This is a genomic window from Luteimonas changyuni, assembly GCF_039548395.1.
Classification (GTDB): Bacteria; Pseudomonadota; Gammaproteobacteria; order Xanthomonadales; family Xanthomonadaceae; genus Luteimonas.
Window position 1 is genome coordinate 167,312 of record NZ_JBCLUZ010000001.1, and the last position, 98,786, is coordinate 266,097.

81 protein-coding genes and 1 pseudogene (1 of these 82 cut by a window edge) are annotated in these 98,786 nt (G+C 70.8%); 44 read left to right on the forward strand and 38 right to left on the reverse strand.

Going from position 1 to position 98,786, the window contains the following annotated elements; genetic code table 11:
* A protein-coding gene (locus tag WCD84_RS00790) for a DUF3106 domain-containing protein (RefSeq protein WP_343280092.1) crosses the window boundary here: on the reverse strand, positions 1-227 show its 5' end (the start). 1,267 nt of this gene lie to the left of the window's left edge; 227 of the gene's 1,494 nt are visible here — the first part of the coding sequence; the start codon lies at positions 225-227; its stop codon lies off the left edge, out of view.
* Between the two features lie 439 nt (positions 228-666).
* Between WCD84_RS00790 and WCD84_RS00795 the strand changes: the two genes are divergently transcribed.
* On the forward strand, positions 667-2,889 hold the full coding sequence (locus tag WCD84_RS00795; RefSeq protein WP_343280093.1) for a primosomal protein N': 2,223 nt from the start codon (positions 667-669) through the stop codon (positions 2,887-2,889).
* Positions 2,890-3,238: 349 nt separating this feature from the next.
* On the opposite strand, the gene WCD84_RS00800 is transcribed toward WCD84_RS00795, so the two are convergent.
* Positions 3,239-4,141 carry an NYN domain-containing protein gene (locus tag WCD84_RS00800; protein ID WP_343280094.1) on the reverse strand — a complete coding sequence of 301 codons (903 nt, stop codon included), beginning with the start codon at positions 4,139-4,141 and terminating at the stop codon, positions 3,239-3,241.
* Between the two features lie 167 nt (positions 4,142-4,308).
* On the opposite strand from WCD84_RS00800, the gene zupT reads away from it, so the two are divergent.
* A complete protein-coding gene (gene zupT / locus WCD84_RS00805; protein WP_343280095.1) occupies positions 4,309-5,118 on the forward strand; it encodes a zinc transporter ZupT in 810 nt (269 codons plus the stop codon).
* A 93-nt stretch (positions 5,119-5,211) separates the two neighbouring features.
* On the opposite strand, the gene rpoH is transcribed toward zupT, so the two are convergent.
* The 7 genes from rpoH to rhlB all read right to left on the reverse strand — a co-directional run bounded on the left by rpoH (position 5,212) and on the right by rhlB (position 12,128).
* Positions 5,212-6,090: an RNA polymerase sigma factor RpoH gene (gene rpoH, locus WCD84_RS00810; protein ID WP_343255569.1), complete on the reverse strand. Its 879-nt coding sequence runs from the start codon at positions 6,088-6,090 to the stop codon at positions 5,212-5,214.
* Positions 6,091-6,337: 247 nt separating this feature from the next.
* Complete coding sequence (locus WCD84_RS00815) at positions 6,338-7,018, reverse strand: hypothetical protein (protein ID WP_343255568.1); 681 nt, start codon at positions 7,016-7,018, stop codon at positions 6,338-6,340.
* Positions 7,018-7,731, reverse strand: a complete 714-nt coding sequence (gene ung, locus WCD84_RS00820; protein ID WP_343280096.1) for a uracil-DNA glycosylase — start codon at positions 7,729-7,731, stop codon at positions 7,018-7,020. Before ung ends, WCD84_RS00815 begins: the two co-directional genes overlap by 1 nt.
* Positions 7,728-8,525, reverse strand: a complete 798-nt coding sequence (locus WCD84_RS00825) for a response regulator (RefSeq protein ID WP_449280037.1) — start codon at positions 8,523-8,525, stop codon at positions 7,728-7,730. The genes ung and WCD84_RS00825 overlap by 4 nt, the downstream gene beginning before the upstream one ends.
* A gap of 50 nt (positions 8,526-8,575) precedes the next feature.
* Entirely contained in the window at positions 8,576-9,523 is a 948-nt protein-coding gene (gene ftsX / locus WCD84_RS00830) for a permease-like cell division protein FtsX (RefSeq protein WP_343280097.1), read from the reverse strand.
* On the reverse strand, positions 9,516-10,208 hold the full coding sequence (locus tag WCD84_RS00835) for a cell division ATP-binding protein FtsE (protein ID WP_343255564.1): 693 nt from the start codon (positions 10,206-10,208) through the stop codon (positions 9,516-9,518). Before WCD84_RS00835 ends, ftsX begins: the two co-directional genes overlap by 8 nt.
* A gap of 90 nt (positions 10,209-10,298) precedes the next feature.
* The gene (gene rhlB, locus WCD84_RS00840; RefSeq protein ID WP_343255563.1) at positions 10,299-12,128 is read right to left on the reverse strand and encodes an ATP-dependent RNA helicase RhlB; all 1,830 of its coding nucleotides are present in this window, start codon (positions 12,126-12,128) and stop codon (positions 10,299-10,301) included.
* Between the two features lie 218 nt (positions 12,129-12,346).
* Between rhlB and trxA the strand changes: the two genes are divergently transcribed.
* From trxA to WCD84_RS00860, 4 genes are all read left to right on the forward strand, one after another.
* Complete coding sequence (gene trxA / locus WCD84_RS00845; RefSeq protein WP_343280098.1) at positions 12,347-12,673, forward strand: thioredoxin; 327 nt, start codon at positions 12,347-12,349, stop codon at positions 12,671-12,673.
* A gap of 317 nt (positions 12,674-12,990) precedes the next feature.
* The gene (rho, locus tag WCD84_RS00850) at positions 12,991-14,874 is read left to right on the forward strand and encodes a transcription termination factor Rho (RefSeq protein ID WP_343280099.1); all 1,884 of its coding nucleotides are present in this window, start codon (positions 12,991-12,993) and stop codon (positions 14,872-14,874) included.
* A gap of 213 nt (positions 14,875-15,087) precedes the next feature.
* Positions 15,088-17,127, forward strand: a complete 2,040-nt coding sequence (locus WCD84_RS00855; RefSeq protein WP_343280100.1) for a choice-of-anchor V domain-containing protein — start codon at positions 15,088-15,090, stop codon at positions 17,125-17,127.
* Between the two features lie 55 nt (positions 17,128-17,182).
* The gene (locus tag WCD84_RS00860) at positions 17,183-18,040 is read left to right on the forward strand and encodes an energy transducer TonB (RefSeq protein WP_343280101.1); all 858 of its coding nucleotides are present in this window, start codon (positions 17,183-17,185) and stop codon (positions 18,038-18,040) included.
* Positions 18,041-18,049: 9 nt separating this feature from the next.
* On the opposite strand, the gene WCD84_RS00865 is transcribed toward WCD84_RS00860, so the two are convergent.
* From WCD84_RS00865 to WCD84_RS00880, 4 genes are all read right to left on the reverse strand, one after another.
* On the reverse strand, positions 18,050-21,319 hold the full coding sequence (locus WCD84_RS00865; protein ID WP_343280102.1) for an ankyrin repeat domain-containing protein: 3,270 nt from the start codon (positions 21,317-21,319) through the stop codon (positions 18,050-18,052).
* Positions 21,312-21,584, reverse strand: coding sequence for a YcgL domain-containing protein (locus tag WCD84_RS00870; protein WP_343255557.1), 273 nt, complete (start codon positions 21,582-21,584; stop codon positions 21,312-21,314). Before WCD84_RS00870 ends, WCD84_RS00865 begins: the two co-directional genes overlap by 8 nt.
* Positions 21,585-21,681: 97 nt before the next feature.
* Positions 21,682-22,695 carry a cytochrome d ubiquinol oxidase subunit II gene (gene cydB / locus WCD84_RS00875; protein WP_343280103.1) on the reverse strand — a complete coding sequence of 338 codons (1,014 nt, stop codon included), beginning with the start codon at positions 22,693-22,695 and terminating at the stop codon, positions 21,682-21,684.
* Positions 22,695-24,104 (reverse strand): cytochrome ubiquinol oxidase subunit I, encoded by a 1,410-nt coding sequence (locus WCD84_RS00880; protein WP_343280104.1) that lies wholly within the window; start codon positions 24,102-24,104, stop codon positions 22,695-22,697. The genes cydB and WCD84_RS00880 overlap by 1 nt, the downstream gene beginning before the upstream one ends.
* 914 nt (positions 24,105-25,018) lie before the next feature.
* On the opposite strand from WCD84_RS00880, the gene WCD84_RS00885 reads away from it, so the two are divergent.
* Together WCD84_RS00885 and hemF are read left to right on the forward strand one after the other, a co-directional pair.
* Positions 25,019-27,412 carry a S9 family peptidase gene (locus WCD84_RS00885; RefSeq protein WP_343280105.1) on the forward strand — a complete coding sequence of 798 codons (2,394 nt, stop codon included), beginning with the start codon at positions 25,019-25,021 and terminating at the stop codon, positions 27,410-27,412.
* Between the two features lie 148 nt (positions 27,413-27,560).
* On the forward strand, positions 27,561-28,499 hold the full coding sequence (hemF, locus tag WCD84_RS00890) for an oxygen-dependent coproporphyrinogen oxidase (protein WP_343280106.1): 939 nt from the start codon (positions 27,561-27,563) through the stop codon (positions 28,497-28,499).
* 30 nt (positions 28,500-28,529) lie between these two features.
* Here hemF and WCD84_RS00895 read toward each other — a convergent pair whose 3' ends face one another.
* The 4 genes from WCD84_RS00895 to polA form a co-directional block, all read right to left on the reverse strand.
* Positions 28,530-29,012, reverse strand: a complete 483-nt coding sequence (locus WCD84_RS00895) for a DUF421 domain-containing protein (RefSeq protein ID WP_343256208.1) — start codon at positions 29,010-29,012, stop codon at positions 28,530-28,532.
* A 111-nt stretch (positions 29,013-29,123) separates the two neighbouring features.
* Complete coding sequence (locus tag WCD84_RS00900) at positions 29,124-30,068, reverse strand: cation diffusion facilitator family transporter (protein ID WP_343280107.1); 945 nt, start codon at positions 30,066-30,068, stop codon at positions 29,124-29,126.
* Between the two features lie 63 nt (positions 30,069-30,131).
* The gene (glk, locus tag WCD84_RS00905; protein ID WP_343280108.1) at positions 30,132-31,133 is read right to left on the reverse strand and encodes a glucokinase; all 1,002 of its coding nucleotides are present in this window, start codon (positions 31,131-31,133) and stop codon (positions 30,132-30,134) included.
* A gap of 368 nt (positions 31,134-31,501) precedes the next feature.
* Entirely contained in the window at positions 31,502-34,267 is a 2,766-nt protein-coding gene (gene polA, locus WCD84_RS00910; RefSeq protein ID WP_343280109.1) for a DNA polymerase I, read from the reverse strand.
* A gap of 77 nt (positions 34,268-34,344) precedes the next feature.
* On the opposite strand from polA, the gene WCD84_RS00915 reads away from it, so the two are divergent.
* From WCD84_RS00915 to WCD84_RS00925, 3 genes are all read left to right on the forward strand, one after another.
* The gene (locus WCD84_RS00915; RefSeq protein ID WP_343255504.1) at positions 34,345-34,644 is read left to right on the forward strand and encodes a DUF2782 domain-containing protein; all 300 of its coding nucleotides are present in this window, start codon (positions 34,345-34,347) and stop codon (positions 34,642-34,644) included.
* Positions 34,635-35,345 carry a DUF502 domain-containing protein gene (locus tag WCD84_RS00920; RefSeq protein ID WP_343280110.1) on the forward strand — a complete coding sequence of 237 codons (711 nt, stop codon included), beginning with the start codon at positions 34,635-34,637 and terminating at the stop codon, positions 35,343-35,345. The genes WCD84_RS00915 and WCD84_RS00920 overlap by 10 nt, the downstream gene beginning before the upstream one ends.
* A 149-nt stretch (positions 35,346-35,494) precedes the next feature.
* Positions 35,495-35,740 carry a hypothetical protein gene (locus WCD84_RS00925; RefSeq protein WP_343278820.1) on the forward strand — a complete coding sequence of 82 codons (246 nt, stop codon included), beginning with the start codon at positions 35,495-35,497 and terminating at the stop codon, positions 35,738-35,740.
* 26 nt (positions 35,741-35,766) lie between these two features.
* On the opposite strand, the gene uvrD is transcribed toward WCD84_RS00925, so the two are convergent.
* Positions 35,767-37,947, reverse strand: a complete 2,181-nt coding sequence (gene uvrD / locus WCD84_RS00930) for a DNA helicase II (protein WP_343280111.1) — start codon at positions 37,945-37,947, stop codon at positions 35,767-35,769.
* A gap of 39 nt (positions 37,948-37,986) precedes the next feature.
* Positions 37,987-40,647 carry a bifunctional diguanylate cyclase/phosphodiesterase gene (locus WCD84_RS00935; RefSeq protein WP_343280112.1) on the reverse strand — a complete coding sequence of 887 codons (2,661 nt, stop codon included), beginning with the start codon at positions 40,645-40,647 and terminating at the stop codon, positions 37,987-37,989.
* 173 nt (positions 40,648-40,820) lie between these two features.
* On the opposite strand from WCD84_RS00935, the gene WCD84_RS00940 reads away from it, so the two are divergent.
* The 7 genes from WCD84_RS00940 to WCD84_RS00970 all read left to right on the forward strand — a co-directional run bounded on the left by WCD84_RS00940 (position 40,821) and on the right by WCD84_RS00970 (position 49,710).
* Complete coding sequence (locus WCD84_RS00940) at positions 40,821-41,522, forward strand: glutathione S-transferase N-terminal domain-containing protein (RefSeq protein WP_343278817.1); 702 nt, start codon at positions 40,821-40,823, stop codon at positions 41,520-41,522.
* A 54-nt stretch (positions 41,523-41,576) separates the two neighbouring features.
* A complete protein-coding gene (locus WCD84_RS00945; protein ID WP_343280113.1) occupies positions 41,577-43,832 on the forward strand; it encodes a S9 family peptidase in 2,256 nt (751 codons plus the stop codon).
* Between the two features lie 101 nt (positions 43,833-43,933).
* Entirely contained in the window at positions 43,934-45,130 is a 1,197-nt protein-coding gene (locus WCD84_RS00950) for a beta-ketoacyl-[acyl-carrier-protein] synthase family protein (protein ID WP_343280114.1), read from the forward strand.
* A complete protein-coding gene (locus tag WCD84_RS00955) occupies positions 45,127-45,936 on the forward strand; it encodes a beta-ketoacyl synthase chain length factor (RefSeq protein WP_343280115.1) in 810 nt (269 codons plus the stop codon). The genes WCD84_RS00950 and WCD84_RS00955 overlap by 4 nt, the downstream gene beginning before the upstream one ends.
* Positions 45,929-46,768: a glycosyltransferase family 2 protein gene (locus tag WCD84_RS00960; RefSeq protein WP_343280116.1), complete on the forward strand. Its 840-nt coding sequence runs from the start codon at positions 45,929-45,931 to the stop codon at positions 46,766-46,768. The genes WCD84_RS00955 and WCD84_RS00960 overlap by 8 nt, the downstream gene beginning before the upstream one ends.
* Complete coding sequence (locus tag WCD84_RS00965) at positions 46,768-48,387, forward strand: NAD(P)/FAD-dependent oxidoreductase (RefSeq protein WP_343280117.1); 1,620 nt, start codon at positions 46,768-46,770, stop codon at positions 48,385-48,387. The genes WCD84_RS00960 and WCD84_RS00965 overlap by 1 nt, the downstream gene beginning before the upstream one ends.
* A gap of 18 nt (positions 48,388-48,405) precedes the next feature.
* Positions 48,406-49,710 carry a cation:proton antiporter gene (locus tag WCD84_RS00970; protein WP_343255514.1) on the forward strand — a complete coding sequence of 435 codons (1,305 nt, stop codon included), beginning with the start codon at positions 48,406-48,408 and terminating at the stop codon, positions 49,708-49,710.
* Between the two features lie 9 nt (positions 49,711-49,719).
* Here WCD84_RS00970 and WCD84_RS00975 read toward each other — a convergent pair whose 3' ends face one another.
* From WCD84_RS00975 to WCD84_RS01020, 10 genes and pseudogenes are all read right to left on the reverse strand, one after another.
* Positions 49,720-50,205 (reverse strand): hypothetical protein, encoded by a 486-nt coding sequence (locus tag WCD84_RS00975; protein ID WP_343255515.1) that lies wholly within the window; start codon positions 50,203-50,205, stop codon positions 49,720-49,722.
* 88 nt (positions 50,206-50,293) lie between these two features.
* The gene (fabG, locus tag WCD84_RS00980) at positions 50,294-51,121 is read right to left on the reverse strand and encodes a 3-oxoacyl-ACP reductase FabG (protein ID WP_343280118.1); all 828 of its coding nucleotides are present in this window, start codon (positions 51,119-51,121) and stop codon (positions 50,294-50,296) included.
* 7 nt (positions 51,122-51,128) lie between these two features.
* The gene (locus tag WCD84_RS00985) at positions 51,129-51,575 is read right to left on the reverse strand and encodes a phosphotransferase (protein ID WP_343280119.1); all 447 of its coding nucleotides are present in this window, start codon (positions 51,573-51,575) and stop codon (positions 51,129-51,131) included.
* A complete protein-coding gene (locus WCD84_RS00990) occupies positions 51,572-53,938 on the reverse strand; it encodes an MMPL family transporter (protein WP_343280120.1) in 2,367 nt (788 codons plus the stop codon). Before WCD84_RS00990 ends, WCD84_RS00985 begins: the two co-directional genes overlap by 4 nt.
* Positions 53,939-53,981: 43 nt before the next feature.
* A complete protein-coding gene (locus WCD84_RS00995) occupies positions 53,982-54,680 on the reverse strand; it encodes a LolA-related protein (protein WP_449280034.1) in 699 nt (232 codons plus the stop codon).
* 49 nt (positions 54,681-54,729) lie between these two features.
* Positions 54,730-55,614 (reverse strand): annotated as a pseudogene (locus WCD84_RS01000) (LpxL/LpxP family acyltransferase); the annotation flags it as partial.
* A complete protein-coding gene (locus WCD84_RS01005) occupies positions 55,611-55,889 on the reverse strand; it encodes a hypothetical protein (RefSeq protein WP_343278807.1) in 279 nt (92 codons plus the stop codon). The gene WCD84_RS01005 and the pseudogene WCD84_RS01000, both read right to left, overlap by 4 nt.
* Positions 55,890-55,906: 17 nt before the next feature.
* Positions 55,907-56,683, reverse strand: a complete 777-nt coding sequence (locus WCD84_RS01010) for a lysophospholipid acyltransferase family protein (protein WP_343280122.1) — start codon at positions 56,681-56,683, stop codon at positions 55,907-55,909.
* Between the two features lie 38 nt (positions 56,684-56,721).
* Positions 56,722-57,405 carry a ketosynthase gene (locus WCD84_RS01015; protein WP_343255522.1) on the reverse strand — a complete coding sequence of 228 codons (684 nt, stop codon included), beginning with the start codon at positions 57,403-57,405 and terminating at the stop codon, positions 56,722-56,724.
* A gap of 25 nt (positions 57,406-57,430) precedes the next feature.
* Positions 57,431-57,697, reverse strand: a complete 267-nt coding sequence (locus WCD84_RS01020; protein WP_343255523.1) for a phosphopantetheine-binding protein — start codon at positions 57,695-57,697, stop codon at positions 57,431-57,433.
* Between the two features lie 137 nt (positions 57,698-57,834).
* Between WCD84_RS01020 and WCD84_RS01025 the strand changes: the two genes are divergently transcribed.
* From WCD84_RS01025 to aroE, 5 genes are all read left to right on the forward strand, one after another.
* Positions 57,835-58,818, forward strand: a complete 984-nt coding sequence (locus WCD84_RS01025; RefSeq protein ID WP_343280123.1) for a chorismate transformation enzyme, FkbO/Hyg5 family — start codon at positions 57,835-57,837, stop codon at positions 58,816-58,818.
* A gap of 194 nt (positions 58,819-59,012) precedes the next feature.
* Positions 59,013-59,447 carry a post-PEP-CTERM-1 domain-containing protein gene (locus tag WCD84_RS01030; protein WP_343255525.1) on the forward strand — a complete coding sequence of 145 codons (435 nt, stop codon included), beginning with the start codon at positions 59,013-59,015 and terminating at the stop codon, positions 59,445-59,447.
* Positions 59,440-61,044 (forward strand): PA domain-containing protein, encoded by a 1,605-nt coding sequence (locus tag WCD84_RS01035; RefSeq protein ID WP_343280124.1) that lies wholly within the window; start codon positions 59,440-59,442, stop codon positions 61,042-61,044. The genes WCD84_RS01030 and WCD84_RS01035 overlap by 8 nt, the downstream gene beginning before the upstream one ends.
* 147 nt (positions 61,045-61,191) lie before the next feature.
* Positions 61,192-62,181 carry a porphobilinogen synthase gene (gene hemB, locus WCD84_RS01040; RefSeq protein ID WP_343255527.1) on the forward strand — a complete coding sequence of 330 codons (990 nt, stop codon included), beginning with the start codon at positions 61,192-61,194 and terminating at the stop codon, positions 62,179-62,181.
* A gap of 230 nt (positions 62,182-62,411) precedes the next feature.
* Positions 62,412-63,251 (forward strand): shikimate dehydrogenase, encoded by an 840-nt coding sequence (gene aroE / locus WCD84_RS01045; protein WP_343255528.1) that lies wholly within the window; start codon positions 62,412-62,414, stop codon positions 63,249-63,251.
* Between the two features lie 258 nt (positions 63,252-63,509).
* Here the strand turns inward: aroE and WCD84_RS01050 are convergent, their stop codons facing one another.
* Entirely contained in the window at positions 63,510-64,055 is a 546-nt protein-coding gene (locus WCD84_RS01050) for a gamma carbonic anhydrase family protein (RefSeq protein ID WP_343280125.1), read from the reverse strand.
* A gap of 84 nt (positions 64,056-64,139) precedes the next feature.
* Here WCD84_RS01050 and xth point away from each other — a divergent pair, with 84 nt between their 5' ends.
* Complete coding sequence (gene xth, locus WCD84_RS01055) at positions 64,140-64,919, forward strand: exodeoxyribonuclease III (RefSeq protein ID WP_343280126.1); 780 nt, start codon at positions 64,140-64,142, stop codon at positions 64,917-64,919.
* Positions 64,920-65,084: 165 nt separating this feature from the next.
* On the opposite strand, the gene WCD84_RS01060 is transcribed toward xth, so the two are convergent.
* A complete protein-coding gene (locus tag WCD84_RS01060; protein WP_343278796.1) occupies positions 65,085-65,342 on the reverse strand; it encodes a GlsB/YeaQ/YmgE family stress response membrane protein in 258 nt (85 codons plus the stop codon).
* Between the two features lie 88 nt (positions 65,343-65,430).
* Entirely contained in the window at positions 65,431-66,810 is a 1,380-nt protein-coding gene (locus tag WCD84_RS01065; protein WP_343280127.1) for an AMP-binding protein, read from the reverse strand.
* Positions 66,811-66,925: 115 nt separating this feature from the next.
* Here WCD84_RS01065 and WCD84_RS01070 point away from each other — a divergent pair, with 115 nt between their 5' ends.
* The 7 genes from WCD84_RS01070 (at position 66,926) to WCD84_RS01100 (ending at position 74,356) form a co-directional block, all read left to right on the forward strand.
* Entirely contained in the window at positions 66,926-67,519 is a 594-nt protein-coding gene (locus WCD84_RS01070; protein WP_343280128.1) for a 4'-phosphopantetheinyl transferase family protein, read from the forward strand.
* A gap of 25 nt (positions 67,520-67,544) precedes the next feature.
* Complete coding sequence (gene rsmG, locus WCD84_RS01075; RefSeq protein ID WP_343280129.1) at positions 67,545-68,186, forward strand: 16S rRNA (guanine(527)-N(7))-methyltransferase RsmG; 642 nt, start codon at positions 67,545-67,547, stop codon at positions 68,184-68,186.
* A 67-nt stretch (positions 68,187-68,253) separates the two neighbouring features.
* Entirely contained in the window at positions 68,254-69,042 is a 789-nt protein-coding gene (locus WCD84_RS01080; RefSeq protein WP_343280130.1) for a ParA family protein, read from the forward strand.
* Complete coding sequence (locus WCD84_RS01085; protein ID WP_343255536.1) at positions 69,039-69,971, forward strand: ParB/RepB/Spo0J family partition protein; 933 nt, start codon at positions 69,039-69,041, stop codon at positions 69,969-69,971. The genes WCD84_RS01080 and WCD84_RS01085 overlap by 4 nt, the downstream gene beginning before the upstream one ends.
* A 226-nt stretch (positions 69,972-70,197) precedes the next feature.
* Complete coding sequence (gene rpmB, locus WCD84_RS01090; protein ID WP_343255537.1) at positions 70,198-70,434, forward strand: 50S ribosomal protein L28; 237 nt, start codon at positions 70,198-70,200, stop codon at positions 70,432-70,434.
* A 10-nt stretch (positions 70,435-70,444) separates the two neighbouring features.
* The gene (gene rpmG, locus WCD84_RS01095; RefSeq protein ID WP_199362505.1) at positions 70,445-70,609 is read left to right on the forward strand and encodes a 50S ribosomal protein L33; all 165 of its coding nucleotides are present in this window, start codon (positions 70,445-70,447) and stop codon (positions 70,607-70,609) included.
* Between the two features lie 288 nt (positions 70,610-70,897).
* Entirely contained in the window at positions 70,898-74,356 is a 3,459-nt protein-coding gene (locus WCD84_RS01100; protein ID WP_343280131.1) for a PAS domain-containing hybrid sensor histidine kinase/response regulator, read from the forward strand.
* Between the two features lie 122 nt (positions 74,357-74,478).
* Here the strand turns inward: WCD84_RS01100 and WCD84_RS01105 are convergent, their stop codons facing one another.
* Both WCD84_RS01105 and acs read right to left on the reverse strand, forming a co-directional pair.
* Entirely contained in the window at positions 74,479-75,147 is a 669-nt protein-coding gene (locus WCD84_RS01105; RefSeq protein WP_343280132.1) for a response regulator transcription factor, read from the reverse strand.
* Positions 75,148-75,154: 7 nt separating this feature from the next.
* Positions 75,155-77,101, reverse strand: a complete 1,947-nt coding sequence (acs, locus tag WCD84_RS01110; protein WP_343280133.1) for an acetate--CoA ligase — start codon at positions 77,099-77,101, stop codon at positions 75,155-75,157.
* 111 nt (positions 77,102-77,212) lie between these two features.
* Here acs and WCD84_RS01115 point away from each other — a divergent pair, with 111 nt between their 5' ends.
* From WCD84_RS01115 to WCD84_RS01140, 6 genes are all read left to right on the forward strand, one after another.
* Positions 77,213-79,030, forward strand: coding sequence for a DUF294 nucleotidyltransferase-like domain-containing protein (locus tag WCD84_RS01115; protein ID WP_343280134.1), 1,818 nt, complete (start codon positions 77,213-77,215; stop codon positions 79,028-79,030).
* Position 79,031: 1 nt separating this feature from the next.
* A complete protein-coding gene (locus WCD84_RS01120; RefSeq protein WP_343280135.1) occupies positions 79,032-79,661 on the forward strand; it encodes a 3'-5' exonuclease in 630 nt (209 codons plus the stop codon).
* 114 nt (positions 79,662-79,775) lie between these two features.
* Positions 79,776-81,146 carry a DcaP family trimeric outer membrane transporter gene (locus tag WCD84_RS01125; RefSeq protein WP_343280136.1) on the forward strand — a complete coding sequence of 457 codons (1,371 nt, stop codon included), beginning with the start codon at positions 79,776-79,778 and terminating at the stop codon, positions 81,144-81,146.
* A 29-nt stretch (positions 81,147-81,175) separates the two neighbouring features.
* On the forward strand, positions 81,176-81,433 hold the full coding sequence (locus WCD84_RS01130) for a DUF4212 domain-containing protein (protein ID WP_132985879.1): 258 nt from the start codon (positions 81,176-81,178) through the stop codon (positions 81,431-81,433).
* A gap of 10 nt (positions 81,434-81,443) precedes the next feature.
* A complete protein-coding gene (locus tag WCD84_RS01135; protein WP_343280137.1) occupies positions 81,444-83,219 on the forward strand; it encodes a sodium:solute symporter family protein in 1,776 nt (591 codons plus the stop codon).
* A gap of 137 nt (positions 83,220-83,356) precedes the next feature.
* A complete protein-coding gene (locus tag WCD84_RS01140; RefSeq protein ID WP_343255545.1) occupies positions 83,357-83,875 on the forward strand; it encodes a hypothetical protein in 519 nt (172 codons plus the stop codon).
* A gap of 21 nt (positions 83,876-83,896) precedes the next feature.
* Here WCD84_RS01140 and WCD84_RS01145 read toward each other — a convergent pair whose 3' ends face one another.
* The 3 genes from WCD84_RS01145 to WCD84_RS01155 form a co-directional block, all read right to left on the reverse strand.
* Positions 83,897-85,153 carry a putative Na+/H+ antiporter gene (locus WCD84_RS01145; protein WP_343255546.1) on the reverse strand — a complete coding sequence of 419 codons (1,257 nt, stop codon included), beginning with the start codon at positions 85,151-85,153 and terminating at the stop codon, positions 83,897-83,899.
* A gap of 75 nt (positions 85,154-85,228) precedes the next feature.
* On the reverse strand, positions 85,229-85,528 hold the full coding sequence (locus WCD84_RS01150; RefSeq protein WP_343279170.1) for a hypothetical protein: 300 nt from the start codon (positions 85,526-85,528) through the stop codon (positions 85,229-85,231).
* Between the two features lie 116 nt (positions 85,529-85,644).
* The gene (locus WCD84_RS01155; protein ID WP_343255547.1) at positions 85,645-86,853 is read right to left on the reverse strand and encodes a DesA family fatty acid desaturase; all 1,209 of its coding nucleotides are present in this window, start codon (positions 86,851-86,853) and stop codon (positions 85,645-85,647) included.
* A gap of 153 nt (positions 86,854-87,006) precedes the next feature.
* Between WCD84_RS01155 and mutM the strand changes: the two genes are divergently transcribed.
* The 3 genes from mutM to WCD84_RS01170 are packed head-to-tail and all read left to right on the forward strand — an operon-like array spanning position 87,007 to position 91,298.
* Complete coding sequence (mutM, locus tag WCD84_RS01160) at positions 87,007-87,831, forward strand: bifunctional DNA-formamidopyrimidine glycosylase/DNA-(apurinic or apyrimidinic site) lyase (RefSeq protein WP_343280138.1); 825 nt, start codon at positions 87,007-87,009, stop codon at positions 87,829-87,831.
* A gap of 37 nt (positions 87,832-87,868) precedes the next feature.
* Complete coding sequence (locus WCD84_RS01165; RefSeq protein ID WP_343255549.1) at positions 87,869-88,432, forward strand: ECF-type sigma factor; 564 nt, start codon at positions 87,869-87,871, stop codon at positions 88,430-88,432.
* 28 nt (positions 88,433-88,460) lie between these two features.
* Positions 88,461-91,298 (forward strand): serine/threonine-protein kinase, encoded by a 2,838-nt coding sequence (locus tag WCD84_RS01170; protein ID WP_343280139.1) that lies wholly within the window; start codon positions 88,461-88,463, stop codon positions 91,296-91,298.
* A gap of 1 nt (position 91,299) precedes the next feature.
* Here the strand turns inward: WCD84_RS01170 and WCD84_RS01175 are convergent, their stop codons facing one another.
* Positions 91,300-91,923, reverse strand: coding sequence for a thymidine kinase (locus WCD84_RS01175; protein WP_343255551.1), 624 nt, complete (start codon positions 91,921-91,923; stop codon positions 91,300-91,302).
* 109 nt (positions 91,924-92,032) lie between these two features.
* Here WCD84_RS01175 and WCD84_RS01180 point away from each other — a divergent pair, with 109 nt between their 5' ends.
* The 4 genes from WCD84_RS01180 (at position 92,033) to WCD84_RS01195 (ending at position 98,257) form a co-directional block, all read left to right on the forward strand.
* Positions 92,033-94,012, forward strand: a complete 1,980-nt coding sequence (locus WCD84_RS01180) for a UvrD-helicase domain-containing protein (RefSeq protein ID WP_343280140.1) — start codon at positions 92,033-92,035, stop codon at positions 94,010-94,012.
* Positions 94,013-94,837: 825 nt separating this feature from the next.
* Positions 94,838-95,782 carry a 5'-nucleotidase, lipoprotein e(P4) family gene (locus tag WCD84_RS01185; RefSeq protein ID WP_343280141.1) on the forward strand — a complete coding sequence of 315 codons (945 nt, stop codon included), beginning with the start codon at positions 94,838-94,840 and terminating at the stop codon, positions 95,780-95,782.
* Positions 95,783-96,055: 273 nt separating this feature from the next.
* Positions 96,056-97,549, forward strand: a complete 1,494-nt coding sequence (locus WCD84_RS01190; RefSeq protein ID WP_343280142.1) for a hypothetical protein — start codon at positions 96,056-96,058, stop codon at positions 97,547-97,549.
* Positions 97,550-97,609: 60 nt separating this feature from the next.
* Positions 97,610-98,257, forward strand: coding sequence for a hypothetical protein (locus tag WCD84_RS01195; protein ID WP_343256217.1), 648 nt, complete (start codon positions 97,610-97,612; stop codon positions 98,255-98,257).
* The last annotated feature ends 529 nt before the right edge of the window (positions 98,258-98,786 follow it).

Below are 98,786 nucleotides of genomic sequence, written 5' to 3' on the forward strand. Positions count from 1 at the left end.
GCCAGCAGCAGCGACCAGAAGCGGCGCGGCCATTCCCCGAACGGCGTCCGCCCGGCCTCGCGCGCGAACCGCTCCAGCGCCCAGGCCAACGCGTCGTCACCGGCCGCGCGGGAACCCGCAAGCAGCCATGCGAACGCATGGCCGCGGCGTTCGACGCCGCGCAGGAACGCGCGCAGCGCAGTGGGTGCGGCGAGGTCGGCGGGGTCGGGCGGGCGTGGTGGGGTCATGGGGTCGGGCGCGTGGAGGGCGCCATCATAGCGGTGGCGGCGGCCGTGGCCGGCCCTTGACGGGGCGCACAGTTTGCGCTTCACCGCGGGCACCCGCCTGTTTCCGGCTGCCGAAGGTTGTTCACAGCGGTCACGCAAATGTCATGACGGAACCTTCACGGCAACGTGGAGCATTGCGACAGTCATGTTTCACGGCCAAGTGACTGTATCCATTCGCTTTTCAGGCAATGGTGCTTTTTTAGCCAACGCTGCCTGAACGCTGTTCCCACGCGGTTTGGGGGTCCCGGCGCATGGACCATGCACAGACTTATCCACAGCTTGTGTGGATAAACAAAATTCCTTTGAGGTTCCGTGACTTGCAGCCTAATCGTAGTTTGCAAGGCAACATTGGCTCGCAACCGGCATGGGTGCCGCGGGGACGACTCGCTAGACTGCGGCGATGCCCGCCAACGTCCTGCGCGTCGCCCTGCCGCTGCCGATGCCGCGGCTGTTCGACTACCTCGCTCCCGGTGCCACGAACGCCTCCCCGGACGATGTCGGCAGGCGCGTTCGCGTCCCCTTCGGCCCGCGCGAACTGGTGGGCGTGGTGGCTGCCGCCGGCCCGGCCGCAGCGAACGCGCCGGCGCTGCGGGAGGCACTGGCCTGGCTCGATCCCGACCCGCTGTTCCATGGCGAGCTGCTGGCCACGGGCCAATGGCTGGCCCGCTACCTGCACGCGCCCCTGGGCGAAGTCCTGGCCACCGCACTGCCGGCGGCGCTGCGCCGTGGAGGCCCGCTGCCCGACACCGTCGTCTGGGGCCGGGCGCTGACGGCGGCCGGCGCCATGGCGATCGAAGACCTGAAGCGCGGTGCGCGCCCGCGGCGCCTGGCCGAAGCGCTGCGCGACGGCGTGGTCGCCGAAGACCTGCTGGATGACGCCATCGAAGGCTGGCGCACGGCGGCGCGCAGCCTGGAGGCCCGCGGGCTGCTTGAGCGGGTGGCCATCACCGGGCCGGCGGCACCGGCCACGGGCGGACCCGCGCACGCGCCCAACGCGGAGCAGGCCGCGGCCCTGGAGTCGCTGCGCGACGTCCAGGGGTTCGCATCGGTGCTGCTCGAGGGCGTGACCGGCAGCGGCAAGACCGAGGTCTACCTGCAGGCCATCGCCGAGCGCTGCCTGGCCCATGGCCGGCAGGCGCTGGTGCTGGTGCCGGAGATCGGCCTGACGCCGCAGATGCTGGCGCGCTTCCGGGCGCGCCTGGGGGTGCCGGTGCATGCCTTGCATTCGGGACTTTCCGACGGCGAACGCGCGCACGCCTGGGCGGCCGCATGGCGCGGCGAGGCGCAGGTGATCGTGGGCACGCGCTCGGCCGTGTTCGCACCGCTGCCCAAGGCCGGGCTGATCGTGGTCGACGAAGAGCACGACGGCAGCTACAAGCAGCAGGACGGCATCCGCTACCACGCCCGCGACGTGGCCCTGGTGCGCGGCAAGGCGCTGGACATCCCGGTGTTGCTGGGCAGCGCGACGCCGTCGCTTGAAACCCTGCACAACGCGCGCGCCGGCCGCCATGCCCACCTGCAGCTGCGCCAGCGCGCAGGCGAAGCCAGGCCGCCGCGCGTACGCGTGCACGACGTGCGCAAGCGGCCGCTGCACGCCGGGCTATCGGACGAACTCCTGGCCGCGACCCGCCGCGCCCTCGACGCCGGGGGACAGGTGCTGGTGTTCAAGAACCGCCGCGGCTACGCGCCGGTGCTGCTCTGCCACGACTGCGGCTGGAGCGCGGCATGTTCGCGCTGCAGCACGCCCGAGCGCGCGATCCCGATGACCGTGCACGCTGGCGGCCGCCGGCTGCAGTGCCACCACTGCGGTTCACGGCGGTCGGTGCCGATGGCCTGCCCCGACTGCGCGGGCTTGGCGCTGCAGCCGCAGGGCGTGGGCACCGAACGCATCGAAGAACTGCTGGCCGCGCGCTTCGGCGACGTTCCCGTGCTGCGCATCGACAGCGCCAGCACCCGCCGCCGCGACGGCCTGGCGCGCGAACTGGCGAAGCTCGAGGACGGTCCCGGGATCCTGGTCGGCACGCAGATGCTGGCCAAGGGCCACGACCTGCCGAAGCTGGTGCTGGTGTGCGTGGTCGGCATCGACGAGGGCCTGTTCTCGGCCGACTTCCGCGCCAGCGAGAAGCTGGCCCAGCTGCTGATTCAGGTGTCGGGCCGCGCCGGCCGCGCCGAGCGCCCGGGCGAGGTGCTGCTGCAGACCCACCATCCCGAGCATCCGCTGCTGGAGGTGCTGGTCAACGGCGGCTACCGCGCATTCGCCGACGCCGAACTTGCGCAGCGCGCCGCCGCCGGCTTCCCGCCGTTCGCGCACATGGCGCTGCTGCGCGCCGAAGCCCAGCAGGCGGGCCTGCCGGACGCGTTCCTGCAGGCGGCGGCTGAAGCCTTCCAGCAGGCGCGCAATGCGCTGCCGCCTGCGCAGGCGCGAACGCTGCAGGTCATCGGCCCGATCCCGGCGCCGATGCCGCGCCGCGCAGGCATGCACCGCGCCCAGCTGCTGCTGTCATCGCCCGGGCGGCCGGCGCTGCACGCGCTGCTCGATGCCGTGGTCGCGAGCCTGCACGCGCTGCCGGAAGCACGCCGCGTCCGCTGGTCGCTCGACGTGGACCCCACCGACCTGTATTGAAGCGCGACCTCTTCCCCGTTGGATCCGCTGTTGTGGGGAAGAGGCTGCTCTATGGGCAGCTCTTCTGCAGGTGTGGAGCAGCTCTTCTGTGGGAGCCGCTATAGCGGCGATAGCTCCAACATCCTGCGGAATCGCTATCGCGGCTATAGCCGCTCCTACAAAACCAGTTGCAGCAGCAGCCATAACCGCGAAGCCCTTGCAGCAGCAGCTATAACCGCGAGGCCCTTGTGGGAGCAGCTATAGCTGCGATGGCCCGGTGTCCTGTGGGAGCCGCTATAGCGGCGATGGTCCGGTGTCCCGTGGACGGCGATCGCGGCTATAGCCGCTCCCACGAAGGCGATCTGGCAGGTCAGGGTTTTGGTGGGGTCTTGGCGGGCCTGGGGGCTTTGGCCGCGGGGGCTTTGGCCGCGCCGGGGGCCTTGGCCGCAGGGGCTTTGGCCGCGCCGGGGGCCTTGGCCGCAGGGGCCTTGGCCGCGCCGGTGGTTTTCGCCGCCCTGGGTGCGGAGGCCGCGCTGGTCGCTGCCTGTTTGCGCCCGCGCGCGCTGCGGCCGCGCACTTCGATCACCTGCCCCTGGCGGCGCACTTCGAACAGGCCGATCGCCTCGATCAGGTCGCTGAGCTTGCGGTAGCCATGGTTGCGCGAGTCGAACGAGCCCTGGTTGCCGATGTGGCTGCCGACCGCGCCCAGCTTCGACCAGCCATCTTCGCCCTGGGTCGCATCGACCGCGCCGCGCAGCAGGCGCACCAGGTCGGCATCGTGCTGCAGCTGCGCCGGCGAAGGCGCGGGCCGGGCATCGCCGTTGTCTTCGTCGGGCTCGCCCAGCTTCTCCAGGTACAGGAAGGTCGAACACGCCCGCACGAACGGCTCCGGCGTCTTCTCCTGGCCGAAGCCGTACACCGCCACGCCGTCGTTGCGCAGTCGCATCACCAGCGGGGTGAAGTCGGCGTCGGACGAGACGATCGCGAAGCCGTCGAGGTTGCCCGCGTACAGCAGGTCCATGGCGTCGATCACCATCGCCATGTCCGAGGCGTTCTTGCCGGTGGTGTAGGCGAACTGCTGGATCGGGCGGATGGCCCAGGTATGCAGGCACTTTTCCCAGCCCACCAGGTGCTGGCTCTTCCAGTTGCCATAGGCGCGGCGCACGTTGGCCACGCCGTGGCGCGCGATCTCGGCGAGGATCACTTCGATCTTCGACGCCGGCGCGTTGTCGGCGTCTATCAGCAGCGCGATGCGCTTTTCACGGTCGGACATGCGGGAGGATCCTCGACGGGCGCCGGAGTGGCGCGATGCGCGCACAATAGCAACCGGCGCACCGCCCTTCCCGCATGCGCAGGCCCTGGGCTACCTTGGGACGCCCACCACTCCACCGCCGGCCGCTGGCCCGTCGCTGCCATCGCCCCAGGCAGGAGCCTCCACGCATGATCGAAGTCGCCACCGCCAACCTGCTCGTCGCGCTGGCGGTGACCACCGCGGCGGGCCTCGCCACCGGCGTCGGTGGCCTGCTGGTCTTCGCGCAGGCACGGCCCAATGCGCGACTGCTCGCCTTTGGCCTGGCTTTCGCCGGCGGCGCGATGGTCTACGTGTCGCTGTCGGAGATCCTCAACAAGTCCATCGACTCCTTCAGCCAGGGCTATGGCGAGCGCCTCGGCTTCAGTTTCGGCACGATGACCTTCCTCGCCGGCGTCGGCCTGATCATGCTGGTCGACCGCCTGGTGCCGAACCCGCACGAGCGGCTCGAGGCCGACGACCCCTTCTTCCGCGAGCACAACGCCGCCTACATCAAGCGCGTCGGCCTGCTGACCGCGCTGGCGATCACCGTGCACAACTTCCCGGAAGGCCTGGCCACCTTTTTCGCCACGCTGGAAAACCCCGGCGTGGGCATGCCGCTGGCCTTCGCCATCGCCATCCACAACGTGCCCGAAGGCATCGCCATCGCGGTGCCGGTGTACTTCGCCACCAACAGCAAGGGCTATGCCTTCGGCGCCTGCCTGCTCTCGGGCCTGGCCGAGCCGCTGGGCGCGATCATCGGCTATGCGCTGCTGCGGCCCTGGCTGTCGGACGCGGTGTTCGGCAGCGTGTTCGGGATCATCGCCGGGGTGATGGTGTTCCTGGCGCTGGACGAGCTGTTGCCGGCGGCCAAGCGCTACGCCAAGGGCCACGAGACCGTGTACGGGCTGGTGAGCGGCATGGCCGTGCTGGCGATCAGCCTGGTGCTGTTCAAATGGTGAGCGACGTCCCGCACCAGGGTCGCAGCGGATAAGCGCGGCGGAACGAAAAAGCCCGGCCTGGGCCGGGCTTTCCAGGGGCGATCCGCGCCGCGATCAGGCCGCGAACAGCGCCTTCATCTTCTTCAGCGCGTTGGCCTCGACCTGGCGGATGCGCTCGGCGGAGACGCCGTACTCGTCGGCCAGCTCCTGCAGGGTGACCTTGTTGTCGGCGTCCAGCCAGCGGCGCTTGACGATGTCGCGCGAGCGCTCGTCCAGCCGCGACATGCCCTCGCGCAGCAGTTCGAGCTGGCTGGACTGGCTGTCTTCGCGCTCATAGGCCTGCGAAGGATCCTCGTCGCGCGACATCAGGTAGGCGGCCGGCGCCGGCGGCGCACGCTCGTCGTCCTCGTCGGCGGACATGTCGAAGCCGATGTCGCGCCCGGACAGGCGCGACTCCATCTCCAGCACCTCGCGCTCGGAGACGTTGAGGTCCTTGGCCACCGCGCTGACCTCGGCGGCGTTGAGCCAGCCCAGGCGCTTCTTGCTGCGGCGCAGGTTGAAGAACAGCTTGCGCTGCGCCTTGGTGGTGGCGACCTTGACGATGCGCCAGTTCTTGATGATGTACTCGTGCATCTCGGCGCGGATCCAGTGCACCGCGAACGAGACCAGGCGCACGCCGACATCCGGGTCGAAGCGCTTCACCGCCTTCATCAGGCCGATGTTGCCCTCCTGGATCAGGTCGCCCAGCGGAAGGCCGTAGCCGTTGTAGCCGCGGGCCACGTGGACCACGAAGCGCAGGTGCGACATCACCAGGTCACGGGCGGCACCGAGGTCTTCCTCATCGTGGAAGCGACGGGCAAGCGCCTGTTCGTCTTCCACCGTGAGGATGGGGATCTGGTGCACCGCGCCGATGTACGCGTCCAGCGAGCCGAGCGCGCTGGGGATCGGCAGGTTGTTGGGAACGAGCGGGTAGCTGGGGGCGGTTGCAGTCATGGCAGCGATTTTAGCAGTGGCCTGTTAAGACTGCTAAACGATGAATAAGTTCATTCATCCTGCAGATAGAACAATAAACGGCCTAATTCACGACTCGCCGCGTTCAGAGCTCCAATCGCGGCCAGGGGGAAGCCGCGGGAGCGCGCCCCGGTCCGGTGCGGCTCAGGGCGCGCCGGCCATCAAAGGCCTCCGGCGGCATCCACCTCCCTGAGGAAAGCGCGCTGCTCCCGCCAGCGCCGGCGGCGCTTCAGGCGCCGCGTCGCGCCAGCGCCCAGCGGTACAGGGCGACATCGCCGGCGTGGTGGCGTTCGATTCGGGCCTGCAGCTGCGGACCGATGTCGTAACCCGACTCCCCGCACTCCGGGTTCACCAGTTCGGCAGCGTCCACCGCCTCCCAGCCCAGGCGCCGCGCGAGGCGCTCGAGGTCGGCATGGTAGTGCTCGGTGATGCCGATGAAATCAAAGCCCTCGGGGTCGAAGCCCCACAGGTACTGCCGGTAGACGTCGCGCATCTCCGGCCCAAGCGCGAAGCGTTCGAACGTCCACTGTTCGCGCAGCATCCGGTTGCGCAGCGGCTGGGCGGGGTCGTCGCCGTCGTAGTCGCGGCGCCAGAACGCGTAATGCGAGGCCAGGCGCTGCACGGGGTCGCGCATCCATGTGATCCAGCGCGCCGGCCGCCGGCCCAGCGCGATGCGGTATTTCAAGGCCAGGAAATGCCCATGGATGCAGGTCGCATCGACCGGGACGCCTCCGCGCAGCGCCAGGCCGCCACGCACCGCGTGCTTGCGCCTGCGCAGCGCGCCGTACTGCATGGGCAGGTCGGCATAGTCATCGCGATAGCCGTCGCCATTGGCTGCGCGCAGGGTTTCGGCAAAGCTGGTCCCTGCGGTCTTGGGCAGGTGCAGGGACACCAGCAGCGGCATGTCCATCACATCGCCTCCAGCTCCGCCCTCGGCGGCAGCGACCAGTCCAGCGCTGCGCCGCCGTTGCGGGCGAGGTATCTGTTGGCCGCGGAGAAGTGCCCGCAGCCCAGGAAGCCGCGGTGCGCGGACAGTGGCGACGGATGCGTGCTGCGCAGCACGCGGTGCCGATGGGCGTCGATCACCTTGCCCTTCGCCTGCGCATACGCGCCCCAGAGCATGAACACCAGGCCGTCGCGCTCGCGGTTGAGCACATCGACCACGTGGTCGGTGAAGCCTTCCCAGCCCTTGCGCTGGTGCGAGCCCGGGCATCCTTCTTCGACCGTCAGCACGGCATTGAGCAGCAGCACGCCGCGGCGCGCCCAGGGCAGCAGGCAGCCGTGGTCGGGGCGGGCCATGCCGAGGTCGCGCTGGATCTCCTTGTAGATGTTGTCCAGCGACGGCGGCACGCGCACGCCCGGGCGGACGGAGAAGCACAGGCCATGTGCCTGGCCGGCTCCGTGATAGGGATCCTGGCCGAGCACGACCACGCGCACGTCGTCGAAAGGCGTGGCGTCGAAGGCGGCGAAGATGTCCGGACCAGGCGGAAAGATCCGCACGCCGGCGGCCTGGCGCTCGCGCAGGAAGGCCGACAGCGCCAGCATGTCATCGCGCTCAAACCAGTCGCCTACCCGCGCCTTCCAGGATGACTCCAGGCGAATCCGGCCTGCCGCTTCGCTCATGCGCCGGCCACCGCGGTTTCGGGCAGGCGCGACAGGCGCAGCTGGAACAGCGCCTTGGTCACCAGCAGCCGCTCCTCGATCGGCTTGAGCACGAGGTCGTTGGCGCCATCGCGCAGCAGCGCGGCCTGGTTTTCGGCGTTGGCATCGCCGGTCATCACCAGCACCGGCAGCCGGCGCTTGGACCAGCCGAATTCGCCGCGGATCGCCTGCACCAGGTGGCCGCCGTCGAGCTCGCCCTTGAGGTAGACATCGGTCAGCACCAGGTCGATGCCCGGCGCCTCGCCGGCCGCGATGCGCTCGTGCAGGAATTCCAGCGCGGCTTCGACGCTGGTCAGGTGCACCACCTCCATCTGCTGCGCCTTGAGCATGCGCGTGGTCGCAAGCGCCACGGTGCGGCTGTCTTCGACGTACAGCACGCGCGCGCCGGGGATCGGCGCCGGCTGCACGTAGCCGCGGATGAATTCCGCCAGCGCGCGATGGCCGTGCGACTTGTCGAAGTAGTCGGTGATGTCGTCGCTGAAACGCCGGCCCTCGAGATGCTCCTGGGCGTTGGCCGAAACCACGATCACCGGCACGTAGCGCTGGCCGGCGGCAGCACGCACCGCCATGGCCAGCTGCTGGCCGTTGCCGTCGGGAAGAACCAGCGAAGTGGTGGCGAGATCGATGGGCGCGGCCGCCAGCGCGGCATGGGCTTCGGCCAGGCCGGCGCAGGACACGACCTCCGCATTCGGAAGCTGGTCGCGCAGCACATCGCCGATCAGCTTGCGCACCAGCCGCGAACCGTCGACCACCATGATCCGGGGATTGCTGCCGTCGAGATGGCGGATATCGGTCACGGTCACGGTCAGGTCTCCGTGGGCCGGGTCTGGCGAAGGAAGTGCCCGGTGACCGCCCCGGCGCCAAGCCAGCCGAGCACGGTCGCACCGGCGATGACCGCAAGTGCCTGGCGCGGCGCGAAGCCGGTCAGCGCGAAGCTGCTCCCATAGCTTGCGGCGAGCTCCGCCAGCGGCGCACGCAGGGCGGCACCTGCGGCCATCAGCAGCCCCAGCGCCAGCGCGCCCGAGGCCAGGCCGTACCAGGCACCCAGGTACAGGAATGGCCGGCGGATGAAGCCGTCGCTTGCGCCAAGCAGCTGCAGCACGCCGAGTTCGTCGCGTCGCGACTGGATGTCCAGGCGCACGGTGTTGCCGACCACCAGCAGCGCGCCCAGGCCGAGCAGCGCCGCCAGCACCCAGGCCACGCGGCCGCCAAAGCGCAGCCAGCCGTCCAGGCGCTGCCGCCATGCGGCATCGTGCTGTACGAGCTCGGCCTCGGGCAGGGTGCGCAAGGAGTCGGCGAGCAGCACTTCGTCCCCGGCCGGCGTCAGCAGCAGCACATGCGGCAGCGGGTTGTCGCCAAGCAGGTCGATGGCCTCGTCCAGGCCGCTGCGATCGCGCAGCTCCTCCAGGCCCTGCGCCGGCGTGCGGTGCTCGACCACGCCGATGTCGGCGCGAGCGTCGAGTTCTGCCACCAGTTCGGCCACGCGCTCCGATGCGATGTCCTGCTTGAGGAACACGCTCAGCTGGCGCGACGCCTGGACATCGCCGGCAAAGCGTTCGACGTTGGCAAGCACCAGCCAGAGTCCGAGCGGCAGCGCCAGCGCCACCGCCATCACGCCGATGGTGAGCGCGGTGGAGCCCGGCCTGCGCAACAGCCGGCCGAGGCTGGCGACGATGCTGTAGGCGTGGTGGTCGATCCAGGCACCCGGGCGCGAGCGGGTCGAAGCCCTGGCGCGTGCGATGGGCTCACTCATCGGCCAGGTCCTCGGGCGCGATGTCGTCGGCCAGGCGGCCATGGTCGAGCACCAGCACGCGCTTCTTCATGCGCTTGACCAGGCCAAGATCGTGGCTTGCGACCAGTACGCTGGTGCCCTGCCCGGGCAGCGCGGCGAACAGCGCCATGATCTCCGCGGCCAGGGTGGGGTCGAGGTTTCCGGTGGGTTCGTCGGCCACCAGCAGGCGCGGCTCGGCGACGATCGCCCGCGCGATGCCGACGCGCTGCTGTTCGCCCGCCGACAGCTCGCCGGGCAGGGCATTGCCGCGCGCACCCAGGCCCAGGCGCTCCAGCACCGGGCGCACCCGCCGGCCGGCGTCGCCGCGGCGCATGCCGCGCAGCACCAGCGGCAGGGCGACGTTGTCGTGCACGCTGCGGTCGGCAAGCAGGCGGTGGTCCTGGAACACGACGCCGATCTCGCGCCGGTGCAGGGCCACGCGGCCACCGCGGACCTTGAGCAGGTTGCGCTCGCCGAACAGCACCGCGCCGCGGCTGGGCCGCTCGGACAGGTGGATGAGCCTGAGCAGGGTGCTCTTGCCGGCACCGGAATGCCCGGTGACGAAGAGCATTTCACCGGCGTCAACGCCGAAGCTGACGCCATCCAGCGCGACGTGGCCGCCTGGATACTGCTTGCAGACGTTGTCGAAGCGCAGCACCTGCGGCATCGCAAAACTCGCGTCGTGTGGAGACGCGAGTATCGCTTGATGGCCGCTTTGCGGCCAGACGTGCGGATCCGGTCGGGTGACCGGACCGGTTCAGTGCTGCGAGCGCGGCCCGCGCTTGACCAGCTTGCGCAGGCCCTGGCCGATGCGGCCGAACAGCGACGGCTCCTGCACCGGTGCGGACGCGGCAGGCGTCCCCGGCTGCTGGCCGGCGGCCGGCGCTGGCACCGGCTGGGCCTGCTGCTGCGGCTTCGGCTGCGGCCTGGGCCGCGGTGCACGCGCAGGCGGGGCGCCGGCTTCGGCGCTGCTCTTCGACTGCCCGCCTTCGTCCTGTCGGCCGCCTTCGACCTGCTGGCCCTCGGCGTTGACGCGACGACCGCCGCGACGACGACGACGCTTGCGCGGTGCGCGCTCTCCGTCGGCGCCCGCGACGTCTCCCGGAGCTGCGGCAGCTGCGGCAGCAGGTGCGGCGGTTGCCGCCGTGGCTGGCGACGCCACGTTCCCGGCGGCCGCATCATCGGCCGCGGCCACGTCCGCACGCGGCTCACGCGGCTTGCGCGGAGCGCGCTCGGGCCGACCCTCGGACCCGCTGCGCGGACCGCTGGAACGGCCGCCACCCTCGCGACGACCGCCGCCGCGGCGGGCATCCTCGGCGGCACGCTGCTCGCGCGCCTCGCGGAAGATCTCGCTCACGCTCTCGCCGGCTTCCGGCTCGAGCTCCACGCCTTCGCGCGGCTTGCGCGGCAGCGCGGTCAGGAGCTCGGCGCTCACCGGCTCCGACGGGATCTTCTGCTCGATGAAGGCCTCGATGTCGGGCAGGCCGATCGCGTAGCGCTCGCAGGCAAAGCTGATCGCGTCGCCCTCCTCGCCCAGGCGCGCAGTGCGGCCGATGCGATGGACATAGTCCTCGGCGTCGAACGGCAGGTCGTAGTTGTAGACGTACTTGACGCCGTCGATGTGCAGGCCGCGGGCGGCGACGTCGGTGGCGACCAGGATCTCGAGCTGGCCGGCCTGGAACTTCTTCAGCAGGCTCTCGCGCTTCTTCTGCGGCACGTCGCCCGACAGCACGCCGACGCGATAGCCGGCACGCTCAAGCGAACGCGCAACGCGCTCGACGAACACCTTGGTGTTGACGAACACCATGGTGCGGGCGCCCTCGCCGCGGGACAGCAGCCCCAGCAGCAGCGGCAGCTTTTCCTCGTCCGACGGGTAATAGAGCTTCTGGCGCACGCGGGCCGCGGTGATGGTCTCGGTCTCGACCACCAGCTTCTGCGGCTCGTTCATGTGCTCGTAGGCCAGCTCCAGCACGCGATGGCTCAGCGTGGCCGAATACAGCAGGGTCTGGCGCTCGGTGCGCACCGGCATGCGGCGCAGCAGGAAGCGGATGTCCTTGATGAAGCCGAGGTCGAACATGCGGTCGGCCTCGTCCAGCACGCAGATCTCGCAGGCGTGCAAGCTGACCACCTTGTGCTGCTTGACGTAGTCGATCAGGCGGCCGGGGGTGGCGATGATGACGTCCACGCCTTCCTGCAGCAGCTGGCGCTGCTTGTCGTAGTCGACGCCGCCGTAGACCAGGGCGAAGCGCAGGCCCAGCTCGGGGCCGAACTTCACCGCGTCCTTGTGGATCTGGATCGCGAGCTCGCGGGTGGGCGCAAGGATCAGCGCGCGCGGGTCCTCGGGCTTGCGGTCGGCCAGCGCCGGGCGGGTCAGCAGGCGGTTCATCACCGTGACCAGGAAGGCCAGCGTCTTGCCGGTGCCGGTCTGGGCCTGGCCGGCGACGTCGCCGCCGGGGAGTGCCACCGGCAGGCTCAGCGCCTGGATCGGCGTGAGGCGCGTGAACCCGGCGATCTCCAGGCCGGCCTGCAGCCGCGGGTGGAGGTCAAAGGAAGAGAAGGTAAGGTCGGTAAGTGGTTTGTCGGTCATTCGTCGGAAGTCTGCGCGGCGTGGCGCGCTTGCGTGGAAGGCGGCAGCCAAGCAGACTGCCGTGGAGATGTCGCGGCGGCTTGCCCGCTCGAGGCCCGCCCCCTCCGACGGGGCAGCCACTTGAATCGGCCGCGAATCGCCCAAGCTTAGCAGCTACCGCGGCCGCCAACCGGCCCGCCCACCGGGGCCGGCCCGACCGCCCCATGCAGGAGACCCCCGTGACCCAAGCCGTCATCCACGCCAGCGATACCGATTTCGACGCCACCGTCCTCGCCTCCGAGGAGCCGGTCCTGGTCGACTTCTGGGCGCCCTGGTGCGGTCCGTGCAAGATGATCGCCCCCGCCCTGGACGAGCTCGCCGGCGAATACGCCGGACGCGCCAAGGTGGTGAAGATCGACATCGACCAGAACCGCGCCACCGCCCTGAAGTACCACGTGCGCTCGATCCCGATGCTGCTGCTGTTCAAGGGCGGCCAGGTCCAGGCCACCCAGATCGGCGCCGTCGGCAAGCCGGTCCTCGCCCAGATGATCGACAAGGCCCTCTGAGGCCCGTCGCGGCTGACGCGCTGGCACCATCCAGCGCGTCGCTACCGTAGGAGCAGCTACAGCTGCGACCGGCACCCAGCGATCGGAGCGGACGCTCTGATCCACCGGGTCGCAGCCATCGCTGCTCCCGCGGCCGCTCCCCGTTTTCCCTTCGACCGCTGCCGGCACCGCCATGCCGGCGCTTGCCGCACGCTCCACGGGATGCTAGTTTCACCGGTACCCCGGCGCGCTCCATCGCGCCGCACCTTCTGCAACACCCCACCAGCCCATTCGCAGGCCGCCCGTCCAGGGCGCTCGCAGCAAGCGAGGTTCAGCACTTGTCAGACAATCCTTCCGATCCCGGCGAAACCGCCGTGAAGCGCGTGCGCAAGCCGCGCGTAACCAAGGCAGCCGCCGCCCAGGCCGACGCTGCCGGCACGACCCAGGCAGAAAAGCCGGTCCAGGCCGAGCTCAAGGTCGACGCCCCCGCGAAGAAGCCCGCGGCCGACGCGCCCGCGGCAGCCGCGGCGCCCGCCACGCAGCCCCCGGCAAACGCCCAGGCCCAGGCTCCCGCCCAGGCCCAGGCTCCGGCCCCCGCGCCCGCTTCCTCCCAGTCGACGCCGCAGGCCGAAGCCGGCAGCGCGCAGTCCGGAAGCGATGACCGCTCCGGCTCCCGGGACGGTGGCAGCCCGCGCCAGGCACAGGGCAACCAGCACCAGGGTGGCCAGCAGCAGGGCCAGGCCCAGGGCGGCAACCAGCAGCAGGGTAACCAGCAGCACGGCCAGGCCCAGGGCGGCGACCAGCAGCAGCATGGCCAGGGCAACCGCCGGGACCGTTCGCGCAACCGCCGCGACCGCGACCGTCCGCGCGGCGATCGCCCCCGCGACGACGGCCTGCCGACCGACAACAACGACCAGGCCAACCGCCTGCCGCCGCCGAACATCCCCGAGGGCTTCCCGCAGTACTCGCTGTCGGACCTCAAGCGGATGCCGGCGCAGAAGCTGCTCGACATCGCCGACCAGCTGAACATCCACGAAGGCGTGGCCCGCGCCCGCAAGCAGGACGTGATCTTCGCCCTGCTGAAGGTGCTGACCCGCCACGGCGAAGGCGTGGTCGCCGACGGCGTGCTGGAACTCCTGCCGGACGGCTTCGGCTTCCTGCGCGCGGCCGAGGCGAGCTACCTCGCCGGCCCCGACGACACCTACATCTCGCCCAGCCAGGTCCGCCGCTTCAACCTGCGCACCGGCGACCACCTGTCCGGCCGCATCCGCTGGCCCAAGGACGGCGAGCGCTACTTCGCGCTCAACGTGGTCGACACCATCAACGGCGAGCCGATCGAGGCGTCGAAGAACAAGGTGCTGTTCGAGAACCTGACGCCGCTGTTCCCGCGCAAGAAGTTCAAGCTCGAGCGCGGCGACGGCTCAAGCGAGGACATCGCCGGCCGCGTCCTCGACCTGATGGCCCCGCAGGGCAAGGGCCAGCGCGCGCTGATCGTGTCGCCGCCCAAGGCCGGCAAGACGATCATGATGCAGCAGATCGCAAGCGCCATTACCTACAACCATCCCGACGTGCACCTGATCGTGCTGCTCATCGACGAGCGGCCGGAAGAAGTCACCGAGATGCAGCGCACGGTGCGCGGCGAAGTGATCAGCTCGACCTTCGACGAGCCGGCCGCGCGCCACGTGCAGGTCGCCGAGATGGTGATCGAGCGCGCCAAGCGCCTGGTCGAGCACAAGAAGGACGTGGTGATCCTGCTCGACTCGATCACCCGCCTGGCCCGCGCCTACAACAACGTGCTGCCGAGCTCCGGCAAGGTGCTCACCGGCGGCGTGGACGCCAACGCGCTGCACCGCCCGAAGCGCTTCTTCGGCGCCGCGCGCAACGTCGAGGAAGGCGGCTCGCTGACCATCATCGCCACGGCGCTGGTCGATACCGGCAGCGCGATGGACAAGGTGATCTACGAGGAGTTCAAGGGCACCGGCAACTCGGAAGTGCACCTGGACCGCCGCATCACCGAGAAGCGCGTCTACCCGGCGATCAACGTCAACCAGTCGGGTACCCGCCGCGAGGATTACCTCATCGAGCCGGAGCTGCTGCAGAAGATCTGGATCCTGCGCAAGCTGCTGCACCCGATGGACGAGATCGCGGCAATGGAGTTCCTGCTCGACAAGATGAAGACCTCCAAGTCCAACGACGAGTTCTTTGCTTCGATGAAGCGCTGAGCCTGCGAAGATCCACCGTTCACAAAGGGCCCCGCAACCGCGGGGCCCTTTGTGTTTGAAGCGCCGCCGGTGATTGCTTCCGGATCAGCCCTCGCCCAGCGGCGTCATCGGGCATGCGCCGGCAGTGCACGCAGCCGGTGGGGTCGGCCCGGGCTGACGCACACTCCATCGATGCGCAATACTCGGCGGCTTCGGGGCTAATCGGTGAGTTCAATGGGCAAGTACCGGGTTCGCGCGTGTGCCGTCATCGTCATCCTGTCCGCCTGGGGCAGCGCCGACGCCAGTCGCTTCGGGCGCGATGGTTTCTCGGGTAACCCCGGTACCAACGGCGGATCCACCTGCACCGCCTGCCACGCGCCCGGCCCGGCAACGCCCACGGTCACCATCAGCGGCCCGCAGGTCCTGGATGCCGGCACCATCGCCGACTACACCGTGACCATCAGCGGTGGTCCCGGCGGCACCGGCGGCCTCGGCGTGTCCGCATCGGGCGACGCCGGCAGCTTCAGCGCAACCGGCAAGGACGTGCACGTGATCGGCGGCGAGATTTCGCACAGGCAGCCCAAGGCCTTCGCCAACGGCAGCACCAGCTTCAGCTTCCGCTGGCAGGCGCCGGCCTGGAACGGCCCGGTGACCCTGTACGCCGCCGGCAACTCCAGCAACGGCCAGCTCGACCTGCTCGGTGACGGCATCGGCACCCGCCAGCTGACCGTCAACGTGCAGAACGGGGATTCCGGACCGCCGCCGCCGATGCCGCCGCCAGAGGCCGACGCCGTGCTCGAGCCCTTCGCGACCGGGCTCGGCCAGCCGGTGGTGATCACCCACGCCGGCGATGCGCGCCTGTTCGTGGCCGAACAGCCGGGCCGCATCCGCGTGATCGATGACGGCGTGGTGCTGCCCGTACCCTTCCTCGACATCACCGCGCGCGTGGACGACTCGGGCAACGAGCAGGGCCTGCTCGGCCTGGCCTTCCATCCGGACTACGCGAGCAATGGCCACTTCTACGTCAACTACACCTGGGACCCGCCGGGCAGCGGCACGGACCGCACCCGCATCTCGCGCTTCACCGTCGGCGGCAATCCCGACGTCGCCGACCCGGGCTCCGAGCTGGTGCTGATGGAGTTCGAGCAGCCCTACAGCAACCACAACGGCGGTGACATCCAGTTTGGCCCGGACGGCTACCTCTACATCGCCTCGGGCGACGGCGGCAGCGGTGGCGATCCACACAACAACGCCCAGAACCCGAACCGCCTGCTGGGCAAGCTGCTGCGCATCGACGTCGACGGCGCCGGCGGCGGCACCGCGCCCGACTGCAGCCTGGCCACGGGCGCGCACTACGGCATCCCGCCCGACAACGCCTATACCGACGGCCTCGGCGGAGCCGGCTGCGACGAGGTCTACGCGCTGGGCCTGCGCAACCCGTGGCGCATCGCCTTCGACTCGCTCACCGGCGACCTCTGGATCGCCGACGTCGGCCAGAACGCGTACGAAGAGATCAACCTCATCACCGCCGGCACCGGCGGCGGGCTGAACCTGGGCTGGCGCTGCTACGAAGGCGACCAGCCCTACAACGCCTCCGGCTGCAGCGGCGCGTACTTCGAGCCGCTGGTGACGACCTCCCATGCCGGCGGCAACTGCTCGATCACCGGTGGCCGCGTCTACCGGGGCTCGTCCCACCCGTCGCTGGCGGGGCGCTACTTCTTCACCGACTACTGCAATACCGCGGTGCGCACGATCACCTTCGACGACGGCCAGCCGCGGGTCGAAGACCCGATCCCCGCAGGCACGATCAGCCAGCCGGTCGCGTTCGGCGAGGACGTCGACGGCGAGCTGTACCTGGCCAGCCTGACCGGCACCCTGTACCGCATCGTCGGCACCGGCGACACGGTCGAGTCCAGGGTCATGACGCTGTCGGGGCAGTGCCTGCACCCGGCGCTCCCGGTGTCCGGCGCGGGCCTGGCGGCCTGGCCCTGCACCGGCGCGGACCGGCAGCGCTGGGTGCTGCGGGGCGACGGATCGCTGTACAACCCGGCATCGGACCGCTGCGCCACGGTGGCCGGGGCGCGGCATGGCGCCGCGGTGCAGCTGCAGGCCTGCAGCGGCCAGGCCAGCCAGCGCTTCTCGTCGACGCCGGCCAGCGAGCTGCGCGTCAACGGCCTGTGCCTGGACCACTCGCGCACGATGCGCCGCAAGGTGCAGGCCTCGACCTGCAGCGGCATCGACAGCCAGGCCTGGGTGCTTTCGCCCGCGGACTGAACGCGGGCGTCTGTGGCAAGCTCCGCGGCCTGACCCGGGAAAAGGGAGAGACCTGATGGAACGCACATGGACGCACCGCCTTGCCGGCGGACTGATGGTGCTGCTGCTCGCGCTGGCAGGACCGGCGCCGGCGCAGACCCGCAGCGGGCTGATGAAGCAGCTTGAAGGCTCGATGCTGCTCAAGGGACGCATCGACGTGGCCGCAGACGGCTCGGTGACCGCCGTTTCGATCCAGGACAGCGAACGGGTCGACCCGCTCGCGCTCCAGCACGTCATGCGGCACGCGCCGAACTGGACCGTCAATCCCGCGACGGTGGACGGCGTTCCGGTGGCCTCCTCCACGCCCTTCTCGGTGCGGCTGGTGGCACGCCGCATCGATGACGACCAGTACGGGGTTTCCATCACCGGGGCGTCGATCGAGGACGACCTGCCGGAAGAGGCGCGGCTGCAAAAGGGCGTCATGGAACCGCCGCGCTACCCGACCGACATGCTGCGCGCCGGCGCCAGCGGCATCGTGTACCTGATACTGCGCGTGGACGCGTCCGGCCAGGTGGTGGACACCCACGTCGAACAGGTGAATCTCACGGTCCTGGCCCGGCCCAGGGAAGCGGCGCAGGTCCGCTCGCGGCTGGCACAGGCGGCCGCGGACAAGGCCGGCAGCTGGACCTTCCATCCGCCAGTCACCGGGCCGCATGCCGGCAAGCCGGACTATGTGATGCGCATTCCCGTGGAGTTCACCCTCGGCGAGCCGACCGGCTACGGACAGTGGACCGTGCACGTCCCCGGCGAACAGACCCGGGCTCCCTGGAGGGTCGAAGACGACGGCAACGCCCGCATGGCGGGCATCCCCGGCCGGGCGACGCTGGCGGGGACCGGACTGCGACTGCGCTCCGCGCTCGAACCGGGAAGCTGAGGCGCGGCCTCAGCTGCGGTCGCGCAGGAACCGGGCCATCGACACTCCGGCCTGCGCCGGGGCGAACTCGGCGGCGACATCGATGAAGCCACGCATCACCGCGACCTCGCGCGGGGTCCGGTTGAGGGCGTCGCGCAGGTCGGGATCGCAGCCGGCGCGCAGCAGGTGGCGGGCCAGGCGCAGCAGGCCGTGCAGCGCGGCCAGGTGCAGCGGACCGAAGCCGCGCGGGTCCTGCGCATCCAGGCGGGTGTCCTCGTCGAGCAGGCGGTCGACGGCCGACAGCACCACGTCCTCGTCGCAGGCGGTGCCGGGTTCGGCGCGCGCGCCGAGCAGCAGCAGCAGCGGAGTGACCCCGCCGGCGGCGATGGCGTCGGGCTCTGCGCCGGCCAGCAGCAGGGTGTCGAACAGGGCGAGCAGGCGCGGGCGGTCGCGCGCGGTGAAGCCGTAGAGCGCGGCGCAGTGCAGCGGCGTCAGGCCCTGTGCGTCGGCGGCCTGGATGTTGGCGCCGGCGGTGAGCAGGCGCGCGCAGACATCGGGCATGCCGAGCGCCGCGGCCAGCATCAGCACGGTCACGTCGCCGGGCAGGCGATGTTCCAGCGCGGCCCTGGCCACGAGCAGGCGGTCGACGATCGCGACGTGGCGCATGCTGACCGCGGCCGAGAGCGGCGTGGCGCCGGTGTGCGCGGCGCGCTGGGGGTCGGCCCCGCGTTCGAGCAGCAGCTCAAGGGTCCCGGCGTGTCCGCCACCGGCGGCGCGCAGCAGCGCGGTGCAGCCCTTGTCGTCGGCGGCATCGATCGGAAAGCCGAGCTCGAGCAGGCGGCGCACGGCGTCGCGGTCGCCGACCATGGCCGCGGCCGGCAGGTCGCTGGCCTGCAGCGGGCGCCGGGGCAGCGCCCAGCCGCGCCAGTCGAGCCAGTCGGCAAGGTCGCGGCGTCCCGCTGAAAGCGCCACGCCGAGCGGGGTCTGGCCATCCGCGGCGCGCACGTCCGGCGATGCGCCGCCCTGGACCAGCAGCTTGAGCGCGGGTTCGCGGGCGAGGGCTGCCGCCAGGTGCAGGGCGGTCATGCCATGGCCGTCGCGGTGGTCGAGGTCGACGCCGTCGGCGACCAGGCGCTCGAGCAGGCGCATCCAGCCCAGGCGCACGGCCAGCGCCGCCGCGGGCTCGCCGCATGGCGAAGGCGCGAACAGGTCGGCGCCGCGCTCGATGAGCTCAAGCGCGAACTGCTCCAGGCCGCGCCCGGCCTGGTCCTCGCGCACGCAGGCTTCGAGGAAGCGCGCGAGGCCACCGGCACCAGCCGGCGACGCGCCGCCACGTAGCAGGGCCTGGGTGGCGGCAAGGGCCCTGGTCCCCCGCCCGAGCAGCTGCATCAGCGCGGTGTCGCCAGGCTCGTTGCGGGCGTCGGGATCGGCGCCGTTGAGCAGCAGCCAGTCGATCCGCGCCGGCGCCGGCACGGCGTCGCCGTCCACCAGCAGGCCGCCGAGTTCGGCCGGGGACAGCAGCTGGGCCAGCGGCTCGAGGCCTTCGAAGCGTCCTTCGCCCAGCTGTTCGCGCAGCACCTCCAGCGGCGCGCGGTCGGCCGGCAGTTCGCTGTCGTCGCCGCGCACGCTGGCCGGCAGCGGGTGCTCGGGGTCGAGCGCGGCCACCATGGCCCAGCGGCCGCCGGCGGCGGCGTGGTCGACCGGACGCTTGCCGGTGGCATCGGCGAGCCCGGCGTCGACCCCGAGCTCCAGCAGGCGCGAGGCCAGCGCCGCGGTGCCGCGCCCGCCCAGGCAGGCCAGGTGCAGGGCGTTGCGACCCTCGCCATCGACCGCATGCAGGTCGGCGCGGCCGGCGAACAGGTCCAGCGCGGCGGTGTGTCCGCCCACAGCGGCCTCGTGCAGCGGGCTCCGGCCCTGCCGGTCGCGGGCATCGGCGTCGGCACGGGCTTCGATCAGCGCAGCCATGGTTTCGACATGGCCGGCAAGCGCCGCTTCGTGCAGGGCGCTGCGACCCTGCGCATCGCGGGCATCCAGCTTCGCCTTGTGCTTGAGCAGCAGCGCGACGCCCGCGACGTCGTCGTCCTCGCCGCCGGCCGCGGCCAGCAGCGGCGGCGACCCGCCTTCGGGTTCCGTGCGCGCGCCCCGCTCCAGCAGGAAGCGCGCGATTCGCCAGTTGCCGCAGCCGCAGGCGATCCCGAGCGGCGTGACCCCTTCGAGGTTGTGCGCGTCGACCTCGGCGGCGGCGTCATGCAGCAGGGCGGCGACGCCCGGATCGGAACTGCGCGCGGCGTGGTGCAGCGGCGTATTGCCATCGCGGTCGGCGGCGCGTGGATCGGCGCCGTTAGCCAGCAGGGTCATGACCGCCTCGGGGCGACCGTGCCAGCTGTCGCGGGTGGCCGCCAGCAGCGGCGTCAGCCCGGCGTGGGCGTGGTTGAGGTCGACGCCGCCCGTGATCAGGGCGCGCAGCAGGCGCAGGTCGGGCAGCACCGCTGCAAGCACCGGCAGCGCCCGCTGGTCGCGGCCGTCCGGGTCGGGCAGCGCCCGCGGATCGGCGCCCTCGCCAAGCAGGGCCAGCGCGCGCTCGACGCGGCCGCTGCGGGCGGCAGCGTAGAGGGCGACGGCGGGATCGGCATCGGCGTCGTCGACCTCCGGGGTATTTCTCGGCTCCGGCATCTCGAGCACTTCAAGCTCGGCTACGGGCAGCGGCGTGCGCACCAGGGCCAGGTGCAGCAGCGGCCAGGCCAGCGCGGCCAGGGCAGCCAGCGCCCAGCGCAGGCCACCGGCCACCAGCCCCGGCCAGGCGAGGGCCAGCGCCAGCGCCAGCACCGCAGCGATCGCCAACGCGGCGCCGAGGCCGCGCCAGCTGGAACCATCGTGTCCATCCAGGGCATGCCAGTGGCCCGCAAGCCCGCGGCCCCCTTCGCATTCGACCAGGTGCCACAGCGGCCACAGCCGCCACAGCGCGATCACGCCCAGGCCCGCGGTCGCGCTGAGGGCAACCGCGGCTCCCAGCGATGCGCCGCCGCTTGCAAGCAGGGCCGAGAGCGGCCAGCCCACGAGCAGCGCCGTGCTTGCCATGGCCAGCGCCCACAGCAGGGCCAGCGCCAGCAGGTCGCGGCGAAGCCCGGCACCGGCCGGCAGGCCGCCACCACGAAAGCCGCGCAGGCCCAGCGCCAGAACCGGCTGCGCCAGCCACGCGGCGGCGGCGGCAACGGAGGCTTCGGGCACGCCGGCGAGCAGCGCGAACCCCGCTCCGGCGGCAAGCAGCAGCCCGTGCTTCAGGGGCGCAGGCTCAGGCATCGGTGCCCCAGTCGTCGGTCAGCGGATCGACGTCGGCGCGCGGCGGCATCTGCAGGTGGAAGCCGCGGGCCACCAGGTTGGCGCGCACCACGTCGGCATCTTCCCGCGCCAGCCGGCGGCCGGGATCGAGCGCGACTTCGAGCACGAAGCGCAGCTCGCCGAGCTCGGTGCGGAGCGGAGCGGCGATGCGGCCGAAGTCGTCGCGGCCGGCGAGGTAGACGTAGGTATCGGCCTTTTTCAGGCTCTTGTAGACGAAGGCTTGCATCTGCTGGTCCGGCGTGTGGGCGCACGCGTGCACAGGGAAGCATAAAGCAAGCGCGCCACGCCGCCCTGCACCGGCGTGCGCGGGGCGGCGGGAATCTTCAGTGGTAGCCCGCGTCCGCTTGGACCTTGCCGCGAAACACCGAATACGACCACGCCGTGTAGCCGAGGATGATCGGCAGCAGCACGACCAGCCCGACCAGGGTGAAGGTCTGCGAAGACGGCGGCGAGGACGCCTCCCAGATGCTCAGCGAGGGCGGGATGATGTTCGGCCAGATGCCGATCACCAGGCCGATGAAGCCGAGCACGAAGAACGCCAGCGTAAGCAGGAACGGCGCCACGTCGCGCCCCTCCCGCATCACCGCACGCCACAGCAGGAACGCGTTCGCCAGCGCCAGCAGCGGCACCGGCGCCAGCCACCAGAAGTTCCCGCCCTCGAACCAGCGCGCCATGACCTGGGAATCCAGGAAGGGCAGCCAGGCGCTGACCAGGCCCATGAACACCACCACCACCAGCACCAGCGGCCGGGTGAGGTTGCGCGCCACCCGCTGCAAGGGGCCTTCGGTCTTCAGGATCAGCCAGCAGGCACCGAGCAGCGCATAGCCGAACAGCACCGCTGCGCCGGTCAGCATCGAGAACGGGCTGAACCAGTCGAATGCGCCGCCGAGGTACTTGCCCTCTTCCAGCGGCATGCCCTCGACCAGCGCGCCGAGGATCAGCCCCTGCGCGAACGCCGCCACCATCGAACCCACCGCGAACGCAGCGCCCCAGAAGCGCCTGGCGCGCCGCGCCTTGAAGCGGAACTCGAAGGCCACGCCGCGGAAGATCAGCGCGATCAGCATCATCAGCACCGGCAGGTAGAGCGCCGACAGCAGGATCGCGTACGCCTTCGGGAACGCGGCCAGAAGCCCCGTGCCGCCGAGCACCAGCCAGGTCTCGTTGCCGTCCCAGATCGGCGCGGCGGTGTTCATCATGTTGTCGAGCTGGTCGCCGTCCTCGGCGAAGGGCGCGAGGATGCCCAGGCCCAGCACGAAGCCGTCCAGCAGCACGTACATCAGCACGCCAAAGCCGATCACGAAGTACCAGGCCACCGGCAGCCAGGTCGCGGTGTCCATCACGTGCCCTCCGTGCGCGCATCGTCGCGGTCACCCACCGACAGCGGGCGTGCGGGGGTCCTGTCGCCGCCCTCGGTGTCGGGCGCGTCCTCGAACGGCTGCGGGCCCTTGCGCACCAGGCCGAGCAGGTACCAGATGCCGGCGCCGAAAATCACCGCGTAGGCCACGGCGTAGGTGATCAGCGATGACAGCACCGCGGCCGCGGTGATGTTGGGGCTCAGCGCCTCGCTGGTGCGCAGCAGGCCGTAGACCACCCAGGGCTGGCGCCCGATCTCGACCACGTACCAGCCCGCCAGCAGCGCGATGAAACCCGCCGGACTCAGCAGCCGCCAGCCGTTGAGCAGCCAGCGCGACTCGAACAGCCATCCGCGCCACCAGGCCCAGGCCGAAGACAGCGCCAGCAGCAGCATCGCGACCCCCAGCCCGACCATGATCCGGAAGCCCCAGAACACCGGCGCCACCGGCGGGCGCTCGCTGGCCGGGACCGCGGCCAGGGGCTCGATCTCGCCGTCCCAGCTGTGGGTCAGGAGCAGGCTGCCCAGGCGCGGGACCGCGACTTCGTAGCGGTTGCGCTCGGCGGCGGCGTCCGGCCACGCGAACAGCACCAGCGGCACGCCGGCCCCGGGTTCGCCATGTTCCCAGTGGCCTTCCATCGCCGCCAGTTTCACCGGCTGGTGTTCGCCGACGTTGAGCCCGTGCAGGTCACCCACCAGTACCTGCAGCGGCAGCGCGATCGCGGCGAATGCGACCGCGAGCTTCAGCGACCTGCGCCCCGCTTCGACGTGGACGCCGCGGCGCAGGTGCCAGGCGCTGACCCCACCGATCACCATGCAGGTGGTGATGAACGCGGCCAGCACCATGTGCGCCAGCCGGTAGGGGAACGAGGGATTGAAAATGATCGCCCACCAGTCCACCGGGTGGAACATGCCGTCGACGATCTCGTGCCCCTGCGGCGTCTGCATCCAGCTGTTGGCGGCCAGGATCCAGAACGTCGAGAACAGCGTGCCCAGCGCGACCATGCAGGTCGAGAAGAAGTGCAGCTTCGGCGACACCCGCTTCCAGCCGAACAGCATCACGCCGAGGAAGCTGGCCTCGAGGAAGAACGCGGTCAGCACTTCGTAGGCCAGCAGCGGGCCAAGGATGGCGCCGGCGCGCTCGCTGAGCATTGCCCAGTTGGTGCCGAACTGGAAGCTCATCACGATCCCCGACACGACGCCCATGCCGAAGGAAATCGCGAAGATCCTGAGCCAGAAGAAATAGAGGTCGCGCCACATGGTGTCGCGGGTGCGCAGCCAGCGCCACTCCAGGAAGGCCAGCCAGTGCGCCAGGCCGATGGTGAAGGCCGGGAACAGGATGTGGAAGGTGATCACGAAGCCGAACTGGATCCGCGACAGCAGCAGGGCGTCCACGCCGTTCTCCGCGGCGGGACCGGGCGCCGCGCCCCTGCATTCTGCGCTCCGGCGGTGCCTGCCGTGTCCAGAGGGCGTGAATTCGCCCTGCGCAAGATGGCTTTACGGCTCTTCTCCCGATTGAGGGAAAGACGTTCGGCCGGGCCGGCGGAGTGGCTGGTTCTTGTCGAGGCTTCGCGCGTTGCCGTGACAGTTGGGGCGTTGTTGCGCCGAAAGCTGCTCCGTCCTGGTCCGCGCTGCGCGTCCCGCGCATTCCTCCGTTGTGGTGCGCGCTGATCGTCCCGCGCATTTCTCCGTTGTGGTGCGCGCTGACCGTCCCGTGCATTTCTCCGTTGTGGTCCGCGCTGCCCGTCCCGCACACAGGGGGTGTGCTGCGCCGGCCGTCTCCGCATCCTGCTCCCAGCGGCCGGGCGCCGGCCATCCATGGCCGGCTCTCCGCACACCCCCTGTGCACGGAACGGGCCGTGGAGTTTCTTGGCTTTCGGGATGGAGATCAAGAGCGGGCGCACGCTCGCGATCGTAGGGGTCGCCCTGGCGTAGCTGTGCCGCTTGATCCGGTGACGACCGCCCGGTTGCGACATCTGCGTCGACGCTGCCTCCGTCCACCACCGCGCAAAAGGTCCGGGCCCGCCGTGGAGGCAGGGGGGATGCCCAGAGCCGGCCATGGATGGCCGGCGGCCGGAACTGGGAGCAGGATGCGCATATTCCGGCTGGGCATCCCCCCTCGGGCAGCGCGCAACCTCCCGGAACAATCACCGGAACAATCAACCGAAAGCCCCTCAATCGGGAGAAGCACCGCTTTTACCGACGCGCACGCGATGGCGCGCCGCGGCCAGCCATGACCACCGGCCCAGAGCCGCGGCGCGCGCGGCTGATACGCTGGCGCGTCGACTGTTCCCGGGGATTACCGCACCATGCGCCACCGCTCCTCTCTTGCACTCCTGCCGCTTTCGCTGCTGCTGGCCATCGCGCCGGCATCCACGGTCTCGGCCCAGCCCGCGCAGGCGCTCGACCTGCACCAGGTCATGGCCGACCCCGACTGGATTGGTCCGCCGGTGGAGCGGGCGTGGTGGTCCTGGGACGGCGACACCGCGTACTACGTGGCCAAGCGCAAGGGCAGCAACGTGCGCGACACCTTCGCGCAGCCGGTCACCGGCGGCGCGGCGAACCTGGTCGACGGGGGCGCCCGCGCCGGCATCGACGCCGCCGACCCGATCTATGACGCCACCCGCGCGCGGATGGCCTTCCTGCGCAACGGCGACGTCTTCGTGCGCGACCTGCGCGGCGGCGCGCTGACCCAGCTGACCCGCACCGAAAGCGGCGAATCCCAGCTGCAGTGGGGTCGCGACGGCTCCCTGTCCTGGCGCAGCGGCAACGACTGGTTCCGCTGGACCACCGCCGGTGGCGTCGGCCAGGCCGCGAGCCTGAAGGCGGAGGACGCGCCCGGCACTGCGCCCAGGCCCGACGCGCTGCGCGAACGCCAGCTGCGCTACATCGAGACCCTGCGCATCGAGCGCGAGCGCCGCGAAGAAATGCGCACCCAGGCCGAGGCCTGGCGCAGCGCCGACCCGTCCCGCACGCCGGCCGCCGCCTACCTGGGCAAGGACGTCGAGATCCAGGGCAGCGCGCTGTCGCCCGACGGCCGCTGGCTGTTCGCCGTCACCCAGGCCAAGGGCGCCGAGGCCGGCCAGGACGGCAAGATGCCGAAGTACGTCACCGAATCCGGCTACGAAGAGTTCGAGGACGTGCGCACCCGCGTGGGCCGCAACGACCCGGCGCCGCAGTCGTTCTGGCTGGTGTCGGTGGCCGACGGCGAGGTGCGCGAGCTGAAGACCGACGCGCTGCCGGGCATCACCACCGACCCGCTGGCGGGCCTGCGCAAGGCCGCCGGCAAGGACGCGCTGAAGGGCAACCGCGCCGTGCGCATCGAAGGCTGGGGCGGCGACGTCTCCGGCGGTGCGCGCTGGAGCGACGACGGCCGCGGCCTGGCGCTGATGCTGCATTCGGTCGACAACAAGGACCGCTGGCTGGCGACCGTCGATCTGTCTGCGGCGACGCTGCAGCCCGTGCACCGCCTCACCGACGAGGCCTGGATCAACTGGGGCTTCAACGAATTCGGCTGGATGCCCGATGCCCGCACGCTGTGGTTCCTGTCCGAGGAGTCGGGCTGGTCGCACCTGTACCTGTCATCCGGCGGCCGCGCGCGCGCCCTGACGTCCGGCCGCTGGGAGGCCTCGATGCCGGTGCTTGCCGCCGATGGCCAGGGCTTCTGGTTCCTGTGCAACCGCGCGCGGCCCGGCGACTACGAGGTCTGCCACGTCGGGAGCGGCGGCGGTGAAGTTCGCGAAGTGACCGCGTTCAACGGCGTCGAGGACTTCGTGCCCTCGCACGACGGCAGCCGCGTGCTGGTGCGCCATTCCACCAGCTACCTGCCGCCGCAGCTGTCGGTGGTCGACGCCGCCGGCGGCAGCGCGCGCCAGCTCACCGACACCCGCACCGCGGAGTTCAAGGCCCGCGAGTGGATCCAGCCCGAAACCGTGCAGGTGCCCTCCAAGCACGGCGCCGGCACCGTCTGGGGGAAATATTACGGCCCGGCCACCATGGAGCCCGGCCGCGAATACCCGATCGTGCTGTTCGTGCACGGCGCCGGCTACCTGCAGAACGTCAGCGACCGCTACCCGAACTATTTCCGCGAGCAGATGTTCCACAACCTGCTGGTGCAGCAGGGTTACATCGTGCTGGACCTCGACTTCCGCGCCTCCGAAGGCTACGGCCGCGACTGGCGGACCGCGATCTACCGGCAGATGGGGCAGCCGGAGCTCGAGGACTACCTCGACGGCATCGACTGGATCGTCCAGAACCGCCAGGGCGACCGCGACCGCGTCGGCATCTACGGCGGCAGCTACGGCGGCTTCATGACTTTCATGGCCATGTTCCGCGAGCCGGAGAAGTTCCACGCCGGCGCCGCCCTGCGTCCGGTGACCGACTGGTCGCAGTACAACCACGGCTATACCGCCAACATCCTCAACACGCCCGAGCTCGATCCCGAGGCGTATGCGAAGTCCTCGCCGATGGAATACGCCGAGGGCCTGCAGGGGCACCTGCTGATCGCGCACGGCATGATCGACGACAACGTGTTCTACAGGGACTCGGTGATGCTGGCCCAGCGCCTGATCGAGCTGCGCAAGGACAAGTGGGAGCTGGCGAGCTATCCGATGGAACGCCACGGCTTCGTGCATCCGGACTCCTGGTACGACGAGTACCGCCGGATTTACGAGCTGTTCGAGCGCGCGCTGAAAGCGCCCTGAGAACAGCAGGTGGAACTGTGGGAGCGGCTATAGCCGCGATCGGAACACCACGCTGCGCAGGGTCGCGGCTATACCGCTCCCACAGGGTGAAGGCGGGCGGCGGTGACGCCAGACCGGCATCGCTGCCCCGGCCATTACAATGTCCGGCATGAACGACTTCAATTCGGTCCGCGATTACCTGACCGGCCTGCAGGACCGCATCTGCGCGGCCATGGAGGGCGCCGACGGCGCCGCGCGCTTCCACGAGGACGCCTGGACGCGACCCGACGACAGTGCCGACGGCGGACTGTCGGGCGGCGGACGCACCCGGATCATGCGCGACGGCGCGGTATTCGAGCAGGCCGGGATCGGCTTCTCCGATGTCTCCGGCACCCGCCTGCCGCCTTCGGCCACCGCCAACCGGCCCGAGCTCACCGGCGCCTCCTGGCGCGCGGTGGGTGTGTCGCTGGTGTTCCATCCGCGCAATCCCTATCTGCCCACCACCCACGCCAACGTCCGCCATTTCCGCGCCGAGCGCGACGGCGAAACCGTGGCCTCCTGGTTCGGTGGCGGCTTCGACCTCACGCCCTTCTATCCCTTCGACGAAGACGTACTGCACTGGCACCGCACCGCGCGCGCGCTGTGCGAACCCTTCGGCGGCCAGGCGCGCTACGACGCGCACAAGAAGTGGTGCGACGACTACTTTTTCCTCAAGCACCGCGATGAAACGCGCGGCGTGGGCGGCCTGTTCTTCGACGACCTCGCCGACGACTTCCAACGCGACTTCGCCTATATGCGCGCGGTCGGCGACGGCTTCCTCGACGCCTGGCTGCCGATCGTCGAGCGTCGCCGCGCCATGCAGTACGACGAGCGCGAGCGCGAGTTCCAGCTCTACCGCCGCGGCCGCTACGTCGAGTTCAACCTGGTCTGGGACCGCGGCACCCACTTCGGCCTGCAGTCGGGCGGCCGCAGCGAATCGATCCTGATGAGCCTTCCGCCGCTGGCCCGCTGGGAATACGGCTACCAGCCGGAGCCCGGCAGCCCCGAAGCGCGGCTTGACGACTACCTGCGACCACGGGACTGGTTGCTGGAGCTGGGCGGGGCGTAGGAGCTTTTCTGTAGATCCGTGGCAAGGGTTTCAGCTTTTTGAACCACGCGGCACCACCGTGATCGTTCCGTCAACTTCCAGGGTGACCAATACGGCGTCGGCGATGTCGGACAGGCCGTTGTCACGCAGGGCTTCGTCGATATCCGGCCGGCTCAGGCCCTCGGCACGCAGTACCCGGGTGAACAGTTCGCCGTCGCGTGCCAGCAACACCGGGCTGCCTTCGATCAGCCTGTCGAGACGCTCGCTGCGCGCAGTGACGAACCCGACCAGCCAGTTGCAACCGATCAGCGTGACGGCAAGGATCAGGCCGCCCAGCAGCGAGACGTCTTCGCCGATCAGCGAATTCTGCACCGCCGTACCGAGGAGGATCACGACCAGCAGGTCGAACGGAGTGAACTGGCCCACGGTGCGCTTGCCCGAGACGCGCAGCATCAGCAGCAGGATGAAATAAACAATTACAGCGCGGAGAACGAATTCCCACCACGGCATCGAAAGTTCGAACAGGCCGGACATGGCGCGGACTCCTTCATGAAAACCTCAATCTGTCCGCCCCTGCGTGAAGGCACCGCAGTCGGTGATGGGCGACGCGCGAACGTGACGCCGGAGCCGGCGCGGTCTTCCAGCTCAGCGGTGCTCGCGATCCAGGCGCCCCGCCGGGTCCACCTGCACCGTGACATGGTCGATCGCGTAGCGCTCGTGCAACCATCCGGCCACCAGCGCCGGCAGTGACAGCGGATCGACGCCTTCGGCCGGGCTGACGTGCACGGTCGCCACGCTGGATTCGTCGGTCAGCGTCCAGGCATGGAAGTGCCCGGCCTCGGCGACCTGCGGCAGCGCGGCGAGCCCGCGCTCCGCCTCGCGCGCATCGACGCCCTGCGGCACGGCCTGGATGAGCACCCGGATGGAATCGGACACCAGCCGCCACGCCGAGCGTACGACCAGCAGTGCCACCAGCACCGACAGGATCGGGTCGAGCACGGACCAGCCGGTCAGCATGATGCCCACCGCCGCCGCGATCGCACCCACCGAACCCAGCAGGTCGCCGATGACGTGCAGCAGGGCACCACGCAGGTTGCTGTCGCCGCGATTGCCGGACCAGAGGATCCAGGCCCCGGCGATGTTGACGAACAGGCCGACGACGGCCACGACCAGCATCGGCAGCGCCATCACCACGGTGGGGGACTGGAAGCGCTGGATCGCCTCCCAGGTGATCCAGGCCACGAGCAGCAGCAGGGCGGCGCCGTTGGCCAGCGCCGCCAGCACGCGCACGCGGTGGAAGCCATAGGTCCGGGTGCCGTCCGCCGGGCGCCGCGCAAGCCGATAGGCAACCAGCGCCAGCAGCAGCGCCGCAGCGTCGGAGACCATGTGGCCGGAATCGGCGATCAGCGCCAGCGAGCCCGACAGCCACCCGCCCACGGCCTGGATGATCGCGTAGCCAAAGGTGAGGACCAGGACGAAGCCGATGCGACGCTCGTTGCCCTGCGTTACCGCATGGCCGTGGCCGTGGCCGTGGCCGTCATCGTCCTGGTCGTGGAGATGGCGATGGGGGCGGACGTTTGACTGGACCATCGATGGCTGTCCTGACGGGTTTGCCGGAAGCATGCAGCTTGCCATCGCTGCAAGGTCAAGCGCTTACGTGCTGCGCGGCCCGGCACGCGCCGGCAACGGCTCACGCAGCGCCATGGCCGCACCAAGCAGGCCGGGGTCGGGGTGGATGACGGCCTGGATGACCACCGGCTCGAGCCAGGCGGCAAAGCGGCCCTTGGCCAGGAAGCGCTCGCGGAACGCGCTGGCGCGCAGGAACGGCAGGAACCGCGGCACGATGCCGCCGGCGATCACCACCGTGCGTGCGCCGTGCACCAGCGCGATGTCACCGGCAACGCTGCCCAGGATCGCGCAGAAGCGCGCCAGCGCGCGCCGCGCCACCACGTCATGACCGTCCAGGGCGGCGGCCAGCACCTCGGCAGGCTCCCGCGGCGGCCAGGCCGCGCCACCCGCGCGTTCGCGCAGCACGGCATCGATCGCGGCCAGGCCGCTGCCGGACAGCAGCCGCTCCCATGACGCGCGGCCGTGGCTTGCATTCGCCCAGTCGGCAAGCGCGCGCTCCTCCTCGCCCAGCGGCGCGAAGCCCACGTGCCCGCCCTCGGTCTCCACCACCTGCCAGCCCTCGCCGGCGCTGCCCACCAGCAGGCCGACGCCAAAGCCGGTGCCGGGGCCGATCACGCTGACCGGGCCGCGCAGGGGCTGCTCGGGCTGCCCGTGCAGGAGCGCGCGCTGGTCCGCAGCCAGCACGGGTACGGCGCGTGCGATGGCGCCGAAATCGTTGACCAGGCGCAGCTCCTCCAGCCCGAGCGACTCGCGCAGCTCGTGCCGGTTGAACGACCAGGCGCGGTTGGTCAGGCGCATCTCGTCGCCGTCGACCGGACAGGCGAGCGCGATCGCCGCGCGCCGGGGTCGTGCGCCCACCTGCGCCAGGTAATGCTCGGCGGCGTGCTGCAGGCTGGCGAACTCGGCGTTGCGCAGCCGCAGCCGATGCAGCAGCTGCGGCACCGGTGCCGCCGGGTCGCATAGGGCGAAGCGCGCGTTGGTGCCGCCGATGTCGGCGATCAGGGCCAGATGCTCGTTCGCGCTCATGTCCGCCCTTCCGGCATGCAATGGATCGGAACAGGCTAACCCAGGCAATCGCGGCCATGGCCGCTCCCACAGACAGTTCGCGCAGACAATAAAAAGCCCCGCAGGCAGGGGGGGCCGGCGGGGCTGGAGAACGGGGCTTGGGGAGAAGCCGCCGTTCCGGTCGATCAACTCCAGGGGAGGGGAGGTGATCTGCGACAGACCTTGCATCTGTCACGGGCTATATGACCATCCCGCACATGGATGGTTCGTGAAGATAAGGGTTAAGTTTTTGTTGGATTCAGCGGGCGTTTACCGGAGTCCTGCGCGCGCGCAATTCGGGCTTCCGCGGCTACGCCGACAAGGGCCGGCCCGGCGAGTTCCTGAATGCGTCAATGCGCCTGTTCCCAGTTGTCGCCCACCCCGCTGTCGACCACCAGCGGCACCCTCAGGCTGGCCGCTCCGGTCATGCGCGCGACCACCTCTGAAAGCAGGGTGTCGACGAAACCGGCGTCGGATTCGAACACCAGTTCGTCGTGCACCTGCAGGATCATCCGCGCGCGGTCGCCGTGTGGTGCGAGCCAGGCGTCCACCGACACCATCGCGCGCTTGATGATGTCCGCCGCGGTGCCCTGCATCGGCGCGTTGATCGCGGCGCGCTCGGCGCCGGCGCGCTGCGGCTGGGTGCCGCGGCTGATGTATTCCAGGTACAGGCGGCGGCCGAAGACGGTTTCGACGTAGCCCTGTTCGCGCGCCTGCACGCGGGTGCGCTCCATGAAGTCGCGCACGCCGGGATAGCGCGAGAAGTACAGCGCGATGTAATCCTGCGCCTCGGCGCGGCCGATGCCGAGATTGCGCGCCAGGCCGAACGCGCCCATGCCGTACATCAGGCCGAAGTTGATCGCCTTGGCGGCGCGGCGCTCGTCGCCGCTGACCTCATCGATCCTGCGGCCGAAGACCTCGGCCGCGGTGGCGCGGTGGATGTCGGCGCCGGCCTCGAACGCGGCCACGAGCCCGGCGTCGCCGGACAGGTGCGCCATGATCCGCAGCTCGATCTGCGAGTAGTCGCAGGCCACGATCTTCCGCCCCGGCGGCGCCACGAAGGCGGTGCGGATGCGGCGGCCATCCTCGGTGCGGATCGGGATGTTCTGCAGGTTGGGATCGCTCGACGCCAGGCGGCCGGTGGCGGCCCCGGCCTGCTGGTAGCTGGTGTGCAGGCGGCCGGTATCCGGGTTGACCATCTCCGGCAGCTTGTCGGTGTAGGTGCCGCGCAGCTTGGCCAGGCTGCGGTAGTCCAGGATCACCCGCGGCAGCTCGTGCAGGTCGGCGATGGCCTCCAGCGCCTCCTCGTTGGCCGAGGGCTGGCCTTTCGGCGTCTTCACCAAGGTCGGCAGCTTCAGCTCGTCGTAGAGCAGCGCGCAGACCTGCTTGGGCGAATCCAGGTTGAACGTGCGCCCGGCAAGCCCGGTGGCGCGCTGCTGAAGGTCCAGCATGCGCCGGCCCAGCCCCGCGCCCTGGGCGCGCAGCCCGTCGGCGTCGAGCAGCACGCCGTTGGCTTCGATGCGCGCCAGCACCGGGACCAGCGGCATCTCGATGTCGCGGTACACGGCGGCCAGCGAGGGTTCGGAAGCCAGCCGCGCCGACAGCACGCGGTGCAGGCGCAGGGTGATGTCGGCGTCCTCGGCGGCATAGGCGGTGGCGTCGTCGAGCGCGACCTGCGAGAACGGGATCTGCTTGGCGCCCTTCCCGGCCACGTCGGCGTAGGCGATGGTCTGGTAGCCGAGTTCGCGGCGGGCCATCGAATCCATGTCGTGGCGCGCGCGGCCGGCGTCGAGCACGAAGCTCTCCAGCAGCGTGTCTTCGGCGTAGCCGGCCACGTCGATGCCGTGGCGGCGCAGCACGTGCAGGTCGTATTTGCCGTTCTGCCCGACCTTGCGCACCGCGGCGTCTTCCAACAGCGGCCTGAGCATGTCCAGCGCCTGGCCACGGTCGAGCTGCGCCGGCACGCCGGGATAGTCGTGCGCCAGCGGCAGGTAGGCGGCCTGGCCGGGCTCGCAGCTGAAGCTCATGCCCACCAGGTTGGCACGCAGCGCGTCGAGCGAATCGGTCTCGGTGTCGAGCGCGAACAGGCCCGCGTCGCGCAGGCGCGTGATCCAGGCCTCGAGCGATTCGACGTCCAGGATCAGGTCATGGCTTCCAGGCGCGGCCAGCGCCGGGTCCAGCACGGCATCGCCCACCGTCGGCGCGGGGGCGACGAAGCCGCTGCCCGCGCGCGGCATCGCGGCGCGCGCCGGGACCACGCCGCTGGCACTTCCGCCATCGAGGTCCTTCAGGGCCTGCACGAAGCCGTAGCGCTGGTACAGCGTGCGCAGGGTCTCGGTTTCTGGCGTGCGCAGGGCCAGGTCCGCCGGTCCGACCTCGAGCTCGACATCGGTGCGGATGGTCGCGAGCGTGCGGCTCAGCGGCAGCCGGTCGAGCGCGGCGCGCAGGTTGTCGCCGACCTTGCCCTTGATCTCCCCGGCCGAGGCGATCACGCCGTCGAGGCTGTCGTAGGCCGCCAGCCACTTCGCCGCGGTCTTCGGACCGCATTTCTCGACCCCGGGGATGTTGTCGACGCTGTCGCCCATCAGCGCCAGCAGGTCGATGATCTGGTCCGGCCGCACGCCGAACTTCGCGAATACCGCTTCCTCGGAGTCGGTGCGGGTGCCGCTCATGGTGTTCACCAGCGCCACGCCCGGGCGCACCAGCTGGGCGAAGTCCTTGTCGCCGGTGGAGATGGTGACGTCCATGCCCTGGCCTACCGCCGCCAGTGCCAGGGTGCCGATGACGTCGTCGGCCTCGACCCCGCCCACGCGCAGGATCGGGATGCCCAGCGCCTCGACCACGTCGCACATCGGCTGCACCTGCGTGCGCAGGTCGTCGGGCATCGGCGGCCGGTTGGCCTTGTACTGCGGGTAGATGTCGTCGCGGAAGGTCTTGCCGGGCGCGTCGACCACGAAGGCGAGGTAGTCGGGCTGCTCCTTCAGCGTCGCCCGCAGCATGTTGACCACGCCGAACAGCGCGCCGGTGGGCTCGCCTTCGGCGTTGGTCAGCGGCGGCAGCGCGTGGAAAGCGCGATACAGATAGGAGGATCCATCGATCAGCACGAGTCGCGTCATGCCGCGGATTCTACGTGGTCCCCGGCTTCGGCCGCGTCGCTGGCGCATAATCGTGGCCAGTCCCGGGAGAGATCGCCATGAACCATTCCGCCGCCGCATTCGCCACCGTGCTCGCCGCAGCCCTCCTGCTCGGCGCCTGCGCCACGAACGGCATGCCCGCCGATGAAATCCCGGCCGATGCGGTGGAAGCCACCCGCATCGAGGCCAACGGCGACACGGTCACCGAGTACCGCGTCGACGGCCGCCTGCGCGCGCTCAAGGTCGTGCCCTCGCGCGGCGCGCCGTACTACCTTTTCGACCGCAATGGCGACGGCGTCGTCGACAGCGAGCGCGACGGCGTGTCGCCGGTGTACTTCAAGCTGTTCGAGTGGAACTGATCACCCCGCCACACCACGGCCAGGGGCAGGAACCGGGCCCGGCCGACGCCGCCAGGCGCCTGCCGCCGATGGTCGCCACCTGGCTGACCGGCCTGTTGGCGGTGCTGCCGCTGGTGCTCACCCTGGTGCTGCTGGGCTGGGCGGTGGGAATCGTCAACGGCGTTCTTGGCCCGAGCAGCCTGTTCGGACGCTCGTTCACGGTGTTCGGCGCCTGGTTTGCCGCCCATCCGGTGTTCGCCTGGCTGCTCGGCACGCTGCTGACCATCGCCCTGATCTACCTGCTGGGCCTGCTGGTGCAGTCGCGGCTCAAGGCGCCGATCAAGGCCATGCTCGACAACACCATGCGCCGGATCCCGCTGGTCGGCAGCGTGTACGCGCTGGCCGAACGCTTCGTCTCGGTGATCGGCGACCGCCAGCAGGCCGACATCGCGGCGATGAGCCCGGTGTGGTGCTTCTTCGGCGGCGACGGCGTGGCCGTGCTCGGCCTGCTGCCGAATCCGGAGCCGATCGAACTCAACGGCCGCATGTACCTCACGGTGCTGGTGCCGACCGCGCCGATCCCGGTCGGCGGCGGCCTGCTGTACATGCCCGCGGAGTGGGTCAAGCCGGCCGATTTCGGCATCGACACCCTGACCAGCGTCTACCTGTCGATGGGCATCACCCTGCCGCGCGGCAAAATTCCGGGTTCGGTCGCGGAGTAGCCGGCTTCCGTCCCGGGAAGCATCCGCATCGACATGCCAGGCACCGATGCCGTGGCTTGGTCGGCGCATCACACGCGCGCGGGGTCTTTTCACGCCTTGTCCAAAGGGCGCGCGGCACCATGGTCCGTGTCTGCAACACAGGAACGCACATGTACGGTCGCGAGCGCCGAAGCCCGCCAGCATTGGATCCCGCCGAGCTGCGCAAGGGCCTGACGCCGGCCCAGCTGAAGGCGCTGGAAACGCTGGAGCACTTCCAGTGGACGCTTCGTTTCGTGCGCCGGCCGCTGTTCCGCGACCCGATCCCGGTGGTCTTCGACCGCGACGGCCAGCGCTGGGCGGTGCTCGAGGCCGACGGCGGGATCAACGAGTCGCCGGGCTTCCAGCTGCGCGACTAGCCCGGCCGCGGCCCCGCGGCGATCCCTCAGGCCGCCTGCAGCTTGGCATAGGCCAGCACCAGCCACTTGCTGCCGACACCGTCGAAATTGACCTGCACCCGCGCATGGGCGCCGGCACCCTCGATGTCGGTGACCACGCCGTTTCCGAAGCTCGCATGCACCACTTCCTGGCCCACCGCGATGCCCGGCGTGTCCTCCATCGCCGCGTGCCCGTAGTCGCGTCGCGGCGTGGGCGCATAGCGCGGCCGCGAGACCTGCACCTTGGGGCGCACCTCGTTGAGCAGCGCCGGCGGGATCTCGCGCAGGAAGCGCGAGGGCATGCCGTACATGTCCTGGCCGTGCAGGCGCCGGGTCTCGGCGTGGCTGAGCACCAGCTTCTGCCGGGCCCGGGTGATGCCGACGTAGGCCAGCCGGCGTTCCTCCTCCAGGCGCCCGCTTTCCTCGATCGAGCGCGCGTTCGGGAACAGGCCTTCCTCCAGCCCGGCCAGGAACACCAGCGGGAACTCCAGGCCCTTGGCGCTGTGCAGGGTCATCAGCTGTACGCCGTCCTCACCGGCCTGGGCCTGGCCCTCGCCGGCCTCCAGCGCGGCGTAGGCGAGGAAGGCGACCAGCTCGGACAGCGCGGCCGACTCGTCATCCTCCCCGCGCACGAAGCGCGAAGCGACCGAGACCAGTTCGTCAAGGTTGTCGACGCGCGAGTCCAGGCTGCCCTTCGATTCGCGCGCATAGTGCTCACGCAGCCCGGACCGCAGCAGAACGTGGTCGATCTTGTCCTTCAGCGGCAGGTCGCCCAGCTCGCTTTCGATCGCGTCGACCAGCGCGTGGAAGGCCGCCAGGGCATTGCGCGCGCGCCCCGCCAGGCCACCACCCTGTGCGCAGCGCAACGACGCCTCCCACAGCGAGACGCCGTCGGCGCGGGCGCGCATGCGCACTTCGTCCAAGGTGCGTCCACCGATGCCGCGGGTGGGCGTGTTGACCGCGCGCTCGAAGGCCGCGTCGTCGGCGCGGTTGGCGACCAGGCGCAGGTAGGCCAGGGTGTCCTTGACCTCGGCGCGCTCGAAGAATCGCACGCCGCCATACACGCGGTACGGCAGCTGTGCGGCCAGCAGCTTTTCCTCGATGATCCGCGACTGCGCGTTGCTGCGGTAAAGCACCGCGCAATCGCCGTGGCTGCCGCCGTCGCGCACCCATTCGTTGACACGGCCGACGATGTACTCGGCCTCGTCGATCTCGTTGTAGGCGGCGAACAGGTCGATCGGATCACCCTGCCCGCTGTCGGTCCAGAGCTTCTTGCCCATTCGCCCCGGGTTGTGCGCGATCACCGCGTTGGCGGCGTCGAGGATGGCTGCGGTGGAGCGGTAGTTCTGCTCCAGGCGGATGGTCCGCGCGCCGGGGTAGTCCTGCAGGAAGCGCTGCACGTTTTCGACCTTGGCACCGCGCCAGCCATAAATGGCCTGGTCGTCATCGCCGACCACGAACACCTGGCCGCTGTCACCCGCGAGCAGGCGGATGAAGCCGTACTGGATGGCGTTGGTGTCCTGGAATTCGTCCACCAGCAGGTGCGCGAAGCGCTGGCGATAGTGCGCCAGCAGCGCCGGGGTGCCGCGCAGCAGCTCGTGCGCGCGCAGCAGGATCTCGGCGAAGTCGACCAGACCGGCGCGGTCGCAGCGCTCCTGGTAGAGCGCGTAGGCCTTGAGCATCACCGAGCCCCACTCGTCCTGGCCGTCCTGGATGTGTGGCGGGCGTCGGCCTTCGTCCTTCTGGGCGTTGATCCACCACGCGATCTGCCGCGGCGGGAAGCGCGCTTCGTCGAGTTCCAGCTGCTGCACCACGCGCTTGACCAGCCGCAGCTGGTCGTCTGAATCCAGGATCTGGAAGGCCTCCGGCAGCTTCGCGTCCTGCCAGTGCAGGCGCAGCAGGCGGTGCGCCAACCCGTGGAACGTCCCGATCCACAGGCCGCGCGCGCCATTGCGCAGCAGCGCGTCGGCGCGATGGCGCATTTCCGCCGCCGCCTTGTTGGTGAAGGTGACCGCGAAGATGCCGTGCACCGGCACCCCGAACACCTCGTTCATCCAGGCGATGCGGTGGGTGAGCACGCGGGTCTTGCCGGAGCCGGCGCCGGCCAGCACCAGGTAGTGGCCGGGAGGCGCGGACACGGCTTCGCGCTGGGCGTCGTTCAGCCCATCGAGCAGGTGGGAAACATCCATGCCGGCATGTTACGCCAGGCCCGGCACCCACCCCAGGCGTCAGCGCGCGGCGATCTGCCGCAGGCGTTCGAGCACGGCGTCGAAGTCCTGGGGGCGCGCGAGCAAATAGCCCTGGAAGGCGTCGCAGCCGCGCTTGCGCAGCCATTCATGCTGGTGCGGGGCTTCCACGCCTTCGGCGACGACGTCCAGGCCCAGGCCCTTGGCCATGCGCAGGATGGCCTCGCAGATGGCTTCGCTTTCCGGATCGCGCCCCAGGTCTCGGACGAAGGACTGGTCCAGTTTCAGCCGCTGGACCGGCAGGTCCTTGAGGTAGGCCATGCTCGAGTAGCCGGTGCCGAAGTCGTCGATGGCAAGCGACACGCCCAGAGCGCCAAGCGCCTTCATGGCCATGCGCGCGTCCGCCGGGCTCTCCAGCAGCACGCTCTCGGTCAGTTCCAGTTCCAGCCTGTCGCGCGGCAGTCCGAACTCCGCGAGCAGCTGGCCGACCTCCTGCACCAGTCCCTCCTGGAACTGCAGCGCCGACACGTTCACCCCGATCCGCAGTGCTCCCCAACTGCACGCGTCCAGCAGGCACCACCGGCTCATCGCCTCGCGCAGCACCCAGCGACCCAGCGGGAGCACCAGCCCGGACTCTTCGCAGACGTCCATGAAGGCCCCCGGCGCAAGCAGGCCGCGGTCCGGATGCCGCCAGCGCACCAGGGCTTCGAGCCCGCAGGGGTGGTCCTGGCAATCGAACTGGAGCTGGAAGGCCAGCTCGAACTCTTCGCGCTCGAGCGCGTCATGCAGCTGCTTGACCAGCAGCAGCCGGTCGCCTGCGCGGGAGTCGAACTCGCTCCTGTAGCCCACGCTGCGGTTGCGCCCCAGGCGCTTGGCCCGGGCGCCGGCCTGGCTGGCCGCGCGCAGCAGGGTGGTGCCGTCCATGCCGTCGCCCGGGAAACAGCTGTAGCCGAGGCTAGGCGTCACGTGCAGTGCGGCGCCGCGCACTTCAACCGTGCCCGCCACCGCCAGGCGCAGCGCTTCCACGCGCGCCGGCACCTCCGCGTCCGGCCCGAGGGGAAGCAGGATGCCGAACTCGTCGCCGCCCAGCCGCGACAGCGTGGCCCCGGCGCCCGCCGCGGTCTCCAGCCGGCGCGCGACCGAGATCAGCAGTTCGTCGCCGACGCCATGGCCAAGACTGTCGTTGACCAGCTGGAAGCGGTCCAGGTCAAGGTGGCAGACCGCGAACCGGCCGTCGGCATCGGCCAACGCGCGGTCGATGCAGCCGATCAGCAAGTCGCGGTTGGCCAGGCCGGTCAGCAGGTCGTGGCTGGCACGGAACGCCATTTCCTCGGCAGCGCGTTTGCGCAGGGTGACGTCCTCGACGACCCCGACGAGGCTCGCCGCGGGGCTGTCGACATCCAGCACTGCGGCCAACCGGACCTCGAGGTCGCGGATGTCCCGGGGGGCGCGTCGGTCGCTGACCTCGATGCGGACGTCGCGACGACGCTTCATGGCCGCACGCAGCAGGCGGACGTCCACGGGATCAAGCAGCGCCCTGAGTGCCGCGCGCACGGCGGACGGCGGAGCACCGGGATCGACGCCGGTCAGGCGGGTGAATGCGGCGTTCGCGTAGACCAGCTGGTCGCGCGGCGCCTGCAGGATGAACGTGCCCTGGTCCGAGGTTTCGATCGCGCGCCGCAAGACCCGCATGTGCTCGCGCAGGTGGCCCACCGCGTCCCGGCTGGCGGCCACGCTCCGTCGCATCCTTCTCTCGCGCAGGGCCGCCCGGTGCAGAAACCACATGCCGACAAGCCACGCGGCGGTCAGCAGCAGCATGCCGCAGGCGAGGGTGGCCACGAACGCCCGCCAGCCACCGTACAGTGCATCGGGTGTCATGCCGACGGTCGCGATCAGGGGCCGGTCGCCAATGTGCCGGTACCCGACCATGCGCTCCAACCCGTCCAGGCGGCTTCGTGATCTCAGGAGCCCGCGGTCCTGGCCGGCGCCCACGCTGAACACCGGAGACGCTCCGGCATCCAGACCCGCATGCAGCGTGCCGGTGTCGGAGCGCGCGATGAGCACGCCGTCCCGATCGAGCAGCGAGGACACGCCATCGGGCCCGACCTCATGCTCCTGCAGCACTTCGATGAAGGCCTCGGCGTCGAGGTCGGCGCGCAGCCACTGCGTTGGCTGGCCGTCGTCCACGGCGAGGTGGAAGGGCATGGCCAGCGGCAGGACCCAGCGCCCCCCGGCATCCTGTCCTGCCGGCCCGAATTGCAGGTGGTAGGGTTCGAGCGCGGTGGTCGCGGCGAAGGCCGGGGCCTCGGCCTCCACGCGAAGGTCGAGCAGGTGGCGATGGCCAAGGGCGATTCGGCCGATCGCACCCTGCGTGAACGCAGCCCTCGTTTCCGGTGCGGCGCCATCCACTGTTTCGAGGCCGACGGCCAGCCCGTGCATGGCGCGCTCGATGCTGAGGATCTGCTGCCCGGTCTGGCGGACATGACTGTCCACCAGTGCCCGCAGGTAGCGCGCGCCCGCGTCGCGGCGCACGCGGAGGTCGTTCCAGGCGACGGCCACGGCGGCCAGGAGCACGCACAGCACCAGCGTCCCGCCGAACCACCAGGCGCGACGGAAGCGCGCGGCTCCCGCATCCGCGCCGTCGGCGCTGCGGCCGCCAGTCCCGGGCGTCCCTTGCGCATTGTCCTGGGGTTCCACGTCCATCGGTCGATATTCCCCGTGGGGTCGGCTGCAGCCTAACCCGCGTCGGAACCGCTGCGCCAACGTGCTGCACCGTGCGCCCGGGCGTCCTGCCCGGACGCTGCGTTGCGCGCCGCAGCCCATCGCCGGCGCGGCGCCGGCCTAGACTTGGAGCCCCACCTTCGCGGAGTCCCCGGATGATCGACCTCCACTACTGGCCCACCCCCAACGGCCACAAGGTCACGTTGTTGCTGGAGGAAGCGGGCCTCGACTACCGCATCCATCCGGTCGACATCGGCAAGGGCGCGCAATTCGAGCCGGATTTCCTGGCGATCTCGCCCAACAACAAGATGCCCGCGATCGTCGACCATGCCCCCGCCGACGGCGGCGCGCCGCAGAGCGTGTTCGAATCCGGCGCGATCCTGCTCTACCTGGCGGAAAAGACCGGCCGCTTCCTGCCCACCGACCCGCGCGGACGCATCGAGGCGCTGGAGTGGCTGTTCTGGCAGATGGCCGGCCTGGGGCCGATGACCGGCCAGTACGGCCACTTCAACGTCTACGCGCCCGAGAAGATCCCCTACGCCATCGATCGCTACAGGAAGGAGGCCGAGCGCCTGCTGGGCGTGCTCGACCAGCGCCTGGCCGGCCGCGCCTTCATCACCGGCGACGACTACGGCATCGCCGACATGGCGGCCTATCCCTGGATCAATGTCTACGCCAGCGCGCCGCTGGACATGCAGCCCTTCCCCGACGTGTTGCGCTGGCAGGCCGCGATCGCCGCCCGCCCCGCCACGCAGCGCGCCTATGCGCTGTCGACACAGGTGAATCCCGACGCCGGCAAGCCGATGAGCGACGCGCAGAAGGCCGTGCTGTTCGGACAGGGCACCCGCCCGGCCTGAACCGGCGGTGGCTGCGGCATCATGGGGCATTCGACCGCCTCCCCGGACCGCCACATGCGCCTGTTCCTGGCCACCGCACTCATGACCCTTGCCCTCCCGACGGCCCACGCCGCCACTCCCGACGCCCCGCCCGCGAAGCCGCTCACCCTCGAGGCGATCACCGGCGACGCGGCGCTGTCGGGACCGACGCTGCTGCGGCCCAAGGTGGCGCCCGACGGATCGAAGGTCAGCTTCCTGCGCGGCCGCGAGGACGACCGCAACCGCCTCGACCTCTGGGCCTACGACGTCGCCAGCGGCAGCACTGCGATGCTGGTGGATTCGGCCGTGGTGCTGCCCGGCGACGAGGTGCTGAGCGACGAGGAGAAGGCGCGGCGCGAGCGCCAGCGCATCGCCGCGCTGTCGGGCATCGTGGACTACCACTGGGCCCCGGATTCGCAGCGCCTGCTGTTCCCGCTGGGCGGCGAGCTTTACCTGTACGACCTGTCGCAGGCGGATGGCGACGCGGTGCGCAAGCTGACCTCCGGCGGCGGCTTCGCCACCGATCCCAAGGTCTCGCCCAAGGGCGGCTACGTCAGCTTCATCCGCGGCCGCAACCTGTGGGTGGTCGACCTGGCCGGCGGCGACGAGGTGCAGCTCACCCGCGACGGCGGCGGTGCGATCGGCAACGGTGTGGCCGAGTTCGTCGCCGACGAGGAAATGGCGCGCCACACCGGCTACTGGTGGGCCCCGGACGATTCCGCCATCGCCTACGCCCGCATCGACGAGTCTCCGGTGCCGATGCAGAAGCGCTACGAGGTCTATCCCGACCGCACCGAGGTGGTCGAGCAGCGCTATCCCTCGGCCGGAGACGACAACGTCCGCGTCGAACTGCTCGTCGCCCGCCCCGGCCGACCGGACCAAGCCCCGGTGCGCATCGACCTCGGTCCGGAGCAGGACATCTACCTGGCCCGCGTCGACTGGCGCGACCCGCAGCGGCTGACGTTCCAGCGCCAGTCGCGCGAGCAGCAGCGCCTGGACCTCATCGAGGTCGAACTGGCCAGCGGCCGCCAGCGCACGCTCATGACCGAGACCTCGGACACCTGGGTCCCGCTGCACGACAACCTGCGCTTCCTCGCCGACGGCCGCTTCCTGTGGTCGTCCGAGCGCGACGGCTTCGAGCACCTGTACATCGCCGGCGCCGACGGCACCGACCTGCGCCAGCTGACGCGCGGTGACTGGCCGGTGGACGCGCTCGAGGCGGTGGACGAGGCGAAGGGCCTGGCCTACTTCACCGCGGGCCGCGGCTCGCCGACGCAGCGCGCGCTGTATTCGGTCCCGCTGGAGGGCGGCGACATCGTCGAACTCACGTCCACGCCCGGCATGCACGCGATCACCTTCGCCGGCAACGCCAGCGTCTACGTCGACAGCTGGTCGAACACGCGCACGCCGCCGCAGCTCGAGCTGTACCGCGCCGATGGCAGCCGCATCGCCGCGCTGGTGGAGAACGATCCCCGCGACCCGGGCCATCCCTACGCCGGCCACCTGGGCGCGCACCTGCCCACGGAGTTCGGCACGCTCACCGCGGCCGACGGCACCACGCCCCTGCACTACAGCGTGATCAGGCCCGCCGGCTTCGATCCCGCGCGGTCCTACCCGGTCGTGGCCTACGTCTACGGCGGCCCGGCCGCGCAGACCGTGCTCGACGCCTGGCCCGGCCGCGCCGATGCCTTCTTCAACCAGTACCTGGCGCAGCAGGGCTACGTGGTGTTCTCGCTCGACAACCGCGGCACGCCGCGTCGCGGGCGGGCGTTCGGCGGCTCGCTGTACGGCCGGCAGGGCACCGTGGAAGTCGAGGACCAGCGCGCGGGCGTGGAGTGGCTGCGGGCGCAGCCCTGGGTCGATGGCGAGCGCATCGGCGTGCACGGCTGGTCGAACGGCGGCTACATGACCCTGATGCTGCTGGGCCAGGCGCCCGGGCACTACGCCTGCGGCATCGCCGGCGCGCCGGTCGCCGACTGGGCGCTGTACGACACGCACTACACCGAGCGCTACATGGGCCTGCCCAAGGCCAACGTCGACGGCTACCGCACGGCCAGCGTGTTCACCCACCTCGACGGCATCCGCGACGACGCCCTGCTGCTCATCCACGGCATGGCCGATGACAACGTGCTCTTCAGCAACGCCACCGCGCTGATGTCGCGGCTGCAGGCGGCGGGCACGCGCTTCGAGCTGATGACCTATCCCGGTGCCAAGCACGGGCTGCGCGGCGCGGATGCGCTGCACCGGTATCGCCTGTCGGAGCGATTCTTCGCGGGCTGCCTTGGCGATTGAGCCCGCAGGCCCTTGCCACGGCACTCCCGCGGCCATGGCTATACTCGGCGCCTTTCCAGCACCGGGTGCACGCCTTGCCGTCATCGCAGTCGCCTTCCCTCATGCCGGCCCTGGCGATCACTGCCTACACCGCCACCACCGCCCTTGGCCGCGGTCGCGCGGCGCAGGCCGATGCGCTGCGCGCGCGCCGTGGTGGCCTGCGGCCAAACGACTTCGGGCCTGATCCACTGCCGGCCTGGATCGGTCGCGTGGACGGTCTCGAAGACGAGGCGCTGCCGGCGTCGCTGGCGCAGTGGGAATGCCGCAACAACCGCCTGGCGTGGATGGCGCTGCAGTCGGACGGACTGATGTCCGCCATCGACGACGCACGCACGCGCCACGGCGCCGAGCGCGTCGCGGTGGTCATCGGCACCTCGACCTCCAGCATCGGCGCCAGCGAGGAGGCCTACACCCGGCTCGAGCCGGATGCCGACGGCATGCCCTCCTTTCCCGCCGACCTGGCGCGCCCGGTCGTGCATACGCCGCATTCGCTGGGTGACTTCGTCCAGGCCGCCACCGGCCTGCGCGGCCCCTGCGTCACCGTGGCCACGGCCTGTTCCTCGAGCGCCAAGGTGTTCGCGCAGTCGGCGCGCCTGGTCCAGGCCGGCCTGGTCGACGCGGCCCTGGTCGGCGGCGTCGACACCCTGTGCGGCAGCGTGCTGTCCGGCTTCAACTCGCTGGGCCTGGTCTCGGCCAATCCCTGCCGGCCCTTCGACCGCGACCGCGACGGCCTGTCGCTGGGCGAGGCCGGCGGCTTCGCGCTGCTCGAACGCCCGGTGCCGGGCAGCACCGGCCTGCGCCTGTGCGGCTATGGCGAATCCAGCGATGCCCACCATATGTCGGCGCCGCACCCCGAAGGCCTCGGTGCGCGCCTGGCCATGCGCGACGCCCTCGCACGCGCCGGGATCGATGCAGGGGACGTCGGCTACCTCAACCTGCACGGCACCTCGACGCCGGCCAACGACACGGTCGAGGCCGCGGCGGTGGCCGCGATGTTCCCGGCCACGCTGCACGCCAGTTCGACCAAGGGCTGGACCGGGCACACCCTCGGCGCGGCCGGGATCGTGGAGTCGGTGTTCGCACTGCTCGCGCTCGAACATGGCCTGCTGCCAGGCATCCTGCACAGCGAGACGCCCGATCCGGCCTGCGGCCCGCAGATCCGGTTCGACAACGTGGAGGGCAGCGTCATCCGCTACGCCATGAACAACTCCTTCGGCTTTGGCGGCAACAACGCCGCACTGGTGTTCGGACGCGCATGACGAAGCTCAATACGCTTGCCGCGCGCATCGAAGGCATCGGCTTCTGGGCCGACGGCCTGCCCACCTGGAAGGCCGCGGTGGACCACGTGCTCAATGGCACGCCGCCGGGCGACGGCGGCAAGCCCTCGCCGATGATGCTGGCGCCGAATGAACGCCGCCGCGCACCGCCCTCGGTGGCGGTTGCGCTGGACGTCGCACTGGCCGCCTGCGAGGCGGCCGGCCGCGAGCCGGCGTCGCTGCCATCGGTGTTCGCCTCCACCCATGGCGATCTCGCGATCACCGACTACATGTGCGCGACCCTCGCCGACGACCCGCGCGCGATCTCGCCGACAAAGTTCCACAACTCGGTCCACAACGCCGCCGCCGGCTACTGGACCATCGGTGCCGGCTGCCTGCGCCCGGCAACGGCGCTGAGCGCGCACCGCGCGAGCTTTGCCCAAGGGCTCCTGGAAGCGCTCGCCCAGCTCGCGTGCGGCGACACCGCCGTGCTGCTGGCGGCATACGACACGCCCGGCACCGGGCCGCTGGGGGCGGTGTCGCAAAGCACCGGCCTGCTTGGTGGCGCGCTGGTGCTGGCCACCGGCCCGGGCGCGGACCAGCAGCGCGACCGTGGCGGCATCAACCTGCGCGCGACCTTGGTCGATGGCGACGCCCCCCGCGGCAACGGCGTGCTGTCGCGCCACGCCGGCGCCAATGCGATGGCGCCGATGCTGCCGCTGTTCGACGCGCTGGCCACCGGCAGCGACCTCGTGCTGCTGCACGCCGGCCACGGCCGCACGCTGCGGGTGGAGCTGGCCCATGGCTGAGCCCATCCCGCTGCGCGGCGAAGACACTGCGGTGGTCATTCCCGCGCTCAACGAGGCGTTGCGCATCCGCGACGTGGTCGAGGGCGCGCTGGCGCAGGCGCCGCTGGTGATCGTGGTCGACGACGGCTCTGACGACGACACCGCCGCGCGCATCGCCGACCTGCCCGTTCGCGTGGTCCAGCACCCGGCGCGCATGGGCAAGGGCGCAGCCCTGCGCAGCGGCTTTGCCGAGGCCGCGCGCCTGGGCGCCCGCGCGGTGGTCACCATGGATGGCGACGGCCAGCACGACGCCGCGGACATCCCGCGGCTGATTGCCGCCGCGAACCGTCACCCGGGCTGCGTGATCGTCGGCGCGCGCCTGCGCAAGCGGGCCTCGCAGCCGCCGCACCGGCGCCTGGGCAACGACTTCGGCGACTGGGGCATCAGCTGGGCCTGCGGCTTTCGCGTGGTCGACAGCCAGAGCGGCCAGCGCCTGTACCCGCGGGAGGTCTTCACGCTCGAAGGCGTGCCGGGCGAAGGCTTCGTGTTCGAGGCACAGATGCTGATCTCGGCCGCGCGCGATGCCGGCGCTGGCGTGGTCGCCGTGCCGATCGAGACCCGCTATGCCGGCTGCGAACCCGGCGTCGAGTTCCGCAAGAGCCACTTCCGCCTGGGCCGCGACCTGTGGGCGATCACCTCGCACGTGGTTGGCCAGGTCCTGCGGCATGGCGATGTCCTGGGCGGGTATGCGCGCACGCGCAGCCGTCCGCCCGTCATCGACGACGCCAACGGGGCATCCACGCCCGCCCACGCGGAAGACGGCACCGCACGGACCGGCGAGGGCCACTACTGATGGACGAAAACAATCGCGTCGACGTCGCGATCCTCGGCGGCGGGTTGGCCGGCCTGACCCTGGCGCTGCAGCTGCGCCGGGCCGACCCCTCGCTCTCGATCACCGTGCTCGAACGGCGCGTGCACCCGGCGCCGGAGGCCGCGTTCAAGGTCGGCGAATCCACGGTCGAGATCGGCGCCCACTACTTTTCCCACGTGCTGGGGCTGCGCGAGCACCTCGACCGGGAGCAGATCCGCAAGTTCGGTTTCCGCTTCTTCTTTTCCGACGGCCGCAGCGACATTGACCGCTGCACCGAGATCGGCGTCAGCCAGCTGCTGCCGACACCGTCCTGGCAGATCGATCGCGGCCGCTTCGAGAACATGCTCGGCGAACGCGCGCGGGCGATGGGCATCGGCTTCCGCGACGGCGTGGTGGTGCGCGGGGTCGAATTCGGCGAGGGCGACAAGGACCATCGCATCGCCTGGTCGGGCGACGGCGGCGAAGGCAGCCTGGCCGCGCGCTGGGTCGTCGACGCCAGCGGCCGCGCCGGCCTGCTCAAGCGCCAGCTGGGCCTGGCCGAGGCCAACGGCCACGATGCCAATGCCGCCTGGTGGCGGGTCGAAGGCATCCTCGATCCGAACGACTGGTCCGACGACGAGGCCTGGCGCACCCGCTGCACGCCACCGGACCGCTGGCGCTCGACCAACCACATGTGCGGCACGGGCTACTGGTTCTGGATGATCCCGCTGGCCTCGGGCGCGCACTCGCTCGGTATCGTCTGCGACGCCGCGATGCATCCGCTGGAGGGCATGAACAGCCACGACAAGGCCACGGAGTGGCTGCGCAGGCACCAGCCGCGCGTGGCCGCGGCGCTCGAAGGGCACGCGGTGAAGGACTTCCGCTTCCTGCGCGGGTTCTCGCACGGCTGCAGCCGCCTGTACGGCGAGCGCTGGGCGCTGACCGGCGAGGCGGGCCTGTTCATGGATCCTTTCTATTCGCCGGGCAGCGACTTCATCGCGATCGCCAACACCCAGATCGCCGACCTGATCGCGCGCGACCGCGCAGGCGCGCCCTTCGCCCCGTACGCGGCGATGTACGAGCGCCTGTTCTTCTCGTTCTACGAGAACACCATGACGCTCTACCAGGGCCAGTACGCACTGTTCGGCGACGAGCAGGTGCTGCCGGTGAAGGTGATCTGGGACTACACCTTCTACTGGGCGCTGCTGGCGCCCGCGTTCTTCACCGGGCGCATCACCGACATCGGCATGTTCGGGCGGCTGCAGCCGCTGTTCGAACGTGCCAGCGCGCTCAACGCCGCCATGCAGCCGCTGCTGCGCGAATGGGGTGAACGCAACGCCGCCGCGGGGTCAACGCCCGCGGGGACCGGGCGCTCGCTCGACCAGCACGGGATCCAGTGGTTCCACGAGCTCAACCGCGCGCTGCGCGACACGCTCGACGACGACGCCTTCGACGCGCGCATCGCCGACAACGTCGGGCGCATGGAGGCGCTGGCGGCGGAGATCCTGGCGCGCGTGCGCGACCTGCACCCGTCGATCGGCGAGCACGGTTTCGACGGACTGCTGGCCGGTACCGACGTGCAGCCGGCCTCGCTTGGCGACGCCTGGTACAGCGCGGCCTGAACCGCGCCCGAGGATCGCATGCATCACAGCCCCCTCCTGCTGCAACTGGTCATCATCCTGCTTACCGCGCGCGCCTGCGGCCTGCTGCTGCGCCATGTCGGGCAGCCGCCGGTCATCGGCGAGATGGCCGCCGGCCTGCTGCTGGGGCCGATCGTGTTCGGAGCCTGGTTCCCCGGGCTCCATGCCTCGGTGTTCGCGCCGGAGTCGCTGCCGGGCCTGGCCTCGTTGGCCGAACTCGGCCTCGTGCTCTTCATGTTCATCGTTGGCGTCGAGCTGCGCGCGCCCGACGGCGTGCGCGCGCAGCTGAAGTCCGCCGGCCTGGTCGGCGTGGCCAGCGTACTGGTTCCGATGGCGCTCGGATTCGCGGTATCGCCACTGCTGCATCCCTACGCACCCGCGGGCGTGGGCCTGGTGCCGTTCGGGCTGTTCATGGCCGCGGCGATGTCGATCACCGCCTTCCCGATCCTGGCGCGCATCCTGAAGGAACGCGGCATGACCCACACGCCGCTGGGGCGGCTGGCCCTGGGCGGCGCCGCGATCGCCGACGTGCTCGCCTGGATCATGCTGGCGCTGGTGGTGGCCCTGGTCGGCGCTGGCGACGGCTACGGCGGCTTCATTCGCGCCACCGCGGGCCTGGCGATCATCGCCGTGGTCGTGTTCACGCTGCTGCGGCCGCTCTATGCCTGGCTGCTGCGCGCGCACGCGGCCGACGGCGTCCCCTCGCTGATGGTGCTGGCGGCGCTGCTGATCGGCGCGTTCGCCTGCGGTGCGGCCACCGACCGGCTGGGCGTGCACGCCGTCTTCGGCGCCTTCCTGTTCGGTGCCTGCCTGCCGCGGGACGAGCGCTTGCTGAAGTCGCTGATCGAGCGCGTCGAGTACCTCGCGATCGTGGTGCTGATGCCGATCTTCTTCGCCCTGGCCGGACTCGGCACCACGTCCGATGCATTCACCGGCGCAGCCTTCGGCGCGATGCTGCTGATCCTGGCGGTGGCGGTGATCGGCAAGGTGGCCGGCGGCGCGATCGGCGCGCGGCTGTCCGGCCATGGCTGGCGCGAGAGCTTCGCGGTGGGCTCGCTGATGAACGCGCGCGCCCTGATGGAGCTGATCGTGATCAAGGTCGGCCTGGACGCGGGGATCATCGGGCCCGACCTGTTCACCATGCTGCTGGTGATGGCGATCCTGACCACGGTGATGACCGGGCCGCTGGTCACCCTGTCACTGGGGCGGCGCGCGACGCAGGCCACGTCGGCCCCGGGCGCGACGGTGGCCGCCGGGACCCCGGAAGGCGCGGCGGCCGAGGCGCCCGCGCGGCAGCGCGGCTGACGCTGCGGTTCAGTCGACCGGCTGCTGCACCGGCTGCGGCGGCAGCACCTGCTCCGGCGGCGGGTTTGGCAGGTAGATGGCCACGCCGCGGGCGTGCTTCTGACGCGGACTGATGTTCACGCCAACGCCGCCGCTGCTGAAGCTGCGGCTGCCGACGCGTCCCGTGCCCGCGCCCACGCTGACCCCGCCGCCGCCGTAGCCCTCGGCCGTGCCCTGGAACAGGATGCCGTTGGCGCCCAGCGACGCGGCTTCTTCGCGCAGCTTGCGCAACACCGAATCGGTCTTGTTCTGCTCGCCGTAGGTGAAGGCGCCGCTGGAGGTCTCGAGCAGGGCCACTTCTTCATATGGGACACCAGGCGCGCCGTGGTAGACGCGCACCAGCGCCGGATCGATCGGCGCACGCGGCGTGCCGGTGAGGATGTGGGACGAGGCGCAGCCGGCCAGGAGCAACACGGCGCTGGCGGCGGCGATGCGGAACAAGCGGGCGGTGGTCATGGCGTCACCTGGCAGGGATGGGATCGATCATCTTCCCACCCGGGTGAATCCGGTGTCACCGCCGCCGGGAATCCAGGTCCGCCCGCCTTCAGCCCATGCCGCCGTTGACGCCGATCACCTGGCCGGTGACGTAGGCGGAGGCGTCGGAGCACAGGAAGCGCACTACGGCGGCGATTTCGTCCGGGGTCCCGGCGCGCCCGGCGGGCACCATCTGCTTCACCGCCTCGGGCGGGAAGGCGGCTTCGGCCATGCGCCCGGCGACCACGCCCGGCGCCACCACGTTCACGGTGATGCCGCGGCTCGCCATCTCCCGGGCCAGCGATTTCGAGGCGCCATGCAGCCCCGCCTTGGCCGCCGCGTAGTTCGCCTGGCCGCGGTTGCCGAGCACCGCCGCCACGCTGGACACGCTGACGATGCGCCCCCAGCGCGTGCGCGCCATCGGCAGCAGCAGCGGCTGGGTGACGTTGAAGAACCCGTGCAGCGATACGTCGATCACCCGCCGCCACTGCTCGGCGGACATGCCCGCCATGGGCGCGTCGTCGTGGATGCCGGCGTTGTTGACCACGATCTGCACCGGTCCGGATTCGAGCAGCGCCGCGATGCCCTTGGCCGCGGCGTCGCCATCGGCAACGTCGAAGGCGATGGCCTCGGCGCTGCCGCCGGCGGCGATGATGTCGGCCACCACCGCATCGGCCCGCGCGCGATTGCCATTGGCATGGACGATGACGTGGACGCCGTCGGCGGCCAGCTGGCGGCAGATCGCGCCGCCGAGGTCGCCGCTGCCGCCGGTGACGAGCGCGCGGCGCGGGACGGCGGCCGAGGGCGCGGCGCCGGAGCGCGCCGATCCGGAGGTCGCGGCGGAGGACGGTGCCGTGCCGGACGGCGCGCTGGGCGATGGCGTGGTGTTCTGGCTCATGCGGCGATTATCCCGGCATCGACGCCGCATCGGCGAGCACCACCGCCGCGCGGCCCTCGGCAAGCAGCACGCCGGCGTGATGGATGCGGAAGGCGTACTGCTGGCTGGCCCCGCCTTCCATCAGCAGCTCGGCCTCGCCTTCGAGATCGCCAGCGAGGTCATCGATCCGCGCCACGTGCAGGTCCACGCCGCGCAGCGCGACCAGCATGCCCGGGCGCACCGCAGCGCCGGAATCGCGCCCGCGCAGGCCGCCGTGCACGGCCATCGCCTGGGCGCCGTATTCGCACAGGTGCACCGCGCGCAGCAGGCCGTGGCTGCGCAGCGGATGCGCCGGGTCGCGGTGGTTGCCGGCGCGCAGCGCGATGCGCGTGGCGTCCCACGCGGTGACCTGGTCCCACAGGCACATCGCGCCCTGGTGCGGCACCAGCGACAGGATCCCGGCGCGGGTGATCATGCGTGGCCCTCCACTGCGGGAGCGGCTTCCGCGGCAGGTCCGGGGCCGGCATCGTGGCGGGAAACCAGCAGCGCCAGCACGAAGTTCGAGACCACGCCGATCGCGACCGTGCTGCCGATCGCACGCAGCACCGGAATCGACGACAGCGCAAGCAGGCTGAACACCAGCGCGGTCATCAGGCTGCAGACCAGCACCGCGTGCAGGGTGCGCAGCTGGTCTTCGCGGCGGTCGCCGGCGTGCTCGAAGAACAGCGCGTAGTCCAGGCCGAGGCCGGCGGCGAGGATCAGCGCCACCAGGTGGAACAGGTTGAGCTCGACGCCCAGGCCGCGCAGCACGGCCAGGATGACCAGCGTGGTCAGCGCCATCGGCAGCAGCACGCGAAAGACCCGCCCGGGCGTGCGCAGCGCGATCCACACCGTGGCCGCCAGCAGCAGCGCGGCCAGCGCCAGCGCGGCGAGCACGCGGCCGCGGTACTCCGCCACCAGCGATTCGGACGCGGCCTTCATGTCCAGCAGCTCGCCGCCGGCATCCGCCGCGGCCTGCGCCACGGCATCGACGTCCTTGAGTCCGCTGAGCGAGACCAGGGCCGTCGCGCCGCCGTCGCCGTCGCCGTCGAGCAGGAGGCCCTGCACGGTGCCGGCGAGCGGCGTGCCGGCAAGGTCGCCCGGGCGCAGCGGCGGGGCACCGCGCGCAAGCTCGACGTCGGCCAGGAAGGGGGTGAACGCGTCCTCGCGGAAAGGCGTGCCGGCCAGGGCGTCTGCAAGCGATGCGCGCAGCGCCTCGGGCGCCGGCAGGGCCCGCTGGCGCCCGCGCTGGGTGGCCGGGGAGGGCAGGTAGCGCGCGGCGCTGTCATAGCCGTCCAGTGCGCCCGCGGCGACCAGCGCGTCCAGGCGCGGGTGGAGTGCTTCGGTCGCGGCCAGGGCAGCGTCGGCATCGGTGCCGCGCAGCACTGCCACGTAGCGGACGTCGGGCGCGCCCAGCTCCGCGCGCAGGCGCGCGTCCAGCGCCATGCCTTCTTCCGGCACCGGGGTCAGCTTTGAAAGGTCGTTCTCCCAGAACGGCCCGCGCGCGCTGGCAAGCACCGCGACGCAGGCCAGCGCCAGCGCCAGCAGCGACCAGCGCGGCCGCGGCAGGCGCCCGATGCCGCGCCACAGCGCCTGCAGCACCGGCGAGTCGGCGAGGTCGCGCGGCGCGGGATCGACCAGCGGCGGCAGGCCGAAGCGCGTCGCCAGCGCCGCCGCCGCCAGCGCGGAGATGGTGAACACCGCCAGCTGGCGCAGGCCATCGACGCCGGAGAACAGGAAGGTGAGGTAGGCGATGCAGGTCGCGACCACGCCGGTCACCAGCGCCGGCCACAGCGCGCGCACGTTGTCGCGCGGGCTGATGCCGGCGCGCTGCTGGCTGAGGAAGTGGATCGGATAGTCCTGGACCACGCCGATCAGGGTGAAGCCGAAGGCGACGGTGATGCCGTGCACGGCCTCGAACAGCAGCGCCACCGCGCCCAGCCCGGCCAGCCCGGCGGTGGCCAGCGGCAGCACGCCCAGCAGCGGCGCGCGCCAGCTGCGGTAGGCGAGCAGCAGCAGCAGGACCAGGGCGATGCTGTCGATGGTGCCGATCCACTGCGCCTCGCGCGCGGTGCGACCGCCGATCTCGACCGAGAACGCGCCCGGGCCGGTCATCCGCAGCCGGGCGCCGCTGTCGCCCGCCACCTCGGCGAAGCCGGCGTACACGGCGTCGTAGGCGCGCTGCTGCGCGCTGGGGTCGAAGCCGGCGGCGCCGGTCTGCGCGAGCAGCAGCGCCTCGCGCCCCGCGGCGTCGAACCAGACCCCGTGCAGGCGCTGCGGCGCGGCCTTGGGCTGCCAGGCCTCGGCCAGGACCAGCATCTCCAGGGTGGGGTCGGCGGGCAGCAGGGGCTCCACCAGCGCCGCCATCGGCGAGCCCAGGTCCTGCAGGCGCTCGGCGAGCTGTTCGCCGAGGTGGTCGGCGTCCAGCGGCCGGTCGTCGAAGCTGGGCGAGAGCAGGTAGCGGTAGGGACGTAGCGATTCCGGCACCGCATCGAGGCCGGCGTCGGCGCCGTTGGTGACGAATTCGAAATCGGGATTGGCGGCAAGTCCGGCGGCCAGCGTTCGTGACTGCGTCGCCAGGACTTCGGGCGGCGCGCCGGAAAGCGATACCAGCAGCAGCCGCGTGCCCGGCCCGTCGCCAAGCTCGTCAACCAGCAGGGCCTGTGCCGGCGTGCGCGGCTCGGGCATGAAGCGGCGCAGGTCGCCGCTGAGTTCGAGCCGCTGGCCAATCGCCCAGCCCGCGACCAGCAGCGCCGCAAGCCACAGCAGCGCCAGGGCGGTGCGACGCCGCGGACTCATCGCATCACCGCGGCGGGATCCACCGGACCCGGACCCGCGGGACTCATTGCGCCGCTGCAGCCGGGTCGCGGCACAGGACCTCGTAGGCGGCGCCGTCGCCGGCGGCGATCGCGGCGCGCGCCGCCCCCGCGAGCAGGCTGCGCTGCAGCTCGCCCTCGGCCGGCCGGGTCTCGATGCAGCGCAGCTCGGCGCCGCGGCCATGCAGGGTGATGTCGCGGACGCTCGCGGCCAGCGCCGCGTCGCGCGGCACCAGCACCAGGGTCCAGTCCTCGCGGCTGCCGTCGGCGCTGATGCGGTAGTCGCGCTGCAGCGCGGCCGCATCGCCGGCCAGCAGCGCGCCGAAGCTGGCCTGCAGGCCGGCAAGCTCCGGAGCCCGCGACAGCGCGAAGGTGCGCGGCCTGCGGTCGCCGCGGGCGATGGTCGCCTCGCCGCCGCGGATGGTGGTGGTCTCGGCGTAGGGCACGCGGACCTCGCGCACCAGGGTGGTGGCGTCGGGGCGCGCGTATTCGCCCTCGATGCGCAGCGGCGCCTTCAGCATGGCCGAGCCGCGCAGTTCGACGAAGGGCGTGCGCACCGGCGCCGGCCGCGCCAGGCGCTGCAGGATCCAGGCGCTATCGACCGCCGGCTGCGCCGCCGACGGCAGCGCGGTCGCCGCCAGCAGCAGTGCCGCCAGCGTCCACGCCGGCGTCCCGGGCCTGCGTTTCCGGGTCGGCGGATGCCCGCGCCCCGGACCCGCGTCCATGTTCGTGCGGCAGGCGGTGTTGCTGGCCTCGGCTGTGTTCAAGGTCACCCCAGAAGTCGTAGAAATTGAACCAGTTGAACGGTGCATCGCGGAGATGATGTTCAAGCCGGGCAGCGTAACGCTGGATAAGCGCGGGCAGCGCCGCCGCGCGCTCGCGCCGCGGGATCGCGACGCCGTCGCTGAAGTGTTCGAACACGAGATCGTAGCGCCTGCCGCCGCGATAGATGCCGAAGGCCAGCTGCACCGGCACCTGCAGCACCGAGGCCAGCAGCCATGGCGCCATCGGGAACTGCGCCTGGTCGCCGAGGAAGGATGCGCCGATCGACGTCCCGCCCGGCTGCGTGCGGTCGACCAGCAGCGCCACCAGCGCGCCCTCGGCCGTGGCCTGCTGGATCGCGAACATGATCGCCGGGCCGTCCTGGCCGGCGTCGATCACCGAAGCCGCGAGGTCCGGGTTCAGCGCGTCCAGCAGCTGGGTCACCGCCGGGCTGTGCGCCTTGTCCAGCACCACCCGGATCTTCTGCTCCGGTCGCTGCCGGCCAAGCACGCGCAGCACCTCGAAGCTGCCCAGGTGCGAGCCGAACACCAGCACGCCCCGGCCGCGGTCGAGCGCGGCGTGCAGCGAGTCCAGGCCGCTGACCCGGATGTCGAATCGGCCCATGTCTCCGCCCAGCAGGAACACGCGATCAAGGATCGTGGCGGCGAAGGTGTGGATATGGCGGGCGACGTCCGCGAGCCGGGCGGGCCGGCCGAGCACGCGACCGAGGTAGGCGCGCGAATCGCGCCGCTCTTCGCCGCGGCGGAACAGGAAGTACGCCGTGATCGGGTACAGCAGCAGCCGCGCCAGCCCGCGGCCGGCGCACAGGCTGACCCTGCTCAGCAGCCACACCGCGAACCGGCCGCCCCCCTCGCGGCGCTGCTTCCAGCCGTTCATGGCAGTGCCACCTCGCCCGACGCGACCAGCGTCGCCTCCCGCAGCACGCGGAAGCGACAGCGGAGCGCCTCACCGGTGAGCTCCACGCGCGCGACCTCGCCTGGCAGCAGCGGGCTGGCGAACTTCACCTGCGGCATGCGCAACGGGCCCAGCGGCCCGTGCACGGCTTCTATCGCCGCCAGCACGTGGTCGAGGATCACCACGCCCGGCACCAGCGGACGTCCGGGAAAGTGACCCGGCAGGCAGGGATGATCGTGTTCGACGACAAACTCCATCGGTCCGCGCACGCGCCTCAGGATGCCTGGCGCAGCAGTGCGACCACCGAGGCGTGGGCCGCGTCGGCCAGCGCCTGGCGGGCGGTCGCGCTGGAGCCGCTGCCGGCGGTCGGCAGCGGCGTGCCGAAGCGGACGCGAATCACGCCGGGCCGGGCGCGGAAGCCGTCAGGCGGCAGCACCGCGCCGGCACCTTCGATCGCCACCGGCAGCACTTCAACGCCGGCGTCGATCGCCGACTGGAAGGCACCGCCCTTGAACGCCGCCACCGCGCCGCAGCGGCTGCGCGTGCCCTCGGGGAACAGACACAGCGTGTGGCCGTCGCCCAGCAGCGCCGCGGCCTCGCGGCGCAGGCGCGGGCCGGCGCGCGGGTTGTCGCGCTCGATGAACAGCATGCCGCAGGCGCGCGCGTACCAGCCCACGAACGGCACCCGGGCCATCTCCTGCTTGAGCAGGAAGCGCAGAGGCACCGGCACCGCGCGGAACAGCGCGCAGATGTCGATGATCGACTGGTGGTTGGACACCAGCAGGCGTGGCTGCGACCAGTCGATGTGCTCGGCGCCTTCCACCTCCAGGCGCGCGGCAGTGCCGGCAAGGAGCGCGGGCGCCCAGCAGCGCGCGGCCATGCGCAGCGGCCAGTCGCGGCGACGGCTGACGAGCAGCACCAGCAGCGACAGGCTGATCAGGCCCGCGGTCCAGGCCAGCATGAAGACGAAGCCGGCTGCGTTGTGGACGCTCCAGGCCAATCGTTGCAGGGCCGGTTCGGCCACTTCCATGTTGTCGACGCGCTGCTGCATCGGCAAAGCATACCCAAAGGCCACGCCCGAACCCCTGTTCAGCGCAGGAAATCACGCCAGAACGCCGGCCCCAGCCCCGCCATCTGCCGAAGGAAGTCGACGAAGCTGCCGTGGTGCCCGGGGAGGCGATGCCTGCGCCAGGCGAACTCGATGGCGGAGAACCCGCCAAGCAGCCCGTAGTTCAGGATGTTTGCAAACAGCGACCACTGCTCGCGGGTGATGCTGACCGGCGCCGGCAGGCCGAGGCTGGACAGCAGGCCTCCGGGTTCGGCGACCATCGCCAGCGCCAGGTTGGCCGTGCCCAGCAGCAGCAGGACGCCCGCCCAGGCCGCGGTCAGGCGGCGGCTGTAGACGAGCAGTTCGGGTGCCAGGGTGTCCACGGTGCTGCCATCGATGGCGGCGACGATGCGCGTGATCAGCGCCCCGCGCGGCGACCAGAGGCTGCGGGCGAACAGCCACGCGATCACGCCCACGAAGACCACCGGCGCCACCAGCAGCGGCAGCCCGGCATGGCCCGAGCGGTACAGCAGGTGGCAGGCGGCGACCGCCAGCGGCAGTGCGGCCCAGGCCCGGGCGCGGCGCGCGGCCAGGCCCGTAGCAAGCATCATCACCACCAGCGAGAGCAGGGCGGCATAGGCGTAGCGGTCATCGAGGGTGGCGCTGGCCAGGTGCGCAAGCACCGCGTAGGCCACCGCCATCGCGACCGTGAGTGCCAGGCCCATGGCCGGCACCGGGGGCGCGCCGGCGTCAGGCGCGGTTGGCTTCGACGTGCGCCGACAGCGCGCGCAGCGAGGCGAAGATCCGGAGGTTCTCCTCGCTGTCCGAACGCAGCTGGAAGCCATAGCGCTTGCCCACCGCCAGCGCCAGCTCCAGCGCGTCGATCGAATCCAGTCCGAGGCCGGCGTTGAACAGCGGTGCTTCGGGATCGATCGAACCGGGCTCGACGTCGTCGAGGCTCAGCGCTTCGACCAGGAGTTCGGCAAGTTCGCGTTCGGCGGGGGACTGCGTGGACATGCGGTGGGTTCCGTTACGGCTATCATCTTGCCCCCGATGATCGCATGGCCACCGCGCGTCGCGAAATGCACAACCCCGCAGAAGAACCACACGCCGGCTCCCGGACCCCGGTCCGTGGCGCCCCCGCGGTCGCGGGCTTGCCCCGGCTCTCCATAGAGTACGTCGATGCACCGGATCCGTCGGCCCTGCTGGGCTGCGACGACGTGCTGGCGGTGTTCGGCTTCGGCGGCGCGGCGCCGGCCACGCACGATGATCCGCGCTACCTGCGGGTACCTCTGGAGCCCCACGGCACGGCGGGCTTCGAGGTCTGGCGCGGCAGCGCGCCGGTGATCCGCGGCCGCGACGATGGCCTGCGCTGGGCCAGCGACGGCCAGCTGCTGTTCGGCGTGGTCGAGGTTCCCGAGCGCGAGGGCGATATCCAGGAAGCCGCACGGCACGCCTATGCGCGGCTGGCGGCCTTCACCACCGGCAGCCGCACCCCGCACCTGCTGCGGGTGTGGAACTACGTCGACGCGATCACGCTCGGCAGCGGCGACGACGAACGCTACCGCGCCTTCTGCGTCGGTCGCGCCCGCGGGCTGGGCGATTTCGACGTGCGCACGCTGCCGGCGGCCACCGCCATCGGCCGATGCGACGGCGAGCGCGTGGTGCAGGTGTACTGGCTGGCCTCGGCGGCGCCGGGCACGCCGGTGGAGAACCCGCGCCAGGTCAGCGCCTACCGCTATCCGCGCCAGTACGGCCCGCAGGCGCCAAGCTTCGCGCGCGCGATGCTGCCGCCGGCCGGCAGCGCCATGCCGTTGCTGCTCTCGGGCACCGCGGCGGTGGTCGGCCATGCGTCGATGCACGACGGCGAGCTGCTCGCCCAGCTCGAGGAGACCTTCGCCAACTTCGACGCGCTGGTCGGCGCGGCGCGGCGCCACGACCCATCGCTGCCAACGCGCTTCGGCGCCGGCACGCGGCTCAAGGTCTACGTCCGCGACGCCCACGACCTGCCGCTGGTGGCCGACGCGCTGGACCAGCGTTTCGGCGACGCCGTGCCTCGGCTGCTGCTGCACGCGGCGATCTGCCGCCACGAACTGGCGGTGGAGATCGACGGCGTGCATGGCGCCCCCCTGGTCTGAGCAGCGGCGCGACCATCCGCACCCGTCTTGTTGCAGCGCACGATTGAGTGATATCCGGACACGGCGCATATTCGGGCTGGGCCAGGACGACACGGCCTGCACACCTTCGCATTGACCACGAAGGCACCGTTCGGGGGGAACGGTGGCTCACGCCACGGTTTTCCCGGGTGCCTCGACTCCGAGGATTGACTCCGATGAAACGCACCACCTTGCTGTTGCTGGCCGGCCTGTCCGCCGGCTTCGCTGCGCACGCGGCCGAGCCCGCCACTGCCGACGCACCCGCCACCGGTTCCTATGCAGGCGTCACCGTCGCCATCGATCCCGCCACCGGCCGCCTGCGCGCGCCCACGGCCGCCGAACAGGCCGAGCTGCGCAAGGCCGCCACGGCCGCGTCGCGGCTGCGCACTGCCGACCGCATGTCGATCGCGAAGCCGGGCCCGAAGACCCGCGCCGAAGCCGAGCGCACCACCAAGCGCCACCGCGACGGCCGCGTCAGCATGCAGGTCTCCGAAGACATGATGTCCTACCTCACCGCCACCCAGCTCGAGGACGGCTCGATCGTCATCGGCCACGGCGATGCCCACGGCCATGCCGCGCCCGCGACCACCGTGGAGTCCGCCCGTGAATAAGACGATCCTTGCCTGCGCACTCGCAGCCGCCTCGACCTTCGCCATCGGCGCCGCCAGCGCCGCGACCATCATCCCGGTCAACATGAACGCCCCCGGCGTCGGCCTCAACGATCCCACCCCGGCCGTGCCGGTGGGCGGCAATCCCGGCAAGACCGTCGGCGAGCAGCGCCAGATCGCCTACCAGTTCGCCGCCGACCTCTGGGGCGCCGTGCTGGAAAGCGAGGAGCCGATCCGCGTCCGCGCCCAGTTCACCTCGCTGACCTGCACCGCCACCGGCGGCGTGCTCGGCTCGGCCGGCGCGCGCTTCATCCAGCGTGACTTCGACGGTGCCGTGCCCGGCACCTGGTACGGCGAAGCGCTGGCCAACTCGATCACCGGCGTGGACCTGTCGGTGGGCGAGGACGAGATCAACAGCAACTTCAACGCCGACCTGGGCTCGCCCGGCTGCATGGAGACCTCGGGCTGGTACTACGGCCTGGACGGCAACACCCCCACGGGCCTGATCAACTTCCTCGACGTGGTGATGCACGAAATCGGCCATGGCCTCAACTTCCAGGGCTTCTACAGCCTGGCCACGGGCGCGCCGCAGAGCGGCTACCCGGACATCTATTCCAGCTTCGTGTTCGACAACGTGTCGGGCCTGAACTGGATCGACATGACCAACGCACAGCGCCAGGTGGCGGCGACTGGCGGCGGCCTGGCCTGGACCGGCGCGAACGTCATCGCGCAGGTGCCGATGGCGCTGGCACCGAAGATGACGCTCAGCGGCGGCGGCACCGTCAGCGGCGAGTTCGAGTTCGGCACGGCGGCGTTCGGCGCAGAGCCCACGCCGGCCAACTTCAGCGGCGAGCTGGTGCTGGTCGACGACGGCAGCGCGAACCCGGGCCAAGGCTGCGTGGCCTCGCCCGCCGGTGCCTATGCCGGCAAGATCGCCATCGTTGACCGTGGCACCTGCGCCTTCGAAATCAAGGCGAAGATGGCCGAGGATGCCGGTGCGATCGCGGTCGTGGTCGCCAACAACGTCGCCGGCGTGATCCAGATGGCCGAAGACGCCACCGTGGCCGCGACCGTGCCCACGATCAGCGTCTCGCTGGCCGACGGCACCCTGCTCAAGGACGGCATCCCGGGTGCGACCCTGGCCCTGGAGGAGGACGAGAGCGCCTTCGCCGGCACCGACGATTCCGGTCGCGCGCTGATGTACGCCCCGGCCGTCCTGGCCCAGGGTTCCACGTTCTCGCACTTCGACGTCAGCCATTCGCCGAACGCGCTGATGGAACCGTCGATCAACCAGGACCTGGATGGCTCGCTGCGCGTGGACCTGTCGCCTGCGCTGTATGCGGACCTCGGCTGGGGCCTGAACGACAGCACCGCCAAGACCCGCGGCGGTCGTTGCGATACCGGCGTGCCGGTGCTCGACGCCGACGTCCCGGGCCTGATCGGTGGTGCCAAGCTGCAGGCCGCCGACGCCCTGTGCCGCTCGACGGTGAAGGCCAAGACCGGCGTGGCGGCGTGCCTCGCGCCGTTCATCGCCTCGCTGCGTGCTGTTGACGCGATCCCGGCCAGCGCGGAGTCCGCGCTGCGCAGGTGCTCGCTCTGACTGCAAGGCTGTGATGTGAACCATGGCCGGCGCCCCCCAGCGGGGCGCCGGCTTTTTCAATGCTGTCAGGCCCGGCTTGGCATCGGGCGGGGCCCGCCGACGCTCCGGTCGGCTGCCAAGCGCACACCCGCGACGTAGAATGGCCGCATGGCCTACCCAGACACCCGCTTCCGGCGCATGCGCCGCGACGCATTCTCGCGCCGCCTGATGCGCGAGCACACGCTGACCGTCGACGACCTGATCTATCCCGTGTTCGTGCACGAGCCCGACGGTCGCACCGTCGTGCCTTCGATGCCCGGCATTGAACGCATGTCGATCGACGAATTGCTGCGCGACGCCGAGCAGGCCTGCGAACTCGGCATCCCGGCGCTGGCGCTGTTCCCCGTGACCGCGCCCGAAGCCAAGTCACTCGACGCCGCCGCGGCCTGGGCCGACGACGGCCTCTGCCAGCGCGCGGTGCGCGCGCTGAAGGCGCGCTTCCCCGAGCTCGGCGTGATCACCGACGTCGCGCTCGACCCCTACACCAGCCACGGCCAGGACGGCATCGTCGACGACGCCGGCTACGTGCAGAACGACATCACCGTCGAGGCCCTGGTGAAGCAGGCGCTGTCGCATGCCCGCGCCGGTGCCGACGTGGTCGCACCCAGCGACATGATGGATGGCCGCATCGGCGCCATACGCATGGCGCTGGAAGAAGACGGCCACGTGCACGCGCGCATCCTGGCCTACGCCGCGAAGTACGCCTCCGCGTTCTACGGCCCGTTCCGCGATGCCGTCGGTTCCGCGTCGGCGCTGGGCAAGGCCGACAAGCGCACCTACCAGATGGATCCCGGCAACATCGACGAAGCGCTGCGCGAAGTCGCCGCCGACCTCGACGAGGGTGCCGACATGGTGATGGTGAAGCCGGGCATGCCCTACCTGGACGTCGTGCGCCGGGTAAAGGACGCCTTTGGCGTGCCGACCTTCGCCTACCAGGTCAGCGGCGAGTACGCGATGCTGAAGGCGGCGGCCGCAAACGGCTGGCTGGAGGAGCGCGACTGCGTGCTCGAGTCGCTGCTCGGCTTCAAGCGCGCCGGCGCCGACGGCGTGCTGACCTACTTCGCGCTCGACGCCGCGCGCTGGCTGCGCGAACGCTGACGGAAAACCCGAGGGCACCGCGGCCGTCCTCCGTGGGAGCGGCGACAGCCGCGATCGCGATCGCCGCCATGGCGGCCCCCACTCGAGGCTGCGCGTCCGCATCCAGGCTGCGCCCACATCCGACTGCTCTCCCTCGCCCGACTGCGCGTCCACATCCGGCCACGTTCCCCGGGCGTAGACTCGGGCCATCGGCGACGCGCCGCGCGCCGCCAAGCTTCCGGGAGACAGTCATGAAGCACTACGCAGTGTTCGGGCATCCGGTCGCGCATTCGCTGTCGCCGCGCATCCACGCCGCCTTCGGCCGCGACGCCGGCATCGCCATCGACTACGCCGCCATCGACGCCGACATCGGCGACTTCCGCACCCGCCTGGCGGAATTCGCCGAGCGCGGCGGCGCCGGAGCCAACGTCACCCTGCCGCTGAAGCAGGAGGCGCTTGCGCTCTGCGCCGACACCACCGAGCGCGCGCGCCGCGCCGGCGCGGTCAACACCCTGGTGCGCAACGGCGACGACTGGCACGGCGACAACACCGATGGCGAAGGCCTGGTGCGCGACCTCACCGGCCGCCACGCGCTTGACCTGCGCGCGCGGCGCACGCTCCTGATCGGCGCCGGCGGCGCCGCGCGCGGGGTCGCCCCGGCGCTGCTGGACGCCGGCATCGGCGACCTCTACATCATCAACCGCACGTCGGCCCGCAGCGACGCGCTGGCCGACCTGCTCGGGCAGCCCGGCCGCGTGCATCCGCGGCACATGGCCGACATCGGCACGCTGGGCGAGTTCGAGCTGGTGGTCAACGCCACTTCGGCCGCGCGCAGCGGCGGGCTGCCGACACTGCCGCGCTCGCTGATCGGCCGGCGCATGGCCGCGGTCGACCTCAACTACGGCGAGGCCGCCATTCCCTTCCTCGCCTGGGGCCGCGCCAGCGGCGCGTACGCCGTGGTCGACGGCCTGGGCATGCTGGTGGAACAGGCGGCGCTGTCGTTCGCACGCTGGCACGGCGTGCGGCCGGAGACCGACGAGATCTACGGCGAGCTGCGCGCCGAGCACGCGCATCTGGTCACCGCCGACTGAGCCCGAACCCCCGAGCCAGCTGGGCACCCTGTGGGACCCGGCCACCTGCGCACCCCCCCCTTGTGGGAGCGGCTATAGCCGCGATCGAGGCAACCCGATCGCGGCCATGGCCGCTCCCACAGATGTACGGGCAGCCCGATCGCGGCCATGGCCGCTCCCACAGGTGTACGGGCAGGCCGATCGCGGCTATAGCCGCTCCCACAGGTTGTACGGGGCCATGCGACACAGCCATGGTCGCCCCCACAAGACACCACCGGCTCAACCGGCGGCGAGGTATTCGTCCTTGAGCCGCACGTAGTGCGCGGCGCTGTACAGCAGGCCTTCCACCGCCGCGTCGTCGATCAGGCGCACCATCTTCGCGGGGTTGCCGAGCCACAGCTCGCGGCTGCGCACCACCTTGCCCGGCGCCACCAGCGCACCGGCGCCGACGTAGCCGTGGTCTTCGACCACCACTCCGTCCATCACCGTCGCACCCATGCCGATCAGCGCGCCGTTGCCGATCGTGCAGGCGTGCACGATCGCGCCATGACCGATGGTGACGTCGTCGCCGATGATCGTGGGATAGCCGTCCATGCGCGAATGCGGGCCGGCGTGGCTGACGTGGACGATGGTGCCGTCCTGCAGGTTGCAGCGCGCGCCGATGCGCACGAAGTTGACGTCGCCACGCACCACGGTGCCCGGCCAGATCGAACTGTCGTCGCCGACCCCGACGTCACCGATGACGACGGCGGCGGGGTCGACGTAGACGCGCTCGCCGAGCTTCGGCAGCGTGCCGCGGTAGGGTCTGATGCTGTTGTTGGCCATGGGCGGATTCTAGCCCGGCCATGGTCGCGGCCATGAGCCGGGGCGTGTTTGCCCTGGACGCCGCGGACCGACGATCATTGCCGCATGAAAATCGCCTCGTGGAACGTCAACTCCCTCAACGTCCGCCTTCCCCACCTCACACAGTGGCTGCAGGCCTTCGCGCCCGACATCGTCGGCCTGCAGGAGACCAAGCTCGACGACGAACGCTTCCCCGATGACGCCCTGGCCGCGCTCGGCTACCGCAGCGTGTTCCTCGGCCAGAAGACCTACAACGGCGTGGCCATCCTTGCCCGCGAGCGCGCCATCAGCGACGTGCAATACGGCATTCCCGGCTTCGAGGACGAGCAGAAGCGGGTGATCGCGGCCACCGTCGACGGCGTGCGCATCGTCAACCTCTACGTGGTCAACGGCCAAGACGTGGGCACCGACAAGTACGCCTACAAGCTGCGCTGGCTGGCGGCGGTGCACGCCTGGCTGGCCGACGAGCTGCAGCGGCACCCGAAGATGGTGGTGCTGGGCGACTTCAACATCGCGCCCGACGCGCGCGACGTGCACGACCCGGAGGTGTGGAACGAAACCCACATCCTGACCTCCACCGCCGAGCGCGCCGCGCTGCAGGCGCTGCTGGACCTCGGCCTGCACGACGCCTTTCGCCTGCACAGCGACGAGGCGGGGGTGTTCAGCTGGTGGGACTACCGCCAGGCCGCGTTCCGCCGCGACCTCGGCCTGCGCATCGATTTCACGCTGGTGTCGGATGCGCTGCGGGAGGCCGCGGTGACCTCGGGCATCGACCGCGAGCCGCGGACCTGGGAACGCCCCAGCGACCACGCCCCCGCCTGGGTCGAGCTGCAAATCCCGCAGTAGGAGCAGCTATAGCTGCGACCGGAATATCAGTGGCACAGCCGGGTGCTGCGGTCGCAGCTGTGGCACAGCCGGGTGCTGCGGTCGCAGCTATAGCTGCTCCTACTGCGGGAATGAAGAAGGCCCGGGAATCCCGGGCCTTCTTGAACCATCGCTGCGACGAGCCTGTCAGCGCACGCTGCCGCGTCGGAACAGGTTGACGATCGCCAGCAGCACGATCGCGCCGATGAGCGCGGTGATCAGGAAGCCGAGCCAGCCGCCACCCAGGCCGAGGCCGAGCATGGGCAGCAGCCACCCGCCCAGGAAGCCGCCGATGATGCCGACGATGATGTTCAGCAGGAGTCCCTGCTGGCCGTCGGTGCGCATGATGATGCTGGCAAGCCAGCCGGCGATGCCGCCGACGATGAGATAGACGATGAAATTCATGGATCCTCCGGATTGGTCCTCGCCGGTACGGCGCGACGCCAGTCTGGGGATTCACCCGTGATGGGGGCGTGGGCGTTTTCCCGGCGGGTCAAGCCCCCGAAAGCAGGTCCAGCAAGGCCTGTCGCGGGAGCTTGCCGGTGTCGTTGCGCGGCAGCGCATCCACCAGGCGCAGCGGCCGCGGCAGGAACACCGGGTCCACCACCTGGCGCAGCGCGTCCCTGATCGCGGCCTCGTCCAGGCCCGGGGCCACCACCGCGGCGGCCAGGCGACAGACGCCGCAGGCATCGGGCGCGAGCTGCACCAGCGCCGCGTCGCGGACGCCGGCGATCGCGAGCAGGCGATGGGTGAGGTCGCCCAGCGAGGCGCGCTTGCCGGCGATCTCCAGCAGGTCCGACTGCCGTCCGCACAGCCGGAAGCGGCCGCCGGGCTGGAGTTCGACGATGTCGGCCAGGGCCACCGCGGCGTCCAGGTGCGCCGCATGCACCAGGGTGCCATCGGGCTGCGGCTGCAGCTCGACGTCGGGCAAGAGCGTCCAGGCCTCTTCGATGGCGGTGCGCCGGCGCGCGAGGATGCAGGTTTCGGTGGAGCCGAACAGCTCGCGCACCTCGCAGCCGAAGGCGGCTTCGGCGGCCGCGGCCAGGGCCGGCGGCAGCGGCGCGGTGGAGGCGATGATGCCGGCCAGCGGCGGCAGCTTCACGCCCGATTCGACCAGCGCGCGCAGGTGCACCGGCGTGGTCACCAGCAGCGGCGGCAGCGGCGCGGTGGCCAGCGCGGCGGCGATGTCGATCGGGAAGAACGGACGCGCCTGGTGCACCGCCACGCCGCCGACCAGCGGCAGCAGCACCGACATCTCCATGCCGTACATGTGCTGCGGCGGCACGGTCGCCACCACGTGCGCGGTGGCGCCGGCGGGCAGCAGGCCTTCGAGCGCGGCCATGTTCTGCGCGGTGCTGGTGGCAAAGCTGCCCCAGGTCTTGGGATTGGCCGTGGGCGCGCCGGTGCTGCCCGAGGTGTAGCCGATGGCGACGGTGGCGGCGTCGGACAGCTGCGGCATGCCGCCGGCCAGGCGCGGCAGCGCATCCGGCAAGCGCAGGTAGTGCGGCAGCGGCACCATGTCGGCGCAGCCGCAGGCGTCGGCATCGCCCAGGCAGTAGCTGTCGGGATGCCGGGCGCGGACCTCGTCGATCGCGGCGCGCGTGCGCGAAGGCGGCAGCAGGGTCACCTGACCGCGCACGGCGGCGGCGGCGAAGGCGACCAGGAAGCGGTAGCGGTCCTCGCACAGGTTCACCGCGAACGGCCGCTCGGGCAGCAGCGCGGCCACGCCGCGCACTTCGGCCAGGAAATCCGCCAGCGCCACGCTGCCGCCCTGGCCGTAGGCGACCGCGCGGCCCGGCGCACCGGCGGCCAGCGGCGACCTTGGGCCGGTTGCGGCGTCCGGCCGCTCGTGGATGGTGATGACTGCCGACATGCGCTGCATTCTCCCGGACGCGCCCGCGTCCCCCTGTGTACGGACTGCCGGCTCCCTCCGGCAGAGGCGGTACTTTACGCTGGCAATCCGTCCCATCCAAAGGAATCCCGCGCCGATGCCGCTGTCCGCAGGCCAACTCCAGCTCGGCCCCGTCCGCTGCGCATGGCGACCCTATCGCCACGGCCAGCAGGCGGAACCGCTGGTGCGGGAATGGCTGTCCAGCGAGCTTGCCTCGCCCGCCGGCAGCCTGGCGATCAGCCGCAGCGGGCATGGCCGGCCGCAGCTGGGCCCGCCGCACCATGACTGGGACGCCAGCTGGAGCCACAGCGGCGAAGGACTGCTGATGGCGCTGGCGCGTGGCCTGCGCGTGGGCATCGACATCGAAGTGAAGCGGCCGCGGCCCAAGGCCCAGGTACTGGCCGACCGCTTCTTCGCGCCCACCGAAGCCACGACGCTGGCGGCGATGCCCGACGCGACCCGCGAGGCCGCCTTCGTCCGCCTTTGGTGCGCCAAGGAAGCGGTGCTCAAGGCGCACGGCCAGGGGCTGTCCTTCGGACTGCACCGGCTGGTGTTCGCATGCGTGGACGAGGCCTGGCAGCTCGCCGACTGCGATCCGGCGCTCGGCATTCCCGCGGACTGGACCCTGGAGACGTTCCGACCGGCGCCCGACTACCTGGCCACCGTGGCCTGGCGCGCGCGCTGGACCTGAGGCGCAGCCGCCTACAATGGCCGCCATGCACACCGATCCCCATCCGGCGCTGGACACCGGCCTTGCCGAACTCGGCCTGGACCCGGCGCTGGCCGCGCCGCTGCGCCGCTACCTCGACCTCTTGGCGCGCTGGAACCGCACCTACAACCTGACCGCCATCCGCGACCCGCGCGAAATGGTGACCCTGCACCTGCTCGACTCGCTGTCGATGCACGCGCATGTGCGCGACATCGCCAGCCTGGCCGACCTCGGCGCCGGCGCCGGCCTGCCCGGCATCCCGCTGGCGATCGCACTGCCGGCGCTGCAGGTCACCCTGGTCGAATCCAACGGCAAGAAGGCGCGTTTCCTGCGCGAGGCCGTACGCACATTGGGACTCGCCAACGCGCAGGTGGCCGAGTCGCGGGCCGAAGCCGTGGACATGCCCGGCGCCTTCGACGCGATCACCGCGCGCGCGATGGCCAGCCTGGCCGACATCCTTGCCGTCGGCGGCCACCTGCTCGCACCGGGCGGCCGGCTGCTGGCGATGAAGGGCGCACGCCCGGAGGCCGAACTCGCCGCGCTGCCCGCGGGTTGGCAGGTCGAAGCCGTGCATCCGCTGGCCGTGCCAGGGCTTGCCGCCGAACGCCACCTGGTCGTGGTGGGCCGCGCGGCGCCCGCCGGGGCATAATCACCGACCCGATCACGATTCCGTGCCGGGTTCCCGCCGCAGCCCTGCATCGAGGCAGACCGAGCCCATGGCCCGCATCATCGCCATCGCCAACCAGAAAGGCGGCGTCGGAAAGACGACCACGGCGGTGAACCTTGCCTCCGCGCTCGCGCAGACGCCCAAGCGCGTGCTGCTGGTCGACCTCGACTCGCAGGGCAACGCGACCATGGGCAGCGGCGTGGACAAGCGCGAGCTGGCCGCGTCCACCTGCGACGTGCTGCTGGAAGAAGTAAGCGCCGCCGATGCCCTGGTGCGCACCCCCGAAGGCTTCGACCTGCTGCCCGGCAACACCGACCTGACCGCGGCCGAGATCGAGCTGATGGACGCCGAGGGCCGCGAGCAGCGCCTCAAGCGCGCGCTCGACCCGCTGCGCCCGAAGTACGACTACATCATCATCGACTGCCCGCCGGCGCTGTCGCTGCTCACGCTCAACGCGCTCACCGCCGCCGACAGCGTGCTGGTGCCGATGCAGTGCGAGTACTACGCGCTGGAAGGCCTCAGCTCGCTGCTGCAGACCATCGAGGCGTTGAAGCAGAAGCTCAATCCGGCGCTCGAGATCGAAGGCGTGCTGCGGACCATGTTCGACGTTCGCAACAACCTCACCAATGCGGTTTCGGCCGAGCTCGTCAGCCACTTCGGCGACAGGGTCTTCCGCACCATCGTGCCGCGCAACGTGCGCCTGGCCGAAGCGCCCAGCCATGGCCAGAGCATCGTCGGCTACGACCGCGCCTCGCGCGGCGCCATCGCCTACCTGGGCCTGGCCGGGGAAGTGATCCGCCGCCAGCGCGAGCGCGAACAGAAGGAGAAGGCGGCATGACCGCAGCCAGGAAGCCGCCGGCCAAGGCCGGCACTGCGAAGAAGCGCGGCCTCGGCAGGGGGCTCGAGGCCCTGCTCGGCCCCAAGGCCGCCGAAGAGGCGCCGGCGCTCGAGGCGCGCCCCGGCGACGCCCTGCGCACCCTGCCCGTGGACGCGCTGGCGCCAGGCAAATACCAGCCGCGGCGGCACATGGACCCGGCGAAACTGACCGAGCTTGCCGAATCGATCCGCGCCCAGGGCGTGATCCAGCCGATCGTGGTCCGTCGCCTGCCCGACCGCACCTACGAAATCATCGCCGGCGAGCGCCGCTGGCGCGCCTCGCGCGAAGCCGGCCTGGCCGAGATTCCGGTGGTGGTGCGCGAAGTCGACGACCGCACCGTTGTGGCGATGGCGCTGATCGAGAACATCCAGCGCGAGGATCTCAATCCGCTGGAAGAAGCCCAGGCCCTGCAGCGCCTGATCGACGAGTTCGACCTGACCCATGCCGCCGCGGCCGAAGCCGTGGGCCGCTCGCGCGCAGCGGTGTCCAACCTGCTGCGCCTGCTCGAGCTGCCGCCGGCGATCCGCGCACTGGTCGAGGCCCGGCGACTGGAAATGGGCCACGCCCGCGCCCTGCTCACGCTGTCGCCCGACCTGGCCAGCAAGCTGGCCGCCGACGCCGCCGAGCACGGCTGGTCGGTGCGCGAGGTCGAACATCGCGCCCAGCAGTTCGCCGCCGGCCGGGTGCCGACGACCGCGAAGAAAAAGGGCAGCGGCAGCACCGCGCGTCCGCAGGCCGACATCGTGGCGCTGGAGAACGAGCTGTCCGGGGTCCTGGCGGCCAGGGTCAGCATCGCCCACGGGCGCGGCAACAAGGGCAAGCTGGTGATCCACTACAGCGACCTGGACACCCTGGACGGGGTGCTGGAGAGGCTGCGCGGACAGCGCTGAGCGGGCGCCAGGCCCCCGGGCTTGCCTTGGGAAGGTGCGAGCCCGCATAATGCTTGGCTCGCTGCGTCCGGCCGCCCAGATCGGGTGGTCCAGGCGGCCCGGAATGCGATCCGGCGCCTGCCCGGCAGCAATCAATGACCCGTATCGCATGGCGCATCCCGCACGGGACGCCGGGGCCGCCGTCCCCCAGGCCATGGGGAACACCCAATCACCATCGAGGTGCGTTATGTCCCGAGTTTGCCAGGTGACCGGCAAGCGCGTGCAGACCGGCAACAATGTCTCGCACGCCAACAACAAGACCCGTCGCCGTTTCCTTCCCAACCTGCACGAGCGCCGGTTCTGGGTTGCCAGCGAGAACCGCTGGGTGAAGCTGCGCGTTTCCGCGGCTGCCATGCGCACCATCGACAAGAATGGCATCGACTCGGTCCTGACCGAGCTGCGTGCCCGCGGCGAAAAGGTCTGAGGAGGACACCATGCCCAGCAAGCGCGACAAAATCCGCCTGATCTCCTCGGCCAACACCGGCCACTTCTACACCACCGACAAGAACAAGAAGAACACGCCCGCGAAGATGGAGATCAAGAAGTACGATCCCGTCGTCCGCAAGCACGTGATCTACAAGGAAGGCAAGATCAAGTAAGGCCGCGGCCTCACGCGATCTGCGAAAAAGCCCGCCGCAAGGCGGGCTTTTTCGTTGTGGGAGCAACCATTTCCCGCTGTGGGAGCGGCTACAGCCGCGATGGCACGCGTGGCGCTCCCCGCAGGAGCAGCTACAGCTGCGACCGATCCATCCGGGATATATGCCCGGAATCGCCGCCACTGGAAGCCGCTGCAGGTCGACCGGCGCTATCCTGTGGCGCAGCTGTGCTGCGGGTGACGGGGCCGGTCGCAGCCGTAGCTGCTCCTACAGTGTCGAAGGGGAACGCGGATGCTGCCAGGCTGGATCCTGCTGCTGGTGTCGCTGGGCTACGCGGCGCTGCTGTTCGCGGTCGCCTGGTGGGGCGACCGCAATCCGGTGCACATGCGCGCCGGCGGCACGTGGATGCGGCCGCTGGTCTACAGCCTGTCACTGGCGGTGTACTGCTCGTCGTGGACCTTCTACGGCGCGGTCGGCACCGCGGCGCGCAACGGCATCGGTTATTTCGCGATCTACCTCGGCCCGCTGCTGATGCTGCTGTTCGGCTGGCGCATCCTCGAGCGCCTGGCGCTGGTGGCGCAAAGCCAGAGCACGGTCTCGATCGCCGACTTCATCGCCGCCCGCTACGGTCGCGCGCAGCGGCTGGCGGCCCTGGTCACCCTGATCGCGCTGATCGCCGCGGTGCCCTACCTCGCGCTGCAGTACAAGGCGGTCACCCTGAGCCTGCAGGTGCTCGGTGGCGGCGACGAACTGCTGGACAGCATCGGCGATCCCGCGCTGTACGTGGCCGTGCTGATGGCGCTGTTCGCGATCCTCTACGGCACCCGCCGGGTGGATGCCACCGAGCATCGCCCGGGCATGATGCTGGCCATCGCGCTGGAGTCGATGGTCAAGCTGGTGGCGCTGCTGTTCGTGGGCGCATTCGCCGTGTTCTGGTTCTCCGGCCGCGAGCTCCAGCTGGCGGAGGCCACCCGCGCGCTGCTGGCCGAGGCGCCGCCGGTGGGATTCATCGGCCAGACCCTGCTCGCCTTCACCGCGATCATCTGCCTGCCGCGGCAGTTCCACGTCGCGGTGGTGGAGTGCATGGACGTGGCCGACATCCGCCGCGCGCGCTGGATGTTCGGCGCCTACCTGGCGCTGGTGTCGCTGGCAGTGCTGCCGATCACCGCGGCGGGCCTGGCCATGTACGGCAGCGGGTCGGTCGCGTCGGCGGACACCTTCGTGCTCGGGCTGCCGCTGGGCGCGGGCCGCGACCTGCTGGCGCTGTTCGCCTACGTCGGCGGCTTCTCCGCGGCCACCGGCATGGTGATCGTGTCCAGCGTGGCGCTGGCGACCATGGTCTCCAACGACCTCATCATGCCGCCGCTGCTGGCGCGCGGCTGGGCGCAGCGCCACGACGGCAACGTGGCCTCGACCGTGCTGTGGATCCGGCGCGCGACCATCATCTGCCTGGCCGCGCTGGCCTGGGGCTACTACCGGGTCAGCGGCAGCGACACCACGCTGGCGTCCTACGGGCTGATGTCGTTCGCGGCGGTGGCGCAGTTCGCGCCGGCGCTGATCGGCGGACTGTACTGGCGCGGCGCCAGCCGCCAGGGCGTGGAGGCCGGCCTGCTGCTCGGCTTCGGGATGTGGCTGTACACGTTGCTGCTGCCCACGCTGACCGATGCGGGCTGGTTCAATAGCGCTTGGCTGCACGACGGCCCCTTCGGCTTCGGCTGGCTGCGGCCGCGCCAGCTGTTCGGACTCGAAGGCTGGGACACGCTCACCCACGGCACCTTCTGGTCGCTGCTGGCCAATGTCGGCGCGCTGTTCCTGGTGTCCGCGCGCTGGCGCCCGAGCTTCGAGGAGCGGCTGCGGATCGCACCTTTCCTTGATCCGTACGCTGCCGCGCAGCTTCCGCTGGGCACCGGCGTGCCGTACAGCTCGATGCAGGTCGGCGACCTGATGGTCCTGGCCGGCCGCATCGTCGGCGTCGCCACCGCGCGTCGCGCCTTTGCCGACCACGCCGCCGCCAGTGGCCGCGAGCTGGAGCCGGATACGCCCACCGACCGCAGCTGGGCGCAGTTCACCGAGCGCCTGCTGGCGGCTGCGATCGGCGCGTCTTCCGCGCGCCTGGTGATGACCAGCGCGCTGAAGGGCTCCGGCATGGACGTGGCCGAGGTGGTCGCGGTGCTCGACGAGGCCGGCCAGGACCTGCGCTTCGACCGCGCCATCCTGTCGGCCACGCTCGACAACCTCGACCAGGGCGTGAGCGTGGTCGACCGCGGGATGCGCCTGGTGTCCTGGAACCTGCGCTATGCGGAGCTGTACGACTATCCCGAGGGCATGCTCTACGTCGGTCGCCAGGTGGCCGACCTGATCCGTTACAACGCCATGCGCGGCGAACTCGGCGGCGGCAACCCCGACGTCGAGGCCGAAGTCGAGAAGCGCATGGACTACATGCGCGCGGGCTCGCCCTACGTGTTCGAACGCGTGCGCAGCACCGGACAGGTGGTGGAGATGCGCGGCCAGCCGCTGCCCGGCGGCGGCTACGTCACCAGCTACAGCGACGTCACCGAGTACAAGCGCGTCGAGCGCGAGCTGCGCGAGGTGAACGAGACGCTGGAGCAGCGCGTGGCCACCCGGACCCGCGAGGCCGAGGCCGCGCAGGCCTCGCGCACGCGCTTCCTGGCGGCGGTCAGCCACGACGTGCTGCAGCCGCTCAACGCCGCGCGCCTGTTCGCATCGGCGCTGCGTGAGAGCGACACCGCGGCCGAACAGCACCACCTGGCCGAGCGCGTGGACACCTCGCTGCGCGCCGCCGAAGAGCTGCTTGAAGGCCTGCTGGACGTCTCGCGACTGGACACCGGCGCGCTGGAACCGCAGCTGTCCGACTTCGACGCCGCCGAACTCCTGGCCGATCTTGCCGCGCAGTACGCGCCCCTGGCGGGGGCCCGCGGCATCGACCTGCGCGTGCACGCCCGCCACCTGCCCGTGCGCAGCGACCGCCGCCTGCTGCGCCGGGTGCTGCAGAACTTCCTGGCCAACGCCCTGCGCTACACCCGCGAGGGGCGCATCGTGCTCGCCGCCCGGCCGCGCGGCGGCGCGGTGGAACTGCAGGTCTGGGACACCGGCCCGGGCATCCCGGAGTACCACCTGCGACAGATCTTCGAGGAGTTCTTCCGCATCGACCAGCCGGGCAGCTGGGACGCCCAGGGCCTGGGCCTGGGCCTGTCGATCTGCCAGCGCATCTCCAACGTGCTGTCGCATCCGCTCGACGTGCGCTCGCGCCCGGGCCGCGGCAGCATGTTCTCCATACGCGTGCCGCGCTCCGCGCACGCCGTGCTGCCGCCCGTCCCGGTGCCGGCCACCAGCCTGCCGGATTCGCTCGAGGGCATGCGCGTGCTGTGCGTGGACAACGACGTCGACATCCTCGCCGGCATGGTGCTGCTGCTGGGGCGCTGGAAAATCGAAGTCCTGCGCGCGACCACGGTGGACGAGGCGCTGCAGAAGATGGCGCTGGCGCCCGACGTGCTGCTGGTCGACTACCACCTGCATGACCGCATGGACGGGCTGGACATGCTGGACGCCCTGCGGGAGCACGGACCGCGCGTGCCGGGCGCGCTGGTGACCGCCGACGGCAGCGACCAGGTCAAGCGCGATGCGCGCGCGCGCGGCTACCGGGTGCTGACCAAGCCGATCAAGCCGGCGTCGCTGCGGGCCTTCCTGGCGGCGCAGCGGAGCCCGCACATGGCCGGGCATACGCCGTAGCCAGCGGCAGCGACACCTGCAGGTGCAGCTATCGCTGCATGCGGAGGACGCAGTGACGGGGTCGCAGCTATAGCTGCTCCTACAGGGGCGGGTCGGGCACGGACGACCGAGCCGACGGTCCCTCAGTCGCCTTCGTCGGGCTGCGGCGCGATCACGCCGGGCTCCAGCGCCAGCCTGCCGGCGATCAGCACCGCCTGGGTGCGGTTGCTGGCGCCGAGCTTGCGCAGGATGGCGGTCATGTGGGCCTTGATGGTGGCCTCGGACACGCCCAGGTCATAGGCGATCTGCTTGTTGAGCAGGCCTATGCCCAGCATCTGCAGCACGCGGAACTGCTGCGGGGTGAGGTCGGCCACGCGCTGCGCGGCGTCGTGCTCTTCGGCGCCCGCGGCCGGGGCGACAAGCGCGGCCGGCGGCGCCCAACGGTCGCCTTCGAGCACCTGCGCCAGCGCCTGGCCCAGCGTGGCCGAATCCACCGACTTGGGGATGAAGCCCATGGCGCCGTGGTCCAGCGCGCGGCGCATCACGGCCGGCTCTTCACGCGCGGACACCACGACCACCGGCAGCTCCGGATGCTGCGCGCGCAGGTGGACCAGGGCGCTGAAGCCGTGCGCACCCGGCATGTTGAGGTCGAGCAGCAGCAGGTCGGCGTCGGGCTCGGACTCCACCAGGGCGTAGAGCTTGTCGACGTTGTCGGCTTCGCGCAGGGTGGCCCCGGGCATCACGCGCGCAACGACCCCCCGCAGCGCTTCGCGGAACAGCGGGTGGTCGTCGGCGATCAGCAGGGTGGCCACGTGCGTGTCAGGCGCCCCGCCGGTTGCCCAGCAGCGCGTCGACCACCGACGGGTCGGCGAGCGTGCTGGTGTCGCCGAGCTGGTCGGGCGCGTTCTCGGCGATCTTGCGCAGGATGCGGCGCATGATCTTTCCCGAGCGGGTCTTGGGCAGCGCCGGCGCCCACTGCAGGAAGTCGGGGGAGGCGATCGGGCCGATCTCCTTGCGCACGTGCGCCACCAGCTCCTTGAGCAGCTCGTCGCTTTCGACCTCGCCCGCGATCAGGGTCACGTAGGCGTAGATGCCCTGGCCCTTGATGTCGTGCGGGAAGCCGACCACGGCGGCCTCGGCCACCTTCGGGTGCAGCACCAGCGCGCTTTCCACCTCGGCGGTGCCGATGCGATGGCCGGACACGTTGATGACGTCATCGACGCGGCCGGTGATCCAGTAGTAGCCGTCGGCATCGCGGCGCACGCCGTCGCCGGTGAAATACATGCCCGGGTAGGCGGCGAAGTAGGTGTCGAAGAAGCGCTGGTCGTCGCCGTAGACGGTGCGCATCTGGCCCGGCCACGAGTCCATGATCACGAGATTGCCCTCGCATTCGCCCTCCAGGATGTTGCCGGCGGCATCCACGATCGCCGGCTGCACGCCGAAGAACGGCTTGGTGGCCGAGCCCGGCTTGGTCGGCCAGGCACCGGGCAGCGGCGAGATCAGGATGCCGCCGTTCTCGGTCTGCCACCAGGTGTCGACGATCGGGCAGCGGCTGTCGCCCACCACCTCGTAGTACCAGCGCCAGGCCTCCGGGTTGATCGGCTCGCCGACGCTGCCCAGCAGGCGCAGCGACTTGCGCGAGGTGCGCTTCACCGGCTCGTCGCCCTCGCGCATCAGCGCGCGGATGGCGGTGGGCGCGGTGTAGAAGATGGTGACCTGGTGCTTGTCGATCACCTGCCAGAAGCGCGAGGCGTCCGGATAGCTCGGCACGCCCTCGAAGATCAGCGAAGTGGCGCCGTTGGCCAGCGGCCCATAGACGATATAGCTGTGGCCGGTGACCCAGCCGACGTCGGCGGTGCACCAGTAGACGTCGTTTTCCTTGAGGTCGAACACGCACTCGTGGGTGTAGGACGCGAACAGCAGGTAGCCGCCGGTGGTGTGCAGCACGCCCTTGGGCTTGCCGGTGGAACCCGAGGTGTACAGGATGAACAAAGGATCCTCGGCGTTCATGCGCTCGGGTTCGCAGGTGTCCGGCTGGCCGTCGACCACGGCGTCGTACCAGCGGTCGCGCGGCATCTGCATGTCGACCGCGCCGCCGGTGTGGCGGACCACGAGCACGGTCTCGACGGTGGTGGTGCCCGGCAGCTTGAGCGCGGCGTCGACGTTCGCCTTCAGCGGCACCTTCTTGCTGCCGCGCAGGCCTTCGTCGGCGGTGATGATGAGTTTGGCGCCGCTGTCGCCAACGCGATCGGCGATCGAGTTGGCGGAGAAGCCGCCGAAGACCACGTTGTGCACCGCGCCGATGCGCGCGCAGGCAAGCATGGCGACGGCCGCCTCGACGATCATCGGCAGGTAGATGGTGACGCGGTCGCCCTTGGCGATGCCGAGGCTGCGCAGGGCGTTGGCCAGGCGGCAGACGCGGGCGTGCAGCTCGCGGTAGCTGACGCGCTTCGCCTCGTCGCCCGGGTTGTCGGGCTCGAAAATCAGCGCGGTCTTGTCGCCGCGGGTGGCGAGATGGCGGTCGAGGCAGTTCACGCTGAGGTTGAGCTCGCCGTCGGCGAACCAGCGGATCCGGAAATCCTCGCGGTCGAAGCTGACGTCGCGGATGCGGGTCGGCGGCTTCATCCACTCCAGGCGCTGGGCGATGCGGCCCCAGAACGCGTCGGGATCGCGGATGGACTCGGCGTAGTCGCGCTCGTAGTCGGCTGCGGTGACGTTGGCCTGCGCGGCGAAGTCCTCGGGGACGGGATAGATATCTTCGGACATGACGGCTCACCCTCTGGAACGTGTACAGGTCAGTGTGCCGCATTGCCGTGCGACCGGGTTTTTAGACCTTGGTCTATTCACGGCCCCGCGCGCGCGACGCACAATGCGGCCATGGATCCCGTGCCCGGCCTGGACCTCAGCCTGCCGCCCTTCGACCTGCTCGACGACGCCGGCCGCCGGCGCCTGCAGGCCGGCGTCGACATCGGCTTCCATCCCGGCGGCAGCACCCTGATCGAGGCCGGCAGGGACTCGCCGCACGTCTTCGTCATCCTCAAGGGCCTCGTGCACGCCTTCCAGGTGGACGACCGCGGCCGCGAGGAGCGCTTCGCCGACTACGGGCCGGGCGACGTCATCGGTGCCTGGGCGGTCATGGCCGGGCGCGCGCGCCTCAGCTACCGCAGCGATGGCGACTGCCTGAGCCACCTGATCCCGGCCGCCACCTTCCGCCAGCTGCTGGCCGACAACCCGCGCGTGGCGGCGTACTTCAACGAGGGGCTGGCCACCAAGGGCCGGCTGTCCAGCGGCAGCGAGCGGGGCGAGGCCGCGGAACTGATGGTGATCCGGGTCGGCGAGGCCGACCTCGCGCCCCCGGAGCGCGTCGACGCGACGACCAGCATCGCCGACGCCAGCACGCGCCTGCGCGAGCGGCGCGTGGACTGCCTGCTGGTCTACGACCGGGCCCACGACGCGCCGGGCATCGTCACCCGCACCGACCTGCTGGATGCGCTGACCCGGCTGCGCCTGCCGCTGGACGCGCCGATCGGCCCCCTGGCCAGCCGCCCGCTGGCCACCATCGGCACCGGCGAAGTGCTGTTCCAGGCGCTGATCGACATGACCGAGCGCCAGATCGAGCGCGTGGTGGTGACCGAAGGCAGCAAGGTCGCGGGCACCCTGGGCATGGCCGAGGTGCTGGCGCACTTCGCCAGCCATTCGCACCTGATCAGCCTGCGCCTGGCCCGCGCCCGCGACATCGACGCCATCGCCGAGGCCGCCGCCGGAATGCCACGGCTGGTGCGCAGCCTCAACGTCAACGGCACGCGCATCCCCTACATGATGGAGCTGGTCAGCGCGCTCAACACCCGCATCATGGGCCGCATCTTCGAGCTGGTCGTGCCGGCGGAGCTGCGCGACCGCGTCTGCCTGCTGGTCATGGGCAGCGAAGGCCGCCGCGAACAGCTGCTCAAGACCGACCAGGACAACGCGCTGGTGCTCGCCGACGACCTTGAATGGCCGGGGCTTGAAGATGCGATGGGCCGCTTCAGCGCCGCGCTGGCGAAGGTCGGCTATCCGCCGTGCCCCGGCAAAGTGATGGTCGACAATCCGCACTGGCGCATGAGCGCGTCGCAGTGGCGCCACCGCATCGGCCAGTGGAAGCGCGTGCATGGCGGTCACGGTGCGCTGGACCTGTCGATCGCGCTCGACGCGCGGCCGGTGGCCGGCAACGCGGCGCTGTTCGCGCCGGTCAAGGACGCGCTGATGGCGCTGGGCGACGACGGCATCCTGCTCCACCACCTGGCAGCGGCCACGCTCGAGTTCGACACCCCGCTGACCTTCTTCGGCCGGGTCCGCGGCGGCGCCGTCGGCACCGACATCAAGAAGGGCGGCATCTTCCCGGTGGTCCACGGCCTGCGTTGCCTGGCACTGCGCCACGGGATCACCGCCACCGGCAGCCGCGACCGCTGCGCCGCACTGGTCGAGTGCGGCGAGCTGTCGCCCGGCCTTGGCCGCGACCTGCCGCAGGCGCTCAACGTGTTCCAGCACATGCGCCTGGACGCCCAGTTCGCCGCGCTGGCCGACGGCAGCGCCCCCGACAACCACATCGACACCTCGCGCCTGCGCCGCCTCGACCGCGAGCTGATGCGCGACGCGCTGCACGTGGTCAAGGACTTTCGCAGCCACATCCGCCAAAGCTTCCACCTGCGGGACTAGGATGCGGTCCTTCCGGCGCTGGTGGTTGAAGCGGAAGACCGGCGACGGCGAGTGGGCCGGCCTGCTGCGGCCCGCGCCGCCGGGCGAATGGGTCAGCCTGGACCTGGAAACCACCGGCCTGGATCCGAAAGAGGACCATATCCTCAGCCTTGCCGCGGTGCCCGTGCGCGACGGCCGCGTGCTGACGTCCGAGCGCTTCGAACGCCGCATCCGCGCCGACCGCGCCTTCGGCATCGAGTCCATCCGCCACCACCGCATCACCCCCGACGAGGCCGCGGAAGGCGTGGCGGTGACGGCCGCGGTGCGCGAATTCCTGCACTGGCTCGAGGGACGCACCCTGCTCGGCTACCACCTGTCCTTCGACCTGGCGATGCTGTCGCCGCACGTGCGCGCGCTCACCGGCTTCGGCCTGCCCAACCCGCGCGTGGACCTCGCGGATGCATTCGCTGCGCGACAGCGCCGCGCCCAGCCCAATGCACCGCCCAACCTCGACTTCCAGCACATCGCCGGCGCCCTCGGCATCCCCTTGCTTGCCCGCCACAGCGCGCTGGGCGACGCGGTCACCGTCGGCCTGTGCTGGCTGGCGCTGAGGGATGCCCGCCAGCCTGCGGCGGGGACCCCGCGCCGCTAGCACCGCAGGCACGCCCGGTCCGGCGTATTCGACCAATGGCGAATAGGCGGGCACCGCCCACGCAGTCAGGCTCGGGACACCGCGCGCTGCGTGGGCATCCTGTGGGAGGGAGCGATGACGACGAAACGACGCAATTCACGGCGGTTGCTGGCAACCGCGGTCCTGGTCGCGCTTGCGGCCCCCGGCATGGCATTCGCGCAGAGCGCGAAGGAACAGGAACTGGAGGCACGCGTCGCGCAGCTTGAAGCGCAGATCCAGACCCTGCTGCAGGGGCAGCAACAGCAGCAGGAAAGCATCACCCGGGCGCAGACCCGGCTGGACGAGGTCCAGGTGGCGCAGCCGGCCGCCAAGCCGCTGCAGTCCAAGCCGATCCTGGCCAATCCGGAGGCGGTGTTCACCTTCGGCGGCTTCATCAAGTTCGACGCCATGGTCACCGACACCAGCGACGGCGCCATCGCCGAGGGTTCGGCGGGCCGCCTCTTCTACGTGCCCGGCACGATCCCGGTCACCGCCAATGGCGCGGAGCCCGACAGCGATCCCTATACCGACATGCACGCCGCGTTCTCGCGCTTCTGGTTCGCCGCCGACCACACCACCGAGGGCGGCGACAAGTTCCGCGCCTACATCGAGGCCGACATGTACGGCGGCGGCAGCGCGAACCTCGGAAACGAGGTCAACACCAACACCCACGGCATCACCCTGCGCCAGGCTTTCGTGACCTGGAACAACTGGCTGGCCGGCCAGACCTGGTCGAACTTCCAGGACGTGGCGGCGCTGCCGGAAGCCGTGGACTTCGTCGGCGTCACCGAAGGCACCACCTTCGTGCGCCAGGCGCAGATCCGCTACACCAACGGCCCCTTCTCGGTGGCCCTGGAAAACCCGCACACCACGGTCGGCAACATCGCGACCGCCGCGCGCAACAACTCGGCAGGCAGCGATTCGCTGCCCGACGTGACCGCGCGCTACGTGATGAAGGGCGATTGGGGCCACTTCAGCGCTGCCGGCCTGCTGCGCCAGCTGAATTCCGGCGACGAGAGTGAAACGGGCGCCGCGCTCAGCCTGTCGGGCCGCTTCAACATCGGCGCGAGCGACGACATCCGCTGGATGGCGAACTACGGCAGCGGCATCGGCCGCTACCTGGGCTTCGGCCTCGGCGCGGATTCGGTGCTCGACGCCAACGGCCGCCTGCATGCGCAGGACGGAGCCGGCGGCTTCGTCGCATGGCGGCATGCCTTCAACGGCAAGTTGCGCAGCAACCTGATGTATTCGGTGGCCGAGTTCGACAACGACCGCAGCCTGGCCGGCTGGGGACCGGCGAGCTTCGGCGCGACCGAGCGCGCGCAATCGTTCCACGCCAACCTCATCTACTCCCCGTTCCCGAAGCTGGATATCGGCGCGGAGATCGGCTGGGGTCAGCGCGAGCTCGAGGATGACCGCAAGGGCGACCTCAAGCGCATCCAGACCACCGTCAAGTACACCTTCTGACCGATCCGCCTGAGGGGGCAAAGACAGACATGTCCGAGAAATCACCACAAAACTACTGGAAGGCCAACCTGCGGATCATCTTCATCTGCATGGGGATCTGGGCGCTGGTCTCGTACGGGTTCGGCATCATCCTGCGCCCGCTGCTCGCGGGCATCCGCATCGGCGGCACGGACCTCGGCTTCTGGTTCGCGCAGCAGGGTTCGATCCTGACCTTCATCGCGCTCATCGTTTTCTACACCTGGTACATGAACCGGCTCGATCGCGAGTACGACGTGGACGAGCAATAAGGGGCCGACCATGGATCAATTCACTCTCAACCTCATCTTCGTCGGCGGCTCGTTCCTGGTCTACATCGCGATCGCGATCTGGGCGCGGGCGGGTTCCACGTCCGAGTTCTATGCCGCGGGCCGCAGCGTCCACCCGGCCATGAACGGCATGGCGATCGCCGCGGACTGGATGTCGGCGGCGTCGTTCATCTCGATGGCGGGCCTGATCGCCTTCGTCGGCTACGGCAACTCGGCCTACCTGATGGGCTGGACCGGCGGCTACGTGCTGCTGGCGATGCTGCTGGCACCCTACCTGCGCAAGTTCGGCCGCTTCACGGTGCCCGAGTTCATCGGCGACCGGTACTACAGCCGCACCGCGCGCCTGGTGGCGGTGGCGTCGCTGCTGATGATTTCGATCACCTACGTGATCGGGCAGATGACCGGCGCCGGCGTGGCGTTCTCGCGCTTCCTCGAGGTCGACACCAACACGGGCCTGCTGATCGCCTCGACGGTGGTGTTCGTGTACGCGGTACTGGGCGGCATGAAGGGCATCACCTATACCCAGGTGGCGCAGTACATCGTGCTGATCATCGCCTACACCATCCCGGCGGTGTTCATTTCGCTGCAGCTGACCGACAACCCGATCCCGCAGCTCGGCCTCTTCTCCACGCACACCGAATCGGGCATGCCGCTGCTGGCGCGCCTCGACCAGATCCTGGTGGACCTGGGCTTCAACGACTACACCGGGCTGCATGATTCGACGCTCAACATGACGCTGTTCACGCTGTCGCTGATGGTCGGCACCGCCGGCCTGCCGCACGTGATCGTCCGCTTCTTCACCGTGCCCAAGGTGTCCGACGCCCGCAGGTCCGCAGGCTGGGCGCTGGTGTTCATCGCCCTGCTCTACACCGTGGCCCCGGCGGTGGGCGCGATGGCACGCCTGAACATCCTGACCACGATCTACCCCGAAGGCACCCAGGCCCCGTCGCTCACCTATGAAGCGCGCCCGGACTGGATGCACAACTGGGAGCAGACCGGCCTCCTGGCGTTCGAGGACAAGAATGGCGACGGCATGATCCAGTCCTACAACGAAGCCAGCACGGAGTTCGCAGCCGTGGCGGCGGAACGTGGCTGGGAAGGCAACGAGATGGTCACCTTCAACCAGGACATCCTGGTGCTGGCGAATCCGGAAATCGCCCGCCTGCCCGGCTGGGTGATCGCCCTGATCGCGGCCGGCGGCCTGGCGGCGGCGCTGTCGACGGCGGCAGGCCTGCTGCTGGCGATCTCGTCGGCGGTGAGCCATGACCTGATCAAGCGCACGTTCAAGCCCGACATCAGCGAGAAGGGTGAGCTGGTGGCCGCGCGCGTGTCCATGGCGGCGGCGATCGTGCTCGCGACCTGGCTGGGCATGAATCCACCCGGATTCGCGGCGCAGACCGTGGCGTTCGCCTTCGGACTGGCGGCGAGCTCGCTGTTCCCGGCGATCATGATGGGCATCTTCTCCACCAGGATGAACTCCACCGGCGCGATCGTGGGCATGCTGACCGGCCTGGTCGCCACCAGCGTGTACCTGTTCACCTACAAGGGCTGGTTCTTCATCCCCGGTACGAACATGCTCGCCGACTCCCCGGAAAACTGGCTGTTCGGCATCTCGCCGCTGGGCTTCGGCGCGGTCGGCGCGCTCCTCAACTTCATCGCCGCCTACATCACGATGAAGATGACCAAGCCGGTGCCGGAGCACATCCAGCACCTGGTCGAGGACATCCGCGTCCCGCGCGGCGCGGCTGCGGCCACCGGCCACCACTGAGCCACCTGCGGTACTGAAACGGCGGCCCGCTCCCGGCGACGGGGGCGGGCCGCACCGTTTGCGGGAGGCGCGATCCTGCGTTCCCGGCCGCGACTACAATTCCCCTTCATCTACCTGCCACCGCATCGGGAGCATCCATGCTGCTGGAGTTCATCGCCATCATCGCCGCCGGCTTCGGCCTCGCCGGCATCGCGCTCTCGATCAACATCGCCCTGCGCAGGCGCCTGCCGCAGTGGATCGTGCCGGCCGCGGCCGGTGCCGGGATGCTGCTGATGGCGATCTGGTTCGAGTACTCCTGGCTCGACCGCACCACCGGCACCTTCCCGGACGGGGTCGAGGTCGCCTCCAGCAACGAGGTCCGCTCCTGGTACCGGCCCTGGACCTACGTCGTGCCGCTCAGCACCCGGCTGATCGCCGTGGACCACCGCTTCGACCGCCGCCATGCCGATATGCCGGGCCAGGTGCTCACCCGCGTCATCCTCGCCGGCCGCTGGGAGCCGACGCGACAATACGGCGCGGTGTTCGACTGCGACGCGCACCGCCGGGCCGACCTGCTCGACCAGGTCGAACTGGAACACGGTGGACAGCTGACGAACGCGAACTGGGTGCAGCTGTCCGCGGATGATCCGGTGCTGCGCAACGCCTGCGGCAACTGAGCGCGGGCGCGCGACGCCGGCTCAGAGCCAGCGCAGTGCCGCCATCGCCACCACGGTCGGTGGCAGGGCCGCGATCAACAGGCCCAGCGGATGCACGGACTGGTTGTGGAAGTGCCGGCGCACGATCGACATGCCGGCCGGGTTGGGCGCGTTCGCGATCACCGTCAGGCCGCCGCCGGCCACCGCGCCGGCCACCAGCATGTACTTGAACTGGTCGCTGAGACCCTCGACCAGCGAACCGAGATAGGTCAGCGCGGCGTTGTCGGTGATCGCGGTCAGGCCGGCCGCGCCGAAGAACACGGCATTGCTGCTCATGTTCATCAGCAGCGGCTCCAGCCACCACTGCTGCATGCCGCCAAGGACCACCAGGCCCGCGAGGAAGAAGGCCACCAGCAGGCCCTCGCGCAAGATCAGGCGGTCCTGGTACTGGCGATAGGCGTTGGCGACGCCGAGGAACAGCAGGAAGATCGCCATGAACACCGCCGGATGGTGCGCGAACACCACCAGTCCGACCAGGAACAGCAGGTGCACGATGACCAGCGGGATCGACATCGGCGCGCTGGTGCCCGCCTCGACCGACGGCAGCCTGCCGAGCTCCTTGCGGAACACGAAGACCACGGCGGCGGCGTTGAACACGACCGCAAGCGCGGCCTTCCAGCCGAAGTTCGCCATCATGAAGGCGATGTCCCAGTTCCACTTGCCCGCGACCATCAGCACCGGCGGCGCCGCGAACGGCGTCAGCACGCCGCCGATCGAGATATTGACGAACAGGGTGCCGAGCAGCGCGTACTTGACCCTGTTCGACACGTTCACCGCGTAGACGCGCCGCGCCAGCATCATCGCCGCCAGCGTCATCGCCGCCGGCTCGGTGATGAACGAACCCAGCAACGGTACCAGGGCCAGCACGCTGAAGCAGAATTCCAGGCCGTTGCGCCAAGGCAGCAGCCGCGCCAGGCCGTCCACCAGGTGGGTGGCCGCCCAGAGGATCGGCCTCGTGCCGGCGATCACCATGATCGCGAACACGAACATCGGCTCGGTGTAGTTGCGCGAGTCGACGTAGGCGGTGGCGTCGGGTACGCCCTCGAGCAGGGCGAACGCCACCACCAGCAGCATCGCCCAGAAGCCGAACACCACTTCCACTTCGCCAAGCAGGTGCCAGCTGCCGGCATGCGCCGGCTGCCGCTGCGCCAGGCGCAGGAAGAACGTGGTGCTGAAGGTATGCACGATCGCCAGCGCGAACAGCACGGTGGCGACGATTTCGATCGTCGCAGGACTCATGCGCGCATCGCAAGGTATCCCCACATGCGGCGGATACTAACAAGCCCTCCGCCTGCCGGCAGGCGCAAGACCGGCTCAGCGCTGCGGCGGCGCGGCCAGCTCTCTTGCGTCGAGGAAGCCGTCGCCGTCCGCATCCTGCTTCGCGAACCGCGCCGCCAGCCGGGTGCGGTGCTGTTGCAGCGTGATCGGCCCGCCCTTGCCGCCGGGCAGTTCGGCGGGGGCGAGCACGTCGTTGCCGTCGCGGTCCATTTCCCGGAACGCGTAGCCCATCCAGTCGAGGTACTCGGCCAGCGACACCCGGCCATCACCGTCAGCGTCCATGCGTTCGAGGTAGTCGCGGGTTGCGGTGACCTGCGCCGGTGCGGCCATGGACATCGCGGCAAGCAGTGCGCCAAGCACCAGCGCCGGACCGGACGCGCGACGGCCCGGCTGTCTCCAGCCGGGCCGTCGCGTATCCAGGTCGATCACGGCGGGCACGAAGGCGCCCTGCCTCAGGCGCGCGCGGGCTGCAGCGAGTAGCCCTTCAGCCGCGCGGCATAGTCCTGCAGCGCGCGGATACCACTGGCCTCGGCCTCGTGGCACCAGGCCTGCAGGTGGGCCAGCGACTCGGCGGCGTTCTGGCTGCGCGCTTCAAGCACGGCCGCCAGGCGGGCGCGGTAGTCGACCAGGGTGCGGATGCGCGGGCGCTGTTCAACCCAGTCATTGAGCTCCGCGCGGGCCTCGGGCTGCAGCCAGCGGCCGTCGTCCACCAGCCCGCGGCGCAGCTTGCGCGGCAGCAGCGCACGCAGCTTCGCCCCGGCCGCGGCGGCTTCCTCGCGCAGCGCGGGCTTGAGCACGCGCCGCTGGTAGTCCGTCATGGCCTGGAAGCGCAGCGCCAGCAGCGCCTTGAGGGTGTCGGAATCGGGCACGTTGATGTTCGGGCGCACGTCGAGCGAAGGCGCCACGCGCAGCACCTTGGCCAGGCGCAGCGCCTGCAGGCCCTTGATCACGGCCCAGCCGATGTCGAACTCCCAGCGGCGCAGGGCGAACTTGGCCGAGCTCGGGAAGGCGTGGTGGTTGTTGTGCAGCTCTTCGCCGCCGATCCATACCGCCCACGGGCTGAGGTTGGTGGCGGTGTCGGTGGTCTCGAAGTTGCGATAGCCCCACCAGTGCCCGAGGCCGTTGACCACGCCGGCGGCCCAGAACGGGATCCACAGCATCTGGATCGCCCAGATCGCGACGCCGGCGGCGCCGAACAGGGTGGCGTTGATGGCCAGCATCAGCACCGGGCCCATGGTCGCGTGCGGGGTGTAGAGCTTGCGCTCGATCCAGTCGTCCGGCGTGCCGCGGCCGTACTGCTCCATGTCGGCGCGGTGCGTCCGCGCCTCGCGGTAGAGCTCGGCGCCCTTCCAGAACACCTCCTTGATGCCCTTGTGCATGGGGCTGTGCGGGTCTTCCTCGGTCTCGCAGCGCGCATGGTGCTTGCGATGGATGGCCACCCATTCCTTGGTGATCATCGAGGTGGTCAGCCAGCCCCAGAACCTGAAGAAATGCGCCAGCACCGGGTGGAAGTCGACGCCGCGGTGGGTCTGGCTGCGATGCAGGTACAGCGTGACCGTGAAGATGGTCAGCTGGGTGACGACGAGGAAGAACGCGAAGAGACCCCAGAAACCGGACTGGACGAGGCCACCGGCGATGAAGTCGAGCAGGGAAGCAGGCATGGCGTGGGAGTATTGGGAGGAGGAGTACGCGTCCAATCATGGGAGCTGCGCGGGTCGATTGCCACCCTGCGATGGCGTATGGCCCGTCTCCGCTTCACGTTCGCCAGCGGGGTCCGTCTTGCGCGGGAACCCGGGCGCCCCCACGCTGCCGCCATGCCCGAACTGCCCGAAGTCGAGACCACCCGCCGCGGCCTGGCGCCGCACCTGGAGGGCGCGCGCGTGCAGCGCGTGCTGCTGCGCCGACCCGACCTGCGCTGGCCGATTCCACCCGAGGTCGGCGAGCGGCTCCCCGGCCAGCGCATCGACGCCGTGCGCCGGCGCGCCAAGTACCTGCTGCTCGACACCGCCGCCGGCAGCGCCCTGCTTCACCTCGGGATGTCGGGCAGCCTGCGGGTGCTGCCTGCCGACACGCCGGCCGCGCTGCACGACCACGTCGACATCGCCCTGGCCGACCCCCAGGGCGCCGCCCGCGTGCTGCGCCTCACCGATCCGCGCCGCTTCGGCTGCCTGCTCTGGCAGCCGCCCGGGGAAGTGCACCCGCTGCTTGCCGCGCTCGGACCCGAGCCGCTGGGCGAGGGCTTCGATGGCGACTACCTGTTCGCCCGCAGCCGCGGCCGCCGGGCGCCGGTGAAGGCATTCCTGATGGACCAGCGCGTGGTGGTGGGCGTGGGCAACATCTATGTCGCCGAGGCGCTGTTCGCCGCCGGGGTGTCGCCGCTGCGCGCGGCCGGCCGCATATCGCGGGAGCGCTATGCCGGCATCGCCACTGAAATCCGCGCGGTGCTGTCGCGCGCCATTGTCCGTGGCGGCACCACCCTGCGCGATTTCATCTCGCCCGACGGCGCCCCCGGCTACTTCGAGCAGGAGCTGTCGGTCTACGGCCGCGGAGGCCAACCCTGCCCACGCTGCGGTCGCCGGCTGAAGCAGGCGATGCTGGCGCAGCGCGCCACGGTCTGGTGCGGAGCCTGCCAGCGCTGAGCGCAGGCGCTATGATCGGGTATCCCGGGGAGGTGCCATGGTCGACTCTGCAGACATCACGCTGTTGCTCGATGCCGCCCGCGGCGGCGACCGCGCTGCCCTCGACAACGTGCTGGCCACGCTCTACCAGGAGCTGCACAGCATGGCGCGGCGCCAGCTGGCCGGGCAGTACGGGCAGACGCTCGACGCCACCGCCCTGGTGCACGAGGCCTATCTCAAGCTGATCGGGCGCCGCGAGGCGCAGTTCGACGACCGCGCGCATTTCTTCGCCTACGCCGCCTCGGCGATGCGCAGCGTGGTGGTCGACTACGCCCGCCAGCGAATGGCGCAGAAGCGCGGCGGCGACCTGCACCGGGTCACCGATCTTCCGGAAGACCTCGAAGGCGGCCTGCGCCTGGACGAGGACATGCTCGCCCTGGACACCGCGCTCACCCGCCTGGCCGCGGTCGACCAGCGGCTCGCCCACGTGGTCGAACTGCGCTACTTCGCCGGGCTCTCGGAAGTCGAGATCGCCGAGCTGCTGGAGCGCTCCGAGCGCAGCATCCGCCGCGACTGGCAGAAGGCGAGGCTGTACCTGCTGGCTTCGCTGAAAGCCGACTGACGGAGCGTCCGGCGAACGCGCGCGGCTGATGGATCCCGACCGCTGGCAACGCCTGTCCCCGCTGCTCGACGCCCTGCTCGAGCTCGAGCCCGGGGCACGCGCGCAGAGCCTGGCTTCGCTGCGCGAGGATGATCCGGCGCTGGCCGACGACCTGGAAGGCCTGCTGGAACTTGAAGAGGGCCAGGACGATTTCCTGTCCGAACCCGTGGTTTCGCAGCTGCCCCTGGCGCGTACCGGCGCGGTCATCGGCCCTTATCGGCTGGAGCGCATGCTTGGCGAAGGCGGCATGGGCCAGGTCTGGCTGGCCAGCCGCGCCGACGGCCTCTACCAGCGGCGGGTGGCGCTGAAGCTGCTGCGGCCGGGCCTGGCCGACCCGAACCTGCGCCTGCGCTTCACCCGCGAGCGGCAGATCCTGGCCCGCCTGGGACACGCGCACATCGCGCGCCTGCTGGACGCCGGCATCAGCGCCGACCAGCAACCCTATCTTGCGCTGGACTACGTCGACGGCGAGCCGATCACCGACTGGTGTCGCCTGCGCGCGCCGACCGTGGAGGCCCGCCTGCGCCTGTTCCTGCAGGTCTGCGAGGCGGTCAGCCATGCGCACGCCAACCTGATCGTCCACCGCGACCTGAAGCCCTCGAACATCCTGGTGACGCCGCTCGACGAGGTCCGCCTGCTCGACTTCGGCATCGCCAAGCTGCTCGACACGCCCGACGTCGGGGCCGAGGGCACGCGCACCGGTGTGCGCGCCTTCACCCTGCACTACGCGGCCCCGGAGCAGATACGCGGCGAGCCGGTCACCACCATGACCGACGTCTACTCGATGGGCGTGGTGCTGTACGAGATGCTGTCGGGCTGCAAGCCCTACCGGCTCAAGCGCAAGAGCGACGCGGAATGGGAGGAGGCGATCCTCAGCGCCGATTCGCCGCGGCCTTCGCTCGCGCTGCAGCAGGGTGCCGGCGGCGAATCCGCCACGCCGCAGTCCCGTGCGCAGGCGCGCCGCGACGCCCGCCGCATCGCCGGCGACCTCGACAACATCGTGCTCAAGGCGCTGTCCAAGCAGCCCGAACACCGCTATCCCTCGGTCGAGGCCCTGGCCCAGGACATCCGCCGCCACCTCGACGGCAAGCCGGTGCGCGCGCGCCCGCAGAGCGTGGCCTACCGGGCGCGCAAATACCTCGGCCGCCACCGCTGGGCGCTGGTGACCGGGGCTGCGACCGCGGCGGTGCTGGTGGCGGCGCTGGCGATGGTGGCCTGGCAGGCACAGCAGGCGGTGCAGCAGGCCGCGCGCGCGCGCGCGCTGCAGAGCTTCATGGTCGGGCTGTTCGAGAACGCCGGCAGCGCCCGTGGCGGTGCGCATATCGACGTGCAGCGCCTGCTGGACGACGGCGTGCGCCGCGGCGAACTGGAGCTCGCACAGCAGCCGCTGGCCCTGGCCGAACTGCTGGGCGTGATCGCCCGCCTGCGTTCGGGCCTGGGCGACTACTCCCAGGCCCTCGAACTCCAGCAGCGCCAGGCGGCGATCATCGCCGGCATCGAACACCCGCCGCCCGGCCTGACCCTGCAGGCCGCCATCGACATGGGCCGCATCCGCCGCCTGCTTGGCGACCCGGGGGCCTGCAGCTCGGTGATGCAGCCGCTGCAGGCCCTCGCCCTGCGCGAACAGGAACGACTGCCGCAGCTGGCCGCCGACTTCCATGTCCAGCGGGCGCGCTGCCAGCGCGACAGCGGCGACCTGGACGCGGCGCGCGCCGGCTTCCAGCGCGCACTCGCGATCCGCCGGGGTGATCCGCTGCAGGATGCCGGCGTGGTCGAGAGTCTCCACGAGCTCGCGATCCTGCGCGCGGCCGCGGGCGAAAGTGCGCTGGCCCTGCGCGAACAGCGCGCTGCGCTGGACCTGCTGCACGACCGCCTCGGCACCCGGCATCCCCTCGCGATCGGCATCCTGCGTTCGACCTGCTCCCTGCAGCGCGAGCTGGGCGACCTGCATGCGGCCGAAGCCGACTGCCGCGAGGCCCTGAAGCTTGCGCTGGATATCCGGGGGCCGCAGCACCGCGAGACCGTCGATGCGCGCCGCCAGCTGGCCGCGCTGCTGGTGGACAACGGCCGCCTTGGAGAGGCCGAGGCGATCTTCCTCGATGCGCACGCCTGGCTGGTCTCGCGACTGGGTCCCGGGCACGGCGACGTGGCCCGCAACCAGAACAGCCTGGCGATCGTGGCCTGGGAGCGCGGCGATTTCGAAGACGCGCTCGCCGGCCTGGAGCGGGCGAACGCGACCTGGCGGCAGCTCGGCAACGACGCGATGCTGGCCAGCGGCCTGTTCAACCAGGCGCTGGTACTGCACGAAACCGGCGACCAGGCGCGCGCGGCGGAGCTGCTCGAAGAGTCGCTGCGCCTGCGCCGTGCACGCTTCGGCAGTGATCACGGCCTTGTTGGCATCACCCTGCGCCTGGCCGGCGAGGTCGACGCCGCACGCGGCCGGACGCAGGACGCCCTCGCGGCGCTCCGCCGCGCCGTGGCACTGACCAGCGCGGCCTACGGCGCGACCCGGCCGGTTGCCCGGCATGCCGAGCTGGCCTTGGCGCAGCTGGAAGCCGAGCTGGGCACCGAGGGCGCCCTGGCCCGGCTCGACCATCTCGCCACCCTGCCGGAGAGCGATACCGAGCTGCGCAAGATCGCCTGGCGCGCGCGGGCCACGGCGGCGGCACTGCGCTGCCACGGGCCGCGTCGCGAGGAGTCGCTGGCGGTATTCACCGCACTCGAACAGATGGTGGCGATGGCGCGCCCGGAAGGCGGCGCCGTGACGCGGGAGCTGCTTTACTGGCGGCAGCGGTGCGACACGCCACCGCCTCTCCCGCCGGCCTGAATCAGGCCAGGGGCAGCGACGGCTGCGAGGGTTCGATGCGCCCCTCGCCGCGCACGATGCGCTTGAATTCGGCGCGGCTGACCGAGACGTAGCGCTCGTTGCCGCCGATCTCGACCTGCGGTCCGTCCTGGACTGCGCGCCCCTGGCCGTCGACGCGCACGGTCATCGTCGCCTTGCTGCCGCTGTGGCAGATGGTCTTGATCTCCTGGATCTCGTCGGCCCAAGCCAGCAGGTGCTGGCTGCCTTCGAACAGCTCGCCGCGGAAATCCGTGCGCAGGCCATAGCACAGCACCGGCACGCCCAGCGCATCGACCACCTCCGAGAGCTGCCAGGCCTGCGGCCGTGTCAGGAACTGCGCCTCGTCCACCAGCACGCAGTGCAGCCGGCCATGCGCGGTGATGTCCGCCTGCACCAGGGCCTGGAGGTCGTCGCCGCGGCCGAAGACCCGGGCCTCGGCCTGCAGCCCGATCCGCGAGGCCACCGTGCCGCTGCCGGCGCGATCGTCCAGCGCCGGGGCGAGGATCAGCACCCGCATCCCGCGCTCGCGGTAGTTGTGCGCGGACTGCAGCAGGGTGGTGGTCTTCCCGGCGTTCATCGCCGAATAGTAGAAATAGAGCTTGGCCATCGGGGAAGTCTAGCGGCAGCGCGAGGCGCAGCGCGACGGTGGCGCGCGGCCCGCGCGTTCGGCCCGGACCGCCGCCGTTGATACAATCGCCGGCCGTCCCGGAGTCCCCATGCACGGCCTCAACCCCCAGCAATCCGCGGCCGTCGCACACGTCGAAGGCCCGCTGCTCGTGCTTGCCGGCGCCGGCAGCGGCAAGACCCGGGTGATCGTGGAGAAGATCGCGCACCTGATCGATTCCCGGCGCTATCCCGCCAAGCGCATTGCCGCGATCACCTTCACCAACAAGTCGGCGAAGGAGATGCGCGAGCGCGTGGCGCGGCGCATCCGCGGCGACGCCAGCGAAGGCCTGACCATCTGCACCTTCCATGCGCTCGGACTGCGCATGCTGCAGGTCGAGCACGAGCGCGCCGGCCTGCGCCGCGGCTTCTCGATCTTCGATTCCGACGACTCACTGGCCCAGTTCAAGGACCTGATGCCGGGGGCCAAGCCCGATGCCATCCAGGCGATGCAGGGCCTGGTGTCGCGTGCCAAGAACGGCGGCCACTCGCCCGAGCAGGCGCGTGCGCTTGCGCGCTCCACGCCCGAGCACGACGCGGCGATGATCTACGAGCTCTACCAGGCGCGCCTTGCGGCCTTCAACGCGGTCGATTTCGACGACCTCATCCGGCTGCCGGTGCAGCTGCTTGAAAACGACGCCGACTGCGCGCTGGGCTGGCGCGAGCGCATCGGCTACCTGCTGGTGGACGAATGCCAGGACACCAACGACGCCCAGTACCGGCTGCTCAAGGCGCTGGCGGGCGACAAGGGCAACTTCACCTGCGTGGGTGACGACGACCAGTCGATCTATGCATGGCGCGGGGCGAACCCGGAGAATCTTTCGCAGATGGCGCGCGACTATCCGGCGCTGAAGGTCATCAAGCTGGAGCAGAACTACCGCTGCTCCAACCGCGTGCTGCGCGCGGCCAACGCGCTGATCGCCAACAATCCGCACGAACACCTGAAGACGCTGTGGAGCGCGCAGGCCGACGGCGAACGCATCCGGATCCTGGAGTGCCGCGACGCCGCGCACGAAGCCGAGCGCGTGGCCGCGGAAATCCAGTTCATCCAGGCCGCGCGCCAGGTCGAGTGGAGCGAGTTCTGCATCCTGTTCCGCGGCAAATTCCAGTCGCGCGCGCTGGAAAAGGCGCTGCAGATGCTGCGCGTGCCCTACCACCTGACCGGCGGCACGGCGTTCCTGGACCGGGGCGAGGTCAAGGACGCGCTGGCCTGGCTGCGCATGCTGGCCAACCCGGACGACGATTCCGCCTTCCTGCGGTCGGTGCAGTCGCCCGGGCGCGGCGTTGGCGCGACCACGCTGGCGAAGCTTGCCGAGCTGTCGCGCAACGCCGGCATGCCGATGTCGCGCGCGATCGAATCGGTCGGCATGCTCAAGCAGCTGGCGCCGCGTGCGGCAAGCGCGCTGTCGGGCTTCGCCGACGTGGTCCGCGGCCTGCGTGCCGACGCCGCGCGGCTGACGCCGGCGGAGCTGGTGCGTGCGCTCAACGAACGCTCGGGCCTGCTGGCCGCGCTGCGCGCGCAGTGCAAGACCGAGGAGATGTTCCGCATCCGCCGGGGCAACCTCGATGAACTTGCCGATTGGTTCGACGGCGCCCGCGGCGGCGCCGGGCCGGGCGAGCTGGCGGCGTCGCTGGCGCTGCTCAGCCATGCCGACAAGGGCGACGCCGGCAACCAGGTGCGGCTGATGAGCCTGCACGCGGCCAAGGGCCTCGAGTTCCGCTATGTCTTCATCGTCGGTGTCGACGACGACACGCTGCCGCACGAGGCCAGCGTCGACGAGGGCCGCATCGACGAAGAGCGCCGGCTGCTGTACGTGGGCATCACGCGTGCCAAGGAGCAGCTCTGGCTGTCGTATGCGCGCGAGGCGCAGCGCTGGGGCGAGCGCCTGCGCCTGGTGCCCAGCCGTTTCCTCGACGAACTGCCGGCCGCCGAGCTGCAGCGCGACGGCGCCGATCCGGTGGTCGACGCGGCAAGGAAGAAGGAGCGCGCCGACGTCGGCTTCGCCGCGATCAGGGCGCTGCTCGAGGGCTGATCCTCCCGTCTACTCCCTTCTATCCGGCTCTTCTGCCGATTGAGGCAGAAGCGTACAGCCGGCCTGGCGGAGTGGCTGGTTCTTCTCGAGGCTCAGGGTGATGACGTGACGGTTAGGGCCGGGAGCGTCTCCGCTGGGGTCCGCGCTGCACGTCCCGCGCATTTCTCCGGTGTAGCCCGCGCTGCACGTCCCGCACATTTCTCCGGTGTAGCCCGCGCTGCACGTCCCGCACATTTCTCCGGTGTAGTCCGCGCTGCCCGTCCCGCACATTTCTCCGTTCTGGTCCGCGCTGCCCGTCCCGCACACAGGGGGTGTGCTCCCCCGGCCTGTCCGCGTCCTGCTCCCAAGGCCGGCCGCCGGCCATCCATGGCCGGCTGTACGCACACCCCCTGTGCACGGGACGGGCCGTGGCGTTTTCCTGCTTCGGGACGGAGATCAAGAGCGGGCGCGCTCGCGATCGTGGTGTGGCGTGGTGTGGCCGTGCCGCTTGATCCGTTGACGATCCAACCGGTTTCGACGTCGACTCGACGTCGCCTTCGTCCCCGACTGCGAAAAAGATCCGGCCCGCCGTGGAGGCAGGGGGGATGCCCAGAGCCGGCCATGGATGGCCGGCGGCCGGAACTGGGAGCAGGATGCGCATATTCCGGCTGGGCATCCCCCCTGCCTCCACGGCGGGCAGCGCACACCCTCCCGGACTCCCTCCCGGAACAATCAACCGAAAGCCACGCAATCGGGAGATGAACCTTTTATCTGCGACCCGCTGTCCCGCTTCGAGGTTGGGGGTCTCGGATAAACTCCGGGGCTGTCCCGCATCCGGAGTCATCCATGCGTCTCCAGCCGCGCTTGAACGTCCCACGCACCCTCGTCGTGCTCGCCATCGCCCTGGCGCTGGGCGCATGCCGACACGTCCCGCTGCCCGCGGACGCCGGCGCGCCGCCCGCGGCATCCGGCCCCCCTGCTGCCTCGGCGATGCCGGCGCCCGACGCGGTGCCGGCCGATGACAACCTCAACGCGGTCCTTTGGCTGCAGCGCTCGGTGGAATACCGTGCGATCTCGGAAACGGTGTTTCGCGCCGCCACCGAACGCCTGGACGCCGCGCTCGCGGATCCGTCGTGGGACGCGCTGGTCCCGGCCGAACGCTCAGCCGCCGGCAATGCCGCCGCGCTGCCGCCCGCGGTGATCCTCGATATCGACGAGACCGTGCTCGACAATTCGGCCTACCAGGCGCGCCTGGTGGTCGACGGCACCGAGTTCGCCGATCCGGCCTGGGACGCATGGGTGGAGGAGCGCAGGGCGGTCGCGGTACCCGGCGCGGTCGCATTCACCCGCGCCGCGGCGGCAAAGGGCGTCACCGTGTTCTACATCTCCAACCGGAGCGCCGCGCTCACCGAAGCCACCCTCGCCAACCTGCGCAGCGAAGGCCTGCCGGTACAGCATGAGGACGTTTTCCTCGGCCTGGGCATGCAGGTGCCCGGCTGCGAGCAGGCCGGCTCCGGAAAGACCTGCCGCCGCCAGGCGGTCGGGCGCAGCCATCGTGTCCTGATGCAGTTCGGCGACCAGCTCGGCGACTTCGTGCAGGTCACCGCGAATACCCCGCAGCAGCACGCCGCCCGGCACGGCGAATATCGCGAGTGGTTCGGCGACCGCTGGTGGATGCTGCCCAATCCGACCTACGGGGCCTGGGAGTCGGCCTCGTTCGGCAACGACTGGACGCAGTCGCGGGCCCAACGGCGGGCCCTGAAGCGCGAAGCACTTCGGATCGACCGATAAGCAGTTTCAATGACTTAGCAGCCAACACCTCAGGCATTGCATCAGGAAGTGGCTGGGAGTAGGCTGTCCGCGCCACAACATAGTCCTCCGGCCAAGGCCGGCTTCACGGGAGACCTCGGTCTCCCGTTTTTTTGCCTGCGGAACGGCCGGGCCGGACGTTGACCACCTCGGGTCCACCCGAGGGTGCCGACACCGGCGCAGCGGATTAAGGTGGCTTGGGGGCGATCCGTCCGCGGCAGCCGATGCCGTATTCCGCCGCGCATGAGGCGTGCCATGCCCATCCTTCCCGTCAATCCGCTCCACACCGCACTCGCCAAGGGTCCCGGACCGCTCCCGGGCGCGCACAACCTGAGCTGGTTGACCAGCCATACCGGGGTCCACGGCGGCCATGGCGGCGGCTTCCCGCTCGGCCCCGGCAGCGATCCGGGCGGCGGCGCCGGACGCGCACTCCCGGGCTGGAGCAGCGGCGGTCCCGGCCACGCAGGCCGGGGCACGCCCGGGCACCCGGGACAGGGCATTCCCGGCGCTGGCCATCCCGGCCAGGGGATTTCCGGTCCCGGCCATCCGGGCCAGGGCATCCCCGGTCCGGTGCAGCATGGCCATCCCGGACAGGGCGCTCCCGGCCCCGTGCAACATGGCCATCCCGGCCAAGGCGTTCCCGGTCCCATGCAGCATGGCCATCCCGGACAGGGACTTCCTGGCCCCGGCCACTACGGCAATCCCGGGCAGGGCCTGGTCCGCGAGGTCCTCGGGCTGCCGCAACAGCTCTTGGGGCAGCCTCCGCCGCACGCCGGTCCTCCACCGGGACATGTGCCCGGCCAGGCCGGTGCCCAGGCAGCACCGGCGGCGGCGGGGCCCGCCAACCCGTTCGCACAGGGCGTGAATGTCGCGCAGGCGGCGCCCGGAGCGATGCACGGCGCCATGGCCATGGTCACGGCCACGCATGCCGCGGCTTCGACCGCGCAATTCCAGCTACCCCTGCCGCAGCACGCTCAGCTCGCCATGGCTCCGGCGCGCGCGGAACCGGCACACCAGGCCGTGCCGCTGGCGCATGCCGCGGCGCCGGCCGCGCGGGCCGAGCCGGCGGTGCCGGCCCAGCAGCGCGCCGAGATCGCGCCTCCGCGTGCAGACGGGCCGGTGAATGATCGGGCCGCAATGCCACCGCGCGCTATCGCCGCGGCCACGACCCTCGCCGCCAGCACCTTGCCAGCGGCGGCCTCCGCCACGACAGCGGCAACGGCGCCAGCCACCAGCACCGCAGCGCTGGCCGCCGGCAGTACAGCGGTGGTCGCGCCCGCGGCCCCGGCGGCGACCCAGGCCCAGGCTGCCGAAGCCCGAAGCGGAAACCCGCTGGTGGCGGCGGATCGTGGACAGGTCATCGCCCGCACCGACATTGCGGGGACGTATACCGGCGAAGGCCCCCATCGCCGGGGCCTGCGCCGGGCGGTGCATGCACTGCCCGGCGGACTGTCGACGCTGCTCATGGCCCTGGGTGCACAGGGCAGTACCGCCGCCTCCAACCGGGATGCCGCTGCCGTGGAGCGCGAACTGCGTGAGAGCATGATGCAGTGGCTGTTCTGGCTGCTGGCGATCATCGCCTATGGCTGCGTGGCGTTCGCGATCGTGGCCCTGCTGCCGGTCGGCACGGGGGCGGTGGGCGATACTTCGGCGCGGAACTCCACCGGCGGATTCGCACTGCTCGGCCTGCTGAGCGCCGCGGTGGCCTGGCTGGTCGCGAGAAGGCTGGCGTCGCGTCGCCAGGATTGATCCCGCAGCGCCTCCGGAACGGAGCCGCACCGGCTGGACCGCCCCTTTCGACGAGACACCATGCGCGCTGTGACCAACTGCCTGCCGTTCGCCTTCGTTCTCGCCGCTGGCGCGTGCCACGGCGGTGGCGATCCCGCGCTGCCATTCCCGCTCACCGCCTACGAAGGCCGCGTCGAAGTAACCGTCTCGCCGCCCGGCGGAACCGCCTACGACGAGCACGGCAAGGGCACGGCGCGGTTCATCCCCGACGGTAGCGGCGGCACGCAGCTCAGCGTCATCGGCGCGATCGTGGATCCACGCGGCGACGCCGGACTCGAAGTCGACGGCAGGGCGACCGGCGACGGTGGCTGGAGCGGTGGCATGGGCGATATCCGCATCGACATCGAGCCGGGCGGGCGCATTTCCGGCGGCGGCGTGGCCGCGTCCCAGGCGTTCGCCATCACGGGCGAGGTGTCGCCCTCGTCGTTCGACCTGGTCGTGGTCATCGAACTGCAGGAAGCCAACGCGGGAGGCTTGCCGCAGGGCACGCAAATGCGGTTCGTCTACGAGCTGGAGCAGCCGGGCGCGATGCAGGCACCCGCGTCTCGCGCCCGCCGGCGCCACGCCGACATGAAGGACTGCGGGAAAGTGGAATATGAGGTGCGGCCGGTTCCCGATCCTGCCGGCGGCACCCTCGTCATGCGCAGGATGCCCGTCTGCAGGGACTGAGCGGGGTTGCGTCCTGGTCAAGCTGCCTGCGCAACGCAGTTGCCGGCAAAAAGGCGCTCTTCTCCCGATTGAGGGAGAGACGTACGGCCGACCCGGCGGGGTGGCTGGTTCTTCTCGAGGCTCCGGGTGATGACGTGACAGTTGGGGTCGGGAGCTGCTTAATCCTGGTCTGCGCTGCGGGTGCCGGGAATTTCTGCGTTGTAGTCCGCGCTGCACGTGCCGCGCATTTCTCCGTTGTGGTCCGCGCTGCCCGTCCCGTGCATTTCTCCGTTGTAGCCCGCGCTGCCCGTCCCGCGCACAGGGGGTGTGCGGAGAGACGGCCATCGATGGCCGTCTCTCCGCACACCCCCTGTGCACGGGACGGGCCGTGGCGTTTTCCTGCTTCGGGACGGAGATCAAGAGCGGGCGCGCTCGCGATCGTGGCCGTGGTGTGGCGTGGCCGTGCCGCTTGATCCGGTGACGACCGCCTGGTTGCGACATCTGCGTCGACGTTGCCCTCGTCCACCACCGCGCAAAAGGTCCGGGCCCG

Coding starts and splice junctions, on each gene's coding strand:
- WCD84_RS00900 (WP_343280107.1), bottom strand. CDS start 30,068: ATGGTCCAGTCAAACGTCCGCCCCCATCGCCATCTCCACGACCAGGAC.
- WCD84_RS01185 (WP_343280141.1), top strand. CDS start 94,838: ATGCGTCTCCAGCCGCGCTTGAACGTCCCACGCACCCTCGTCGTGCTC.
- rsmG (WP_343280129.1), top strand. CDS start 67,545: ATGCACACCGATCCCCATCCGGCGCTGGACACCGGCCTTGCCGAACTC.
- WCD84_RS00970 (WP_343255514.1), top strand. CDS start 48,406: ATGCATCACAGCCCCCTCCTGCTGCAACTGGTCATCATCCTGCTTACC.
- WCD84_RS01155 (WP_343255547.1), bottom strand. CDS start 86,853: ATGCCTGCTTCCCTGCTCGACTTCATCGCCGGTGGCCTCGTCCAGTCC.
- ung (WP_343280096.1), bottom strand. CDS start 7,731: ATGAGCGAAGCGGCAGGCCGGATTCGCCTGGAGTCATCCTGGAAGGCG.
- WCD84_RS00870 (WP_343255557.1), bottom strand. CDS start 21,584: ATGCAAGCCTTCGTCTACAAGAGCCTGAAAAAGGCCGATACCTACGTC.
- WCD84_RS00935 (WP_343280112.1), bottom strand. CDS start 40,647: ATGGACGTGGAACCCCAGGACAATGCGCAAGGGACGCCCGGGACTGGC.
- WCD84_RS00885 (WP_343280105.1), top strand. CDS start 25,019: ATGCGCCACCGCTCCTCTCTTGCACTCCTGCCGCTTTCGCTGCTGCTG.
- cydB (WP_343280103.1), bottom strand. CDS start 22,695: ATGGACACCGCGACCTGGCTGCCGGTGGCCTGGTACTTCGTGATCGGC.
- WCD84_RS00940 (WP_343278817.1), top strand. CDS start 40,821: ATGATCGACCTCCACTACTGGCCCACCCCCAACGGCCACAAGGTCACG.
- WCD84_RS01135 (WP_343280137.1), top strand. CDS start 81,444: ATGGATCAATTCACTCTCAACCTCATCTTCGTCGGCGGCTCGTTCCTG.
- WCD84_RS01140 (WP_343255545.1), top strand. CDS start 83,357: ATGCTGCTGGAGTTCATCGCCATCATCGCCGCCGGCTTCGGCCTCGCC.
- WCD84_RS01190 (WP_343280142.1), top strand. CDS start 96,056: ATGCCCATCCTTCCCGTCAATCCGCTCCACACCGCACTCGCCAAGGGT.
- WCD84_RS01020 (WP_343255523.1), bottom strand. CDS start 57,697: ATGTCCACGCAGTCCCCCGCCGAACGCGAACTTGCCGAACTCCTGGTC.
- WCD84_RS01060 (WP_343278796.1), bottom strand. CDS start 65,342: ATGAATTTCATCGTCTATCTCATCGTCGGCGGCATCGCCGGCTGGCTT.
- WCD84_RS00895 (WP_343256208.1), bottom strand. CDS start 29,012: ATGTCCGGCCTGTTCGAACTTTCGATGCCGTGGTGGGAATTCGTTCTC.
- WCD84_RS00990 (WP_343280120.1), bottom strand. CDS start 53,938: ATGAGTCCGCGGCGTCGCACCGCCCTGGCGCTGCTGTGGCTTGCGGCG.
- WCD84_RS00950 (WP_343280114.1), top strand. CDS start 43,934: ATGCCGGCCCTGGCGATCACTGCCTACACCGCCACCACCGCCCTTGGC.
- WCD84_RS01130 (WP_132985879.1), top strand. CDS start 81,176: ATGTCCGAGAAATCACCACAAAACTACTGGAAGGCCAACCTGCGGATC.
- WCD84_RS01065 (WP_343280127.1), bottom strand. CDS start 66,810: ATGTCGGCAGTCATCACCATCCACGAGCGGCCGGACGCCGCAACCGGC.
- WCD84_RS00815 (WP_343255568.1), bottom strand. CDS start 7,018: ATGGACATGCCGCTGCTGGTGTCCCTGCACCTGCCCAAGACCGCAGGG.
- WCD84_RS01100 (WP_343280131.1), top strand. CDS start 70,898: ATGCTGCCAGGCTGGATCCTGCTGCTGGTGTCGCTGGGCTACGCGGCG.
- WCD84_RS00800 (WP_343280094.1), bottom strand. CDS start 4,141: ATGTCCGACCGTGAAAAGCGCATCGCGCTGCTGATAGACGCCGACAAC.
- WCD84_RS00865 (WP_343280102.1), bottom strand. CDS start 21,319: ATGCCTGAGCCTGCGCCCCTGAAGCACGGGCTGCTGCTTGCCGCCGGA.
- WCD84_RS00965 (WP_343280117.1), top strand. CDS start 46,768: ATGGACGAAAACAATCGCGTCGACGTCGCGATCCTCGGCGGCGGGTTG.
- WCD84_RS01145 (WP_343255546.1), bottom strand. CDS start 85,153: ATGAGTCCTGCGACGATCGAAATCGTCGCCACCGTGCTGTTCGCGCTG.
- WCD84_RS01070 (WP_343280128.1), top strand. CDS start 66,926: ATGCCGCTGTCCGCAGGCCAACTCCAGCTCGGCCCCGTCCGCTGCGCA.
- WCD84_RS01030 (WP_343255525.1), top strand. CDS start 59,013: ATGAAACGCACCACCTTGCTGTTGCTGGCCGGCCTGTCCGCCGGCTTC.
- uvrD (WP_343280111.1), bottom strand. CDS start 37,947: ATGGATGTTTCCCACCTGCTCGATGGGCTGAACGACGCCCAGCGCGAA.
- WCD84_RS01085 (WP_343255536.1), top strand. CDS start 69,039: ATGACCGCAGCCAGGAAGCCGCCGGCCAAGGCCGGCACTGCGAAGAAG.
- WCD84_RS01115 (WP_343280134.1), top strand. CDS start 77,213: ATGGATCCCGTGCCCGGCCTGGACCTCAGCCTGCCGCCCTTCGACCTG.
- glk (WP_343280108.1), bottom strand. CDS start 31,133: ATGAGCGCGAACGAGCATCTGGCCCTGATCGCCGACATCGGCGGCACC.
- WCD84_RS01170 (WP_343280139.1), top strand. CDS start 88,461: ATGGATCCCGACCGCTGGCAACGCCTGTCCCCGCTGCTCGACGCCCTG.
- WCD84_RS01015 (WP_343255522.1), bottom strand. CDS start 57,405: ATGGGCCTGGCACTCACGGTCGCGATGGCGGTGGCCTACGCGGTGCTT.
- hemF (WP_343280106.1), top strand. CDS start 27,561: ATGAACGACTTCAATTCGGTCCGCGATTACCTGACCGGCCTGCAGGAC.
- aroE (WP_343255528.1), top strand. CDS start 62,412: ATGAAGCACTACGCAGTGTTCGGGCATCCGGTCGCGCATTCGCTGTCG.
- zupT (WP_343280095.1), top strand. CDS start 4,309: ATGATCGAAGTCGCCACCGCCAACCTGCTCGTCGCGCTGGCGGTGACC.
- rpmG (WP_199362505.1), top strand. CDS start 70,445: ATGCCCAGCAAGCGCGACAAAATCCGCCTGATCTCCTCGGCCAACACC.
- WCD84_RS00915 (WP_343255504.1), top strand. CDS start 34,345: ATGAACCATTCCGCCGCCGCATTCGCCACCGTGCTCGCCGCAGCCCTC.
- xth (WP_343280126.1), top strand. CDS start 64,140: ATGAAAATCGCCTCGTGGAACGTCAACTCCCTCAACGTCCGCCTTCCC.
- WCD84_RS00860 (WP_343280101.1), top strand. CDS start 17,183: ATGGAACGCACATGGACGCACCGCCTTGCCGGCGGACTGATGGTGCTG.
- WCD84_RS01080 (WP_343280130.1), top strand. CDS start 68,254: ATGGCCCGCATCATCGCCATCGCCAACCAGAAAGGCGGCGTCGGAAAG.
- hemB (WP_343255527.1), top strand. CDS start 61,192: ATGGCCTACCCAGACACCCGCTTCCGGCGCATGCGCCGCGACGCATTC.
- WCD84_RS01005 (WP_343278807.1), bottom strand. CDS start 55,889: ATGGAGTTTGTCGTCGAACACGATCATCCCTGCCTGCCGGGTCACTTT.
- WCD84_RS00925 (WP_343278820.1), top strand. CDS start 35,495: ATGTACGGTCGCGAGCGCCGAAGCCCGCCAGCATTGGATCCCGCCGAG.
- WCD84_RS00975 (WP_343255515.1), bottom strand. CDS start 50,205: ATGACCACCGCCCGCTTGTTCCGCATCGCCGCCGCCAGCGCCGTGTTG.
- WCD84_RS01165 (WP_343255549.1), top strand. CDS start 87,869: ATGGTCGACTCTGCAGACATCACGCTGTTGCTCGATGCCGCCCGCGGC.
- WCD84_RS01175 (WP_343255551.1), bottom strand. CDS start 91,923: ATGGCCAAGCTCTATTTCTACTATTCGGCGATGAACGCCGGGAAGACC.
- WCD84_RS00795 (WP_343280093.1), top strand. CDS start 667: ATGCCCGCCAACGTCCTGCGCGTCGCCCTGCCGCTGCCGATGCCGCGG.
- WCD84_RS00960 (WP_343280116.1), top strand. CDS start 45,929: ATGGCTGAGCCCATCCCGCTGCGCGGCGAAGACACTGCGGTGGTCATT.
- WCD84_RS01180 (WP_343280140.1), top strand. CDS start 92,033: ATGCACGGCCTCAACCCCCAGCAATCCGCGGCCGTCGCACACGTCGAA.
- WCD84_RS00995 (WP_449280034.1), bottom strand. CDS start 54,680: ATGGACGCGGGTCCGGGGCGCGGGCATCCGCCGACCCGGAAACGCAGG.
- ftsX (WP_343280097.1), bottom strand. CDS start 9,523: ATGAGTGAGCCCATCGCACGCGCCAGGGCTTCGACCCGCTCGCGCCCG.
- WCD84_RS00825 (WP_449280037.1), bottom strand. CDS start 8,525: ATGGTGGTCGACGGTTCGCGGCTGGTGCGCAAGCTGATCGGCGATGTG.
- rpmB (WP_343255537.1), top strand. CDS start 70,198: ATGTCCCGAGTTTGCCAGGTGACCGGCAAGCGCGTGCAGACCGGCAAC.
- WCD84_RS00985 (WP_343280119.1), bottom strand. CDS start 51,575: ATGATCACCCGCGCCGGGATCCTGTCGCTGGTGCCGCACCAGGGCGCG.
- WCD84_RS00955 (WP_343280115.1), top strand. CDS start 45,127: ATGACGAAGCTCAATACGCTTGCCGCGCGCATCGAAGGCATCGGCTTC.
- WCD84_RS01050 (WP_343280125.1), bottom strand. CDS start 64,055: ATGGCCAACAACAGCATCAGACCCTACCGCGGCACGCTGCCGAAGCTC.
- WCD84_RS01010 (WP_343280122.1), bottom strand. CDS start 56,683: ATGCAGCAGCGCGTCGACAACATGGAAGTGGCCGAACCGGCCCTGCAA.
- WCD84_RS01150 (WP_343279170.1), bottom strand. CDS start 85,528: ATGTCCATGGCCGCACCGGCGCAGGTCACCGCAACCCGCGACTACCTC.
- rhlB (WP_343255563.1), bottom strand. CDS start 12,128: ATGACCGACAAACCACTTACCGACCTTACCTTCTCTTCCTTTGACCTC.
- acs (WP_343280133.1), bottom strand. CDS start 77,101: ATGTCCGAAGATATCTATCCCGTCCCCGAGGACTTCGCCGCGCAGGCC.
- mutM (WP_343280138.1), top strand. CDS start 87,007: ATGCCCGAACTGCCCGAAGTCGAGACCACCCGCCGCGGCCTGGCGCCG.
- fabG (WP_343280118.1), bottom strand. CDS start 51,121: ATGAGCCAGAACACCACGCCATCGCCCAGCGCGCCGTCCGGCACGGCA.
- WCD84_RS00855 (WP_343280100.1), top strand. CDS start 15,088: ATGGGCAAGTACCGGGTTCGCGCGTGTGCCGTCATCGTCATCCTGTCC.
- WCD84_RS01125 (WP_343280136.1), top strand. CDS start 79,776: ATGACGACGAAACGACGCAATTCACGGCGGTTGCTGGCAACCGCGGTC.
- rpoH (WP_343255569.1), bottom strand. CDS start 6,090: ATGACTGCAACCGCCCCCAGCTACCCGCTCGTTCCCAACAACCTGCCG.
- polA (WP_343280109.1), bottom strand. CDS start 34,267: ATGACGCGACTCGTGCTGATCGATGGATCCTCCTATCTGTATCGCGCT.
- WCD84_RS01195 (WP_343256217.1), top strand. CDS start 97,610: ATGCGCGCTGTGACCAACTGCCTGCCGTTCGCCTTCGTTCTCGCCGCT.
- WCD84_RS00945 (WP_343280113.1), top strand. CDS start 41,577: ATGCGCCTGTTCCTGGCCACCGCACTCATGACCCTTGCCCTCCCGACG.
- WCD84_RS01120 (WP_343280135.1), top strand. CDS start 79,032: ATGCGGTCCTTCCGGCGCTGGTGGTTGAAGCGGAAGACCGGCGACGGC.
- WCD84_RS00835 (WP_343255564.1), bottom strand. CDS start 10,208: ATGCCGCAGGTGCTGCGCTTCGACAACGTCTGCAAGCAGTATCCAGGC.